Below are 115,343 nucleotides of genomic sequence, written 5' to 3' on the forward strand. Positions count from 1 at the left end.
CACGACTCGCGGGCTCAGACGACCAGGCCGAGGACCAGGACGAAGACCAGCCCCGACACGGAGAGCAGGGTCTCCATCAGCGACCACGACTTGATGGTCTGGCCGACCGAGAGGCCGAAGTACTCCTTGACCAGCCAGAAGCCGGCGTCGTTGACGTGGGAGAAGAACACCGAGCCGGCTCCGATCGCCAGGACCAGCAGCGACACCTCGGGGGTGCTCAGGCCGGCCGCGAGCGGGGCGAGGATGCCGGACGCGGTGACCGTGGCGACGGTGGCCGAGCCGGTGGCGAGGCGGATCAGGACCGCCACCACCCAGGCGAGCAGCAGCACGCTGACGCCGCTGCCCTGCACCCAGTCGGCGACCAGCGCACCGATGCCGGTGTCGACCAGGGTCTGCTTGAACCCGCCACCCGCGGCGACGATGAGGAGGATGCCGGCGATGGGCGGCAGCGAGCGCTCGAGCGAGGAGGCCAGCTCCTTGGTGCCCATGCCGGCGCCGCGGCCGAGGGTGAACATGCCCACGATGACGGCGATGAGCAGGGCGATGATCGGCGTGCCGAGGAAGTCGAGCACGGTGCGGACGGCGTTGCCCTTGTCGGCGAAGATGTCGGCGAGCGCCTTGCCCATCATGAGGACGACCGGGGTGAGGACCGCGAACAGCGTGACCGCGAAGGTCGGGCGCTCGAGCCTGGCCTCCTGGTCCTCGCCGGTGCCGAAGAACTCGGGGGCGGGGACGTCGACCCAGCGTCCGGCGAACCGGGCGAAGAGCGGGCCGGCGATGGCAATCGTCGGCAGGGCGACGAGCACCCCGAAGGCGAGGGTGATGCCGAGGTTGGCCTTGAGCGCGTCGATGGCCACCAGCGGTCCGGGGTGCGGCGGCACGAGGCCGTGCATGGCGGACAGACCGGCGAGGGCGGGGATGCCCACCTTGACGATGGACAGCTGCGACCGGCGCGCGACCAGGAAGATCACCGGCATCAGCAGGACGAGGCCGATCTCGAAGAACATCGGCAGGCCGATCAGGGCACCCACGCCGGCCATCGCCCACGGCAGCGTGCGCGGCGAGGAGCGTCCGACGATGGTGTCGACGATCTCGTCGGCCCCACCGGAGTCGGCGAGCAGCTTGCCGAACATGGCGCCGAGCGCGATCAGGGTGCCGACCCCGGCCGCGGTGGAGCCGAAGCCCTTGGTGAAGCTGTCGATGGTGTCGGACATCGCCACGCCGGCCACGGCCCCCACGGTCAGCGACCCGAGGGTGAGGCCGAGGAACGGGTGCAGCTTGAAGCGGGTGATGAGCACGACGATCACGGCGATGCCGAGCAGGGCCGCCGGGACCAGCCGGGAGGCCGGGATGTCGGGGACGTCAGCCGCGTCGGCCGCGGTGAGCAGGGGGTGGAGCAGGGAGAGGACGTCGGTGGTCATGCGGGGTCACGCCTTTCGAGGGGGTAGCGGGTGGGCGGGGAGGTGAGACCGGCGGGCGAGGTGAGCGCGGCGGGCGAGGTGAGGATCGCGGGCGAGGTGAGCCCGGCGGGCGAGGTGAGGATCGCGGGCGAGGTGAGACCGGCGGGCGAGGTGAGGATCGCGAGGGACTCGTCGACGAGGGTGTCGACCGGCTGGGCCACGTCGAGGGTGGCGCCGAGCTCGTCCGGCTCGAGCACCTCGAGCGTCGCGAACTGCGAGTCGATCAGGGCAGCCGGCATGAAGTGGCCCGGACGCCCGGCCACGCGGGCCGCGAGCACGTCGCGGTCGCCGTGCAGGTGGAGGTAGACCGCTTGGGGAGCCGCCGCGCTGAGCACGTCGCGGTACGCGCGCTTCAGGGCGGAGCAGCTGGCGACACCACCGGTCACGCTGTGCTCGGCGAGCCAGGCGGCGATGGCCTCGAGCCAGGGTCCGCGGTCGTCGTCGTCGAGCGGGATGCCGGCCGACATCTTGGCGATGTTGGCCTCGGGGTGGAAGTCGTCGGCGTCCGCGAAGGGGACGCGCAGACGCTGGGCGAGGGCCGCGCCGACGGTCGTCTTGCCTGACCCGGACACCCCCATCATCACGACAAGGGGTGGAGCGGGGTGGTGCGTGTCTTCAGGCATGGGCTGACTCCTGTGTCGGCTCGGGCTCGTCATCGAGGACCTGGTGACCAGCGTGACCGATCAGAGCGGCTTTATCAAGGGCTCAGAGCAAATAAATATTATTTAAACGTCTGCACCCGTGTTCGCGTCCTCTCTGGCAGGCTGGACCCATGAGCGAGTCACCCACCTCCCCCGCCGGTCACGAGGTGGGCCTGCACGCCGGCGTCCTCGACCGGCTGGGGCAGGAGATCGTGTCCGGCACGCTGCCCGTCGACACCGTGGTGCGGATCGACCAGCTCGACGAGCGGTTCGGGGTGTCGCGGTCGGTGGTGCGCGAGGCCGTGCGGGTGCTCTCCTCCATGGGTCTGGTCGAGACCCGTCGCCGCCTGGGCGTGCGCGTCCTCCCGTCAGCGCACTGGAACGTGTTCGACCCCCGCGTGATCCGCTGGCGCCTCGACGGGCCCGACCGCGAGGACCAGCTCGTCTCCCTGGGCGAGCTGCGTCGCGGGTTCGAGCCGGTCGCCGCAGAGCTCGCCGCGGACCGCGCCACCCCCGACCAGTGCGGGGCGATGGCCGCAGCGGTGATGCAGATGACCGTCCACGCGAAGTCAGGAGACCTCGTCGCCTACCTCGAGGCCGACAAGGACTTCCACCGCACCATGCTCGAGGCCTCCGGCAACGAGATGCTGGCCGCTCTCTCGACCGTCGTCGCCGAGGTCCTCGCCGGGCGCACCCACCACGACCTGATGCCCCGCACCCCCAACCCCGCAGCCATCCGGCTGCACGGCGACGTCGCGCAGGCGATCGGGTCGGGCGACGGTCGCGCGGCGAGCACCGCGATGGCCGCCATCATCGACGAGGCCAGCGCCGCCGTGCGCGAGACGAAGGGCTCGGGCCGCCGGAGCTGAGCGGCCTGTCCCCCGGCTCCGCCTCAGAGCTCGCAGGTGTTCACGAGGTCCCCGGTCGACGGCCGCGGTCGCAGGCCGTCGACGGGCGGCTGCACCCCGCGCTCGACCCAGGCCGTGAGGTCGTCGAACGCCGTCCTCGCGCACGGCAGGAGCGGGCGCAGCCGATCGGGGAATGCGGCATACAGGCCGTCGGTGTGCGTGCCGTCCGCGACGCTGTAGTAGCGGTGCAGAGCACCGGCCCCCGCCGCATCGACCAGCCGGTCGTAGACGTCGGCGTCGGTTGCCGGGGGCAGGAGCGTGTCGAGCGTCCCCTGCACGGTGAGCATGGGCTTGCCGATCGCGCCGGTGAGCTGCACGGCGGCCACCGCCTGCTTCACGGCGGAGGGCCGCGAGGCGTAGTCGTAGTCGGCGTCGCAGGCCGGAGTTCCGCTGGCGCAGAAGGGAACTCCTGCCTTGAGGTCGCCGTCGAAGGTCGAGTCGAACTCCTCGCGGTAGATCCGCTGGGTGAGGTCCCAGTAGACGGCCTCGTGGAACGGCCACAGGAACTCCGACCCCGGCACGAACCCGGCCCCGATGATCGCGTCGTGGGCCGCCTGGTCACCGGTCGCGGCATACGCGGGGTAGTACTTCATTGCGGTGGGCAGGTAGGTCAGCAGGTTCGGTCCCGCGGCCCTGAACAGGGTGCCCTCCCAGTCGATCCCGCCGTCATAGAGCTCCGGGCGGTTCTCCAGCTGCCACCGCGTGAGGTAGCCGCCGTTGGAGATCCCGAACAGGTAGGTGCGCTGCGGGGCCTTCGCGTAGACCTGCTTCACCACCCGCTTGGTGGCGATGGTCAGCTCGGTCACCCGCGTGTTCCACTCGGCGATCGAGCCGCCGGGCGCGGAACCGTCGTCGTAGAAGGACGCCCCGGTGTTCCCCTTGTCGGTGGACGCGAACGCGTACCCCTTGGCCAGCACCCAGTCGCCGATGATGAAGTCGTTGGCGTACTGCCCACGCACCCCGGGGGCGCCGCTGATGATGAGCCCGCCGTTCCAGCGGTCCGGGATCCTGATCACGAACTGGCTGTCGTGCTTCCAGCCGTGGTTGGCGTTCGTCGTCGAGGTGTCCGGGAAGTACCCGTCGACCTGGATGCCGGGCACGCTGGTCGGGTTCCTCGTGCCGGCCGCGTTCAGGCCGGCCCAGTCGTTCGGGTTCGTGTGGCCGCTGGCGACGGTGCCTGCCGTGGTGAGGTCGTCGAGGCAGGCGACCTCCTGCCGCTCGGCGCCTGGCACGGCGATCTTGGACTCGCGGGCACAGTGCCCACCCTCGGGCTTGTCGGCGGCGGCCGGGGTGGCCGCGGCGAGGGCGCCCCCGAGTGCGAGGGCGAGGGTGGCGGTGAGGGCGGCGGCGCGGCGTGACGTCGTGGTCAGTGGCATGCGGTCATGCAACCGCCGAGCCCAGCACCCCTCAATGTGGGTGCCCCACACAAACCCGGTATGCCGCGTGTGCACCGCTCGCCGGCGCCCCGGCGCTGGCTCTGGCTTGATCTCCACCTGGGGCTAGGTGGCGACACGACCGGGCCCGAACGGTGCGAGCCTCGCATGACCATGGCGACGCAGCTGGGGCCCGGAGCCTTGCTCGACGCGGCGCGTGAGCTCTATGGCCTCGAGGTCGGTGCACGGGCCGGACTCCCGAGTGGCACCGTGCAGCCCTGTCAGCCGGCCGAGCGCAGGACGTCTCGGGTGAGCTCGAGCTGGCCGCGGTGCTGGGCCAGCTCCTCGTAGACGTGCAGCAGCACCCCGCCGCAGGTCGCGGCATACCAGTCCTCGCGGGGCGACGTGGGCTGGGCCGGGGGCGCGGACGGGTCGGTGCGGGCGACCCAGTCGCGCAACGACGCCCGCACGGCGTCGGTGTCGGCGGCGAGCACGGCGACGGCCCCGGTCGCGGTGAACTCGGCGTCGCGGTCGCGGGGCACGACCTCGCCCAGGTTGACGGTGGAGGCCCAGCGCGCGGTGACCCCGAGGCAGTGGGTCAGGATCGCGAACGGGCTGTTGGCACCGGGCAGCTCCGGGCGCTGGTTGGCCAGGTCGTCGCCGAGGTCGACGACGATGTCGCGCATCGCCACCAGCGCCTCGTCGCAGAACCGCAGGTAGGTCTCCTTGTCGATCACGGCTGCCCGGTCTCCAGCAGTCGGCGGAAGCCCGCCTCGTCGAGGATCGGCCGACCCAGCTCGCGCGCCTTGTCCTCCTTGGTGCCGGCGTTCTCCCCCACGACGACGTAGTCGGTCTTCTTCGACACCGACCCGGAGGCCTTGCCGCCGCGCGCGAGGATGGCCTCCTTGGCGGAGTCGCGGGAGAATCCCTCGAGCGAGCCCGTCACGACCACGGTCAGCCCGGCCAGGGTCTGCTCGACCGACTCGTCGCGCTCGTCGGCCATCACCACGCCGTCGGCCTGCCACTGCCTGACGATCTGGTCGTGCCAGTCGACGGCGAACCAGGCGGCCACCGCCTCGGCGATCACGCCACCGACGCCCTCGACCCCGGCCAGCTCCTCGGGACGCTCCCGCGCTGCCTCGCGCAGGGCGTCCATCGTCGAGAAGTGCTGCGCCAGCGCCCGTGCTGCGGTGGGCCCGACGTGGCGGATCGACAGGGCCACGAGCACCCGCCAGAGCGGTTGCTGCTTGGCCTGCTCGAGGTTCTCGGACAGCCGGATGCCGTTGGCGGACAACACCTTCCCGTCGACCACCGAGTCCTCCGGGTCGGACTTCTTGGCTGCCCGGGTGAAGAGCGGGACGGTCGCGAGCCGGGCGCGCCCCGCCTCGCCGGCCAGCCCGAACAGCCCGCTCTCGTCTTCCAGGACCCCGGACTCGAGCAGTGCGCCCGCGCCCTCCCAGCCCAGCGCCTCGATGTCGAACGCCCCGCGACCGGCGAGGCCGGCGAGCCGCTCTCGCAGCTGCGACGGGCAGGTGCGGGCGTTGGGGCAGCGGATGTCCTTGTCGCCCTCCTTCTCGGGCGCCAGGGGCGTGCCGCACGACGGACACTCCGTGGGCATCACGAACGGTCGCTCGCTGCCGTCACGCAGGTCGACGACCGGACCGAGGATCTCGGGGATGACGTCGCCGGCCTTGCGCAGCACCACCGTGTCTCCGATCAGGACGCCCTTGCGGTGCACCTCGTCGGCGTTGTGGAGCGTGGCGCGCTCGACGGTCGACCCCGCCACGACGACGGGCTCCATCACCCCGAACGGTGTCACCCGGCCGGTGCGCCCCACGTTGACCTGGATGTCGAGGAGCTTGGTGTTGACCTCCTCGGGCGGGTACTTGAACGCGATCGCCCACCGTGGCGCCCTCGACGTGGAGCCCAACCGGCGCTGGATGGAGATCTCGTCGACCTTGATGACGATGCCGTCGAGCTCGTGCTCGACGCTGTGCCGCTCCTCGCCGTACTGGTCGATGAACTTCTGCACGTCCTCGATCGAGTCGAGGACCCGGTAGTGGGTCGAGATCGGCAACCCCCACTCGCGGAACAGGTCGTAGGCCTCGGACTGCCTGGTCAGCTCGAACCCCTCCCGCAGGCCGATGCCGTGGACCAGCATCCGCAGCCCACGGGTGGCGGTGACGCGGGGGTCCTTCTGCCGCAACGACCCCGCGGCCGTGTTGCGCGGGTTCGCGTAGGGAGCCTTGCCGGCCTCGACCAGGCTCGCGTTGAGGTCGCCGAACGCCTCGACCGGGAAGTAGACCTCGCCCCTGATCTCGACCCGCGCGGGGTGGTCGGACCCGGCGAGCTGGTGTGGGATGCCCTCGATGGTCTTGACGTTGTTGGTGACGTCCTCGCCGGTGCGGCCGTCGCCGCGTGTCAGGGCCCGCACGAGGCGACCCTTCTCGTAGAGGAGGTTGACCGCGAGCCCGTCGATCTTCAGCTCGCACAGGTAGTGGTAGCCCGTGGACCCGGCATCGCGGGCGACCCGCGCGGCCCACGCGGCCAGCTCCTCCGGCGAGAAGCAGTTGTCGAGGGACAGCATCCGCTCGAGGTGGTCGACCGCCGTGAAGTCGGTGGAGAACACCGCGCCACCGACCTGCTGGGTCGGGCTCTCGGGCGTGCGCAGCTCGGGGAACTCCTCCTCCAGCTCGTTGAGCCGGCGGATCAGCAGGTCGTAGTCGCCGTCACTGATCGTCGGGGCATCCTTGACGTGGTAGGCGAACTGCGCCGCCGTCGCCCGCTCGGCCAGGTCGGCCCACTCGTGGCGAGCGGCCTCGGTGGCGGGGTGGGGGGCCGGGTCGGCGGCGGAGCTGGTGACCCCGTCGGTGGCGGTCCCGGAGGCTGTCGTCGAGTCGATCTCAGTCACGGGCCCATCCTGCCGCACACCCCTGACGTCCTGCCCGTGCGCGCCCTGGCTGCCGTGCCCCGGCACCGAGGCACGCGGCATACCCGAACCCGTAGCCAAACCGGGCACCCACCGGAGAGGATGGCCGGAACCGGACCCCCACCGTCGAGGAGCCTGCGTCATGACCAATCTCGCCACCAACCTGGTTACCACCGCCCAGGAGCGGCCCGACCAGGCCGCCATCAAGTTCATGGGCAACGACATCACCTATGCCCAGATCCATGGCATGGCTGCGAAGGTGGCGGGGTCGCTCAAGGCGGCGGGCGTGGAGCCGGGTGACCGGGTGGCGATCATCCTCCCCAACGTGCCGGCGTTCCCGGTCGTGTTCTTCGGCTCGCTGCTCGCCGGCGCGATCGTCGTGCCGATGAACCCGCTCCTGAAGGCCGGTGAGATCGACTTCTTCTTCACCAACTCCGGTGCCAAGGTCGCGTTCGTGTGGCCGGACTTCGTGGCAGAGGCCACCGAGGGGGCCACGAACTCGGGCACCCGCATCGTCACCTGCGGGCCGATGGGCCCGGTCGACGGTGAGCTCGAGGAGGGCGACCCGATCGCGGTGCCGGTCGAGCGCGACGACGAGGACACCGCGATCGTGCTCTACACCTCAGGCACCACCGGCCGCCCGAAGGGCGCCGAGCTCACCCACCGGAACATCCACCTCAACGCCCACCGCAGCGCCGTCGAGATCCAGGCCATCACCCCCGACGACGTCGTGATGGGCTGCCTGCCGCTGTTCCACGTCTTCGGGCTGGTCGTGGGGCTCAACGCGGCCGTGATCGCGGGCGCGGCGCTGGCCCTGATCCCCCGGTTCGACCCGGCCGAGGCGATCAAGGTCATCGGCAACGAGAAGGTCACCATCTTCCTCGGGGTCCCGACGATGTATGCCGCGATCCTCCACCACCCCGACTCCGACGCCCTCGACGCGACCTCGCTGCGCACGTGCTGCTCGGGCGGGTCGGCGATGCCGCTGGAGGTCATGAAGGCGTTCGAGGCGAAGTTCGGCTGCATGATCCTCGAGGGCTACGGGCTGTCGGAGACGTCGCCGGTCGCGTCGTTCAACCTGCCGACCATGGAGCGCAAGCCCGGCACCATCGGGGTGGCCATCCCCGGCTGCGAGATGAAGCTCATCGACCTCGACGGCAACGACGTCCCGCCCGGCGAGGGCGTCGGGGAGATCGCGATCCGCGGCGACAACGTGATGAAGGGCTACTGGCAGAACCCCGAGGCGACCGCCGAGGCGATCCCCGACGGGTGGTTCCGCACCGGCGACCTCGCCACGGTGGACGAGGAGGGCTACTTCACCATCGTCGACCGGAAGAAGGACATGATCCTGCGCGGCGGCATGAACGTGTACCCGCGTGAGGTCGAGGAGGTGCTCTACACCCACCCCGACGTGCTCGAGGCTGCCGTGGTCGCGGTGCCGGACGACCTGCTCGGCGAGGACGTCGGCGCCGCGGTGGCGCTGCGCCCCGGGGCGACGACGACCCTCGACGACGTGCAGGCGTTCGTCAAGGAGAAGATCGCCGCCTACAAGTACCCGCGCCACCTCTGGCAGGTCGACGAGCTCCCCAAGGGCCCCACCGGCAAGATCCTGCGCCGCGAGGTCCACAAGCCGGCGGACGCCTGACCGGGCCGCCTGAGCCCGGGCTGCCCGGGCTCAGGCGGCTCTGGGGCGCCTGGCCGGCAGGCCGATGACGACGGCCGACACCAGCACGATCGCGGCACCGAGCAGCTGCGGCCAGGCCAGGTGCTCGTCGAGGACGACGACGCCGAGCAGCACCGAGACCACCGGGATGAGGTAGGTGACCGTGGTGCTGACGGTGGCGCCGGCCGCTCGGACGACGTCGAACTGGAGCATGTAGGCCAGGCCGGTGCCGACGACACCCAGGGCCAGGACGCACAGCAGCGGGAGCAGCGCTCCCCCGCCGTCGAGGGCCGGGTGGCCGGACCACGGTGCGGCGTAGGTGTCACGCGACACCAGCCACCAGACGAGGAGCACAGGCACCATCAGTGCCGAGCCCACGAGCAGCAGGGCGGTCGGCATGGAGAGACCACCCAGGTCGGCGCCGCCGAGGAACCGGCGGTTGTAGGTCCAGCCCAGCCCGTAGGAGGCACCCGCGACGAGGGTCATGCCGAAGCCGAGCAGGTCGGGACGGCCCGCCGACTCCCACGGCTGCATGATGACCACCACCCCGACGAAGCCGATGACCACGGCGGCCAGCTTGCGCGCGGAGAGCCGGTCGCTGGGCAGGAAGACCAAGGCGAAGAACACCGCCACGAGTGGCGTCGTCGCGTTGCCGATCCCCGCGAGAGCCGAGGAGACCCGCACCTCCCCCGCGGCGAAGAGGCTGAACGGCAGAGCGGTCAGGAACACCCCCGAGACGGCCAGGTGCGCCCAGGTCCGCCGTTCCCTGGGCAGTCGGCCACCCGTGAGGGCGAGCAGCGCCAGCAGGGTCGCGGTGCCGGCGAAGATCCGCAACCCGGAGATCTGCAGGGGCGCCATGGTCCGCAGCCCCACCTTCATCAGCAGGAAGCTCGACCCCCAGATCAGCGCGAGGAGGAGGTACTTGGCCTGCCACGGCACCCGCGTCGCGGCGGTCCCGCCGGCGGGCGCGACGGTGGAGTCGGATGGGTTGGCAGCAACTCTGGCGCTCATGGGTGGGTCAGCTCTCGGCTCGTTCGGACCATTCGGCGGCCACGTCGACCGCTGCGCGTTGAACGCGCCAAGCCCCCTCCGGTGTGAGTCCGGGAAGCCCACAGGCGGGGGTGGCGGTCAGGGCACCGAGGTCACGCGGTGACATGCCTGCGTCGGTCCAGCCGCGCACCACGAGGTCGGACGCACCGCGGACGGTGCCCGTGCCGTCGGTGGGCAGGCACCCGGCATACAGCGCGACGCCGTCCTCGACGGTGGCGGCGACGGACTCCCACCGGGCCGGCGTGAGGGCGGTGACGTCGAGCGCCACGGCGCCCACCCCGGTGGCTCGCAGGAGCGGAAGCGGTATGCCGGGGTCGCAACAGTGCACGACCGTCGCCGTGCCCTCGGGGGCTGCGGCGAGGACGTCGCGCAGGCCGGTGATGGCGGTCTGGGGGTCGACGGCTCGTAGGTGCCCGTAGCCGGACGCCGTCGGGAGCCGCCCGGCGAGGACCGCCGGCAACGACGGCTCGTCGACCTGGAGGACGAGGGTCGCGCCCGGCACGAGCCGCTGCACCTCGGCGAGGTGGACGCGCACGCCCTCGGCCAGCGACCCGACGAGGTCGCGCAGGGCGCCGGCGTCAGCCAGCGACTTCTCCCCGCGGTTGAGCTCGATGCCGGCCGCCAGCGTCCACGGTCCGGTGACCTGGAGCTTGAGGTCTCCGACGTAGCCGTCGAACACCTCGGCCAGCTCGTCGAGGTCTTGGCGCCAGAGCGAGGCGGCTCGCGACGAGTCACGTCCCGGGCGGTCGACGAACCGCCAGCCACCCGGCTGGAGGTCGACGTGCAGGTCGACGAGCAGGGCCGCGGCCCGGCCGACCATGTCGGCGCCGGGCCCCCGGGCCGGCAGCTCGGGGAGGTAGGGCAGGTGCCCGTCGCCGAGGACCTCACGCACCCCGCGCAGCGCCTCGCTGATGTCGGTGCCGGGAAGGGAGCCGATGCCGGTTGCGCGTGCCACGCCCCGAGACTAGTCAGCAGCCCCGACAGCCCTCACGCCGCGGCGGCGCAGAGGGATCCGACCTGCGGGCGGTGGGCAACCACCCGTCAGGTGGCGTCGTACTCCGCGAGCAGGCGCTTCGGGGCGACGGAGCGCCAGGCGTCCTCGACCAGCGCCTCGACGTGCGGCCAGTCGATGTCGTCGACGTCGCGGTAGACCCCGACCCAGCCGCGGTGCGACTCCCGCTGCTCGGTCCCCGGGAGGGCCAGGCACAGCGAGCGCACCCTCGCGAGCGGTGAGCCGGCACTGATCTCGCCGCGCGGCATACGGCCTAACGCTCCAGCCAGGTCGAGGCGATCGTGGCCGAACCCACCACCCGCGTCCCTTCGTAGAGGACGACCGACTGCCCGGGCGCGACCCCGCGGAGGCGGCCGGAGAGCCGCACCTCGACGTCGTCACCGGAGGCCCAGGCCTGGGCCGGCACCTCTTCGCCGTGGGCCCGCACCTGGGCGCCCACCTCGAGGACCCCGTCGGGCGGCGGACCGCACCAACGGGCGTGGTCACCACGAATCGCGTTGACCCCCAACAGGTCTGACGTGCCGATCAGCACTCGGTTGGCTGCGGCGTCGACCTGCACGACGTAACGCGGGTCGCCGTCGAGGGCGGACCGGTCGAGGCCCAGACCGCGGCGCTGCCCCACCGTGTAGGCGTACGCGCCCTGGTGCGACCCGACGACCTCACCGGACTCGGCGTCGACGATCTCGCCGGGCTGCTCCCCCAGCCTCGACGTGAGCCACCCGCGGGTGTCGCCGTCGGCGATGAAGCAGATGTCGTGGGAGTCAGGCTTGCTCGCCACGTAGAAGCCGCGCGCCTTGGCCTCGGCCCGGATCTCCGGCTTCGTGGTGTCGCCGAGAGGGAAGAACGCGCGCTCCAGCTGGTCGGCGTCGAGGACTCCCAACACGTAGGACTGGTCCTTCGCCATGTCGACCGCGCGGTGGAGCTCCCGGGCTCCGTCGGGTCGCTCGACGACCTGCGCGTAGTGGCCCGTGGCGACTGCGTCGAACCCGAGCGCCACGGCCTTGTCGAGCAGCGCCGAGAACTTGATCTTCTCGTTGCAGCGCAGGCACGGGTTGGGGGTGCGCCCCGCGGAGTACTCGGCGACGAAGTCCTCCATGACGTCGCGCTTGAACCGCGCGGCCATGTCCCACACGTAGAAGGGGATCCCGAGCATGTCGGCCACGCGTCGGGCGTCGCCGGCGTCCTCGATGGTGCAGCAGCCGCGCGCTGACTCGCGCAGGGTCGCAGCACTCTGCGACAGGGCGAGGTGCACCCCGACGACCTCGTGCCCGGCGTCGAGCATGCGCCCCGCGGCCACGGCGGAGTCGACGCCACCAGACATCGCGGCGACGACGCGCATCAGCCGGCCCACCCGCTGGCCCGGCGCGCCCGGTCGATGGCGGCGGGCAGGGCCGCGAGCACCGCGTCGACGTCGGCGTCCGTCGAGGTGTGGCCCAGCGTCAGTCGCAACGCACCCTTGGCCGACTCCTCGGGGATGCCCATGGCGAGCAACACGTGCGACGGCTGGGGCACCCCGGCCTGGCAGGCCGAACCCGTCGAGCACTCGACCCCGGCAGCGTCGAGGAGGTAGAGCAACGAGTCGCCTTCGCACCCGGGCACGAGCAGGTGGGCGTTCCCCGGCAGGCGGTGTATGCCGTCGCCGGCCTCCCACGCGCCGGTCACCGTGATGTCGTAGCCGAGGTCCATCGCCTGGCGGACCAGCCGGTCGCGCAGGGCGACCAAGCGGGCCGCCTCGGTGGGCACGGCCTGCACCGACTCTTCCATGGCGACGGCGAACGCCCGGATGGCCGGCACGTCGAGGGTGCCGCTGCGGATCTGTCGCTCCTGGCCACCGCCGAAGCTCTGGGGCACGACGACCGCGTCGCGGCGGACCAGGAGCGCGCCCACCCCGAGGGGCCCGCCGACCTTGTGGCCGGTGACCGTCATGAGGTCGGCGCCGGAGGCGGTGAAGTCGACCGGGAGGTGGCCGGCGGCCTGGACGGCGTCGGTGTGGAACGGGACGCCGTACTCGTGGGCCAGCGCGGCGAGGTCGGCCACCGGCTGCACGGTGCCCACCTCGTTGTTCGCCCACATCACCGTGACGAGCGCGACGGAGTCGGGGTCCTCCTCGATCGCCGCCCGCACGGCGCCGGTCGTGATGAACCCGGCGGGGTCGGGGTCGACCCACGTGACCTTGGCGCCCTCGTGCGTGACGAGGTGCTCGACGCAGTCGAGGACGGCGTGGTGCTCGATGGAGCTGCAGACGATGCGGATGCGGGCCGGGTCGGACTCGCGGCGCGCCTCGAACGTCCCGGCCACGGCCAGGTTGTCGGACTCGGTGCCGCCGGACGTGAAGACGACCTCCGACGGGCGGGCCCCGAGCGCCTTCGCCAGCCGCTCGCGGGACTCCTCCACCATGCGGCGCGCCATCCGGCCGGAGGTGTGCAGGGAGGACGCGTTGCCGGTGGTGACGAGCTGGTCGGCCATGGCCGCGATGGCCGAGGGGAGCATCGGCGTGGTGGCGGCATGGTCGAGGTAGGCGGTCACTGGCGAAAGTTTACGCGTCAATCGTCGGGAGGGCCGCTTCGCGTCCACGGCGCCTGCCCGCACCTCTGACCAACCCTTTACCCACCGGCACGTAACCGCACCGCCGGGCCTTCGTTGCTCACGGCATACCGACCATCGCCGTAGCTGGTCAGTCACGAAGGGAAACCCATTGCACACCGTGAAGAGAACCCGGGCCGTCGTCGCGACGGTCGCCACAGCGGCGCTGGCCGCCATGGCCCTCGCCACACCCGCGTCCGCAGGCCTGCAGTCCTCCGGCCAGCCCCTCGCACCGGTCCAACCCTGGCTGGCCTCCCAGCTGGGCGTGCTCGAGTCCGCCACCCCGACCACCGTCCTCGTCCACGGCACCGACCTCGCCGCGGCCACCAAGGCCGTCCAGGCCGTCGGCCTGCGCAAGGTGACGTCGTTCGACAAGGTCGGCGTGGTCGTCGCGACCGGCCTGCCCGCCCAGGTGCAGGCGGTGCGTTCCCAGCCCGGCGTGACCTACGTCGAGGGCAACCAGCCGATCGAGCTGCTGCTGTCGACCTCCAACAAGGCGACGCGCGGTGACGAGGCGCGCAACACCCTCACCGGCGCGAACGGCACGGCCCTCGACGGCAAGGGCGTCTCCGTCGCCGTGATCGACTCGGGTGTCGACCCGACCCACCCGTTCCTGCAGAACGCGGACGGCACCAGCGCCGTCGTCAAGAACCTCAAGATGGTCTGCGAGCCGCTGACCGAGAGCACCTGCGCCCCCGTCGACGCGGGGTCGCTCGACACCGACCTGCTCTCGGTGGGTGGGCACGGCATGCACGTCAACGGCATCGTGGCCGGTCGCGACGTGACGCTGTCCGACGGCACCAGGATGCACGGCGCCGCCCCGGGGGCGAGCCTCGTCAGCATCAGCACCGGTGCCGTGCTGTTCATCATCGGCGCCGACGCGGCCCTCAACTGGGTGCTCGAGAACCACGCCGCGCCGTGCGGTGCGGGCGTCCCGGCCAGCACCTGCCCGCCGATCAAGGTGACCTCGAACTCCTACGGACCCAGTGGCGGTGGCGCGTTCGACCCGAACTCCGCCACGGTCAAGATCCAGCGCGCGCTGGTCAAGGAGGGCGTCGTGAGCGTCTGGGCCAACGGCAACGACGGGGGCGACGGCTCGCAGGACCTGTCCAACCCGCCCGGCAAGGACCCGACGCCCGGCATCCTGTCGGTCGCGTCGTTCTTCGACCAGAACACCGGCACGCGTGACGGCACCGTCTCGGACTTCTCCAGCCGCGGCAAGGCCGGCGACCAGTCGACCTACCCGGACATCTCGGCACCGGGCGAGGACATCACCAGCTCGTGCCGCATCTACCTGCCGATCTGCTCCTCGGGGCTCGACCCCCAGGACGGCGGTGACTACAACACGATCAGCGGCACCTCGATGGCCACCCCGCACATCTCGGGCATCGTGGCGCAGCTGTTCCAGGCCAACCCCGCTGCCACCCCGGCCCAGATCGAGGCGGCTCTGGAGTCGACGGCCTACAAGTACACGGACGGTGCCCCGTACGAGGCCGGCACCAACGGCACGACGAGCTTCGACAAGGGCCACGGCCTCGTCGACGTCGTCGCCGCCGCCAACGCCGTGCGCTGACAGCCCAGCGCACAGCGCGACGTCCCCGGACCCGTGAGGGGGCCTCCGGGGACGTCGACACCGCCGCCGCCACGCGACCCAACCCCGCAGGCCGGCAGCGCGAACGCCCAGGACCGCGCGTGGTCCTGGGCGTTCGTCGGTGTGCCGGGTGGCCGACGGGCGGGCGTCAGCCCTTCGAGGCGTTGACTGCCTCGGTGGCCTGCGGGAGGACCGTGAAGAGGTCACCCACGACACCGAAGTCGACCAGCTCGAAGATCGGGGCTTCCTCGTCCTTGTTGATCGCGATGATCGTCTTGGACGTCTGCATGCCCGCGCGGTGCTGGATGGCACCGGAGATGCCGCACGCGACGTAGAGCTGCGGCGAGACCTGCTTGCCGGTCTGGCCGACCTGCGAGGTGTGCGGGTACCAGCCGGCGTCGACGGCGGCGCGCGAGGCACCCACCGCGGCGCCGAGGGAGTCCGCGAAGTTCTCCACCGGCGAGAAGTCGCCGCCGGTGCCACGACCACCGGAGACCACGATCGCGGCCTCGGTCAGCTCCGGGCGGCCGGTGGCCTCCTTGGGCTTGGACTCGGTCACCTTGGCGCCCTTGGCGCCCTCGGAGATGGTCGGCTCGAACACCTCGTCGGCGGCCGCACCGGCGGCCTCCTCGGGGGCAGCCGAGTTGGGCTTGACCGTGATGATCGGCGTGCCCTTGGTGACGGTGGCCTTGACGCTGTAGGACCCGGCGAAGACGGACTGGGTCGTGGTGACGCCACCGGCGTCGCCGGCCTGCACGTCGACGGCGTCGGTGATCAGGCCGGATTCGGTCTTGATCGCCAGGCGGGCCGCGATCTCCTTGCCGGCGCTGTTGCTCGGGATGAGCACCGCGGCGGCGCTGGTCTTCTCGACCAGCTGCGCGAGCAGCTCGGCCTGCGGCGCCACCAGGTAGTCGGTGACGTCGGCGCTCTCGACGCGGTAGACCTTCTGGGCGCCGAACTTGGCCAGCGTCTCCTTCGCCGCGTCGAACCCGTCGCCGACGAAGACGGCACTGGGCTCACCGAGGCGGCGGGCGATGGTGAGCAGTTCTGAGGTGGTCTTGCGAACGGTGCCGTTCGCGTGGTCGACCAGGACGAGTACTTCAGCCATGGGTGGTTCCTCTCTTCTGTTCTGGCCGGCTCAGACGAACTTCTGCGCGGTCAGGAACTCGGCGAGCTTGGTGCCGCCGTCACCGTCGTCGGTGACGATCTGGCCCTGCTCGCGCGGCGGGCGCTTGGTGAACGACTCGACCTTGGTCCAAGCGGCCGCCAGGCCCACCTGCGACGCGTCGACGCCGAGGTCGGCCAGCGACCACTCGTCGACCGGCTTCTTCTTGGCGGCCATGATCCCCTTGAACGAGGGGTAGCGCGGCTCGTTGATCTGGTCGGTGACCGACACCAGCGCGGGCAAGGTCGCCACGATGGTCTCGGACGCGGCATCGCCGTCACGGCGGATCGTCACGGTCGAGCCCTCGACGGACAGCTCGGAGGCGAACGTCACCTGCGGCAGCCCGAGCCGCTCGGCCAGCATGGCCGGGACCACGCTCATGGTGCCGTCGGTGGACGCCATGCCCGTGATCACGAGGTCGGGGCTGCCGATCTTCTTCACGGCCTCGGCCAGGACCAGCGAGGTGGCCACGGCGTCCGAGCCGTGGATCGCGTCGTCCTTGACGTGGACCGCCCTGTCGGCGCCCATCTGCAGCGCCTTCTTCAGCGCGTCGGCGGCCTGGTCGGGGCCGACGGTGACCACGGTCACCTCGCCCTCACCGGCTTCCACCAGCTTCAGGGCCTCCTCGACGGCGTACTCGTCGAGCTCGGACAGCAGGCCGTCGACGCCCACCCGGTCGGTGGTGTTGTCGGACTCGTTGAACGTGCGGTCGGACTGTGCGTCCGGCACGTACTTCACGCAGACGACGATGTTCATGTGCTGATCGTCCCCTTCTCGGAATGACTTCTGGATCAGTATCTGGTCAGGTGCCATCCTTACAGCCCGTGCCCTGAATCCACACGCCAGCACCGCGTGACGCTCACCACCAGCCCCGCACGGCAACACCCTGGCGACACTGAGGAGGTGACGGTGCCCACACCCCTGACCATCACCGGCGAGCGCACCGTGCCGGGCGTGTCGTCCGAGAACTACTGGTTCCGGCGCCACGAGGCCGGGTATGCCGCCGTCCCCGGCTGGGTGCCGTCCACCCCCCGCGTCGTCCTCGACGCCGGATGTGGCGAGGGGTATGCCGCGGGCCTGCTCGCCAGCGCGTGGCCGGGCGTGCGCACGGTCGGGGTGGACTACGACGCGGTCACCACCGCGCACGCCGCGCGGACCCACGGGGGTGAGCGGGCGGCATACATCAGGGCCGCGCTGACGGCGCTCCCGCTGGCCGAGGCGGTCGTCGACGTGACGGTCTCGCTCCAGGTGCTCGAACACATCTGGACGCCGGGCGACTACGTCCGAGAGCTCGCCCGGGTGACGAGTCCGGGAGGGACGCTGGTCGTCTCCACCCCGAACCGCCTCACCTTCTCGCCCGGCCTGGGCCGTCGGGAGAAGCCATCGAACCTCTACCACTGCCGCGAGTACGACGCGTCTGAGCTGGCCCGGGAGCTCGGCCGCTGGCTGCCGGACGCCGAGGTCGCGGTCGTCGGGCTCGGCCACGGCGAACGCCTGACGAAGTGGGAAGAGACGCGCGGCTCGATCGTCGCCGCCCAGCAGGAGGTGGACCCCGGGCGGTGGGACGCCGACCTGCGCACGACCGTCGCGTCGGTGACGGCGCGCGACTTCGTCCTCGGCGAGCCGGGTGACGCGAGCCTCGACCTCTTCGCGGTGGTGCGGCTCCCCGCCTGACCGGCCGGGCTGCTGCCGCTCAGCCCTGGCTCCGGGTCGCGGCGTCGACGCCCGGCCCGACCGGCTCGCCCGGCCCGACCGGCTCGCCCGGCCCGATCGGCTCTCCCGGGTCGATCGACTCGACCGGAAGGCGGATCCGGAACCGGGTCCCCGAGTCCAGCGGGACGGCCTGCACCTCGCCGCCATGGCGCTCGACGACGTCCCGCACGAGCGCCAACCCGATGCCGAACCCCCGCTGCGAACCGGCGCCCCGGGCGAAGCGGGTGAAGACGCGGTCCGCGTCCTCGGCGCTGAGCCCGGGTCCGTCGTCGTCCACCGCCACCACGGCCGCGCCCTCCTCGCCGCGCAACGACACGACGACGCGGTGGCGCGCGTGGTGCAGGGCGTTGTCGACGAGGGCGTCGACGGCCCGGCGCAGGGCGGTGGGAGCGCCCCTGACCGGTGGCACGTCAGCCACGTCACCGTCCAGCTGGACCGCCCGTTCGGCGGCGAGGACGGCGTTGTGTCGCAGCACGTGGTCCACGACGTCGACGAGGTCGACGAGCTCACCGGCGTCCGAGGTGCCCTCGAGGTCCGCGGACTGGAGGAGGTCGTCGACGATGTCGGCCAGCCCGGCCGACTCCTCGCGCAGGAGGATGAGGTCAGCGGACAGGACCTCGCGCGACGCCCCTGCGCTCACCGCACGCTGGAGGATGTCGGCGCGCACGGCCAGCCGGGCCAAGGGAGTCCTCAGCTCGTGGCTGGCGTCTGCGATGAACGTCCGCTGCCGCGCGATCGCGTCATCCCACACGGCGACGGCCCTGCTGCCCAGCCGAGCGCCCAGCAGGGCCGCGACGGCCGCTGCCCCCAAGCCCGCCAGGGCCAGTGCCACGATCAGGCGGTGTCGTTCCGACTCGTACGGCTCCAGGGCCACACCCGCCTGCACGACGGCGCCGTCGACCACCCGGGTCAGCGTCCGGTACTCGTCGTCGCCCACCTGCGTCTCCTCGATGCGGGCGCCGCGGGACTCCCGCGCAGAGCGCTCCTGGTCCTCGCGCGGCAGGTTCGCAGGCGCCGCGGGCGAAGCCGTCCGGTGTCCGTCGCCGGTGACGGTCACGACGAACGTCCCGGCCGGCACGGCAGTCGTCCGCGGTGCTGACGCGAGTGCCTCCAGCTGGCTGTTGATCTGTCGCGACTGCCCGACGAGGACGATCAGGACGGTCACGAGACCGGCCACCAGGACGCCGGCCACGACCCCGACGAGCGCCTGCGCCGCGATGACCCGTCGCGCCCGACGGAACGGATCCGTACCTCGCTCAGTCACCCCAGCTCACCGGCCCGGTAGCCGACTCCCCGGACCGTCCTGATCGAGCCCCGACCGAGCTTGCGCCGCACCGTGTAGACGTACGTGTCGATCAGCGAGTCGCTCACGGTGCCGGGCGACAGCGCCGCCCTCAGCTCGTCACGGGGGAAGACGCGGGTGGGTCGCCGGGCCAGCTGGGCGAGCAGGGCAGCCTCCGCTGCCGACAGCGCCACGCGGTGCCCGTCGCCGAAGACGGCCTCGGACGTGGCGGTGTCGAGGGACCCTTCGCCCAGGGGGAGGACCACAGCAGACTCCACGTGGCGCCGGAGCAGCGCGCGCACCCGCGCCAGCAGCTCGGTCGAGTCGAACGGTTTCACGAGGTAGTCGTCGGCACCGGCGTCGAGCCCGCTGACCCGGTCGCGCACCCCGCCGTGCGCGGTCAACATCAGCACGGGTGTCGACACCCCGCGCTGCCGCAACCGCGTCACGAGCTGCGCCCCGTCGCCGTCCGGCAGTCGGCGGTCCACGACCAGCACGGCGAACGTGTTCGTCAGGGCCCGGTGCAAGCCCCCCTGGACGTCGCGCACCGCGGCCACGAGGTAGCCCTGCTCGGTGAACAGCCGCACCAGCAGCGCGGCAAGCTCCCGGTCGTCCTCGACGAGGAGCAGCGACTCGCCGCCGGAGCCGGCAGCGTCGTCCTCCGCGCTCACCTGACGCCGTTCCACCATGCACCCAGCATGTCAGCGCCGGTCAGGGCCGGGAGTGGGCCGCCTCGTCGCCACCGCCGCTGACCTTCACGTTGTTCCAGGCGGCCTTGGCGCCACTGTGCCCGATCCGACCCACCTGCACCAGGGTGCCGGCCGACACCAGCAGTGCCACCACGGTGAGGGCGAGACCGATCGTGCGCTGCCGGGAGGGAGTGCGGGGCGCGTCGTCCTCGGGGACCTCTGCCGTCGCGAGCGCTCGGCGGTCCAGCCACCACTGGGCGACCGCGACAGCCGTGATCCCGATCATCAGCGGGAGCAGGGAGTCACCGAGCTCCGCGTGCTGCTGGACCAGTGCCGTGCGCGGGACGCTGCGCTCCAGCCCTTCGCCCGACTGGCTCGCCAGCGGCACCATGACCAGGCCGGCGAGCGAGACGAGCGGGGTCGCGTACCTCGACCAGTGCCGGAACCGGGTCGAGAGGGCCGACGCCCCGACCATGACGGCCGCGAGGGGCACGAGCACCACCACGGCGTGCACGATGAGGGGGTGGGCGGGGAGTCCGAGGATGGTGTCGAGCACGTGAGCTCCTGTCATGGGGGGACTGACCATCTCCACCGTGGCAGCGATTTCTCAAGGGTTTCTCAAGCCCGAGCCTGACCTCCGGTCAGCCGTCGTCGACGCTGCGGCGGCCGGACTTGAGCTGACCGCGGCGCTTCTTGGCCTCGACCCGGCGCCGTTGCGATCCCTGGGTCGGCCGGGTGGGGCGACGGGTCGGCGGTTCGGGAGCGGCGGCCTCGCGCAGGATCCTGACGAGTCGCTGCCGCGCCACCACCCGGTTCTGCCGTTGGGAGCGGTGCTCCGACGCGACGATGACCAGCCGTCCGCCCACGAGCCTGGGCGCGAGGCGCTCCAGCAGGCGATCGCGGGTGGACTCGGGCAGGGCGGCGACCGCTCGCGACGTCGACGGGTCGAAGTCGAGCTCGACCCGGCTGTCCGTCGTGTTCACACCTTGTCCGCCCGGGCCGGACGAACGGGAGAACCGCTCGACCAGCTCGCCGGCGTCGATGACCATGCCATGGCGGAGCCCGGGACCGGCGGGCAGCCGGAGCGGGGCACCCGGCTGTGGCCGCCCGCTGGATGCGGTGATCACGGGAGGAGGCGCAGCTCGTTGCCGTCGGGGTCGGCCAGGGTCGTGCCGCCTCCCTCGCGGCCGGCCACGTCCCAGTCGTCGAGTCGGGTGGCACCGAGCGAGAGGAGGCGAGCGACCTCGGCGTCGTGGTCGTCCGTGGTGGACAGCACGAGTCGCTGGCGGTTTCGTGCGGGCTTGGGTGCCAGCGGCGGCCCGCCCCAGGCCACCTTGGTTCCGCCGCTGGGGGACTGGACCGCCGTCTCCTCGTCCTGGTCCCACACGAGTGGCCAGCCGAGTGCCTCGCTCCAGAACACCCCCACGTCGCGGCTGCCGTCGCAGGCCAGCTCGCCCAGGACGCCGCAGCCCGCCAGGAACGAGCTGTCCGGTGGGATGACACAGAGCTCGTTGCCCTCCGGGTCCTCGAGGACGACGTGCCCCTCCTCGGGGAGCTGGCCGACGTCGAGGTGGCGGGCGCCGTGGGCGAGCGCGGTGTCCACGACCCGACGCAGGTCGTCCTCGTCGGTGCTGGTGAGGTGCAGGTGGATCCGGTTGCGACCCAACTTCTCCGTGGCGCTCGTGACGAAGCGCAGGCCCACCTGGGCGTCGTCGCCGGCGAGGAGCAGTCCGCCGCCCCGCTCCCCCACCGGACGGTCGAGGAGGCCTCCCCAGAACCGCGCCAGCGCTGCGGGGTCGTGTGCGTCGAAGTCGACGGCGACCAGCGTGGAAGACATCCCCGCACCGTGTCACGCGGACGAGGATCGGGCAACAGGGTTTCCCTGCACCGCGCGGCCCGGTGCTGTCGGTGGGCGCGGCTAGGGTCCCGACCGTGGGAGGCGTCGCCGACGATCTCGACCCGGCCCTCGTGGCACGGGTCGCGGCGATCTGCCTCGCGCTCCCCGAGGCCCACGAGCAGGATGCCTGGATCGGGGTGCGCTGGCGGATCCGTCAGCGCACCTTCGCCCACCTCGCCCACGTCGACCCCCGCGGCGGCTCGGTGTTCGGGCTGGCCGCGCGGCTGGGCAGCCCCGCCGACGTGATCACCTTCCGCTCCTCGGGTGAGGAGCTCGAGGCCCTGGTCCACTCGGGTCTGCCGTTCTACAAGCCGGACTGGAGCCCCCACGTCGTCGGGATGGTGATCKACGACGACACCGACTGGGACGAGGTGGTCGAGCTGCTGGCCGACAGCTACTGCCTCATGGCCCCCACGAAGCTCGCGCGCCTCGTCCAACCCCCGCCCYGAGCCGTGCGGCACACTGGTCGCTTGTGACTCCACCCGTGCCGGGGGCCTTCTGCCTGGTCCTGCACTCCCACCTGCCCTGGCTCCCCGGCCACGGGGTCTGGCCACTGGGCGAGGAGTGGCTCTTCCAGGCCTGGGTCGAGTCCTACGTGCCCCTCGTGGCGGAGCTGGACTCCCTGGCCGCAGAAGGACATCGGGACATCCTGACCCTGGGCGTGACCCCCGTGCTCGCCGCCCAGCTCGACGACCCCCGCATGCGTCGCGACGCCGCGACGTGGGCCGGTCTGTGGGGCCTGCGGGCGCGCGAGATGGGCTTCGACCCCGACCCGCACCGCCGCTCGACAGCCGAACGCGAGTATGCCGGGGCAGTCGGCGCCGCGCGCCTGCTCGACTCGCGTTGGCGGGCGGGTGGGGCGCCGGTGCTGCGCGGGCTGCGCAACGCGGGCGTGGTCGAGCTCCTCGGCGGACCGAGCGCCCACCCGTTCCTCCCACTGCTCCTGCCGGAGATCGCGGGGCTCGCGCTCGAGGCGGGACTGTCCGACAGCGTCTGGCGACTCGGCGAGCGCCCGCGCGGCATCTGGTCACCGGAGTGCGGTTGGCACCCCGCGCTGGCGCAGCGGTTCGTCGACGCCGGCATCAGCCACTTCGTGGTCGACGAGCAGACGGTGCGCGACTCAGGCGGCCACCCCCATGCCGCGTGGCGGGTGGCCGGCACCGCGCTGGTGGCGGTGCCACGCAACCTCGAGGTCACCAACCTCATCTGGTCCTCGCGCAGCGGCTACCCGGCCTCCCCCGCCTACCGCGACTTCCACGCCCGCGAGGAGCTCACCGGCATCCGGTTGTGGGCGATCACCGAACCCGACGTCGACGTGGGCCGCAAGCGGCCCTACGACCCGGACGACGCCCGTGAACAGGTCGACCACGACGTGGCGCACTTCGTGGACGCCGTCCGCGACCAGCTCCTCCACGCCCACGAGGTGCGTGGGGAGCCGGGACTCGTCGTCGCGGCATACGACACCGAGCTCTTCGGCCACTGGTGGCACGAGGGTCCGGCGTTCGTCGGCAAGGCGATCCGCGCCCTGAGGCGCGCCGGCATCACGGTGACCACGCTCGAGAAGGCCCTCGCGCAGGGCCACGTCGCCGGCGAGCTCGACCTGGCGCCGGGTTCGTGGGGGGCGGGCAAGGACTACTCGGTGTGGGACGGGCCGGCCGTGCGCCAGATCGCGCACGAGAACGAGTGGCTCCAGCGGCGGTGGCTCGACGTCATCGGCCGCGAACGCGCCGCCGGTCGGCTGCAGACCCGACGCCCCGACCTCGACCAGCTCCTGCAGACGCTGTGGCACGCGCTGTCGAGCGACTGGGCCTTCCTGGTCACGCGGGGGCAGTCGGTCGACTACGCCCGGCGCAGGGCCGATGAGCACCGCCGTGACTTCCACGTCCTGGCCCAGCTCATCGAGGACGGACGGCGCGATGCCGCTGTCGAGGAGTCACGACGGCAAGCGTTGCGGGACAACGCCTTTCCGGCCCTCGATGCCCGCCTGGGACAGTCCGCCGACTACGCCGAGATCTAGGCGACTCCCCGTCTGCACCGTGTGGTTCACCATCTGCCGCGGGCGCCGCCCCGCCTGTCCTTGCCTACTCCCGGGTGCGGACGACCTTGCCTGGTATGCCGGCCACGACCGACCGTGGCGGGTAGTCACCCCGGGCGACGGCTGAGGCCGCGACTACGCACTGGTCGCCGATGTCGACCCCCCGCGTGACCACCACCTTGGTGCCGAGCCAGACGTCGTCGCCGATGCGCACCGGCGACTTCACGATGCCCTGGTCCTTGATGGGGACGTCGAGCGAGGTCGTCACGTGGTCGAAGTCGCAGATGTAGACGTCGTCGCCGAAGAGGCACGCCTGACCGATCGAGATGTCGATCCAGCAGTTGATGGTGTTGCGGATGCCGACGACCGACTTCGACCCGATCCGCAGCGTTCCCTCGTGGGCGCGGACCCGGGCGTGCGCGCCGAAGTGCGTGTAGGCACCGACCACCAGACGGCCGTACCCCTCGCGGACCTCGAACCGGACGTCCGGCCCGATGAAGCACGGGCCCTCGAACCGCAGGGACGGGTAGCGGGCGCTCGCGCGCGCCATCCGGAAGTAGCTCGCCAGGTGGTGACGGGTGAAGGCACGGTTGGCCACCGCCCAGACCACCCAGCGCACCCAGGCCACCGGCCGGGGCAGGCCGGAGGGGCCGCGCTCGCCATGGTCGGCCGGGGACATGTCCGCATTGGCTGCAGAGGTCACGGGTGGCTCGTCTCGGTGCGTTCGTCTCGGTGCGGTAGTAACGCTGTGCTCGGCTGGCTGGTGCGACCCTCAGCGCGGCTTCACGCCGGTGATCCCGACGTTGTAGAAGAGCCGCGCCGGGACCACCTTGGCCAGCACCCGGTCGACCGCGGAGAGCCGCTTCCACGAGCCGTAGGCGAACATCGCCCAGCCCCAACCGAGGGCGCCCGGCTTGACGGCGGCCTCGAAGGTGCGGACCGGCCAGCCCAGGAACGCCGCGGTCAGCTCCTCGGTCTGGGTGCGCACTCCCACGGCACCCGCGCGCAGGGCCATCCGGGCCAGCTCGTCCGGGTCGAAGGTGTGCAGGTCGACGACGGCCTCCAGGGCCGCCGCCCGGGAGGACTCGTCCAGGGCCTCCTGGTCCTTGCCCCACCTGTCCCTCAGGGGGGTGAGGTGGGTGACGGCCGTGGTCGCCTTCCACGTCAGGCGCCCGAGCTGACGGGCGTACCAGTCCCCCACCCGGGTGGGCTCCCCCGCGATGACGAACCGACCACCGGGCTTGAGCACCCGCAGGACCTCTCGGAACGCCGCCTCGACGTCGGGGATGTGGTGGATGACGGCGTGACCGACGACGACGTCGAAGGTGTTGTCGTCGTAGGGAATTCGCTCGGCGTCGGCGACGCGGCCCTGGACGGTGAAGCCCAGCGCCTCGGCGTTCGCCCTGGCCGCCTCGACCATGCCGGGCGACAGGTCGGTGACGTGGACCTCGTCGAGGATCCCGGCCTGCTTGAGGTTGAGCGAGAAGAAGCCGGTGCCAGCGCCCAGCTCGAGTGCCGTGCCGTACGGCAGGGGGTCGGGCGTGCCCGTGATCGCGTGGAACCGGTCACGCGCGTAGTCGGTGCAGCGCTCGTCGAACGAGATCGACCACTTGTCGTCGTAGGTCTGCGCCTCCCAGTCGTGGTAGAGCACCTGGGCCAGCTTGTTGTCGGCGTAGGCCGCAGCGACCTGCTCGGCCGTCGCCGCCGGCATGGGGGCGTCGGCGCCTGGTACCGAGCGACTCAGGGGGGTGGACGACATGGGTCAGGCGCCCTCGAACTTCGCCTTGCCGGGTCCGTTCTCGACGAACGACCTCATCCCGATCTCACGGTCCTTCGTGGCGAACAGGCCGGTGAACAGCATGCGCTCGATCTCCAGCCCGGTCTCGAGGTCGGTCTCGAGGCCGCGGTCGATGGCCTCCTTGGCGGCGCGGATCGCGTAGGCGGGACCGCCGACGTACGGCGCCAGCCGCGCCTTCGCGGCGGCATACACGTCCTCGGCCTCGACGACCTCGTCGACCAGACCGATCGCGAGCGCCTCGTCGGCCGAGACGAACCGTCCGGAGAAGACGATGTCCTTGGCCTTGGCCGGGCCCACGAGACGGGCCAGGCGCTGGGTGCCGCCGGCGCCCGGGATGATGCCGAGCAGGATCTCGGGCTGGCCGAGCTTGGCGTTCTTGGCGGCCACGCGGAAGTCGCAGGCGAGGGCCACCTCGCAGCCACCACCGAGCGCGTAGCCCGTGATGGCGGCCACGGTCGGCTTGGGGATCCGCGAGAGGGTGCGGGTGAAGTCCTGGAGCGCGCCGGCGTGGTCGGCCATGTCCGTGTAGGACATCCGCTCCATCTCCTTGATGTCCGCACCGGCGGCGAAGACCTTCTCGCCGCCGTAGAGGACGACCCCGGCGACGTCGCGGCGCTGCCCGGCCTCGACCGCCGCCGCGGACAGGGCCGACTGGACCTCGGCGTTGAGGGCGTTCATCGGAGGACGGTTGAGTCGGATGGTGGCGATCCCGCCCTCGACCTCGAGGGAGACGACGCCGGCGGTGCTGCCGTCGCTCATGCCGGGTCTCCCCCGGGTGCAGGCTGGCCGGCGCCGGGGCCGGTGTCCTCGCCGCCACCCATGATCCGCTCGTGCCACATCTGCACGCCCGCGAGGACCAGCTGGATGGAGACGTTGACCAGGGCGGGGACATCGCTGCTCTGGTCGACGATGTGCTCGCTGGTGACCACGAGGGTGTCGTTGGCCAGCCCGGCCTTCACGACGTTCATCTGCAGGGTGATCTCGTTGCAGGTGGCGAGGCGGGTCAGCGGGTCGCTCGGCACCGCGTCGCTGATCGCCCACTGCCCGAAGACCCGCATGATCTGGAAGTCGCCCTCGGTGCAGCGCACGAACAGCTGCTGGTCCTGCACGGTGAACGCGACGTCGCCGTCGTTGTCCACGTTGGGCGCGAGGGACTGGTCGATCAGGGCGTCCAGGACCCGGCCGCGCAGGGGGTGTTCGTTCGCGGGGGGCGGGAAGTTGGGCAGCGAAGTCGGATCCGTCATGTGCCCAACCGTAACCACTGCCTAGGCTGAGGGCCATGTCGCCTGCCACGCGCCCGCGTGACCTTCCTCCCACCCTGGGCATGACCCTCGTCGACGGTGGAGCCGAGTTCGCCGTCTACGCAGGTCACGCCGACTCGGTGGAGGTCTGCCTCTTCGACGCGGGCGACACTGACGGCAGCTCGGAGCGTCGCCTGCCCCTCACCGAGCGCACCCACGGCATCTGGTTCGGCTTCCTCCCCGGGGTCGGCGCGGGTCAGCGGTACGGCCTCCGGGCCGACGGACCGTGGCGCCCTGCCGAGGGGTTGCGCTACAACCCCGCGAAGCTCCTGCTCGACCCCTACGCCCGCGCGATCGAGGGCGACGTCGCGTGGACGCCCGAGGTGTTCGCGCACCGCGTGGACGACCGGCTCAAGGGTGACGACCTCGTGCGGAGTGCCACCGACAGCGCGGCCTCGGTCCCGCGCTGCGTCGTGGTCGACGAGGCCTTCGACTGGGGCGCCGACGCGCCGCCACACACCCCGCTCGCCGACACGGTGGTCTACGAGGCGCATGTGCGGAGCCTGACGATGCTGCACCCCGACGTGCCCGAGCACCTGCGCGGCACGTATGCCGGCCTGTGCCACCCGTCCGTCATCGCGCACCTCAAGGCGCTGGGCGTCACCGCCGTCGAGCTGCTCCCCGTGCACGCCTTCACGTCCGAGCCCGAGGTGGTCCAGCGGGGCCTGACGAACCACTGGGGCTACAACACGCTGGGCTTCTTCGCGCCCCACTCGTTCTACGCCTCGACGACCGACCCCCAGGGGGCGCTCGACGAGTTCAAGGGCATGGTGCGGTTGCTCCACGCCGAAGGCATCGAGGTGCTCCTCGACGTCGTCTACAACCACACCGCCGAGCAGTCCGGGCGCACGGGGGCGTCGCTGTCGTGGCGGGGACTCGACAACCGGGCCTACTACCGGCTCGACGAGCGCGGCCAGGACATCGACGTCACCGGCTGCGGCAACACCCTCGACCTGCGCCACGCGATGGTCTGCAAGATGGTGCTCGACTCGCTGCGGTACTGGGTGAACGAGTGCCACGTGGACGGCTTCCGGTTCGACCTCGCCGTCGCGCTCGGTCGCGGGCAGAACGACGACTACGACCCGAACCACCCCTTCCTGGTGGCGCTGCGCACCGACCCGGTCCTCTCGCGGGTCAAGCTCATCGCCGAGCCCTGGGACGTCGGCATCCACGGCTGGCGCACCGGCCAGTTCCCCCCTCCGTTCGCCGAGTGGAACGACCGCTTCCGCGACTCCGTGCGCACCTTCTGGCTCGACGACCTCAAGGCGCAGACGGCAGGTCACCACCAGGGACACGGGGTGCGCGAGCTCGCCACCCGACTCGCCGGGTCGCAGGACCTGTTCGGCTCGCGGGACCGCGGCCCGGTCGCCTCGGTCAACTTCGTCGCGGCGCACGACGGCTTCACCACCGCGGACCTGACCCGCTACAACGCCAAGCACAACGGGCCCAACGGCGAGGGCAACCGTGACGGCACCGACAACAACCGGTCGTGGAACCACGGCATCGAGGGCCCCGAGACGGGCCTGGCCGAGCCCGAGGTGGAGGAGCTGCGACGGCGCTCGGTGCGCAATCTCCTCGCCACGACCCTGCTCGCCACCGGGGTGCCGATGCTCAACGCGGGAGACGAGTTCGGCCGGAGCCAGGGCGGCAACAACAACCCCTACTGCCAGGACAACCCCACCTCGTGGTTCTCGTGGGCCCTCGACCCGTGGCAGCAGGACCTGCTCGCCACGACGCGGTTCCTCACCGGGCTGCGCGCCGACCACCCCGTGCTGCGGCAGCGCACCTTCTTCACCGGTCGCGAGGTCCACGAGGACGGCTCGACCGACCTCGCGTGGTTCGACATCGAGGGCGAGCCGATGGCGAACGGCCGGTGGGAGGACCCAGCGACCCGCACCCTCCAGATGCTCCTCAACGGCGCGTGGATCGGGCACGCCTCCGTGCTGGTCGTGCTGCACGGCTCTCCCGAGGCCGGGAAGGTGACCCTTCCCGCTGTGCCGGGGCTCACGGCATACCAGCTGCTCTGGGACTCCACCGAGGAGCGGCCGAGCGCCCCAGGCGAACCCACGCTCCCGGGACCGGTCGAGGTCGGGCCGACCTGCCTCCGGGTCTACCGCGCGGCCGACTCGACCTGACCCGGGCCGTGGTCAGCCTGCAGGCAGCCCGCACCAGGCCGTGAGGGCGTCGTCGAGGCCTGCTGCCGTGCCGTCGCCGACCCACGCCACGTGACCATCGGGGCGGATCAGCACCGCCGACGGAGCGGCGACCGTCCCGATGACCGGCAGCACCCACGAGGCTGAGCAGGTGGCGTCGACCTGCCTGACCCGGTCCGCCCACCGGCTCGCCCCGAGGTGGTCGAGCGCGCCGAGGTTGAGCAGCACGGGCCGGGCCTCGTGGAGCAGCTCGAACACGCGTCGCGGCCCAGCTGGGGTGACGAGGTCGAGGTCGGGCACGCGGCGACCCACCAGGGGGTGGTCGCCGCCGAGGTCGTAGGCCACGTCGAGCCCGGACAGGAGCCCGGCCAGCTGCGTGCGCGGGACGTCCGAGCCGAGGACCGCGGTGAAGGTCTCCCGCACCGCCTCGGTGCGTGCGTCACCCCGCTGGAGGAGCGCCTGCGTCATCACGTTGCGCAGGACCCGGGACGTGGCGGGGTGGCGCTCGGCGACGTAGGTGTCGAGCAGCGACGCCGGCGAGACACCGTGGGCCACCTGCGCCAGCTTCCACCCGAGGTTCACCGCGTCCTGCACGCCCAGCCCGATTCCCTGGCCCCCGGTCGGCGGGTGGACGTGCGCGGCATCCCCCGCGATGAGCACCCGGCCCCGTCGGTAGTCGGTCGCCTGCAGGGTGGCGTCGGTGAAGCGCGAGATCCACGACAGGTCGTGGATGCCGAAGTCCGTGCCGTAGACGTCTGTCAGGGCAGCACTGAGGTCCGCGAGCGTGGGCTCGGCGCCGTGGACGAGACGGCGCTCGGTGACGACCATGCCGAACGTGCTGCCCTCCACGAGGTTGATGCCGTGGATCCCGACGTCGTCGTGGCGTATGCCGGTGGGCGGCTGATTGGACAGCTCGCCCTCGGCGATGAGGTGGCTTCGAGTGGCCGGCGCACCGACGAGCTCGATGCCCACCGCCTTGCGCACCACGCTGCGGCCGCCGTCGGCGCCGACGAGGTAGGAGGTTCGCAGCTCGCTGCCGTCCGCGAGGTGCACGTCGACGCCGGAGTCGTCCTGCCCCAGACCGATGACGTCGACACCGAAGCGGAGCGGCACCCCGAGCTCCTCGACCCAGCCACGCAGGATGCGTTCGACCTGCCCCTGCGACAGGCCCACGGTGTACGGGTGGCGGGACGGGAGGGCGGCCACGTCGAGGGGGTACCGGCGAAGCTCATCGCCTGGAAGGTCGTGCCCTCGGCGAGGAAGCGGTCGGCGATGCCACGCTGGTCGAAGAGCTCGACCGTCCGCGCGTGGAACCCGCGGGCTCGGGTGCCGACGAGGTCCGGGGTCGGACGGCGTTCGAGGACGGCGACGCCAACCCCCGCCAACGCGAGCTCACCCGCCAGCACCAGGCCCGTCGGGCCGGCACCGACGATGGTCACGTCGTTCGGTTCGACCCGGGTTGTCTCGCGCTGGCTCATCTCGCCGTCGATCATGCCAGTCACCACCGGTCGTGAGGGTCGCCAGCGGTCGAGAGGTCCGTGCCGGTCGTGGGGCTGATGTCGGTCACGGTGGGGTCACTCGACGATCACCGCCGGGTCACGCCGCGGGGCCTGCGGACACGAATGACCATCGGCACGGTCACGTCCCGGTAACCATCGCTGTGCGAGGCAACCGTCTGCTCCTACCTTCGGTCCAACGCACATCCGGGGACCTCGCTCCGGGACTGATGCAAGGGGGCACCACCATGGCAGCACCGAGAGTCAGCCGGCCCATCGCCACCGTCGCAGTGGCCACCGCGATCACCCTGGCCGTGACCGCCTGCAGCGGAGGTCAGGGGAATGACGGAGCGTCCGCCGGGCCGAACCACAACGGCCACAGCAGCGGCAGCAACACCGGGGGAAACACCGGTAGCAACACCGGTAGCAATGGCGGGAATGCCAACGGTGGCAACGGATCCGTGGCTCCCGGACCCAACGGTGGCGCCTCCCCAGACGAGCCAACGGCTTCCCTTGACGGACAGTCGGCCGGCGACCCGGGCATGACGGACCCGCGCAAGGATGCCCAGTCCACCTTCGCGCTCGACATCGACACCGGCGCCTACACGCGGTTTCGTGACGCCGTGAACCAGGGCACCTCGATCTCGCCGGACGAGGTGCGCACCGAGGAGTTCGTGAACTACTTCGAGCAGGGCTACGAGGCGCCTCGCGAGGGGCTCGACGTGAGCATCGACGCGGCGGCGCTCCCCTTCCGCGCGGGGCACCGTCTGGTCAGGGTCGGCATCAGCAGCGCGACCGCCGACTCCGAGTCGCGCACGGATGTCGACCTCGTCCTCGTCGTGGACTGCTCGGGGTCGATGAACGAGGCCAACAAGATGGAGACGACGAAGGGTGCCCTGAGGACGCTGGCCGCATCGCTTCGTGCGACGGATCGCGTTGCCATGGTGTGTTATTCGACCGAGGCGGAGGTGGCCCTCGAGCCGACCGAGGCCTCCCACCGTCGGGCGATCGAGCAGGCCATCGACTCGCTGCAGCCGCAGGCGTCGACCAACGCCGAGGCCGGCCTGTCCCTCGGCTACGACCTCGCCCAGTCCATGCAGCGCAAGGGCAGGATGTCGCGCGTCGTCCTCGTCAGCGACGGTGTCGCCAACGTCGGGGCAACGGGGGCGAGCGAGATCCTCGACCGGATCAGCGCCCAGGCGCGCGCGGGGACCAAGCTCATCTCGGTGGGGGTCGGCATCGAGGACTACAACGACCACCTCCTGGAGCAGCTGGCCGACCAGGGCGACGGCTGGCACGTCTACGTCGACACGGCAGCGGAGGCCGAGCGGGTGTTCGCGACGGGGCTCACCGGTTCGCTCGTGGTCGCCGCGACGGACGCCAAGGCGCAGGTCGAGTTCGACCCGCAGCAGGTCCGTGGCTACCGGCTGCTCGGCTACGAGAACCGCGACGTGGCAGACCAGGACTTCCGCAACGACTCCGTCGACGGTGGCGAGGTCTTCGCCGGGCACACGACGACCGCCCTGTATGACGTCGAGCTGCGCGATGACGTCAAGCTGCGAGAGGACGCGGGCGACGGGTCCTTCGTCAAGGCCACGGTCCGCTACCTCGACGCCGGGGGCCGTGCGATCGAACGGACCCGTGAGCTCCGCGACGCCGAGTGCGCCCGGACCCTCGACCACGCCTCGCCACGCCTGCGACAGGACCTGGTCGTCGCGATGCTGACCGACCACCTCACCAGCGGCCCGTGGTCGGAGTGGGTCAGCACGGGCGAGCTCCGTGAGGAGGCCGCTGCCCTGCCCCAGGCACTCGACGGCGACCGTGACGTCACCGAGCTGGTGCGCCTCGTGCAGCTGGCCACCTCATGAGGCGCCCGGGTGCGCGCCCGCTAACCAGTCGGCCCTGAGCTCCAGCCCCGGCGGCGCAGGACGGCGCCGTTGCTGACGTGGAGCTCGCGGCGATCGCGCCGAAGCCGTCGGCGCACGGTGACCTCTCTCGTCTCCCCGGACGAGTACGCATCGAGGAAGCCCAGGATGTCGTGCAAGGCGTCCACTCGGTCCTCGTCACGGTAGGCGAACTCCGCCCAGCCGTACCCCCCGGAAAACGACAGGGAGAAGACCTCGCCGTTGTAGGCCAAGCGAGCCAGCCCCTCCTTGCCCGGGACCTCGATCGACAGCGCGCGATAGCCATCCCTGGTCTGGGTGCTCGCCACGACGGTGTAGCCACGGCCGGCACAGTGGACGTTCGCTGCGGCGTCCAGCGCGTCCAGCTGCGTCACGTGAGCGGCCAGGTCGCCGGCTTCCATGGCCACAGCCTACGAACTCCCCTGGGGGGACGTCATGCACCCCGTGCCGCTGGTCGGCCACGGCCTCCAGGTACGGCGCCGAGAGGCGCCGCTTGTCCACAGACACAGGTATGCCGGCCCGCGGAGTCCGCGGGCCGGCATACCGTGCTTGGGGTGGGGCCTCAGGCGTTGGCGACCAGCCCCAGCTCGCTGGTGCTGGCGAGCCCGGAGTGCTTCGGCAGCACGCGGACGGTGTAGCCGAACGACCCGGTGCGGGACAGCGCCAGGTCACCGGCGAAGTGGTGGCGACCACCCTCGTAGGACTCGACGAAGTGGAGCGACTCGCTGACCACGTCGCGCAGCTCGTCGGAGTCACGAGCCGTGCCGTAGACGACCTGGACGTCGACGTCGTCGGGGCTGAGGGCACCGAGGGTGACGTAGGCGTTGACGTGCAGCGTCTCGCCGATCTCCGGGCTGTCGCCGACGCCGGTGGACTCGACGTGGTCGACGTGGACGTTCGGCCAGGCGGTCCTGACCTTGGCCTTGTAGGCGGCCAGGTCACGAGCGCCCTCGAACGTCTCGCCGTTGAGCGCCCAGCCGGCGCGGGCGGCGGGACCGTAGAGCTGGGTCGTGTAGTCGCGCACCATGCGGCTCGCGAGGACCTTCGGGCCCAGCGTCGCCAGCGTGTGCGTGATCATCGAGATCCAGTTCTGCGGCAGGCCCTCGGCGTCGACGTCGTAGAACCGCGGCGCGACCGAGTTCTCGATGAGGTCGTAGAGGGCCGCGGCCTCGATGTCGTCGCGACGCTCGGCGTCCTCGACGCCGTCGGCGGTCGGGATGGCCCAACCGTTCTCACCGTCGAACCACTCGTCCCACCAGCCATCGAGGATCGACAGGTTGAGGCCACCGTTGAGGGCGGCCTTCATGCCGGAGGTGCCACAGGCCTCGAACGGGCGGAGCGGGTTGTTGAGCCAGACGTCGCAGCCCGGGTAGAGGTACTGCGCCATGGCGATGTCGTAGTTCGGGAGGAACACGATGCGGTGGCGGATCTCCGGGTCGTCGGCGAAGCGCACCATCTGCTGGATGAGCTGCTTGCCGGTCTCGTCGGCGGGGTGCGACTTGCCGGCGATGACGAGCTGGATCGGGCGCTTCTCGTCGAGCAGGAGGCGCTTGAGCCGGTCGGGGTCGCGCAGCATGAGCGTGAGCCGCTTGTAGGTCGGCACGCGCCGGGCGAACCCGATGGTCAGCACGTCGGGGTCGAGGATGTCCTCGACCCAGCCGAGCTCGGCGGGGCTGGCGCCGCGCTTCTTCCACGAGGACTTGGTGCGGCGGCGGGCCTCCTTGACGAGCTGCTCGCGCATCTCGCGCTTGGTGGCCCAGATCGCGGTGCGGGGCACGTCACCGATCCGGTCCCAGGCGTTGTCGCGCTCGATGTCGGTGGTGCCGAGGTGCTTGGCGGCGACCTCGTAGACCTTGCGGTCCACCCAGGTGCCGGCGTGGACACCGTTGGTGACGCTGGAGATCGGCACCTCGTCGTCGTCGAAGCCCGGCCACAGGCCGTCGAACATCCCGCGGCTGACGACGCCGTGGAGCTTGGAGACGCCGTTGGCGCGCTGGCCGAGGCGCAGACCCATGACCGCCATGTTGAACATGCCGGCCTGGCCACCCGGGTAGTCCTCCGCCCCGAGGGCGAGGAGCCGCTCGACGGGCACGCCCTCGACCGCACGGTCGCCGCCGAAGTGGCGGGTGATCAGGTCGGCCTCGAACCGGTCGATGCCGGCGGGCACGGGAGTGTGCGTCGTGAACACGGTGGCGGCGCGCACGGCCTCGAGGGCCTCGTCGAAGCTGAGCCCGGCCGACTTCGTCAGCTCGTGGATCCGCTCGACGCCGAGGAACCCGGCGTGGCCCTCGTTGGTGTGGTAGACGTCCGGGGTCGGCGCACCGGTCAGTCGCGACCAGAGGCGCAGGGCCCGGACACCGCCGATGCCGAGGAGCATCTCCTGCTGCAGGCGCTGCTCGCCGCCGCCGCCGTAGAGGCGGTTGGTGATGTTGCGGGCGGCCTCGTCGTTGTCGGGCACGTCGGAGTCGAGCAGGAGCAGCGGCACGCGGCCGACCTGCGCCTTGAGGACGTGGGCGTGCAGCTCGCGCCCGCCGGGCAGGTCGAGGCTGATGACGCACGGGGTGCCGTCCTCCTCCCGGAGCAGGCTCAGCGGCAGGCCGTCCGGGTCGAGCACCGGGTAGGTCTCCTGCTGCCAACCGTCGCGGTTGAGGCTCTGCTTGAAGTAGCCGGTCTTGTAGAACAGGCCGACACCGACGATCGGCACGCCGAGGTCGGACGCCGTCTTCAGGTGGTCACCAGCGAGGATGCCGAGGCCACCGGAGTACTGCGGCAGCACCTCGGTGATACCGAACTCGGGGCTGAAGTACCCGATCGCCTTGGGGGCGCCGCCCTCCACCTCGTCGGCCCAGGCCTGGAACCAGCGCGGTTCGGTCAGGTAGGTGTCGAGGTCGGCCTTGGCAGCAGCGACGGCCGAGACGAACTCGGCGTCGCCGGCGAGGTCGCTCAGCTCCTGCGGCGACAGCGCCGACAGCAGGCGGACGGGGTCCTTGCGCACCTTGTCCCAGCGCTGCGGGTCGATGCGCTGGAACAGGTCTCGCGTGGGTGGGTGCCAGGACCACCGCAGGTTGCTCGCCAGGTCGCCGAGGGCGGCGATGGGCGCGGGCAGGACAGTACGGACGCTGAAGCGTCGGATCGCCTTCACGTGGGGCATCCTAAGGCCTCCGGGCCAATCTGAATGACGCGTTCTTGCAGAACTTTCAAGAATTTTCAGAGCCGTGTCCATCTCCGCACGTGGGGAGGTGCGGGACCGGCCGACCGAGTAGCGTCGGGCGCGTGACAGCGAAGCCACCGGCAGCCATGCCCAGCCCTCCTGACGCACCCAGCGCCGGCAGCACCGGCCAACGACCTCCGGTGACCAAGGCACCGACGACCTCGCACCCCCAGGTCCCCATCGGCCGGATCCCGGTCCAGGGGATCAGCCCCGTCGTGGACGACGGCGCCCGCCCCGCCAAGGCGGTCGTGGGCGAGCAGTTCACCATCGGTGCCACCGTCTTCCGCGAGGGTCACGACGCCGTCAACGCGTCGGTCGTCCTCGTGGCGCCCGACGGGACCGAGCGGGTGACCGCCATGACCTCCGTCAACCCCGGCCTGAACACCTGGGCCGCCGTCGTCGAGCCCGACGTCGAGGGGTGGTGGTCCTACCGCGTCGAGGGGTGGTCCGACCCCTACGGCACGTGGGACCACGACGCGAGCATCAAGGTCGCGGCCAACATCGACGCCGAGCTCATGCTCGAGGAGGGCGCGCGCACCCTCGAGCGGGCCCTGGCCGAGGTCAAGCGCACCAAGGACCAGAAGGCCGTCCTCGCCGACGCGGTCACCGCCCTGCGCGACACCCGCCGCCCCCCGCTCGCCCGCCTCCACGCCGGCACCGACCCGTCGGTGCGGGCCGAGCTGGCCGCCCGCCCGCTGCGCGAGCACGTGAGCCCGTCCGCGGCATACCCGTTGCTCGTGGAGCGGGAGCGTGCCCTGTATGGCGCGTGGTACGAGATCTTCCCCCGCAGCGAAGGTGCGGGGCAGGACCCCGAGACCGGCAGGTGGACCTCCGGCACCCTCCGCACCGCGGCGAAACGGCTGCCCGCGATCGCGCGGATGGGCTTCGACGTCGTCTACCTGACGCCGATCCACCCGATCGGGACCACCAACCGCAAGGGGCCCAACAACACCCTCGAGGCCGGTCCCGACGACCCGGGCAGCCCCTATGGCATCGGCAGCGCCGACGGCGGCCACGACGCCATCCACCCCGACCTCGGCACCTTCGACGACTTCGACTTCTTCGTGGCGCAGGCCGAGGAGCTCGGCCTCGAGGTCGCGATGGACATCGCCCTCCAGGCCTCCCCCGACCACCCCTACGTCACGACGCACCCCGAGTGGTTCAAGCACCGCGCTGACGGCACCATCGCCTACGCCGAGAACCCGCCGAAGAAGTACCAGGACATCTACCCGCTCTTCTTCGACAACGACCCCGCGGGGTCCTACGCCGAGATGCGCCGGGTGATCCAGGTGTGGATCGACCACGGCGTCAAGATCTTCCGCGTCGACAACCCCCACACCAAGCCGGTGGAGTTCTGGCAGTGGCTGATCGACGACGTGGCGCGCGACCACCCTGAGGTGATCTGGCTGGCCGAGGCGTTCACCAAGCCGGCCATGATGCACACGTTGGCCAAGACCGGCTTCCAGCAGTCCTACACCTACTACGCGTGGCGCAACCAGAAGTGGGAGCTCGAGGAGTACCTCACCGAGCTCTCGGGTGACGCGGCGGCATACATGCGCCCGTCGTTCTGGCCGACCACCCACGACATCCTCACGCCCTACATGCAGTTCGGCGGGCCGGCAGCGTGGAAGCTCCGCGCAGCCCTGGCCGCGACGCTGGTCCCCACCTACGGCATCTACGCCGGCTACGAGCTGATCGAGCACGTCGCCCGGCCCGGTGCCGAGGAGCAGATCGACAACGAGAAGTACCAGTACAAGAACCGCCGGTGGGAGGACTACGAGCCCGGCGGGGTCAAGGAGGGCCAGTCACTGGCCGGTTACCTCACCCGGCTCAACGAGATCCGCCGCGAGCACCCCGCCCTGCACTGGCTGCGCAACATCACGTTCCACCACGTCGACGACGAGAACATCATGGCGTTCTCGAAGCGGCGCGTGCTCCCCGACGGCACCGAGGACACCGTCGTGGTCGTCGCGAACCTCGACCCGCACAGCACCCGCGAGTCGACCGTGCACCTGGCGATGCCGGCGCTCGGGCTCGACTACCACGACGGCATCGCCGCGCAGGACCTCCTGACCGGCGCCTCGTGGCACTGGGGCGAGCACGTCTACGTCAGACTCGGGCCCGAGACCGAGCCCGTCCACATCGTCGCCATCCGGAGGTTCTGATGCAGGGTCTCAACCTCGCCCAGCCCGGGCTCAAGAACGACCCCGAGTGGTTCAAGACCGCCGTCTTCTACGAGGTCCTCGTCCGCGCGTTCGGCGACTCCAAGGGCTCGGGCTCCGGTGACTTCACCGGGCTGATGGGCCGGCTCGACTACCTCGCCTGGCTCGGCGTCGACTGCCTGTGGTTGCCGCCCTTCTACGCCTCACCGCTGCGCGACGGTGGCTACGACATCGCCGACTACACCGCGGTCCTGCCCGAGTTCGGCACGCTCCCCGACTTCCAGGAGCTGGTGTCGCAGGCGCACGCCCGCGGCATACGGGTCATCACCGACTTCGTGATGAACCACACCAGCGACGCGCACCCCTGGTTCCAGGCCTCGCGCTCCGACCCCGAGGGACCGTTCGGCGACTTCTACGTGTGGTCCGACACCGACGAGCCCTACTCGGACGCCCGCATCATCTTCATCGACACCGAGGTCTCGAACTGGACCTTCGACCCGGTGCGGCGGCAGTTCTTCTGGCACCGGTTCTTCTCCCACCAGCCCGACCTCAACTTCGAGAACCCGGCCGTCCACGAGGCGATGTTCGACGTCGTCCGGTTCTGGATGGACATGGGCATCGACGGGTTCCGGCTCGACGCGGTCCCCTACCTCTACGAGGAGGAAGGCCACAACTGCGAGAACCACCCGAAGACCCACCAGTTCCTGGCCAAGCTCCGCAAGATGGTCGACACCGAGTACCCGGGGCGGATCCTGCTGGCCGAGGCGAACCAGCCCCCGGCCGACGTCGTGGACTACTTCGGCACCGAGGAGGAGCCGGAGTGCCAGATGTGCTTCCACTTCCCCGTCATGCCGATGCTCTACTACTCCCTGCGCGAGGAGAAGGCCGCGCCGATCGTCGACGTCATGGCCGACACCCCCGACAAGCCGGCGGGCACGCAGTGGGGCACGTTCCTGCGCAACCACGACGAGCTCACCCTCGAGATGGTCACGCCGGAGCAGCGCACCGCGATGTACGGCTGGTACGCACCCGACCCGCGGATGCGGGCCAACGTCGGCATCCGGCGACGGCTGTCACCGCTGCTGGACAACAGCCGGGCCGAGATCGAGCTGATCCACGCGCTGCTGCTCTCGCTGCCGGGGTCACCGTGCCTCTACTACGGCGACGAGATCGGCATGGGCGACAACATCTGGCTCAACGACCGCGACGCCGTCCGCACCCCGATGCAGTGGACGCCTGACCGCAACGCGGGCTTCTCGGCGGCCGACCCCGGCAAGCTCTACCTGCCGGTCGTGTCGTCGCTCGTCTACCACTACAACAACGTCAACGTCGAAGCCCAGATGGCGAGCAGCTCCTCGTTGCTGCACTGGGTGCGGGCGATGCTCGAGATCCGCAAGCGCCACCCCGTCTTCGGGCTCGGTGACTTCGAGGTCTGCCCGTCGGACAACGAGGCGGTGCTGTCCTTCCTGCGCGTGACGTGGGACCACGACGGCAACAACGACTCCGAGGCCGTGCTGTGCGTCAACAACCTCGCGAGCCGTCCGCAGGCCACGACGGTGCGCGTCCCCGACGAGTTCCGGGGCGCCCACCTCGAGGACCTCTTCGGTGGTCAGGGGTTCCCGAAGATCGGCGACGACGGCACCATCACGCTCACCCTCGGCTCCCGTGACTTCTTCTGGCTCCGTCTGGTGCCGGGTGCGGCACATGGCTGAGATCCACGAGGACGCCACGATCTCGCCCACGAAGCTCGAGCTCGTGGCGCCCTGGATGGCGCGCCAGCGCTGGTATGCCGCCAAGGGACGGCTCCCGGTGCTGCGCAAGCTGTGGTCCTGGCGCCTCGACGACCCCGCAGGGAAGGTGGGCATCGAGACGCTGGTCGTCGTCGACGAGGGAGGCAGCGAGCCAGTCGTCTACCAGGTGCCGCTCACCTACCGCGGCGCGCCACTGGAGGGCGGCCAACAGGCCCTGGTCGGCACGATGGAGCACAGCGTCCTCGGACCGCGCTGGGTCTATGACGGGCCGCACGACCCGGTCTACGCCGCGCAGCTCCTCGCGCTGGTCCTGGAGCAGGCCGTTCCCCAGGCCGGCAGCGAGTCCGACACCGTCGAACCGGACGTCGTCCCCCGGCGGCATCCGTCATGGACGACCGAGACCAGCCTGCGGTCCTCCAAGGTGCTGTCCGGTGAGCAGTCCAACACCTCGATCGTGTTCGACTGCACCGACGCCGATGGCGGCCCGAAACCGTTGATTTGCAAGGTGTTTCGCATGCTCCAGTCGGGCGAGAACCCCGACGTGACCGTGCAGGGCGCACTGTCCGAGGCCGGCTCGACGCGGGTGCCGACCATGGTGGGCACCGTGAGCGCGGCCTGGCCATCGGTCGTGGCGGGCGACGAGCCCTCCCGGGGCCACCTGGCGTTCGCGCAGGAGTTCTTCCCCGGCACCGAAGATGCCTGGCGGGTGGCACTGCGTGCCGTCGGCGCCCACGAGGACTTCGCCGAGTCGGCCCGCCAGCTCGGCGCGGCCACCGCGGAGGTGCACGCCCGCCTGGCGGAGATCCTGCCCACCGAGCCGGTGTCGCCGGAGACCATCGCCAGCGTGGCGGCAGGCATGCGCGCCCGCTATGTCGCCGCCGCCTCCGAGGTGCCCGCCCTGGCCGCCTACGAGCACCGCATCGCTGATGTCGTCGACCGCGCCGTGAACGCGAGCTGGCCTGCGCTGCAACGGATCCACGGCGACTACCACCTCGGCCAGGTGCTCAAGGTGGACGGTCGCGGCTGGGTGCTGCTCGACTTCGAGGGCGAGCCGCTGCGCCCCCTCTCCGAACGCATGCGGCCCGACCTCGCGGTGCGTGACATCGCCGGCATGCTCCGCTCGTTCGACTACGCCGCGGGGTCGTGGGAGCAGTCCCACCCCGGGGGCAGCGCGCGCGACTGGGCCGAGAGCGCGCAGCGCGCCTTCCTCGACGGGTATGCCGCGGAGTGCGGACGCGACCCGCGCGAGGACGCCGCGCTGCTCATCGCCTTCCAGCTCGACAAGGCGCTCTACGAGGTCGTGTACGAAGCCCGCAACCGGCCCACCTGGCTGACCATCCCCACGGCTGCCGTGGTCCGACTGCTCGACGACGCGAGGAAGGACCTGACGTGAGTCCACGGTTCGGCAAGAAGAAGCAGAAGAACGCCTCCCAGCACGACGCCACCGACACCCCGGTGGTCCCCGAGACCCCGGCCACCCCGGCCACCCCGGCGGTCGACGAGACCCCGGCCACCCCGGAGTCTTTGAGTGATCCGACGGACCSCACCCCGTCGGATCCTGCAAAGACTCGGGAGTCACCGGTCGAGGAGGCGCCGGCTGAGCCCGAGGCGCCGGCTGAGCCCGAGGTGCCGGCTGAGCCCGAGGCGGCGGCTGAGCCCGAGGCGGCGGTTGAGCCCGAGGAGACCCCGCCCGGTGAGGAGCCGGCCCGTGGGTGGTTCGGCCTGCCCGACCCGGCCGACGCCACGCCTGCCGAGACGCCGACGAGTCGCTCGGCGGCGCGTCGTGCGGCGGAGCCGCCGGTCGAGCCGCCCGTGGAGCGCGTCCCCGAGCCGGTGCCGACACCGTCGACCCCCGAGGAGGCGATCCGCGCGCTCGCGGACGGCCGCCACCAGCAGCCGCACGACCTGCTCGGTCACCACCTCGAGGAGGACGGCCTGCTCGTCCGCACCTACAAGCCGTTCGCCTCTTCGGTCGGCGTGCGCTTCCAGGACGGCGAGCGGATCGAGCTCCTCCACGAGTCCGACGGCGTCTGGGGCGGGATGCGCGTCGGTGCCACCGAGACCCAGGACTACCGACTGCTCGTGGCCTACGCCGATGGCATCGAGCACGAGATGGACGACCCCTACCGGTTCGCCCCCACGCTCGGGCCGATCGACCTGCACCTCATCGGCGAGGGTCGCCACGAGGAGCTCTGGACCGTCCTGGGCGCCCACGTCCGCGAGTACCCGGGGCCGATGGGCACCGTGGTCGGCACCTCGTTCGCCGTGTGGGCACCCCGCGCCCAGGCCGTCCACGTGGCGGGTGACTTCAACAGCTGGGACACCCGCAGCCACGCCATGCGGCTGTTGGGCGAGTCCGGCGTCTGGGAGCTGTTCGTCCCCGGTGTCGGCGACGGCACGCTCTACAAGTTCCTCGTGCGCGGCGCCGACGGCAAGGTTCGCGAGAAGGCCGACCCGATGGCCCGGGCGACCGAGCTCCCGCCGGGTCGGGCGTCCTCGGTCGTCCAGTCCCGCTACAGCTGGAGCGACGACGCGTGGATGCAGCAGCGCGCCGGCAGCGACGCCCACAAGTCGCCGATGAGCGTCTACGAGGTGCACCTCGGCTCGTGGCGCAGCGGCCACGGCTACCGCGACCTGGCCGAGCACCTGGTCAACTACGTCGCCGACCTCGGGTTCACGCACGTCGAGTTCATGCCCGTGATGGAGCACCCCTACCCGCCGTCGTGGGGCTACCACGTCACGAGCTACTACGCACCGAGTGCACGGTTCGGGCGGCCCGACGACTTCCGCTACCTGGTGGACCGCTTGCACCAGGCCGGGATCGGGGTGATCCTCGACTGGGTGCCCGGGCACTTCGCCACCGACCCCTGGGCGCTGGCCAGGTTCGACGGCCTCCCGCTCTACGAGCACCCCGACCCGCGCAAGGGCTGGCACCCGGAGTGGGGCTCCTACATCTTCGACTTCGGCCGGATGCAGGTGCGCAACTTCCTCGTGGCCAACGCGGTGTACTGGATGGAGGAGTTCCACGTCGACGGCCTGCGGGTCGACGGCGTCGCCTCGATGCTCTACCTCGACTACGCCCGCAAGGACGGCGAGTGGGTCCCCAACATCCACGGCGGTCGCGAGAACCTCGAGGCGGTGGGCCTGCTCCAGGAGGCCAACGCCACGGCATACAAGCGGGTGCCCGGGATCGTCACGATCGCGGAGGAGTCCACGTCGTGGCCGGGCGTCACCAAGCCGACCGACACCGGCGGCCTGGGCTTCGGGCTGAAGTGGAACATGGGCTGGATGAACGACTCCTTGAAGTACCTCAAGGAGGACCCCATCCACCGGCAGTACCACCACCACCTGCTGACCTTCTCGCTCATGTACGCCTACAGCGAGAACTACCTGCTGCCCATCAGCCACGACGAAGTGGTCCACGGCAAGGGGTCGCTGCTGCGCAAGGCGCCCGGCAGCCGCTACGACCAGCTCGCCACGGTGCGGGCGTTCCTCGCCTACATCTGGAGCCACCCCGGCAAGCAGCTGATCTTCATGGGCACGGAGTTCGCCCAGGAGGCCGAGTGGGCCGACGGGCGACAGCTCGACTGGTGGCTGCTCGACCACGCCGCCCACTACCGGGTGCACAACCTGGTCAAGGAGCTCAACCGCGTCTACCGCGACAACCCCGCGCTGTGGGCGCTGGACTCCGACCCGGCCGGTTTCGAGTGGCTCAACGCCGATGACAACGCGTGGAACACTTACTCCTACTTGCGTTTCGGGACCCAGGACCGCCAGGGTCCGGTGGTCGCGGTCGCCGTGAACTTCGGCGGCCTGGCCCGCGACCCGCTGCGGATCGGCGTGCCGCGTCCCGGGGACTGGAAGGTCATCCTCGACACCAGCGGCTACGACGAGTTCGGGACACCGAGCCAGGCCGAGGTGGTCGTGACGGCGCAGGAGCACGGAGCGAACGGCCAGCCGTGGTCGGTCGAGGTGCGCGTCGCCGCCCTGTCGGCCATCTACCTCGCGCCCGTCGACGACAGGCTCGTGGAAGGTGCGGTCGTGGAAGGTGCCGTCGTGGAAGGCCGACTCGAGGAAGGCGGAGACCGATGAGCGACCCGCGCGCAGGACAGCTCGCCCAGCCCTCGGACCTGGTCGACGTCGCCCATCTGGTCACCGCCTACTACACGCTCTCCCCCGACCCCGAGGACGTCGACCAGCAGGTCGCGTTCGGCACCTCCGGGCACCGGGGGTCGAGCCTGAAGACCGCCTTCAACGAGGCGCACATCCTCGCCACGACGCAGGCGATCTGCGACTACCGCAGGTCGCAGGGCTACGACGGACCGCTGTTCATCGGGCGCGACACCCACGGCCTGTCGGAGCCGGCATGGGCCAGCGCCCTCGAGGTGCTGGCGGCCAACGACGTCATCGTGCTCGTCGACGACCGCGACGGCTACACCCCGACGCCCGCCGTGAGCCACGCGATCATCCGCGCCAACGAGGGCCGCACCACCGGTCCGGTCCTCGCCGACGGCATCGTCGTCACCCCCTCGCACAACCCACCCTCCGACGGCGGGTTCAAGTACAACCCGCCGCACGGTGGTCCCGCCGACAGTGATGCGACCAAGGTGATCGCGGCCCGTGCGAACGAGCTGATCGCCGGTGGTCTCGAGGGCGTCCGCCGTATGCCGTTCAGCCGGGCCCGCGCGCACGCGCAGCCGTACGACTTCCTGGGCACCTACGTCGACGACCTGCCCCACGTCGTCGACCTCCAGCGGATCAAGGACGCCGGGGTCCGGATCGGTGCCGACCCGTTGGGTGGTGCCTCGGTCCACTACTGGGGCGAGATCGCCGACCGGCACGGGCTCGACCTGACCGTCGTCAACCCGCTGGTCGACCCGACGTGGCGGTTCATGACGCTCGACTGGGACGGCAAGATCCGGATGGACTGCTCGTCCCCGTCGGCGATGGCCTCCCTCATCGCGCGCAAGGACGAGTACGACATCGCCACCGGTAACGACGCCGACTCGGACCGCCACGGGATCGTCACCCCCGACGGTGGCCTGATGAACCCCAACCACTTCCTGGCTGTCGCCATCCAGTACCTCTTCGGCGGCGCCCGGCCCGATTGGCCCGGGGACGCGGCGATCGGCAAGACGCTGGTGTCCTCCTCGATGATCGACCGCGTCGCCGCAGACGTGGGCGGTCGCCTGGTCGAGGTGCCAGTTGGCTTCAAGTGGTTCGTCCCCGGCCTCATCGACGGCAGCTTCGGCTTCGGCGGCGAGGAGTCGGCCGGCGCCTCGTTCCTGCGTCGTGACGGCAGGGCCTGGACGACCGACAAGGACGGCATCCTGCTGGCCCTGCTGGCCTCCGAGATCCTCGCGGCCACCGGGCAGAGCCCCAGCCAGCACTACCGCGAGCTGACGGCCAGGCACGGCGACCCGGCCTACGCCCGCATCGACGCGGCGGCCAACCGTGAGCAGAAGGCCAAGCTCGCGGCGCTGTCCCCCGACGACGTCGCGGCCAGCTCCCTCGCCGGTGAGCCGATCACCGCCAAGCTCACCGAGGCCCCCGGCAACGGCGCCGCCATCGGCGGGCTGAAGGTGACGACCGCGAGCGCCTGGTTCGCGGCCCGTCCGTCCGGCACCGAGGACGTCTACAAGATCTACGCGGAGTCCTTCCAGGGCCCTGAGCACCTCGCGCAGGTGCAGGCGGAGGCCAAGGAGGTCGTGGGGGCGGCGCTGGGCGGCTGAGGTCGCTTGGCGGTTGCCGGAAATTCGGAGGCATCCTCCGGAACAAACCGGAGGGATGCTCCGTTGCACCCGACATGACGCCCATGAACTCACCACGCCAGTCCGGGCCTCGCACCCTGCCCCGCACGGGCAGCTCGGGCCCCAACCTCGCGACCCTCGACCAGCTCCGTGGGCTGCGTCGCCCGCGCCTGATGCAGCCCGCGGCGCGCCGCCACCAGATCGAGCAGGAGTGTCGGGCCTGCTGAGGCTCGCTCCCCACAGCACCGAAGCCCCACCCGCATGACCCGAACGGGCCCCGCCAGCCGGCGGGGCCCGTTCGTGCGTGCGGAGCCTCGACGGGTCCCCTTGAGGTCTAGTCGGTGGTGACCGCCGGCGCGGGGCCGCTGACGACGGTCTCGTCGACGGCCGAGCTGCCCGCCCCGAGCCTCGACTGCTCGTCCTTGACCCACATGCGGGTCAAGCCGCCGAAGTGCCCCTCGAACTTGTCCCACTCGTGCCGCGGGTAGGTGGTCTGGATCGTGTCGCTGAGCAGGCTGCGGAAGTCGTCCGAGTCGACCCACTCCAGGACCATCTCGTCGATGTGCGGCAGCGCGGCGTCGCAGAACTCGCGGTAGCGGTCGGTGTCGAAGTGCGCGTCGGCGAGGCCCTGGTAGGCGGCGAGCTTGCCGCCGTAGTCGAGGTCGGCGTCGTCAGCGACGGTGAACCACGGGTCGGTGTCGACCTGGGTGCGCGCCTTGCGTCCCGTGGCCACGCAGAACACCGACCACTTGATCAGGGCCTTCATCGCCCACGGGAAGTAGTAGTGCAGTGACGTCACCGCCACGTCGGGGCAGGCGTTCGCGTAGTCGATCGGGTAGACCACGCCGTCCTTCACGAGCATCTCGCAGGAGTTGAACTCCCACCGGAAGAACGCGTTCACCGTCTGGGCGATGGTGACCGCCTCGGTGCCGACGCCCTCGGACAGGAAGCCGTGCTCGACGGCATACCGGTTGTGCATCGGCTCGTCGGGCTGGAACTTCATCACCATCGTCTCGGGGCCGATGGTCAGGGCCCGCGCGAACACCTCGAAGTCCTTCACCGAGGCCTGCAGGTGCATGAGCATCTCGCCGGACTCGTCGTAGGCCTTGTGCAGGTCGTCGACGTTCTTGACCTGCGACACCCCGCGCCAGCCGCCGCCGTCGAACGGCTTCATGAACAGCGGGTAGCCGATCTCCTCGGCGATCTTGTCGAGGTCGAAGGACTTGTTGTAGCGCTCGGCCGTGTAGGCCCAGCGGACGTTGTCGATGGGGTTCTTGTAGGGCACCAGGACGGTCTCGGGCACGTGCATGCCGAGGCGCAGCAGCGCGCAGTACGCGGAGTGCTTCTCCATCGACTGGAAGGTGAACGGGCTGTTGAGCAGGTAGACGTCGTCCATCAGCGCGACCTTCTTGAGCCACTCGCGCGGGTGGTAGTACCAGTAGGCCAGCCGGTCGATGACCAGGTCGTGCCGTGGTTTGTCGCGCAGGTTGAACGGCTCGATGGTCACGCGCTCGGTGTTGACCTGGTGGCTGGTGCCGTCGGGTCCGGTGAGGACGCCGAGTCTGCCCGCGAGGGTCTCGAACGCGCGCGGCCAGTCACCCTCCGCGCCCAGCAACAGTCCGATGAGGTGTTCCTGAGTCTTCGCCATGCGACCCATCCTGTCGGCTCAGGAGTCCGGCCGCGACCCCTCGCGGAGGGCGGCGCTCAGAACAACGCGCTCATCAGCGCGGTCCGCGCCTTGCGCACCCGCTCGTCGTGCGACCCGACCACGGCGAACAGCTGCAACAGGTGGTTCCGGGCCTGCTCGCGCTCGTCACCGGAGGTCGCGCGCACGAGGTCGATGAGCCTCAGGAAGGCGTCCTCGACGTGCCCACCGAGCACGTCGAGGTCGGCCACGAGACCTTGCGCGGCGACGTCGGTGGGGCGGTCCGCCGCGGCGGCGCGCGCCTGCTGGAGGTCGACGCCCTCGGTGCGCTGCATGAGGCCCACCTGGGCCAGTCCCAGCTCGGCGTCGGCGTCGGCGGGGTTCTGCTTGAGGGCCTGCTGGTATGCCGTCGCGGCACCGTCGAGGTCGCCGCGCTCGATCGCGTCGTAGGCCTCCTGGTGCAACGGCGGGAGCTGCTCCTCGACCTCCTCGCCATCGCCCGCGGGGTCCGGGGCGGTGACCTCCACCCGGCCCGTCACGCCGTGCTGCACGGCCAGCGCGAGGAACTCGTCGAGCACCGGGCGCAGGGCCGACTCGGGCTGGATCCCGGCGAACATCGGCACCGGCTGTCCCTGGACCAGCCCCATCGTCACCGGCACGCTCTGCACCTGGAAGGCCCGCAGCAGGGTGGGGTTCTTCTCGACGTCGACGCTGACCACCTGGAAACGACCCTCGAAGCTCCGGGCCACCGACACGACGGTGTCGAGGTAGTCGCGGGACTCGGGGATCTGTGCGGCCCACAGGACGAGGAGCATCGGGACGCCCACGGAGGCGTTGGCGATCTCCTGGAAGTTGGTGTCGGTGCCGTCGACGACGACGCCCGTGCGGCCGGCGACCCCACCTGCCGACTGCGCGGGAGGGGCTGCGGCTGGTCGCGCGGCAGGAGCTTCCGCGGTCGGCTGGTTGCGCAGGGCGGTGAGGTCGACGGCGCCACGCAGGCCACCGGTGGTCAACGGCTGGTCACTCATGGCGGTGATTCTCCCTCACGAGCCCTGGGCGGAGTACAGCACCTCGTCGACGGCGACCACGCTGGCCTTGCCCTCGGGGGGCACGGTGAGGACGACCGTCTCGTACGTCTTGAGGACGGCGCTCTTGGTCAGCACCTTCTTGCCCACCAGCCGCTGGAAGTCGGCGCTCGGCGTCAGCGACTTGCCGCGCTTGCCGAGGCTGATGGTGTCGGTGCGCTGGAGGAGGCCGAAGACGAGCGCTCCCCCGCCCCGCAGCGAGATGGCGACGGTGTTCCTGGGCTCCACCGCGTGCACCTGGGTGAAGGCGGCGAGGCCGCCGAACGCCTTGACCTGCTCGCCGGCATGCGCCCGGATCGCCGTGGAGAACGGGTCGGTGCTGTCGACGTCCTTGGCGGTGACGGGCTTGGGGTAGGCCAGGCTCGCGGCATACTGCGCGAGGAGGGGGCCGGGCTGCACCGGGAGCTCACTGCCGGTGGTGACCACCGGCGACCCGGCGTCGAGCGAGTCGAGGGCCGCGACGGTCGCGCCGGGCTGCATCGGCGCCGCGGCGCTCAGCCGGAAGGGCGTGCGGGCGTCCGGTGAGACGAGCAGGTTGAGGGCCGTGCCCCCCTCGGCGGTCGCGGTCTGCACGAGGATGAGCCGCGGCCAGGCGGTGCCGCGGGAGACCGCGAGGACCTTGGGCGGTTCGGTGCGGGTGAGCGGCGCGGGCGCGGTGGCCGCACCGCTCTCGAGACGGCTAGCGGCGTCGGCGACGGCAAGGGCGCCGCCGGTGAGCGCCTCCGTGCGCAGGCGCTGGGCATCGGCGGGCTTCGCGGCCGCCGCCTCGGCAGCCTTGGCCAGGACGCGGGTGGCAATGGCTTCCGCGCTGTCGGCGGAGATCGGCGCGGTGGTCGTCACCTGGGTGGGCGCGTCGTGGACGCCGACCAGACCGGGTGCGACGCCGCAACCGCTGAGGGCCAGGCTGAGGACGCCGACGACGGCGCCGGCGACGGCGGAGCGGATGCTCGTGCGGGGGGTCATGCGGTCACCTCCTGGTTCGGTGCGTCGGGCGGGGTCGGGGTGTCGTGGCTGGTCGGGGTCTCGTGGCTGGTCGGGGTCTCGTGGCTGGTCGAGGTCTCGTGGCTGGTCGGGGTGTCGTGGCCGGTCGGGGGCTGCGGTCCGCGGCGGGGCCGGGTCTGCCAGAGGGTGGCGGCTCCGGTCGCGGCGGCGAGCAGGCCGACCAGGGTCACGAGCAGGGCCTGGAAGAACCAGGTGTGCCGCTGGACCGTCACGGTCACGGAGGTGAGGTCGACAGGGGTGCCGTCCGGAGCCGCGATGACGACGGCCTCGGGGGCGCCGGTCTGCTCGACGGTCAGGTGCACCTTGCCCTCCCCCTTCGCGGTCTGGCGCCAGACGTCCGCCCCGGCGAGATCGGGTGCCGTCCCGGCCCCGGCCCGCGACTGCACGAGACTCCAGTCCCGCAGGTGCGCGCCGGTGACCGAGGTGCGGTCGGCGCCGCCGATGATGGCCCGGGCGTCGGCAGGGGTGGTGCGCCCCATCCAGATCGTCGTGCCGGGGGCGGCGACCGCGGTGACGGTGGCGGGCGCATCGACCCGGTTGAGCAACGACGGCTCGACCACGACGAGCGCCCCGTGGTCCGGGGTGCTGCGCAGCGTGGCACTGCCGGAGGAACCGAGGTGCACGGTGAACCAGGCCCCGACCAGGAGGAGCCCGAGTCCGATCACCGTCAGCGCGGCGGACAGCACGCGTTTGGCGACCATCGACACAGTAGAAATCCTTACGTGAGCGGGCCGGCCCACGGGGGGTCCCCGCAGCCGGCATTCACACCACCATGGCTCAGTCTCCCCCACGACCACAAATCCCCGGAGCCCTCTTCACCCCCGTCCAAGCCCTCCCTCCACGGCGTCGGTGGCATGATCGCCCCTGATGACCACACGCCCACGGCACGGCCGAAGTCGCCGCCCGGGACGCCCTCGCGAGGAGGCGACCGAGCAGGCGATCACCGCAGCAGCACGCGAGGTGCTCGCCGACAAGGGCGTGGCACGGATGTCCATGGAGCACGTGGCCGCCAAGGCCGGTGTGGCCAAGAGCACGCTGTACCGCCGCTGGCCGTCCAAGGTCGAGCTGGCGGTGCACGCGGTCGCCGTGACGTTCGACGAGATCGAGATCGAGGACCACGGTTCCCTCGCCGCCGACATGCGCGCCGGGATCGGCGAGGCAGCTCGCCTGCTGCGCGACCCGTCCACCGGCGGGGCGTATGCCGCGTTGCTGGCCGAGTCGGCCCGCGACCCCGACGGGGTCGGCGTGCAGGTGCGCGAGTCGCTGTCGACGCGGTTGCACGCCCTGGTCGCGACGTCCGTCGAACGGGCCATCGACCGGGGTGAGATCCGCCGCGACATGATCGACGTGGACCTGCTCGCCGACGTGGTGGTCGGGTCGGTCATGCACCGCGCGCTGGCCACCGGCGAGCCTGACGAGGCCTTCGTCGACGGGCTCATCGCCCTGCTGGCCGACGTCGCCTACGCCCGGTTGCGCCGCGCCCAGCGCGAGGTCGTCGAGACCTCCTAGAAGCGAGCCGGCTCGCGGTAGACGCCCCACTCGTCGCGAAGCGCATCGCAGATCTCGCCCAGCGTCGCCTCGGCGCGGACCGCGTCGAGCATCGCCGGCACCATGTTGTCGTCGGTGCGCGCGACCTCGACCATGTGCTGCACCGCGGCCCGCACGGCGTCCTCGTCACGGGCCGACTTGCGGGTCTTGAGGGTGGCGACCTGCTCGCGCTCGACCTCGTGGCTGACGCGCAGGATCTCCAGCTCGTGGGTGACGGAGGCGGTGTGGCAGTTGACGCCGACGACCTTCTTGTCGCCCTTCTCCAGGGACACCTGGTACTGGAAGGCCGCCTCGGCGATCTCGGACATGAACCAGCCGTCCTCGATGCCGCGCAGGATGCCCGAGGTCATCGGGCCCACGGCGTGGTCGACCCCACCGTCCGCGTTGAGCGGCTTCCCGAGCTCGCCCATGGCCTTGATCTTGTCGAAGATCGCCTCGGCCTCGGCCTCGATCTTGTCCGTGAGGGCCTCGACGTACCAGCTGCCGCCGAGCGGGTCGGCGACGTTGACGACGCCGGTCTCCTCCATGATCACCTGCTGGGTGCGCAGGGCGATCTCCGCGGCCTGCTCGCTGGGCAGCGCGAGGGTCTCGTCGAGGGCGTTGGTGTGCAACGAGTTGGTGCCACCGAGCACCGCCGCGAGCGCCTCGACGGCAGTGCGGACGACGTTGTTGTAGGGCTGCTGTGCCGTCAGCGAGACCCCGGCGGTCTGGGTGTGGAACCGCAGCCACTGCGCCTTGTCGGTCTTCGCGCCGTACACGTCACGCAGCCAGCGCGCCCAGATCCGGCGTGCGGCGCGGAACTTCGCGATCTCCTCGAAGAAGTCGAGGTGGCTGTCGAAGAAGAAGGACAGGCCCGGGGCGAACGTCTCGATGTCGAGGCCACGGGACAAGCCCAGCTCGACGTACCCGAAGCCGTCGGCGAGGGTGAACGCGAGCTCCTGCGCGGCCGTGGAGCCGGCCTCGCGGATGTGGTAGCCGGAGACCGAGAGCGGCTTGTAGTCCGGGATGTTCTCGTTGCAGTACTCCATCAGGTCGCCGATGAGGCGCAGGTGGGGTTCCGGCGCGAACAGCCACTCCTTCTGGGCGATGTACTCCTTGAAGATGTCGGTCTGCAGCGTGCCGTTGAGGACACCGAGGTCGACACCCTGGCGCTCGGCGGCGACGAGGTACATGCAGAAGACCGGCACCGCCGGACCGCTGATGGTCATCGACGTCGTGATGTCCTCGAGCGGAAGCCCGTCGAACAGCACCTCCATGTCCTTGGCGGAGTCGATGGCCACCCCGCAGTGGCCGACCTCGCCGAGGCTCATGGGGTCGTCGGAGTCGCGCCCCATGAGGGTGGGCATGTCGAACGCGACCGAGAGCCCGCCGCCCCCGCGCTCGAGGATCATCTTGTAGCGCTCGTTGGTCTGCACCGCGTTGCCGAACCCAGCGAACTGGCGGATCGTCCACGTGCGACCGCGGTAGCCGGTCGGGTAGAGACCACGGGTGAACGGGAACTCACCCGGCCAGCCGATCCGCTCGGGCACCTCGGAGCCGTCGGCCGGCCCGTAGACCGGCTCGACCTCCATCTGCGAGAGCGTGGTGAAGTCGGCGTCCCGCACCTGGCCCTTGGCCTGGGCGGCGTCGTAGCGGGCCTGCCAGYGGGCGGCGCCGTCACTCGTCGCGGGGGTGGTGGGTGCGGGATTCTCGGGCATGCGCCCAATTTACTAGGACGTCCTAGTAAATGTCACGCCAGCGGCTCAGGGGTATGCCGCGCTGCTGGGTCAGGCGTCGAAGTCGGCCGCGCCGACGCGCACCTTCCGCAGCAGCTCGAAGAGCTGCTCGTGCTCGGCCGCGGAGAGCATCCCCAGGCCGAACCGGTGCTGGACGAGGTCGGCGGTGGCTGCCTCCATCGCGTCGCGACCGGCCGGCGTGATGATCGCCAGGGTGCCGCGACCGTCATCAGGGTTGGGCACCCGCTCGACGAAGCCCTGGGCGTCGAGCCGCTGCACGATGTTGGTCGCGCTGGTGGGGTGCACCATCAGGCGCTGGCCGATCTTGCTCATCCCCAGCCGGCCGTCGCGGCTGAAGGCCAGCAGCACCAGCGCCTCGTAGCGGGCGAAGGTGAGGCCGTGCCGACCGACGATGGCGTCGTAGTCGGTGATCAGCAGCTGCTGGACGCGCATGATCGAGGTCGCGCTGGCCATCGCGAGCGGCTGCGACGTGCGCCCCCAGCGCCGGGTCCACAGCTGCGCCGCACGCGTGATGGGGTCGAACGGCAGGCGGATCGGCTTCGGCACGCGCAGCAGGCTAGCCGGGTTAGGGGCTGGGAGTGCGGATCGTCTCGAGCTGTCCATCATCGAGACGGATCTCGCCGTCGGCCTCCGCTGCGGCCTCCGGGTCGTGGGTCGCCATGAGGACGATGGCGCCACGGTGTGCCTCGGCCCGCAGGAGGGCCAGGACCCGCTCGCGGTTGTCGTGGTCCAGCTCGGACGTCGGCTCGTCGGCCAGCAGCACGTGTCCTCGCAGGGCGAGGCCCCGGGCGACCGCCACCCGCTGCTGCTGACCACCGCTCAGCTCCTCCGCCAGGTGGCTGCCGGACTCGTGCAGTCCCACCGACTCCAGCGCCGACTGCGCCCGGCGCAGCGCGTGCTCGGGTCGCACACCGCGGGCCAGCAGGGGCAGCGAGACGTTCTCCCGCGCGGAGAGCAGGACCGCGAGGGCGCTGCCCTGCGGGATCACCTCGATGCCGAGGCGAGCTGCCTGCGCGCGGTCCCGCACCTCCTCGTCGCCGAGGCGCACCACCCCGTCGAAGGCGACGGCGCCAGCAATGGCCCACAGGAGGGAAGACTTGCCCGCACCGCTATGGCCGGTGACGGCGATGAACTCCCCCGCGTAGGCCTCGAACGACGCCTCGGACACAGCGACGGTCGAGCCGTAGCGGACAGTCACCCCCTCCACGCGCAGCGGCGGCGACTCGACGTCCTCGAGCACCTCCGGGCGGTCAGCCCTCGTCGCCCGGTCACTCACCGGTCTCACCCGTCCCCTGCGGGATCAGCGTCCACACACCGTCGACCTCCGCGACCCGCACGAGCGCGCCCGGCGGGAACGCATCCACCGCCGCGGGCGGGAGGGGCAGCGACCCATCGGCCGACACCACGGCATACGCCTCGCCGGAACGGCCCTCGCCACCCACCCGGCCGTCACGGATGGTGACGGTGCGCGGGAGCCGCGCGGCCACCTCGGGGTCGTGGGTGACGACGACGACGGTGGTCCCCCACTCCCGGTTGACCCGGTGCAGGGTGTCGAGCACGAGGTCACGCGACGAGTGGTGCAGCTGCGAGGTGGGTTCGTCGCCGAGGAGGAGGCCCGGACGGCTGGCCAGCGCGACCCCGAGCGCCGCGAGCTGCAGCTGTCCCGGCGGCAGCGAGTCGAGCGGCGCGGTGGCGGCGTGGTCGAGCCCCACGAGCTCCAGCACCTCGCCGGGCGGTGGCACCTCCCGACCGGCCTTGCGGGCGGAGCGCTGGGCGAACTCGACGTTCTGGCGGGCGGTGAGGTAGGGCAGCAGGTTGCGGACCGCACCCTGGAGCACGAGCCCCACCTCGGCCGCCCGGAACCGGTCGAGGTCGGCCTCGGTCATCGTCGACAGCTCGTGCTCCCCCACGAGCACCCTCCCGGCACTGGGTCGCATCAGGCCGCCGAACAGCGTGAGCAGCGTCGACTTCCCGGCGCCGGACGGACCGAGCAGCCCGACGACCTCGCCCGGGTGGACGGTCAGGTCCACCCCGGACAGTGCGGCGACGTCGTGGCCCTCGGCGCGGTAGATGTGGACCAGGCCCCGGGTGCTGACCCGCAGCCCGCCGGTGCGCGGTGCTGTGCCCATGACGCTCTCGGCACTCACAGTGACTCCCTGATCCGGCGCAACGTGATCCGTCGGCCGGCGCCGACCGCGGCCAGCCAGCCGACGGCGAGCAGCACCAGGGCGGCGCCGACCGCCGATCCGACAATGGCCAGGGTGTCGGGCGCGAGCTCGAGGGCGGGCACCGGGTCGGCGGCGCTGTCGAAGAGCGGGACCAGTGGCATGGCCACCCACGAGCTCACGGCTCCGCAGACCACACCCACGAGGGTGCCGACCAGGACGAGGACCACCTGCTCCCGCACGAGCGACCGGCGCAGCTCCTTGAGCGGCACGCCCGACATGTGGAGCGCGGCGAGGTCGCGGGCCACCACGCGCCAGCCGGTCACCGTCATGACGAGGACGACGAGGGCCGCGAGGAGCACGCCCATGGCACCGGTGAAGACGGCCAGCCGCAGGCCCCACGCGGAGGCCGACGCGCCGAGGCGGTCCTGTGCGGCGGCGGTGCTGTGTCGGGCGAGGACGCCCACGCCCTGCGCCTCCAGACGCGTGGCCACGGCGTCGGCCTGCGCCGGGTCGGCGACCCACACCGAGAGGGTCCCGGCGTCGGGCAGCCGGCCACCGAGGCGTGCGAGGGTCTCGTAGTCCACGAGGACGCCCTTGCTGCCGAGCACCGGCAGGGTGTCGACGGTCTGTTGCGCGGCGACGACCAAGGGGGTGCCGTTGATGCCGATCGCGTCGAAGCCCTGCGCCGTGCCGCCGGGAGGGATCGGTCCGGCGAGCAGCCCCGGCACGACGGCCGGCACGTCGGCGTGTGAGAGCTCGAGGGCGAAGCCGGTGCTGTTCAGCTCGAGCGCCAGCGTGTCGGCACCCGCGGGCAGCTGCACGAGCTTGTCGCTCGTGCTGGTCGCCGGGGCGACGAAGGGGTTCCACTGGTTGGCGGCGGCGATCCCGAGGGACTTCCCGTCGATGCCGAAGCCGGTGATGCTGAGCTTCCCGCTGACCTGGCTGACCTGCTCGTCGGTCTTGCGGAACTCCAGGCCGTCGAGGCGGCAGCCGTCGGGGCAGAGCAGCAGTCCGTTGAGCTCGGCAGATCCCTTGCCGCGCAACGGGACCTGCGCGATGAGCCGGGTCAGGCGCTGGCCCGTCGGAGTGGTCACGGAGAGGCGCAGCTCGTTCGGCTCCTCCGAACCCGGGCCGATCGTCGGTGCGACCGGGCTGCCCGACTGCCCGGTGGGCCGCGGTGTCGCCTCGTCGCCGGGGATGGTGAGGTCCCAGGCGAGCCTGCCGGTCACACGGGTGCCGGTGAGCTGGACCGGGGCGATGTCGGGAGGGGCCAGGGCACCGAGCCGGTAGGGCTGGCCCGGGGGCGCGAAGGACGTCTCCTCGAAGTCCTTGGTGACGACGGCCATCGTCGCCGTCGACCGCCGGTCGGTCTGCCGCACGATGGCCACCGGGCTCGCGAGGGTGCCGGTCGGGTCGATGGCACGGACGGCGGAGAGCAGGCTCGTGGGGTTCTGGCTGTCGGTGTCGATCACGGCGGGGGCGCCCGTCTCGACCTCGGCTCGGGCCGTCCAGTTGCGGTCACCGACGACGAGGGCGTTCGCGGCGAAGACGGTCAGGGCGACCGCGACGCTGACGACCGTGACGACCTTGCGCAGGGTCGGGTGACGCTCCAGCCCGAAGGCGGTCAGGGCCGGCCCGATCCGCCCCCGACGCAGGTTCGCCCGACCGCTGGCTCCGGCGACCGGCACCGCCAGCCGTGAGGCGACCAGGCCCGCCGCCAGCGCGACGAGCGTGGGGGTGACCAGCGCCAGCGGACCGTCGAGCGAGCCGGTCGCGAGCCCGATGAGACCGAAGGCCGCGAGCGCCACTGCGAGGATGTCGACGACCCCGAAGGCCCGGGCGCGGTCCTTCGAGACGCGGCGCAGCAGGGCAGAGACGGTCAGCCGCTGCACCGGTCGGGCCGCCAGCCAGATCGCCACCGCACACACGACGGCAGACGCCGCCAGCGCGACGAGGGACGACCACGGCACCTCGAAGGGAACCCCGTCAGGCAGCAGGAACCAGCGCACCAGGGTGGTCAGGAGCAGCGCCAGTCCGAACCCGATCGGCAGCCCGATCGCGACCGTGGCTGCCAGCTCGCCCATGACGATGCGCCCGGCCCCCTCGCGGCTGCGACCGCGGAGCCTGGCCAGCGCCACCTCCGGCCGACGTTGCTCCACGGCGGCCTGCGCGACCAGCAGGAGGATGGCCGCCGCGAGCAGCCCGAGCTGGGCCATGAGCAACGGCACGATGACCCGCAGCTGGTGCTGTCCCACCCGGATGCCGTCGATGATCGTCGGGAGCTGGGTCTCCACGAGCGCCCCGTCGATGCCCCCGGCCGCGGCAGACCGGTTGCCCCCCTGGTCGGCGAGGACGTCGGAGATCTGCTGCAGGTTGCCGAGCGTGAACAGGTCTCTGCGCAGCGGGAAGGTGAGGGTTGCCTGGGCCACGCTCCACTCGCGGGTGAAGGTGGCCTCGGTCGTGACGAAGTCGTCGATGGCCGGCACCAGCTCGAGCCCGACGTCGACGACCGTGCCCGACTTGCCGTCGAGCTGGGTGCGCTGCCAGTACGCCTCGTCCGGCACGACCTCGTAGGCCCCGACCACGGTCAGGGTCGTGGTGGGCCGCTCCGTCTGGCTGATGCTCGGCACCGGGGTCGTGAAGGTCGTCCCGAGCGGCCACTTCCACACCGCGAGGTCCTTGGCCGAGACGAGGACCTCACCGACGGCCGCGGGGCACCGGCCGCTGGTGATGGTGAGGTGCTCACAGACCCGGTCGCGGGCGACCAGGTCCCCGGGCGACGGCTTCAGCCCGGTGCGCGGCACGATGGTGATCGAGTCGGACAGCTGCCCGACCGGGTCGCCGTAGAGGACGCGCACCGACCCGGGCACGTTGCCGCTCAGCGCGGAGGGAACGAACGACGGGTTGGCCGTGCCTCGACCGCTGCGCACCACGAGCGCGGTGTCGGCGATGCTGGCCGAGCTGATGCTGGCGCGCAGCAGGGACTGCTCGAGGGCGCGCTGGTAGAGGGGCGCGAAGACAGCACAGGTGGCGACGAGCGCGGCGAGCAGGACGAGCACGACTGCCTGGGCGCGGCGATACCTGATTGCAGCCCACATGCCGTCTGTGCCTCCGTGTGTCCCGGCGGATCAACCCCCACGGGTCCTCCCGTACCCGCTCGACCCTAGGGGGGATTCGTCCGGGAGCGGGCCACATTCCGGCAACGATTCACGGTCGCGGGCCCGCCGCGGCGCAGGTGTTGCGGGGTGTCAGCCCTGGGCGTCGATGGCCGCCTCGAGGCGGTCGAGCTTCGCGGTGAGCTCACCGGCATACCCCTCGCGGATGTCGGCCTTGAGCACGAGGCTGACCCGCGGGCCGAACCGGGCCACGGCAGCCACGGCGCCCTTCACCACGGCCATCACCTCGTCCCACTCCCCCTCCACCTCGGTGAACATCGACGAGGTGCGGTGCGGCAGCCCGGACTCGCGCACGACGGTTACGGCGGCAGCGACCGCCTCACTCACCGAGCCGGTGGAGTCGGAGGGCACGGACGGGGCGACGGAGAAGGCAACCAGCATGAGCCCACCGTATGCCGCGCGGCCGGCGACGTGCCCGGCGGTGCCAGCCGGTGGCGCTGGGTGCGTCAGCCGGGCGGTCAGTCGACGTGGCGCTGGTAGGCCAGCAGGGCCTCGACGCGCCGGAAGCCGAGCTCGACGTTGACGCCGACCATGTGGGCGTTCTGCTCGGCGTTGCAGGTCTGCACGCGCTTCGACTCAGGGGCCACCTCGGCCAGGCCCTGGAGGCCGCGCACCTTGACGGCCATGCCGAGGCGATGACCCCGGTGGTCCTTGCGGACGAGCGTGCCCCACTGCATGACCTCGTCGGGGTCGTCGGCCGAAACCACGAGGTCGTTGTAGGCGACGACCTCGCCGGACGGCGCGACGGCCACCGTGTGGAGCATCGTGCGGCCCTGCGCCTGCAGCCGACCCAGCTCCTCGCGGTAGGTCTCCGGGCTGAGGGCTTCCTCCTCGAACTCCACCTCACCGGTCGGGGCGTCGACGGCGAGCTGGTTCCAGCAGTCGCAGTAGGACGTCTGCAGCTCCTCCGGCAGCGAGCCACGGTGAAACTCGATCCGGTAGCCCTCGTGGTGGCCTGCGGCGCCGGCAGCGAGCTCGGCCAGCCGTTCCGGGTCGATGGGCACATCGAGGACGCGGCGAATCTCGGTGTTCGCGTACGTGAAGCCGTGCCGCTCGGCGAAGCGGGCGTAGGGGTGTCCCTCCCGGGCGTCGTCGGGCACGTTCGCCTCGACGAGAACCGTGCGACGGCCCTCCTCCCGGGTCCGGTGGAGCACCCGCTCGATGAGGGCGCTCCCGGCGCCCCGGCCCCGCAGCTCGGGGTCGACGTCGAGCTCGGCCCAGGTGAACTTCGTGTTGTCGAGCAGCGGGAACCAGAGCAGGGCGAGACCGGCCACCCGCCCGTCCACCAGGGCGACGATCGGCTCGAGCCGTTCGACGGTGCTCTCGGTGCGGAGCTGGACGGTCATCTCGCGCAGCGACCAGGTCTTGCCCCAGGGGCGCTGGAACTTCTTCGAGGCGTTCGTCGCCTCGTGGGCCGCCGCGACCTCCGCGTCGTCGTCGATGGCGAGCGGGCGCACGACGACGCCCTGCAACGCGTTGTCGCGCAAGGTCACCGAGGGCTCCGTCGTCGAGTTCATCCCTTGAGTGTCGGACCTGGGCTGGCGCGAGGACAACGGGTTTTAGGCCGGGGTCACGGGGCGAGGTAGGCGTGGACCAGGGCGACCGTCGCGGCGCCCTCGCCACTCGCGGACGCCACCCGCTTCATCGAGCCGGCCCGCAGGTCCCCGGCCGCGAAGATCCCGGGCACGGTGGTCTCGAGGGCAGCCGGCGGACGGCCGTGGGACCAGTGCTCCATCGGCACCTCGCGGCCGGTGTAGACGAAGCCGCGCTCGTCGCGCACGACCTCCTCCGGCAGCCAGTCACCGCAGGGGTCGGCCCCGAGCAGGAGGAAGAGTCCGCCGGCGTCGACCCGTTCGGAGCCGTCAGGTCCCTGGAGCTGGAGCCACTGCAGGGAGGAGTCGCCACCACCGTCGACGACCCGCGTGGACGGGCGGACCGTGATCCGTGGCGTCGAGGCGATCTCGCGGATCAGGTAGTCCGACATGGTGGCGGCGAGGTCGGGGCGACGTACGAGGAGGCTGACGCTCGCGGCATACCGGGCGAGGTAGACCGCCGCCTGCCCTGCCGAGTTGCCGCCGCCGACGACGAAGACGTCACGCCCCTCCATCTCGCGCGCGGCGCTGGTCGCGGCCCCGTAGTAGACGCCGAGCCCGACCAGCTCCTCCAACGACTCGATGCCGAGGCGGCGGTAGGTCACGCCCGTGGCGACCAGCACGGCCCGCGCCCGCAGCTCCCCCGCCTCGGTGCGCACGAGGTGGGGCTCCCCCGGTCGCGGCGCCGGGACGATGCCCTCGGCGGCCACGCCGGTGTAGATGCGTGCCCCGAAGCGCGACGCCTGGAACCTCGCGCGCTGGGCCAGCCGCATGCCGGAGATGCCGCGGGGGAAGCCGAGGTAGTTGCGGATCATCGAGCTGGTGCCCGCCTGTCCCCCGACTGCGTCGGACTCGAGCACGACGGTGTCGAGGCCCTCGGAGGCGCCGTAGACGGCAGCGGCGAGACCGGCCGGGCCGGAGCCGATGACGACGAGGTCGATGAGGTCGTCGTGGTCCATCGTCTGGGGCGAGCCGTAGACCGCGCGGGCCACCATCCGGGCCGTCGCACCCTCGATGACCTGGTTGATGATGCCGGACGCGACCACCGGGAAGGCCGGCGAGGCCCCACTCTGCACCGAGGGCAGCTCAGACAGCACCCGTCGCCCGACCTCGCTGTCCGGCGAGTACACGGCGTGCGGGAGCCCCATCCGGTCGAGGAAGTCACGGATGCGCGAGACCTCGGCTCGTGACCCGCCTTCGATGATCTGCACGCCTTCGACCTCGGGGGTCGAGGCGGTCCAGCCCCAGTCGGAGAGGTACTCGGTGACGGCGGTGTGGAACTCCTCGTCGCGCGGGCCCTGTGGGATGAGGAGGTAGGTGTCGATCCGCCCGCGCCCCAACGCCTCTCGCAGCTTCGGCAGGGACAGGCCGTAGTCGCCTCGCGAGGTGAGGCAGATCCGGCGGGCGGCCGGCAACAGGGTGTGCAGCTCGTCGAGCAGGTCGAGCCCGACCTCCACCCCCGGCACCACCCACCCGACGCCCAGCAGCGCCACGGGCTGCCCGTCGGCCACTGCCCGGCGCACCAGGTCACGGCCACCGTCGGCGTCGTCGGCGCACAGGATGTCGTAATCCCTTGCGTAGCGGGCGAACTCGCTGTCCACGACCGGGATGTGCTCGGTCGCGACGACGAGGACGATCGCCGGACGGACGCGAGCAGGCGTGGTCATGACAAGGGGGTCAGTGCTTGTCGCCGTCGATGAGCCACGAGTCGCCGTCACGGACGAAGGTCAGCGTGTGGGTCTCATCGCTCTTCTGGCCGTCCTTGGGCTTGAAGGTCAGCTCGACCTTCGCCGTGTTGTTCGCGGCGTCGGCCGCGACCGAACGGACGTCCACCGACTCGATGGTGCTCCAGAAGGTCTCGTAGCCGTCGCGCCCGCCGGACGCCTGCTGGAACGCGGGCGTCAGCAGGGCGAAGGTGTCGTCGCGCTTGTTCGCCTTCGTGACGTCGCGGTAGTACGACTCCACGAACCGGGTCAGCTTCGCGTCGTCCTGGGCCGTGTTGGCGGCAGTGGTCGTCGTCGTGGTGGTCGACGAGGAGCTCGAGGAGCTGCTGGACGACGAGCTCGACGGCGTCTGGGTCTGGGTCTGCGTGGAGGTGACCGTGGTGGTGGTGCCCGGGGTCGGCTTGGTGGTGCCGAAACCGTCGGTCAACGCGTAGGCGATCCCGAGGGCGACCAGCGCGAGCACCACGAGCGCCACGATCCACGCCGTGGACCGCGACCGCCGCTGGTCGCGGGGGTCCCCGCGGCGGCCGTCGGAGGGGTCCGGCACCAGCGGAGGGAGGGGCGGCGGCGTCTCGAGCCGTTGGGTGCTCTCGACGGGGGTGCCGAGGACCTCGGTGGCGGCGGCAGCCCCTGCCCCTCCGAGGGCCGCCCCCGCGGGCAGCGCCATCGTGACGTCGCCGTGGGCGATGCGGTCGAGCCGCTCGGACGCCGTGGCCATGTCCCACCGCCGCCCGGGGTCCTGGTCCATCATCGCCGCGATCGCGCCACCCATGGCTCCGGCCCGCTCCACCGGTCGGGCGTCGCCGCGGGCGATCGCCTGGAGCGTGGCGAGCGGGTTCGCCTGCGCCTCGTAGGGCGGTTGGCCCTCGACGGCGTAGTAGAGGGTGGCCCCGAGAGCCCAGACGTCGGAGGCCGGGGTCGGGTCGCCGCCGCGAGCCAGCTCGGGCGAGAGGTAGCCGGGGGTGCCGGTCATGAACCCGGTCTGCGTCAGCTGGTCGTCGGCGTGCGCGCGGGCGATGCCGAAGTCGCTGATCTTGGGGGTGCCCCCGAGGTCCATGAGGATGTTCCCCGGCTTGATGTCGCGGTGGACGATGCCGCTCGCGTGGGCGCGGGCGAGCGCGCTCGCGACGGCCGACCCGATCTCCGCGACCCGGGTGGGGGGCAGGGCCCCGACCTCACGGATCAGCTCGGCGAGGCTCTGGCCCTCGACGTACTCCATCACCAGCCAGTGCGAGTCGTTCTCGTCGACCACGTCGAACACCCCGACGGCGTGCGGGTCGTTGAGCGACGCGGCGATCCGCGCCTCCCGCATCGCCCGTGCAGCAGCTGCCGGCTCGCCCGGCAGGGCGCCGATCTGCTTCACCGCGACCTCTCGACCGAGCACCCTGTCGAGGCACAGCCACACCGTGCCCATCCCACCGCTGCCGATGGGACGGACCACCTCGTAGCGTCCGGCGATGACCTGGGGCTGCACTGGGGTCCTTTCGATCGGGTCCGGGTTCACCCTATTGGCCGCGGCACGTCCTTGACACTCCACGGCAGACCCGTGACAGGCTGCCATGGTGCGGCCGAGCCTGTACGAGTTCGCCGGGGGCGACGAGGCGCTCCTCGCCCTCGCGCGCGCCCACCACGAGCGGTGCGTCGCCGATCCGATGCTGAACCACCCGTTCACCAAGGAAGACCTCAACCCGAAGCACGTCGAGCGCCTGGCCGCCTACTGGGCCGAGGTGCTGGGTGGGCCGCCGCGTTACTCCGAGCAGCTGAGCGACCACTCGTCGATGCTGCGGATGCATGCCGGCAACGGTCCCGGCATGCTCGAGCTCGGCCCCCGGTTCGTCGACTGCTTCGTGGCGGCCGCGGACGACGTGGGCCTGCCTCCCGATCCCGAGTTCCGGGCGGCCCTGCGGGCCTACATGGAGTGGGCGGTCGCCGACGTCAACGAGTTCCACGACGAGGACTCCACCGTGCCGACCGGCCTGGGTATGCCGCGCTGGGACTGGGAGGGTCTGGTCACCTCCGGTCGCGACTGACCTCGGCGCGGACGCGAGGTGCGGGGCGCTCAGGCGAGGGCGTCGACGACCTGGTCGGCCGCGGCATACGGGTCGGTCGTGCCGTCCACGACGGCGGCGGCAAGCTCGTCGACACCGTTGCCGTGGCGCAGGTCGCCCATCTTGGCGCGCAGCGCCTGGAGGGCGATCGACTCGATCTCGTCGCCGGCCCGGCGGACTCGTCGATCGCGCAGGGTGCCGGACTCCTCCATCCACGACGTGTGCTTCTCGATCGCCTCGATGACCTCGTCGATGCCCTGCCCCTGCTGGGCGACGGTCTTGATGACCGGGGGACGCCAGAGGCCGGGCTCGGTGCGGTCGCCGAGCGAGATCATGTGGCGGATGTCGCGCACCGTGGCGTCGGCGCCGTCGCGGTCGGCCTTGTTGACGACGAAGATGTCGCCGATCTCGAGGATGCCCGCCTTGGCGGCCTGGATGCCGTCACCCATGCCCGGTGCCAGCAGGACGATGGTCGTGTCGGCCAGCCCGGCGATCTCGACCTCCGACTGCCCGACGCCCACGGTCTCGACGAGGATCACCTCGCACCCGGCGGCGTCGAGCACGCGCAGCGCCTGGGGGGTCGTCCACGACAGGCCGCCGAGGTGTCCACGGCTGGCCATCGAACGGATGTAGACGTCGGGGTCGAGCGCGTGGTCCTGCATCCGCACCCGGTCACCGAGCAGCGCACCACCCGAGAACGGCGATGACGGGTCGACGGCGAGGATGCCGATTCGCTTGCCCTGCTTGCGAAATGCGCCGACGAGGGCGTTGGTGGACGTCGACTTGCCGACGCCGGGACTGCCGGTGATCCCGATGATGTGCGCCTGCCCGGTGTGCGGCGCGAGTGCCGCCATCACCTCGCGGAGGGCAGGGTGGCGGTCCTCGACGAGGGAGATCAACCGCGCGACGGCGCGGGGCGACCCTGCCCTGGCCGACTCGACCAGGGCAGGGACGTCGACGGTGCGGGGAGCCAAACGTCAGACGCTGTCGGAGGTGCTCGGGACGCGCACGATCAGCGCGTCACCCTGGCCGCCACCGCCACAGAGGGCAGCGGCGCCGACCCCGCCGCCACGACGCCCGAGCTCGAGGGCGAGGTGGAGGGCGATCCGCGCGCCGGACATGCCGATCGGGTGGCCGAGGGCAATGGCCCCACCGTTGACGTTCACCTTGTCGACGTCGATGCCGAGCTCCTTCGCGGAGGCCAGGCCCACGGCCGCGAACGCCTCGTTGATCTCGACGAGGTCGAGGTCGGCGGGGGTGATGCCCTCGCGCTCACAGGCCTTGGCGATGGCGCGGGCGGGCTGCTGCTGGAGGGTGGAGTCGGGGCCGGCGACGACGCCATGTGCGCCGATCTCCGCGATCCAGGTGAGCCCCAGCTCCTCGGCCTTCGTCTTGCTCATGACCACGACGGCAGCCGCGCCGTCGCTGATCTGGCTGGCCGAGCCGGCCGTGATGGTGCCGTCCTTGGAGAACGCCGGACGCAGCTTGCCCAGCGTCTCGGTGGTCGTGTCGGCGCGGATGCCCTCGTCGGTCTTGAACTCGAGCGGGTCGCCCTTGCGTTGCGGGATGGAGACCGCGACGACCTCGTCGTCGAAGAGGCCGTCCTTCCAGGCGCGCGCGGCGAGCTGGTGGCTGCGGGCGCTGAACTCGTCCTGCTGCTCGCGGGTGAACTCCTGGTCGCCGGTGTTGGCCTGCTCGGTGAGCAACCCCATCGCCTGGTCGGTGAAGGCGTCCCACAGGCCGTCGAAGGCCATGTGGTCGCGCATCGTCACGTCGCCGTACTTGAAGCCCTCGCGGGACTTCTCGAGGAGGTGTGGAGCGTTGGTCATCGACTCCTGACCCCCGGCGACCACGATGTCGAACTCACCCGCGCGGATCAGCTGGTCGGCCATCGCGATGGCGTTGATCCCGGAGAGGCAGACCTTGTTGATGGTCAGCGCGGGGACCGTCATCGGGATGCCGGCCTTGGCGGCGGCCTGGCGGGCGGGGATCTGGCCCGCACCGGCCTGGAGCACCTGGCCCATGATGACGTAGTCGACCTGGTCGGGGCTCACCCCGGCCTTCTCGAGGGCACCCTTGATGGCGAAGCCCCCGAGGTCAGCGCCCGAGAAGTCCTTGAGCGAGCCGAGGAGGCGGCCCATGGGGGTGCGGGCACCCGCGACGATGACGGAAACGGGACGGTCAGACATGGTTGGAGGCCTCCAGCGCCATTGGGGATTACCTGGGTTCACTCTAATGCGCGAGGCGGTATGCGGGTCCGCCCGGGCGGGTGGTGCTGACCACACTCGGGTATGCCGCGTGGTCACGGACGTCAGCCGGTCGCCTCACGAATCCCGTTGCCGGACTTCAGGATTCGTGGATCCATCGGGTTGACAGGCCGCGTTTGCCCTGAATAGACTTCGAACACACGTTCGAAGTAGTGGATCGTAGCGATGGATCGTGATGACCGGGGGGTTGATGGCTGTGCGCGGTTGGACAAGTACGAGAGCGGTGTCGTCGGCGACGCCCTCGTTCGGCTCCGGCTCGCTCACCGCCGCCATCGTGCGCGACGCCGACCCGACGGTCCTCGCGGCGGCCGTGTTCGCGCTCTCGAAGTCCGACGTCGCGGCGCTTGACCGGAGCGAGGCAGAGGCCTACATCGTGGCCTGCGAGCGGGTGGCGGCCGCCGTCGAGTCTCGCCAGTCGCTCGCCATGGACACCCTCGCGGCTCGCGTCGAGGACGACCACTTCCGACGACTCGAGGAGTCGGGTCTGTCGGTGGGAGCCGCCGGGATCGACACCCACGGGCTGGTGGCCTCGGCCCTGTCCCCCGCCCTGCACTGCGCGACGCGCACGGTGCAGCGCCGTCTGGTCGCGGCGCGATGGCTGGCCTGCGAGTTCGGTGCGACGTTCGACGCCGCCTGGGACGGCGACCTCGAGCGTCGCCGCACTGAGGTGGTGGTCGAGGCGGGCCTGTCGGTGCCGGCGGAGCTGCGCGGCGCCTTCGAGGCACTGGTCCTCGAGTCCTCGGTCGACGAGGTCACCGGCGAGTACGTCGTGGTGTCCGACCGGGTGCGTGAGCTGTCGCGCGCCGAGCTCGCGAGCCGGGCGACCAAGATCGCCCGCGAGCTCGACCCGTCCAGCGAGGAGACGGCCGCCGCCCGTGCCAGGGACGGCCGCCGGGTCGTCATCCAGCCCGACCGCGGCAACCCCGGCATGGCTCGCTGGGTCGTGACCGTCCCCACCGACGCCAGCCGGCGGATGGCCGCGGCGGTCGACGCGCTGGCCGGTGACTACGCGCGGGCCAACCCCGGCGCCCCGATCGACGCCGCGCGGGCGGATGCGCTGACCGACCTCGTGCTCTCCAGCGCTGAGGTGTCGACGGTGGTCGAGCTGCTGGTGCCGGCCCTCCCGGCCACGGCAGTGCTCGTCGCGTCGCAGTCCGGCCACGCGTCGGCACCCGCTGACCCGACGCCCGACCCGGACACGTCGGCAGGCGCGCACCCGTCGGCAGGCGCGCACCCGTCAGCAGGCTCGGACGAGGTTCGTCAGCGCACGCAGGGGCAGACCGTCCGCTGGGTCATTCCCGGGGTCGTCGACGACCCACGACACGGCGCACTCGCCCCTGAGGTCGTGGCGAGGCTGCTCAGCGACCCCGACGTCGCACTTCGGCTGGCGCGCCTCGACCCGGACGGTTCGATCGTGCAGGACCCCACCACCTACAGACCGAGCGCCTCGGTCCGGCGGCGGGTCCGGTCGAGGGATGGCGGCTGCAGGTTCCCCGGGTGCAACGTGCCCGCCCGCAACACCGATCTGGATCACGTCGTCGCCTTCCCGCACGGCCCCACCGACCCCGCCAACCTCGTCTGCCTGTGCCGCACCCACCACGGGTTCAAGCACCACGGCGGGTGGACGCTGAGCCTTTCCACCAACGGCACGGTGACCTGGCGGGCCCCGGACGGGCGCAGCTGGGTCACGGAGCCTCGACCCCACGGGATCCGCGCCGACCTGCAGCTCACTGACGGGCTGGATCCCCAGCGGCGGCACGACCTCCGCCGTGGGTGGCTGCCGGGGTTGCCCGTCGGCATGACCCCGGCCGACCTCCTCGGTGCCGAACACTGCCTCCCCGACGACCCACCCGAGAGCCCGCACACCCCGCCTGCCCCGCCCGACTGGGCCGACCTCGACCCAGCCCGGAAACCGGCAGTGGCAGTGAACTCCTGGTCAGCCCTCGAACAGCACCTCGAACGCCTGCTGGCCCTCGCAGCCTGACCTCAGCGCGGCCTGGCGTCCGACCGCTCCGCTGAGCCACCACCTCCCGACTCCTGGCCAGGGGTGCGGCACCGATCCCCAGATCCGGCGCCAGCATGCGGCACCGGTGGCCGCACGTGGGTCGATCAGCCGGTGTGGACGTCGGTGACCCGCTGGCCGTCGGGGGCGATGATCGACACGGTGATGCGCAAGGGGCCGGACAGCGGGATGAAGGCTTCGTACGGCGGCGGGGGGTTGAGCCCGCGGCGAGGCCGGTTGCGCACGACGACGATCTCGGTGGTTCGGGGGAACCCGCCCGACGCCAGCGGGATCTCGTCGAGGGGGAACGACCCGGAGAGGGTCCGTGGTCGCAGCCCCGGACCGACCGGCGGCCGGAAGGGCTCGCGCGGCAGGAAGGGACCGCCGGGGCGGACCCCTTCGCCGGGCAGTGGACCGGGGAGCCGTCCGGGGAAGGGCTCGGGCACGATCGGTCCCGGCGGCAGCGGCCCGGGCTCGATCCCACCGGGACCGATCGGCCCCGGACCGACCGGTATCGGACCGACCGGCCCCGGGCCGACCGGTATCGGGAGCGGACCGAGCAACCGCTGCTGGGCGACGATCTCCATCACGTAGGGCGGCCTGCGGCGGTAGCTCGCAGTGGTGATGATGCCCAGGTGCACGCCCCGCCCGGCGATCGCGAACACGTCGACGATCGAGACGGTCACGTCCGGTGGTGGCGGCACCCACCCGGGCACGGTCAGCTCGCGGACCACCTCGCGCCCGAACGGGTCGACCAAGCGCACCCGCACGTCCACCGGATCGGCGGCCACCGGGCGGGTGAACCACAGGGCAAGTGGTGAGCGACCCGCCGCCCGAGCCCCCTGCTCGAGCACCGGGGTGGTCGCTGCCGCAGCGGGGGCACTGGCGAGCGGGGTGGTCGGCACCGCCTGCAGCTCGATCGACGCCACGGCCTGGGCGCCCGCCTCGCCATCGAGCCGGTGGACCCCGGCGGGCAGCACCCTCGGTGGCGCCGTCGTGGCCGACCGCACCACGACACCCCGGTGGTCCGGCCCCCACACGTCGGCGGCCAGCGGTTCGAGCTCGGGCGGCCCGGGCGGCACGAGCAGGGCGACCACGTCGGAGGCCGGTGACGGCAGTCCGCGTTCGCCCTTCTGCGGCACGACATCGACGGGCACGGCAACGGCACGCAGCAGCCACTGGTCCCACCTGCCCGGGAGGGTGCCCGTCCACGTCGCCGAGTAGATGGGCTGCCCCAGCACGGGGTCGACGTCCGTCGGTGACGGGACCGTCGTCACCGTGACGTCGGCGAAGGCCGGACCCATCGTCGAGACCTCGCGGGCCGCCTCGTCCGAGGTGGTCCGGTAGATCAGGAAGCGTTGCACCGCAATGGCACTCGCGGCATACAGGCTGATGGTGACGGTGCCGTCGACGGCGATCGACGGTCGCGCGACAGGAGGCGCGGGGCGGCGCAGCCGCGGGGCCATCACGGCTTGGAAGTGCTCGTGCGGGGTGCCGCTGGACGGCCAGGGGCTCTCGATGCCGGTCTTGGTCATCGTCGTGACGACGAAGAGGTGGATGTCGTTGCTGCCCTTGGGCAGGGTCACGTCGTGCGCGCGGACGGCCCCGTCGACCTCCACGAGTCGGCGGAAGGAGGCGCGACGCTGCGTGGGGGTCATGGCGTCGTAGGCGTTGCGCAGGTCGAGCAGCCGCTGACCCGGCACGGTGGCGTCCGGCGCTCGCGCGGGCAGACCTGCGCGCTGGCGCAGTGACGTCTCGTTGACCTCCCAGATGATGCAGGTGCGCACATCGGCACCGCCGGGCAGCGACCACGCCACCCGCACGTGGCTGCAGCCCTGCGCATCGACGGTGCTGCCGAGGGGCACGCCGGGCAGCGGCGGTGGCGGCAGCGGGACGACGGGCACAGGACTGGCGGCACTGGTGCGAGCGGGGTTCGGGTCCACCGGCGACCAAGGGGTCGGGCTGGACCCGACCAGGAGGTGTCGCCGCGCCCAGACCTGGACCCCCCACCGGCTGGTGCTGCCGAAGTCGAGGGACGGGACGTCGGCCACGACGGCATACCGACGTCCGCCGTCGCCCTGGCCGGGACCGGGGGTGACGACCTCCGTGCCATCGGCGCTGAGGGGCTGCACCGTGCACCCGCTCGGCACGGGCGTGTCACCCGAGAAGGTGAAGCCGAGGTCGCGACGGAAGCAACCCGTGGGCGTCGTGGGGGTGGGGTTGTCGGGCCACATGCCCACCGGAGGCTTGTCGTTCGGCGTCGCCATGGGGAAGTACATGGCGACGATGTCGACCTGCGTGGGCGTGCGCTCGAGCCACTCGACGGCGACCTCCGCCTTGAGCGTGCCCGGGCAGGTGGCGCTGCCGGCGTAGTGGGTGTCGAGGGCGACCGAGATGAGGCGGGTGGGTTGGGGAGCCGGCTCGGTGCCGTCCCACGTGACGTCCTGCCAGGGCGACCAGATGCCGTGCACGTCGCTGACCGCCACGGCATACCCGACGTGCCGCCCACCGCTGCCGATCGGGATCTCCTGGCCACCGTCGACCAGCGCCACCCGGTTGAACCCGGTGTTGCCCTCGGTGCCGTCGGGGCTGATGAGGAGTGGCCGGTCTCCCCCCGCACCACGCTTGGGCAGCAGCGACTGGGCCGCCCCGGCACTGCCGAGGTCGTACCGCGCGAGCGCCGACTCGGTGACCGGCGAGGTCGCGGCGTTCTTGGGCACGCGGTCCCAGGTGAGCCGGATCGACTCCCGCCAGGGGGCGTCGGGAGTGATCGGCCCGACCAGGCCCGCGCGCTCCGACAGCAGCGCCGTCGGCGTCGGCACGACCAGGTGCGGTTCGGGAGCTGGCGCGTAGGCGGCGAACTCGGCCCCTCCACGGTCCGGTGGGGCGAGCCGCGAGTACCTGCCGGTGACGAGGAAGTCGCAGTGGCCCACGGCCACTTGGAGGTCGTCGAGCCGTTCCATCGAGTACGACGCCCCGAAGCCGGTGGCGAGGTTGAGGAACGGGTCGCTCAGCGCGGGGAGCATGAGCATCGGCCAGGGCCCCGTGTCAGCCTGGGTCGTGAGCGACGAGGTGCGCCCGTCCTGCTGTGGTGGGTCGACCACGCGCGGGCTGGTGACGGCGAACTGCTGGTACTCCCGCACGGACAGGTCGTACAGCGGCGGCAGCTCGGGGAACAGGTCGCGGCGCACCTCCTCGACGAGCAGCTTGGGGTCGGGGGCCGTCCACGGCGGCGCCACCCGGCCGACCTCGGTGAGCGGACCCCAGCCGATGGGCGGGCCACCCCGCAGGAGGCGGTGGACGGCGGCGTCGACCGGGGACATCGGGGTGGCGATCGGGCCCTGGTCGCTGGTGTCGTACTCGAACCCGGCGCTCGGCTGGTCCACGGGCAACCCGACGACCTCCAACGGCCGCCACGACGGGTCGTCGACGATGTCGGCGAGGGGCTGGATCGCCACGCTGATGTCGGTGCCGTTCCAGACCTTGGCGTAGGTCGCGCCCGAGGTGCGGACGGTGATGCTGAGGGGGTCGGCGTTGAGCGGCTGGACCGACCCGGCCGCGACCGCGTGGTCGGCATCATCGCCGCTGCGGAAGAGGTAGACCGCCACGGGCACAGCGGGATCCAGCGGACGACAGGTGACCCGCACGCACCCGGCCTCGACCGGACCCCACGTGACGAACGGGATGCGGTCGCCGGAGACGGTGGTCCGCGCGCGCTTGGGCGCGTCCTTGGGGCTGCGGGTCCACACGGTGAACGGTCCTCGGGGCACCCCCAGCCCGGGTCCGCACGCCCAGGTGAGGTGGATGTCGAGCGAGCGCAGCTTGAGCTGGCGGTCGTCGAAGGCGGCGATGCCTGGCGTCACGTGGGTGGCGGCGTGCGACGCGAGCACCCCGGTGTCGAAACCGCCAGCGTCCATCGCCCCCGGTCCGAACTGGCGGAGCTGCTCCCGTTGGCGGGCAGCGAGGGTGGCCCAGGGCAGCCGGACGGCCTTGGCGCGGAAGCGTGACGCGTCGGACCTGCGTGCCATCAGAGCTCCTCCTCCCAGGGTGCGCGCTGCATCGGGACGTCCACGGCCACCGCCCGCGACTCGGCGCTGCCCGCGAGGGCGTCCGCAGCGACGACCAGGTCGAGGGTGGCTCGAGTGCCCCGTGCCCCCGGGGCGAGGAGGACGATCGCTCGGCCCAGGCCCGGCCCGCGGATGATGCGGGTGATCCCCGCCGTCGGGAGCGCACCGGGGGGCGCTGCAGCGGTGCTGGGCTTGAGCGACAGCCAGTCGGTCATCCGCGCCGCCCACCAGTGGTGGGTCGGGTCGACGGAGTCGATCGGGCCCTGCACCTGGGTCGGCATGAGCCGGGAGCGCCACAGCGTCTCGCTGCACTCGACGACCAGCGCGAGCGGGGTGGGTGTGGTGTCGGTCGACCAGAGCACCTGCACGCTCGGCGCACCCGGCGTCTGGGGCGTGGTGAGCCCGGCTGCCTGGAACGCCGCATCGAGCTGGTCACCGGTCGGGGCGTCCGGCAGGGCCGCGAGCGGCCCGATCGCCGGGACGACGGTATGCCGCCAGCGCGCCTCGCGCAGCAGGTCCGCCAGCTGCGCGACGGTGCCGAAAGCACTGGTGGTGAAGCCGATCCGGTGGACCAGCCCTCGAGCGCTCGCTGGCGACCCCTTCGGCACCGCGTGCACGTCGATGAGGTAGTCGGTGAGCGGCTCGAGGTCGTACGGCAGCTCGAGCACGTCGTGGCGGACCCGCTCGCCACTGAGGTCGATGCATCGTTGCCCCTCCCCGAGCACCTCGAGCACGGCCTCCTCCCACGGGGTCGACACCACCATGCCCTTGAGCTTCTTCAGGTGCACCCCGTCGGCGACCAGGGGCACGGTGAAGCCGGTGCCGGGAGCCCCGCCACCGGGGGGAGCCGGGTGCTTGCCGGAGGCCGACAGCACGATGACCCGCAGCTCCTTGTCGTAGGCGTCGAACAGGGCGGCCACGTTCTGGGTGGCGAGGGCGATCCGGATCGGCTCGGCACACAGGACGCCGACGTCGTCCATGCCGGGAGCGGAGGCGAGCAGCCAGGGCGACAGGTCCTTCGGCGACTTGTCCGCGCCGTCGGCGGTGAACCGGTAGCTGTCGGTGTGCCCCCCGTCCCACGAGGGTGCGGAGGTCGGTTCGCTGTCCTGCTTCACCGAGGCAGCGCGCCAGTCGACAGCCACCGTGTAGGCGCGACCGGGCACGAGGAGGGCGTGGTCGTCGGGGTCCTGCGTGAGGGCGGTCGAGATGGCCTCCTGCTCGCTGGTCACCACCGAGGTGTCCCACGACCAGCGGCTGGCCTCACTGGTGAGCACGCCAGTCATGGCCACCAGGTGGAACGCGGGCGGTTGCTGGTCCTTGGGGAAACGCTCTGTGTCCCAACCGATCTCGACCGTTGCGACCCCTTGGAGGTCCCGCGAGTGCACGAGCAGCAGCGTCTGCGGCCAGGTGGAGCGGGACGCGACGCGCGCCGCGACCTGGCCGGCGCGGCATACCGGGTCGAACCACGGGCCGTTCCCGTCGACCCACGCCGCAGGCAACGGGTTGTCGCTGTCGAGGCGGTCGCCGGAGTCGAGGCCACGCTGGTCGAGGACGTTGCCCTTGTCGTCGAGCCACCGGACCACGAGCCGCTGCACGAAGACCTCCTCGGGCACGAGCAGCAGCATGGTGAGGTCGCCGGCGCCGCCGTCGGGACGGATCCGCAGCAGGTCGCGCAAGTCGCTGGGCGTGAACTTGAGGCGCGCCCAGGCGCGCTTGACGCGCTCCATGTCCGCTTCGGTGCCGAGCGGGGCCGGTTGGTCGGAGTCGCGCACCGGGGAGCGCAGGATCCGTCCTTCGCAGCCGAGCCCCGTGGTGGCCGCACGGTCGAGCTGCGGGTCCCACCCCTGGGCCAACCGGACGGCCTGGACGTCCCCGAGGCTGGCACCGCCCGCCAGCGCCTGCGCCACCTCGCCGAGCGCGCTGTCGTCGGTGGCCGTGGCGCGGCTCGACCACACCGTGCCCGCGGTCGCGACCCACGCCTTGAGCGGGTCGGGCACGTCGCGTCCGCGGCGGGGCTTGCAGCAGCGCACCGAGTCACCGAGCACGACCGCCGGCGTGGTGCCCTGGAGGATGTCGATCGCCGGGTCGCCGGTGCGCCAGGCCTCGGTGACGTCGCACTCACCGTGCACGGGCCGGGTGCGCAACGTGTCAGGCGGGTCGGGCCAGGGAATGCCGTCGAGGCTCCAGCCGACACTGCTCGGCCCGGGCGGCTTGCGGTCGAACGTCCAGAGCACCGGCGCGGGCGGGGCGGCCGGGTTGCAGACGGTCCCCCACCGGTCGGTGACGCTCGTGGTGAGCGTCTCGCCGTACGGCAGCGCGCGGCTGAACGGCGTGGGGAGCCAGTTGAGCAGGGCAAGTGCCGGCCCCGAGGACGGGTCGGCGGGCGAGGTCTGCTTCCACCACGAGCTCGGCGTCTTGCCGGCGGGGGGCGCCGGTTGCAGGTCGCCGGTGAGCGTCACTCCCGTGATCTCGTAGGTCCACCACCGGTCGCCGAGTCGCACCCACGGCTGCGCGCCGCTGGCGCCGAGCGGGGTGCCACCCATGACGGGGCCACCGACGGCGGGGGCGGTGTTGAAGAGCACGACGGGGATGGCGTCCAGCGGCACCGAGGGGGGTGTGCCGCTGGCGCCGGTCTCCAGGGCGTCGGCGAGCTTGCCGTCGATGGCGCGCTCGGCCCCGGTGCCCTCGACGAGGGCGGGCGACCGCGACACCAGGCTGACGCCGGCGACGAGAGGTGGCGGGGTCAGGGTCTCCGACGGTGGGTTGCCGATCGTGAGGGAGACGCAGCCCTTGACGGAGAAGAAGAAGAAGTCGACCTCGCCGCACACCTCACCGTGGACGTAGGTGATGTCGGGGCTGCTCGGGGTGGTGCGGCCGACGAGCACGTCGAGCTCGGCGCTGGCCCCGATGCTGATGATGAACAGCCGCAGCTCGCCGCGGACGTAGATCTTGCCGGCGAGGAAGAACGGGTCGAAGCCGAGGATCGCGTCGAAGCCACCGGCGACCTCGAGGTAGAGCCCGATGCTCTTGCTGCCCATGAGCACGCAGCTGATGTGGAACCCGGTCGCGATCGCCATGCCACCGGTGACGGGCGGGAGCACCGGGATGTTGATGCCGTTGCCGTGCACCATGAGGTAGCCGCTGCCCGTGATGACGTCCAGCACCTCGACCGTCACCCGGTCGTCGTAGGACCCGAGGTCCACGAGCCAGTTCTGCGGGTTGCGGGTGTCGAAGAACGCCTTGACCGGCACCCTGATCTTCAGCAGCTTCTGGATCTCGTATGCCGCCACGATGCCGAGCGTGATCGTGCCCCGGCCGAAGTCGATGTCGAGGACCGCGAGGAACGTCGCGCTCTGGCTGGCGTCCTTGAGCACCGGGGGCAGCTTGAGGACGTCGGCCTTCATCACCAGCAGCAACCGCGGTCCGGGCACCTCGATGAGGATGATGCCCTTGAGGTGGACGACGAACCCGCCGTCGACGGTGCCGAGGAGCATGCCCGCCGCGAACGCGTAGGAGCCAGCCGTGTGGGTCCAGCCGTCAGGGTGCATGACGTGCCCGCGCTGCAGCTGGGCCTGGAGCCAGTCGAGGGATGGCACAGGCCTTGTGGCGTAAGGCGATTCGTCGCGCGCGTAGTTGATGCCGACGCCGCCGAGGAAGCCGTAGATGCCCAGTCCCGAGTTACCGAGGAGCAAGGGCACGGGCAGCTCGACCTCGGCGCCGATGAGCACCCCGGTGACACCGTTCTTGGTCTCGACCGCGAGGACCGCGCTGGCCCTCAGGCTGATCGGGGTCACGGTGAGGTCGAAGTAGCCCTTGAACCCGAGCGGCGTGAACTCCAGCGAGCCCTTGCCGTGCAGGACGCCGGGCACGTCGAGCGAGGCGGCGAGCTTGGTGAGGGTGAGCTCGAACGGTCCGTCGAGCCGTGCCCTGATCCGCACCGTGTCGACGGTGACGATGCCGAGGTCCAGCCCGAGGCCGACCTCGACCTCCATGTAGGTCGGGTTGTCGCGGCTGACCCGGAAGCCCAGCACCCGCAGCAGCTCGTCGAGCGGCGGGCTGGCGCTGAGCGCGCCGGCCGGGATGTCCAGGCTGTACCCCTTGCTGGGGTCGAACACCGGGATGGGCAGGTAGTCGACGTGACCCGGGTGGGCCGGGTCGGGCGCGGTGTTCCACGACGACCGCACCCCGATCGCCTTGTAGCGCGTGGTGACCGGGTGGTCGGGGTTCACCTTGACGATGGTGAGGTCGAAGGTGAACGTGACCTCGATGTCGAGCAGCACGCTGACGGTCGTGCCGCGCGGGTCGACGGTGGCCGAGCCGTCCGGGGCGATGATGCCCTGGCTGACGACGAGCTCGCCCCCGCGGAGGATGAGCTTCTGGGTCTTGATCAGGCTGCTCGCACCGAGCGCGATGCTGCCGAGGGAGACGAGCGCCCCGGCCGCGGGCGAGAGCTCGGCGGCGGCAGAGCTGAGTGGCGCGAGGACGCTGAGCGCGCCGAGCACGTTGAGGGCGGTCTCGTTGGAGTGCGCGAGGTCCATCTGGGCCAGCCCGTCGAGGTCGGCCTCGGCCGCGCGGAACTCGGCGCTGACCAGCCAGGACTCGCGGTCCTCAGCGATCCGCAGCCGCACGAGGAAGGTGCAGATGCCGTCGGAGGGGTTGCGCGGCCCGGTGCGCAGCGCGGGTTGGGAGTGCTGGCGCAGCGCGGTCTCGGCGGCCGTCTCGATGTCGAACTCGCCGTAGACCTCCGCTCTGATGAAGGTGCTGCGCAAGAGCTCGACCCGCACGCCGAGCTTGCGGAAGCAGTCAGGGCGGCCACCGGTCGGCGGCGTGCGGTCCACCTCGCGGGCCGGTGGCCGCACGACTCTCTCCACCCGTGCGGTGATGGTCTCCCGGCCGTTGCCGGCCGTGGTCGCGCGGGCCCGCCACCAGGCGCCGCTGCCGGCAGCTGGGGGCGGGGTGGTTCCCTCCGCGGACGTGGTCTGGGCCTTGGCCTGGGTGAACCCGTCGGCGGTGCCGGCGGTGACGTTCGTGAATCCCTGGTGCAGCAACAGCTCGACGAGCACGTCACGGCGGCGCTCGCTGAGCAGGCGGTTGTAGGTCGCGTCGCTCGACGAGTCGTGCGACGGCCCCTCCCACGACGCGTAGCCCTTGACGGTGAGCGCGGTGGCCGCGCCGATCTCGGTGACGACCTGCGGGGTGATCGCGTCGAGGAGGGCGCCACCAGTGGGAGCGGTCCCCTGGGTCGGTGCGCTGGCGGTCCCGACGTTGGAGGAGTTGGTGGCGTAGAGGTGCACGGGAGTGGCGGGTCGGCCACACACTGCGCAGTTGTTGGGGGCACCCGTGCTGGTGTTGAAGGGGTCGGGCTTGGCGAACCGGAAGTAGGCGTCGACCGCCTGCGGCTGGGTGGGTGGCAGGGTGGCCGTGACGTCGACCCGCGCGCCGGTCGCGACGGGGACGTCTGCCTCGACCGACGGACCAGCCGTCCCGCCGGCCCAGCTCCAGTTCGCAGCCACGGGCGGGTCGGTCGTCAGCTTCACGTGGGTGGCGGTCTCCGACACCCTTCGTATGCCGTGGGGCCGGATGTTCGTCGGGGTCACGGTGACGGTCGACGAACCGGCGCCTGCGGCGCTCGTCGCACTGCGGCGAACGACGGTGAAGGTGCGGGTGGTCGGGTTGCCGGCGCCGTCGGTGGCGGTCACCGTGATGCTGAGGTTGCCGCTGGACGGGACGGTGAGCTCGACCCGGTCGTCGGCGGTGACGGTGCCATCGACGCTGATGCTGATCGTGATCGGCGCCAACCCACCCGCGGTGTCGACGAAGAGCGTGGCGTGCTCGGGCAGCTCGGCCGCGCCGGTGCCCGGGTCACCGATCCACTCCCCCGACGCCGTCCGGAAGCTCACCGAGAGGGCCGGTGTGCCTCCGCGGTTGACGACCTCGGCCTCGAAGATGCCGGTGACGCCCGCGTGCACGCCGAGGCCGATCCACAGGTTGCGCACCCCGGCGCTGACGGCGATGCCCTGCAGGCCCGTCGGGGCCACGAAGAGCCGCGCCTCGGGGAGGTAGAACCCCTGCCAGTCGGCGGGCATCGAGCGGGCCTCGGCGGGGACGGCCGGGACGGTGGGGCCGGCGGTGCCCGACAGGTCGAGGACGGCGGTGCGGAACGCGAAGCCGACGACGTCGGAGGGGCCGACGAGCGCGTAGGGCGGGTTCATCGAGATGAACTCGTAGATGTGGTCGACCGGCGTGCCGCCGGTCTCGGCCGACAGCAGCTCGACGCCGACCGACTGGCCGGCGAGCTGCTTGGCGCGGATCCGAAGGGCGGGGAGCGTGAACGTGACCGGCATACCGTTGGCGCGCAGCTGGCCCTGGCCGTCGAGGTCCGCCCCGCGCAGGAACGGGAGTCGCACCAGCACGATCGGCACCGACAAGGTGACCCGCCACCCGCCGTCACCGACGCCGCCGGTCTGGTGCAGGCCCAGCTCGACGCTGACGCTCGGATCGGGGAACTCGATGGGCGTCGTCGAGGTGGTGCCGCCGTTGCCGAAGCCGCCAGAACCCGGGTCGAGGGTGATCGGCGTCGGCCACGTACCCGTCGCGGTGTAGACGTGCCAGGTGCCGTCCGCATCGGTCTGCAGCCCGTCGTCGGTGCCGTTCAGCCCCTGGAGCAGGGGACGCACCTGGTCGAGGGCGCCAGAGCTGCGCGCGCCGGCGGGAACGTCGTCCCACAGCGTCACAGCACACCTCCCCATGGGCGGCGCGAACCTCGGGAGGACGGCGGCAGGCCGACCGTCCGGTGCGAGCTGGCTGCGGGTCCCCTCGTAGCCACTCCAAGCGAATGCAAGCCAGTGGTGCGCTACGCAGGTAACCAGTGGCGGGAGTCGGTGGTCAACGCCCTGTCACAGAGCCGCCACCAGGCCCGACCCAAACCTCGACATTCACGGCACCACCGGTCGCCCCCGTCGGACCGTGTCGCAAATCGTCACCCGGAGCCAGTTGACCCTTCGCGCCCGACATTTCCCGATTGTCCCAGTTTCAGCCGTCGGCCATTCGGCCCCGACTTCTCCCCTCTTTGGTGGAACTTGGGCGTCCACCAGCGGGGCGAGGCATCTCGGCGAGCGACGCAGCTAACCTTCCCGCATGCGCAATCCCAGCCACCAGGACGACGACACCAGGACGCTCACCGAGGTCGAGCGCGCGGAGCTCATCCAGCTCCTCCGCGGTKGCTCCTGGCGAGTCCTCGGCGGCGTCTCGAACGGCTGAGCCCAGCCGCGGCGGAGAGTGCTACCGCTCTGCGGCCAGGTCCGCTGGGTCGGGCTGGGCGATCCAGTTCGCCCCCACCAGGGCCTGGTGCGTGCAGGCGTACCCCAGGCCGCGGTAGGCCTCGAACTCGAGGTCACCGAACTTCTGCCGGGCCRTGGACGAGCGCGGGAAGTCCTTGGTGATCAGCTGGAACGACTGCACGTTCGGTGGCAGCTGGGCGTTCCAGTCCGTGCCTGAGGCGGTGGCGGCGTCCGCGGCGTTGGCGGCGTTGGCGGCGTCGGCGGTACGCGGTTCGACCCGCACGGACTTGACCACGAGCACGTCGAGGTCCGGGGCGTCGTGACGTCTGGCCGTGTACCGACGCACCCACGGCGCGCAGTCCTGCGGGTCCCGACGCACGAGGTCGAGGCCGAGGTCGGCACGGATCACCGCGATGGCGTCACCGACCGCGGACCACGTGTCGGGCGGGTCGTTGCTGGCATCCAGGATGAGCACCCGGCTGCTGGATCCCGTGCGCACGCAGTGACGGACACACTCCACGAGGGCGGTGTTGTCGAGGTGCCCTCCGTCGCTCAGGTAGATCCACCGGTCGTCCGCGGACAGCCGACCAACGGCCTCGAGGGCGATCTGCGCCAGACCCGGCTTGCTCGTGAGCCACAGGCCGTTGCGCTTGCGCGGCTTGTTTCCCTCGGCGGCGTGCAGCGGGTTCCGGACCCACATGCCGACGCGGAGGTTGAACAGGGTCAGCAGGAAGCGGTACGGGGCCATCTGCACGTTGAACCGGCCCATCAGCGGAGAGATGGCCGCGCCGCTGATGGCGACCGCAGCCATGACCGAGGTCCGCCCCGCGCCTGCGAAGGCCTCGAAGCGTTTCACGCCCACCTGCAGGGTGCGGCCCTGTTCGCGAAACACGGTGACGTCCTGTGGACCGAAGACGACCGGGAAGCCGCCCCGCATGGTCGGCGTCTCGTTCGACGCCTTCGAGTTCAACGTCGCCACGACGTTCAGGTTCACGTTGACGTCGTCGAGGTCGGAGAAGCTGTACACCCTCGAGGTGATCAGCTGCTCGGCGAAGCCACCCGAGCTGTCGCGGCCGACGCAGAAGGCATCAGCCAGGCGTGACCGGTAGAAGCTGTGCATGCTGGTGGCGTTCGCGTTGACCAGGTAGGCGAGCGCGCACGCGAGGGCCGCCAGCGTCGCGGTCCACGCGACAAAGGTGTCCACCCACCCCGGACCCTTGAGCTCGATCAGGTAGTGGAAGGTCCACAACAGCACGAGGTAGAGCGCCACCGCGGCCACGATCGTCAGTGGCAACCAGGTCAGCACCCATCGTCGGGCGCGGGTCACCAGCTTCGTCTCGGCCTTGCTCTCCGGCGACGGGCCACGGCTCAGCATGCCGATGACGGCCAACAACAGGCCCGAGATGCTGCCCACCTGCAGCGACGCCTTCGAGCCCGACCCGAGCGAGGCAGCCGCGTCGCGGTCGAGGGCTGCAGGCGCGACGTCGTTGGAGGGGTCGTTGTCGCCTTGCGTCGCGAAGGTGCGGGAGACGGTGGTCTGCCGCCCGCACGCCCCGGCGTCGACGGTCCGCTCGGTGTCCGGGCTGACCCGCGCCTCGTCGCCGACTCGCGCGACAGCCTCCTGCAGGTTGTTCACCATCGCCTGCGTGCACGTGCCCTTGACCCCGAACCCGAGACCGTTGAGCACGCCCGCGGCCATCGCGGTCGGCTGGTTGCTCGTCGTCAGCCAGGTGACCCCCTTGGTCGCGGCGGGAAGGCCAGCCGTCACCACCAGCCAGGCAACCCCCAGGGCCAACAACCCCTGACGCCACACCGTCACCCGGTTGCGCGTCTTCATCTGCTGGGGGCCCAGCTCGGCGACGTCGTCGAAGGCGCTCGTCACGGCCCAGTCCTGCCACGTGAGGTAGAGGATCCCGACGAGACAGGCGAGGGTCGGCGACAGGAGCACCAGCCAGTCGCGCGCCGACCAGCCCGACGCCCACAAGAGGTCGAGCGGTGGCCCGTCCACCCGGCTGCGTTGCACCTTGCTCATGCCCACCAGCACCGCGAGGGTCGCGCTGACCCAGGTGAGGACCAGCAGGACCAGCCCGATCAGCACCACGTTCAGGGTGGCTCCCAGGACCAGGGCCACGAGTCCGTCACGCCATCTCGTCACTGGTTCGAACAGGTACCGCGTGTGGCGACGGAGCCGCTCCAGCTCCACCGAGCCCGGACGGTAGCTGTCGGCCCACCCGATCGCCGGGTCGGGCAGCTCCTTGCCGCCGCCGTAGGTGAACCGCCGGACCAGCGCCAGGGCGGCGCCGATGTAGCTGCCGCCGCTGACGGCGAACAGCGGCGGCTCTGGAGTGCCCTCCCTGATGCCCAGGGCGGAGGCGTTGTCCTGCATGGCGTGGATCCCCCCGAGGGCGAACGCGGCGGCCCGGATGCCGCCGCCGGAGGCTCCGATCACGAACGGCTGCTCCGGCGAGGCGGCCCCCGTGACAGCGGCGGCAGTAGCGGCGCTGGTGCTGGCACCGCCCGCGTCGTCGGTCACTGCACGCTCGTCCTGCGCTGCGCCCTCGACGGTCACCCCTCGCCACGTGTCCCGGAAGGTCCGCGTCACGTGGTCGGTGAGGCGCACGACGCGCCACGTCAACAGCTGGGCGATGACCCCGAGGACGACCACGTCCCACCAGGAACGACGCCACAGGTCCGTGGCGATCGCTCCTGCGACCAGGCCGACCACGAGCACCCGCAGCACCCACAACGCGAAGGACAACGCCACCGACGCCTTGATGCGTGACAGCTGCGGCTGCCACCGCAGGAGCCATCGGGGAAGGTCCTCCCAGTGCTGGCGGGCACCGTCCTCGTTGATGCGGTGCTCGGTCACCAGCAGCACCATGACCAGCTGGGTCGCGACCACCAGGAGCAGCAGGGCCTGGACGCTGCGCGGCCAGGGGCTGCTCGCCTGGGCGGCCCACGAATCCGACCTCACGTCACTGAGGGGGAGCGGGAAGACACCTGACGCTCGCAGGGCAGTCAGCGCGATGAGCAACCAGACCGCCACCCCGCACACCCCGGCCAGGTGGATGGCCGAGTCCATCTCCCGGGTGATCGCCCCCAGCTCCATGGCCTTGGACGGCCGCACCTGCGTGGCTCTTCGCTGCTTCTCGCCCTGCAGCGCCATCGCGGGCAACGTCGGTGCACGCGGTGTGGTGGGGACCGACTCGGGCGGCGTGGGTGTGTCCTGTTCAGGCATGGCGTACCTCGCGATTCCTGCATGACTGGGCCTGCCTGGTTCCACTGTGACAGTCGCCAGACTCACGGTTATCCGTCATTTGAGTGAGTTGGAGGTGACTTGACCCAGCACCCGTCCGCTGTGCGCCCCCTGCACGGGAAGGGCGCGACTAGCCCAGATCAGCGCGCGCTCGCGACTCCACCGTGATGGTGACCGAGCCGCCCACCGACTCGAGGAGACCACCCACCAACGGCACCCGCGCCTCGCCGGAGATCCGCACCACGGCGGTCTGACCGTCCGGGCTGCCCGTCCCGCGGCTGACCTGCCAGGCGACCAGGCTCTCGGGGCGCGGCCGCTGCGCCAGGTAGTCGACGGCGGTGCGCCGGACCGTCGAGTCACTGAGCGCGACGGCCCCACCCAGGCCGTGGTGGTACGCCCCGACGTCGAGCGAGTCGGCGGCATCGAGTGCGGCCCCGTCGGCTGCGTCGAGGAGCCGCATCCGCGACAGCTGGACAGAGGTCACTGCCACCGTTCCGACGACCAGCAGGATCGCGACCACGCTGAAACCCAGGATCAGCAGCGACACCTGTCCCGACTCGGGGTCCGTCGCACCGTGCCGGGTGGGCGACCGGCGACTCCAGCACCGGCTGCTGGGCGACCCCTTCACGGCTTGCCCCGGAAGCGATCGACCACGGCGACGTGGCTCGTGGTGATCGGTATCTCGAGCGGCACGAACCGTCGCGCGAACGACGGCACCAAGGGCAACGGGACCGCGACCGTCGCGGTCATCTCCACCTGACCCTCCGGTCGCAGGCACGGAGTCCCGTCGCAGACCATGCTGAGTCGTGCCTGGTTCGATCGGAATCCCTGGTCCTCGAACGCCACTCGCGCGGCCGCCTCGGCCCGCGCCCGCGCCGCAGGTTCGTCCTCGGCCGTGACGTAGGCGCGGCCCGCCTCCCGTGCCGCCGCCGACGCGGCATACGAGCCGGACTGGACGCGCGAGACGGTCATCACGAGGTAGAACAACGGCACCATCAGCAGCACGGTGAGGAACACGAACTCCACCACCGCGCTTCCGCACTCGCCCCGGGCACGCCTCCTCGAGAGCCGGAGCGTCGTCGTCATCACTGTTCCTCCAGGAAGGCACGACCGACGAGGTCGAAGCCGTCGTCCGGCCCGAGCAGTCCGAGGACGGGCAGCGGGGCCCGCACGTGCACGGACACCACCCGCACCTCTTCCTCCACGCCCACGTCAGCGGTCACGTCCTGGGCGAACCTCGAAGACAGCGACGCCGCGATGAGCTCGCGGGTCCGTTCGGCACCCTGCCCCGGGCTCGAGCCCGCGCGCGCACCGAGCCGGGCACCCTCGGAGGCGCACGAGATCAGCGTGTTGCGCACGTGGAGGGTCAGCCCCACCTGGACCACGGCCACGAACAGGACCGACACCAGGGCCGACACGAGCACGAAGTCAGCCACAGCCGACCCGGACTCGACGCCCGTGCGGGAGGCAGGCATCAGCACACTCAGCGTCGGGCGCTGTCGAGGGCGTCCGTGAAGAGCGCCTTGAGCTGGTCCTCGGCGACCGCCCACAGGGCGGCCACCAGACCGGCGGTCATCAGGGTGATCAGCACCCACCCGGGCACATCACCGCGTTCGCCGCGCACCACAGCCTGACGGGCGGCCCGGGCCAGCGCCAGCTGGGACCGCAGCAGAGTTCGGTGGAGACGTGTCATGGCATTCCTCTCGTGTCCTGCACAGGCGTCATCGGGGTCAGATCTGGAACCGGAGAAAGGCGAACCCCGGGAAGACGGCGAAGAGCACGGTGATCGGGAGCACGAGGAAGACGACCGGCACATCAATCGTCATAGATACACTGTTCATATGACGACGACCGCGACCCTGTACCTCCGACAGTCCCTTGACCGCTCCGGCGAAGGGGCTGCTGTCGACCGCCAGCTCGCGGAGTGCCGCGAGTTCTGCGCCGAGAAGGGCTGGACGGTGGGCGAGGTCTTCAGCGACAACGACACCAGCGCCACCAGCGGCAAGCGACGCCCCGGCTTCGAGGATCTGCTCGCCAGCAACCCCAGGCGGATCGTCGTCTGGCACGTCGACCGGCTCGTCCGGCTCTCCAAGGACCTCGAGCGGGTGATCGACCTGGGGGTGAATGTCTACGCGGTGAACTCGGGGCACATCGACCTGAGCAACCCTGCCGGTCGGGCGGTGGCAAAGACCGTGGTCGCGTGGGCGCAGTACGAGGGTGAGCAGAAGGCGACGAGGCAGCGCGCAGCGACGCGCCAGAGGGCGCAGAGGGGCGACGTGGGGTGGACGCGCAGACCGTTCGGGTTCGACCGTCAGCGTCGCGTGGTGGCCGTCGTGGAGGCCGAGGCGAAGGTGATCCGCGACGCGGCTGCCCGGATCCTTGCCGGGGAAACGATGGGCGCTGTCGTGCGCGACCTCAACGACGCCGGGGTGACGACCTCTACCGGCGCCCGGTGGTCGGTGACGTCGCTGCGGCGGGTGCTGCTGTCTGACCGGACGGCTGGCCGCGTGGTGTCCAACGGCGTCGACTACGGCGACGCGGCGCACGGGGCGATCCTTGACGCCAGCACGGTCGACCGGCTGGCCGCGAAGCTGCGTGACCCTCGACGCCGCACGGCCCCGGAGTCGACACGGCTGAGGCACTTCCTGTCGGGCACGGCCCGGTGCGGCCGCGAGGGGTGCGACGACGCGCTGATGTACGCGCAGCCGAACGCCAAGGGCGTCATGGTCTACCGGTGCCGTAAGTGCTTCGGCACCCGCCACATGGAGCTCGTGGACAAGACGGTTCTGGCCGCGTTGATCCTGCGGCTGTCGGATCCTCGGGTCGTGTCGCGTTTGCTGTCGTCGGACGTCGACCTTGACACGCTGCGGGCTGAGGTCGTGGAGTTGCGTGACCGGCGCGACGGTCTGGCGATGATGCTCGCGGAGGGGCTGTTGACCGCCGAGGCGGTGCGGGCGCAGGCGACGAAGTTGACTGAGCGGATCGCGGAGCTGGAGCGCAGCGTGGATGCTGCGGTGGGTGCGAGCCCTCTGGGGCGGGTGCTGGGGGCCGGGGACGCGATCGGGGCCCTGTCGGGGCTGTCGCTGCCTGAGGCGGGGCGGATCGTGCGGACGCTGGCGACGGTGCGGATCCTGCCGGCTGGGAAGGGCAAGCGGTTCGACCCAGAGGACGTGGAGATCGCTTGGCAGTGAGTTCCGTTGCAGCACAATGGATTTCGCGCAAACTTGTGCACGACAAAATCTGTAAGGTTGGTGTTGTTATCGCGACCAAACAACACCATTCGTTAGGAGGGCATCATGCCCACGAACACACCGAGCCCCACTCGCGTCGCAGCGGTCGCCGTCGCTCGCGCCAGTCGCGTGAAGGGTCGCAACTCACCTGAGGCGATCGAGGCACGCCGCGACCTGCTGGCGACGAAGCTCTTGGAGTACGCCCACCGCGAGGTCGCCAAGGCCCCGCCGCTCACGGACGAGCAGATCGACCGAATCGCGTTGGCACTCAGGGGCGGTCGCTAGCCCATGAACGTCAACCACTGGCGGGAGTCCGTCTGGGACAGCGACCTCCACATGACCGAGAAGATCGTGGCGCTCTGCTACGCCGACCACACCAGCGACGGCATGAGCGTCTGGGTCTACGAACCTCGCGGTGCCGAGCGATGCGGCATGGGGGCGTCGACCTTCCGCAAGAAGCGACAGGCGCTCGTCTGCAAGGGCTGGCTCGTCCTCGTGGCCGAAGGGCGTCGAGGCCCGAACCCGATTGCCGCGACATACGACCTGGCCCTCCCGAATAACGCTCCCTCAGAGCGCATCTGGGGTGCCGCAACGGCGAATAACGCTCCCTCAGAGCAGAGAAACGCTCTGAGCGACTCCCCATCCCCTACTTCATCCCCTACATCCCCCAAAGCGCGCGCGTGCGCGAAGTGCCAGCAGCGACGCGCGAGGGTCGACAGCCTCTGCGTCGTCTGCACCGCTCGGAGGGACCAGGCATGAGCGCTTTCCACCGACAGATCACCGTCCGGTTCAGCGACGCCAAGACGACCATGAGTCCTCACGAGATCGCCTTCGGCTGCGGACTCAAGCCCGCCGAGGTCGTCGAGGCGATCGACAACCTCGTGGCCAAAGGCTTCCTGACGCCCCTGGCGGACGGCACCTACGCAGCCAGCACCCCGTCAGGAGCACGCAGTGGCACCGCGACGTGATCGGTGGGGTGAGCCGATCGAGGACGACGAGCTCGAAGGCGACGCCCACGACGACCAGCCAGTCCCCATGCCCCAGTGGCTTCGGGTCCAGATCGAAGCCCAGCGCAACCGACAGGAGAACCGATGAGCCTTTCAGACGCAATGCCCCTCGACCGCCCGCAAGATCTCGCACGCCGGTTCGCTGACCTGCAACGCCAGATCCGACAGCTCACAGCAGCCACCCACATCACCAGCAGCGCCCTCGGCAACAACCTACTCAAAGAGCCCGTCGTCCCGAACGTGGCTCGCACCTCCAGCAGCGGGTTCGGCCTCACCACAGGCGTGGTCGAGAAAGCCGGCCTAGACCTGACCGTCCCGTCCGGCTGCACACGCCTGCTCGCCGTCGTGTCAGGACGCGTCTACACCGTGAACGCCAACACCACCGGCGGCGGCGACGGTGCCGGCCTCGACGCCGTCTACGTTCTGGTCGCCCTCGGCTCGCAGTCGTCAGTGGCATCGCCTGTCGGCGTAAGCGGCAACAACGGCTTCGCCACCGCCACCAGCTCCGAGGCGTTCGTCCTCACCGGCCTCACGCCCGGGGCCACCATCCGCCTCGGTGTCCACGCCGCCAGCGCCTACAAGACCGTCCCGGCAAACCCTGACTCGTACGCCTCCGTCAACGCCGCCCTGACCTGGCTGCGCTGACCCCGAAGGAGAACCTCATGCCCCAGAACCCGCCCCCACTCGTCACCCTCGAAGGCACCACCGAGCCTGAGTCCGGCCAGTTCGGTCCCGACTCAGGCATCACCACAGCAGCGCCCGCCGCCGACACTGAGCCGCAGGAGCCTGCACAGTGATCGCCACCTGCACCGTCTGTGGAGACCCTGTCGAGGCCGACCTCGCAGACGACGACCCGAACGCAGCGACCACATGGCGCGCGTCACTGGACGAGACACCACGGCCCGCGCACCAGATCTGCGCCGACGTCCTTGGCCAGCCAGTCGCACCAGCCCTCGACCTGCACACAGCAGCCCCACAGCAGCCCGCAGACACGCGAGACGACGAATGACACGCAACGACCCGTCACACACGCCCAGCGACCGCGAGAACGACACCAGCGACACGACCAGCGGGGAGGGGGAATCAGAACTTCCAACCACCACCCACCGGACACGATCCCCGGTTGTGTTTCGTCCCTCCCCCGGATGGACCCCCCCATCGCGCGCGCGTGCGCGCGAGGCGCACAACACTGAGAGGAACCCCATGACCATCATGGCCCGCAAGATCTCCCATGCCGAGTTCACCCGCACGCTCCCCTTGCTGGCGCGGATCCGGGTCCGCAACGACATCCTCGAGGCGTGCGCTGAGATCGCCGAGGCCCACGGCGCCGCCGCCATACCGAAGGGTGTCGAGCTCTACTACGACGACGGCGAGCTCCTTGCCCTCGCACAGTCGGATGACCTCGAGGCCGGGATTGACCACGGCGACGGGACGCTGCTGGTCGAGTTCGAGGTGGGACAGGTGTTTCACCGCTGCATCACCTGTGGTCAGGCGAATCCGCAAATGTCGTCATGGTGCTCTCAGCGCTGCCGGAACTTGCTTCGGGCCCTCGGTCGAACTCTGACCCCTGGCCTCGACGACTCCGAAACCCTCACTGCGGCTGAGCGATGGGCGGTACACGAGCGGAACGCCCACGTGGGGTGGCACGGGCCCCTGACGCGCGCCATTGCGGAGGCCCTGTACTGGCGCGGTTGAGCCCTTACGCAATGACCGGATCTGCCGATGAGCGGGCACTGACCTGCCCGCGTTGTCGAACTAGTCAGGCGCTCTCTCGCTATCGCCGCCGTACAGATCGATGTCGAGCAAGATGCCTCGCATGCCGAGCGCCGTCATCGTTTCCGGCTTGATGGACACTCCTTCGTTCCCGAACTCCATGAACCAGCCACAGAACAGATGGACGTCGTACTTGGCGCGGAGCTCCGCCCACACCGACTCATCGGTTGTCAGGCGGCTCAGGATCGTGGTGACCTGGGCGTCCATGTCACCGGGGCTTGTCTCGTCGGCCTGGAGAGACCACTTGCCGAACGAGGCTATCCGCGTCGCGCCGCCGAACGTCCGTGTGTCGCCCTTGGTCCACCCGGTGGTCGGCTCACACCCCAGCAACTCCGTCACTTCGGCGGGGATGAGGTCATCCCCGATGATCCTGAGTGTCGCTAACGCCCTAGCCAGTTCAGCCATGTCCCGAGGCTAGCCAGCAACGTCCGCTCATGCCGCAGTCCGCGCGCGCGCCGATGAGCGGGTGAGGGAAGGAATCGCTTGAAACGGCGATTCGCGTTGGCCAGGCCTCCGAACTGGCATGCTCGTGGCGTGACTCGATCGCGCCATCCCTTCGAACTGCATACCTCGGTGTTCGGGCGGGTCGCCATCTGGTCGGCCCTGCTGTTTGGAACGACGTTGTTCCTTGGCTTCTTCATCGCCCTACCCCTGCCTCTCATGCTTGTACTGGCCTTCCTCATCGCACTCTGCGCCTTGGGGCTGACGATCGAAGAGATCGTTTTGACGAGGGGCCAGTCCCGGTCCGTCTCTGGTTGGCGCGCCGTTCGGCGGTTTTTCAAGCACCTCTTTTTGCTCTTGCCCTAGATCGCAAGGAATCGGCGCGATGCACGGATCTGCCGCTGTCGGTGCGCATCGGATAGAATTTTCGTGATCCTTCGGGACCATTGCTGCTAGGCCGTACGGTACGCAGCAAACCCCGGAGCTTCGGAACGCTGAGGCCGCAGGCAAGGCGCTCCAAGGGCAGATCGATCCCCTTGTTGAGCAACGCCTTGGAGGCACCCATGAACATCCGTTCCATCATCCGTCAGGCCCGCGAGGACGCGGCCGATCGCAACGGCCGCTCAGTCTCGTCCGTCGAGCTGCGCCAGATCCGCCAGCGGGTCATCGACGCCATGCGCGACGTGACCGCTGCTGCCGAAAGGCAGAGCCGTAACCTCAACGACAGCGAGCGGGTCGATTTCGACGACTGCGAGCAGGCTTTCCGCGACCTGACCGCGCAGATCGAGGCCAAGGAGGCAGCCGAGCGCCGCGAGCTCGACGAGGCACGCAGCCTCGGCGGTGGCCGCTCCACTCGGTCCGCTGGCGCCGCGGTCCTGACCCGGGAGCAGTCCATGGCCGAGCACGTCCGGTCGCAGCGCCGTTCCTACGGCGACACCATCGACGGCCTCCCCGCCGACGAGAACCTGTCCTTCGGTCGGATCGTCCGGGGCATGGTTACCGGCGAGTGGGACGGCGCGGACCGTGAGCGCCGCGCCCTCTGGGAGTCCAACCCCACCAGCGCTGGCGTCCTCGTCCCCGCACCCATGGCGTCCGGGATCCTCGACCTCGCCCGCAACCAGGCCCGCGTCATGCAGGCCGGCGCGGTCACGGTCCCGATGGAGTCCTCGTCCCTCAAGATCGCCCGTCAGACCGGTGACCCGTCGCTTGCGTGGCACACCGAGGGCGACACCATCAACGAGTCGAACCTGACGTTCGACAGCGTCACCCTCAAGGCGCACACCCTCCCCTGCCTGGTGAAGTTCTCGATGGAGATGTTCGAGGACGTCGACAACATCGACAACATCGTGGAGGCCGCGGTCGCCAAGGCCTTCGGCCTCGAGCTGGACCGGGTGGCTCTCAAGGGCTCGGGAGTGGACCCGGAGCCGAAGGGCATTCTGAACCAGACCGGTGTCACGCTGATCTCCGCGACGGACACCGGAGAGGCGACGTGGGACGCCCTCGTCAACGGTGTCGCCGCGGTGAAGGGCAACAACTTCGACCCGAACGGGCAGATCTACTCGGTGAACACCGAGAAGGTCGTCGGCACCCAGCGTGAGGGCGGCACCACGGGGGCGTACCTCGCCGCCCCGCCGTACCTCGACGGCGTTTCCCGGTACGCGACCAAGCAGGTCACGGACGCTGAGCTTTACACCGGCCAGTGGGACCAGCTGCTCATCGGCATGCGGACCAACTTCGCGGTGAAGCCGCTGAACGAGCTCTACGCCGACACGGGCGAGCTCGGAATCCTCTGCTACCTCCGGGCCGACGTCGCTGTGGCCCACGGTGGCGCGTTCGCCGTCCACACCGCGATCGGCACCGTCTGATGGGCGGCCGGGTGAGGGTGGTCCGTGACGACCGGGACGAGGACGGCCTGCGGGTCGAGCACGTCGCCCCGGACGGCCCGAGCGTCCCTCAGCCGGAGACGGCTGACGCGGATCTGCTGATCGACCGCCCCGACCTCGGCGACGGCATGCAGACGCAGGTCCGTGCTGGCGACGTGATCCCCCTGGGGCTCGCACACTTCCCCCGGCGACCGGTTGGTGAGGCCGTTCGTCGGGAGAGCAAATCTTCGCGGTCCTCGACAGCCGCGAAGAGTCGGGCGCAGCAGCCGCGCAAGCGGTGACCCGACGCTGAACCCTGTGGGTTCTCCTTTCCTGAGCCGCCCCCGGTGCCATGCGCACCGGGGGCGGCTTGGTGTCAGGACCGGAGTCCAGCCCACCCCATGCGCGTCCCGACCACCCCGAGGGTGGACTCCACGCCACCTGAGTCATGTGGGTCTCCTTCGGCCCCGTCGCTGTTCCCTCAACGCTGCAGCGGCGGGGCCTCCCGCATACCCGGGCATGGACGCTGAGCGACGCAGACCGCTGGGCCGCAGATCGACCCCCGAACGGGCTGTCAGTCGCTTAGCGTCCGATTTCAGCGGATCCGTCAGCGACCCACCACCGGGGCGTGCAAAGATCCGCGGGTGGACGTGGTGGCGCTGGTATCCGTTGTGGGGTCAAGCAGCTTGGCCCTCGGCTCTCTGACCTTCGGGTATCTGAACTCCAGGGAGCAACGGAAGCACGAGGCATCACTGGCTTTCGAGGGCCGTGCGTGGGAGCGCAAGTCTGACGCTCTGTTTCGCGCTATCCGAGCCGCGCGCGCAACATGCGACACGTTCACCCCTCACGGCGACGGGGTCACGGTGGAGACGCTGCGGCAGGTCGAGAATCTGCGCGCGGAGCTGCAGGAGATCGGACCGGTTATAGAGGCCTACGGCTCCACCCGGGCGCGTGACGACCTGAGGGCAACCCACGAAGTGCTGAGGGACACCTACTTTGAGCCCGGGTGGCTTCCCGACCTGACTGAGATCCGCCAGCAGAAGGCGGACTCGATCGAGGACCAGGACTTTGATCGCGCTGCGCTTCTGCGGAAGCAGGAAGAGCTGTACACCGAGAAGCTCTTCGAGAGCGTCAGGCTTGACCGGGTGCGGTTGGAGTCGGCATTGCTTTCCCTCATCGAGTCCAGCCGGCACTCAGTCCGCAGCGATGTGGTGGGCGAATAGAGAATCGGGGCATGACGAAGCCCCCGGCACACGCCGGGGGCCGTCGACTCTGCTCAGCCGGTCAGGGTGGCGAGCCAGCGCGTGAGGGGGTCTTCRCACCCCTGCGGGTCCGTGATCCGCTCGATGCCCGGTGGGAGTGACTCGGGGATCTCGGGTCCKGGGTGCCACTCGTCGCTCGGCAGGGTGGCGTTGTCGAGTTCGGACGTCACCGCTGCCCGGACGTAGGCGATCAGGTCGCGCCCGATCTGCTCGGGGGTCACTTCGCAGCCGCCTTGGCCTTGAGCCCGTCGATCCACGTCACGAGGGCACGAGCCGAACGGCGGGTGCCACGGTCGGTGTCCTCGGCCTCGTCGACGACCCGGGCGTGCGCCTGGAGCGCGTCGAGGTCAGCCGGGGAGTAGGTGATGCGCTTGGAGCCGTCCTGCGCGGCCTCAGCTGCCGCGAGACGCTTGCCGAGGGCGGACTTCTTCTCAGCCTTGGTGATCGGGTCGAGCAGGTGCCGTGCGACGCGGATCGTGGGCGCGCTGGCGGCTTTCTCAGCGGCTCGGGGGGCGCCCGCCTTGGCGGACGTCGCCGGGGTCGCCTTTCGGGCCTCTACGGCCTTGCTCGCGTTCCCCGCGTTCTTCGGGGTGGTCTTCGTGGTGGTCGCCATGGTGTGCCAGTCCTCTCAGGATTCCGTTGTGTCGCAATGTGATCCGTGCGACATGGCGGCTATCTTGCAGCAGGCCAGAGTGGTGTCAACCTACGGCCCGTCCGTGCCTCCTTCCTCAACTAGCACTGGGAGCCGCAGGAACACTGCCAAACTGACCCCGACCAATATCTGCGGGAAGGGTGGTCGAATCGTGGGATCCGTGATGGTTGACGACGTCGTCAGCGCATTGGAGGAGCAGTACGGACCGGATGAGGCGCGCAGCATCTTCGACGACTTTCTCAGCGCTCTCAACGCGGCTGTCGACGCGCTCCCGCAGGGCGCCAGCGTCTCAGTCACGATCCCGACCTCGAGGGTCGACTTCGTGCTCGTAGGATCGCGCGGCGAGCAACTGGTGATCGAGGTGAAGGCGACGCGTTCTCGCCCAGGTGCCGCCACCGGCAAGAAGGCGGCGAAGCGCGCTCGGACAGTCAAGAAGACAGCGGCTGCGAAGCGCGTCCGCACCATCGAGGACAAGAAGTCCAAGAAGCAGAAGAAGGGGAAAGACGCAGACACTGCGGCCCCCGCGAAGCCGGGACGCACCGACAGCCCGGGGCCCAGCGCCAGCCATGAAGGAAAGCGGCCGCGGTGAGCAAGGACGCGTATAGCGAGCAGTATTCGCGAGCCTCGGAGAAGGCGAGCCAGGTGGCCCGACAGGTTGCCTTTGCGGGGATCGGCGTTGTCTGGATCTTCAGCGGAGGGCCGGAGAATCCCTCCCACCCCAACATCTCGGGAGCTCTGCTTTGGGGAGGGCTCGCTCTCGTTGTGGCGCTCGGCTTCGACCTGCTGCACGCCACATACCTATCGCTCCTATTTGGGATCACCCGGGCGTCTCGCAAGCGCAGGCGTTTGCAGACGGAAACGCTTGATAACCCCTCGTGGGTCAACTATCCGACACTGTTCTTCTTCTACGGCAAGCTGCTTCTGGTGGTTGTTGCGTATGTGTTCCTCGGCTTCCACGTCGCGGATCTGCTGGCCGACCCTCCTGCCGTGTGACCAAGACAGTGAATACGTCGCTATTGCGACCATCATGGCGATCTCCTTCTTGCCCCCTGCCTCCATGACGGCTCGGCGCCCGTCCTCCCGCACGTCCTGCGCCTGGGCTCGGAGGACCTCCGCCAGCGGGGTGCCGCGCTCGACCGCGATGACCAGGCCATCGACGAACCTCGAGAGGCTCACCAGCCCGGTCCGGTCGCCAAGGCCCTGCAGTGCCGTCGGCAGAGGAGCTCCGGCGCGCGCGTCGGCCAGACACCGTCTGAGCTCTGCGGACAGCTCACCCTGGGACAGTCGACAGACGCGCTCCAGCGCCCCGACGGCGCCTTCGCCTGCGCCGACCGCGAGGGCCAGGAGCTCGGCGACAGTGGGGAACTCACTCAGCATCCGCTGCTCCCGCACCGTGGCCTCGTGGCTCAGCCACTGGTCTCGGGATACGACCCCGGCCCCGGTGCCACAGAAGACGATGAGCAGGGGAGCCACCACCGAGCCGCCGTGTCCCAGCCAGACCAGGCTGCCCAGCGCGATCCCGACCCCCATCCCGGCGGCACCCCACACGACCTGCTCGGCCCGGAAGCGATCCACGTCAGGCGTCTTCCCCGCCCGCTGCAACCGCCTCGCGACGGACGCCGACCCTCCGAGCAGCGCACCGATCCGGCGGGCGAGGTCGGTCACGACAGGTCTCGCGATGGCCGGCAGCGCCCCGACACCGACACCGACACCGGGCCGCGCCGCCAGCAGCCGGGACGGCTGCGGGGTGTCACGCAGGTACGGCAGCAGGCGGTCATCGAGGGTCGCGCGCCGGCGGTGAGGCAGACCAGCCCACAGCAGGAGCAGACCCATCCCGAGGGACAGGCCGAGCAGGGCCCCGGCCAGCGGCGGGGTCACCGCAGCACCCGCTCGTCCTCGGGGAGCCGACCGACGAAGAGCATGATCCGGTATGCCGCGACCGACGCGACCGCGCCCACCACCAGGACCAGCGTGCCCGTCGTGCTCGCATAGGCCCGGATGGACTCGGGTCGCGTGCAGAGCATCCCGAGCACGACCCAGGGCGCGGCCACCGCGAGCCTCGCCGCGTTCACCGTCCATCCCTGACGCGCCTCCAGCTCGGAACGGGTGCGACTGTCCTCGCGGAGGAAGGTCGACAGCGTCCGCAGGAGGGTGCCGAGGTCGCTGCCCCCGACCTCCCTGGCGATGCGCAGCGACTCGATCAGCCGGTCACCGACCGGGTCGCTCAGGCTCGCCTTGAGGCGGTCGAGGCACTCGTGGAAGCGACCGCTGGACCGGTAGTCCTCGGCGAAGGCACGGAAGGCCGGCCGCAGCTCCTCGGGTCCGCGGATCGCCAGCTGGCTCAACGCCTCCGGGAGGGCGAGCCCGGCCCGCACCCCTGAGGTGATGTTGTCGACCGCATCAGGCCACAGCTCACGGAGACTGGCCCGACGCCGACGCGCACGCATGCGCACCAAGGCGACCGGCGCGCACCCGGCCATGACGGCGAAGCTGAGGGCCACCGGCGCAACCCGGGTCGCGGCATACAGGAGGAGACCGACGAGGCCGAACGCGACCATGCAGGCGGAGGCGAGCCCGCGCGGACCGAGCGCCTCGTAGCCAGCCTGGGCGAGCTGGTCGCTCACCGTGCTGGCGAGTCTCGCCCGGCGACGAGGCCCGGGTGCGGCGTCGGGCACCCAGCAGGCCCACCAGAGGCAGAAGAGGCCACACCCCAGCACGAGGCCCACGAGGATGCCACTCATCCGGTCACTCCGGGGCCAGAAGCTCGGCGACGTCGTAGCCGGCACGGCGGAAGCGGTCGGCGTGCGGAGGGAAGCCGTCGGCGCGCCGGAGCACGCCGTCCCGCTGGACGAAGATGTCGGCCGTCTCGACCACGTCGCCCTCGACCCGCCCGGGGACCGCCACGACCTCCCGCACGCGACGGACTCCGTCGTGCTCGAGGGCGGCATGGACGACGAGGTCGATCGACCCGGCGACGGTCGGGACGACGAACCGGCTTCCCACCTGGTCACACCCGAAGGCCGACCTGCCGATGGGAAGAGTTATGACTACATCAACGCTTGATTCAGACAGGTCGGACTTGCACCGCCCGGGCCGCTCGCGTGGAACCGTCGGTGGGCCGTTGGGCCAAGGCAAGGTTGTTGGCCGGATCGCCTACGTTCGCGTGTCGACGGCACGGGACGAGATGGTTGCCCCAGAAATCCAGATGGATGCCATGAGGGCTTGGGCCGCCCAGAATCACGTGCCGATTGTCGATGTCGTGCAGGACCTCGACCAGTCGGGTAGGGGGTTTGCGAAGCGCTCGGTCACTTCGATCATCGAACGGATCCGACGAGGGGAGGCCTCGGGCGCACTGGTCTACAACTTCTCGCGCTTTGGGCGGAACGCCACCCTGGCATTGGCCCACATAGCCGAACTGGAGATGGCAGGTGGGTCCATCCTGTCAGCCACTGAGCCCGTGGACCCGGAGACGGCTATCGGACGGTTCACGAGGACAACCGCGCTCGCCGTTGCCGAACTTCAGTCGGACCAGATCTCTGATGGGTGGAAGGCAGCGATTGCCCGAAGGGTCAAGCACGGCCTTCCAGGCGACGGGCAAGCCCGGTTCGGTTATCTGTACCACCGCACGACCAGTGCGGTGCGTGCTTGTCCTCAGGGCTGCGGCCCGAGTACGTGCATGACTGGATACGTCCTTGACAGCCGTACCGCTGACATCCTGCGCGACCTGTACATGTCCCACCTCCATGGCACCTCTTTGTCCGCTTTGGCGGAACGGCTTCACGTCGCGGGGGTGCCGACAGTTCGTGGTGGTCGTTGGGTGACGACGACAGTTCGAGACATGCTGGACAACGGCTTTGGCGCGGGTTTCGTCGCCTCTCAGGGGAAGTTGCTGGAGGGAGCTCATCCTCCGGTCATCTCCCGCAGCGAATGGACCGCGTACGTTCGTCGTCGCGATGAGGCGCGAACGACCCCCATCGGGCATCGCCAGGCGGTGCATTCAACCGCGGGCATCTCGGTCTGCGGGCTATGCGGCAGCAACCTCGTGGCAGCCTCGACCCGGCGCGGCCCGGCATACATGTTGCGCTGCGGACGAATGCAGTCGTCTGGTCGAGGCGCGTGCCCGGGAGTCTGGATCGTTCGTGAGGCCGTAGAGGCGGCCGTCCTCGAATGGCTCCAACCAATCAGCGATTCTCTGTCCAACGCCGCGAGAAGGGCTGCACAGCGGCGCCCAGCCCCAACGCCACCGTTGCTCTACTCAAGCGAGCCACAGCGGCGCCGAGACGACTTGGTGCGCCGCATCCGGCGACTCACTGACGCTTACGAGGCCGGGGCGATCCCCCTTGACGACTTCACGAGTCGGCGTGCCGAAGCACAGGAATCCTTGGACGGGGCAGAGCGAGGCATGCAGCAGATCGACGCGTCGCCGCCGTTGGTTTGTCCGGCTTTCGAGATCACCGACGTCGTGGCGCAGTGGAACCTTTTCTCACCGGGGGCGAAGCGCGACGTTCTTCGGGTGCTCATCAACAGGATCGTGGTTCACCCGCGGTCCTTTGCACATCGGATTCAGATCGAAGCGCGGTGGGCGGTCCGGTCAGACCCGATCCCGCCGATAGAGGAGCAGTGAATGAATACAGCCTCGACTCTGTCACGACGGATCCGTCCACTCTCCGCTCCCTGCCTGAGGTTCTCCAGTGGGCGGGCGACCGGTTGGCCCGTGACGCCCAGGGGGGTGGCGCAACCGACTGCACCCCAACAGAGAACACGCGACTCTCACCTTGATTGTCGGTCTGGCCACGTCGGACCTCGGCCCCACCCATGGCACCCCGTTCCGAAGCAACCGGGCAGGTCCTCCGGTCCCAGCGCATCACCCAGAAGCGGACATGCATCAAACCGCAGCGCAACCCCAAGGACATGACCATGAGCAACTCTGACAATCACCCGGCGACCACGTGGACATGCTCGGCTTGGCAGCAGACTTATATGGAAGTTCTGCGAGCCCTCCAGCGGGGCGAACAATCGAATGYCGCGGATGCGCAGTTAACCTTCGAACCCGTCACAGCCGCAGCACCACCGTCATCAGCCGAAAGGATCGTGGCCGAGTCGTCCAATGACTCGGCGTTGAGGATTGCGCCGCCTAACTCCGCCGCATGAGCCGAGATGGCCGCGCAGCACTCAACGGCGGTGTGATGTACGTCACGGGACTGGTTTCGCCGATCTCGGTCCGATCGAAGCCAATCCCTGCCGATGTCTCCAGCGCGTTACCGAAACCGCCCCCCCGAAGTGCAAGGACTCCCCCCATGACCAACGAACCCCACATGAGCTCCACGCAAGGGCCAGAAGGGACACTCACTGTCCTCGTCGTGCCCGAGGACTCAACTGAGCCCATTCGAGTCGAGACCATCGAACCGTCGACGGAGGCCATCACGCGGATTCTCAACGCTTGGCTCATCCAAGCCGTGGAAGCACCTGGCTGGTGCGCATGGGTCGACGAGTCAGGCATGGTTCATGGACGCGCGGTTAACGTTCGCGCCACCCATCTGGCCCGCCATCTCGGGGCCGCCCAGGACCTGTCCTTCGGAGCCGCCGTTCTGCACGGTCCAGCCGTGTTCTGCGGCGAGGAAGTCGGCGACGGCGTCCAGACGGACGTGACTGATGACGTGGTCATCGCCGCAAACGTCGTTGACGCCTTGGTCAAACAAGCAGCGGGCACGTCCTAGGCAAGGCTGTCGTGCGGCGACTGGGCTCGGGAGTTGACCCACCCTTTCGAGCCTCGTCCAGGCGGCCACCCTCGACCACGACGGAGACGCTCGATCAGACCCGTGGTGGGCGTGCCAGAGAAGGCACCTCTCACCCTCTGGGTCGCGATGCAGGGAGCAGTCTTCACGGCTAGGGACCTACGGACCCTGCCTCCCACGCGCCAGCGCGAAATGCTCTGCAGCGCAATGTATACACCTCGTCAAAGGCTATGGAGCCTGGGCACTGTTCACCGACTCCGAGTCCCTGCGCCCTGCGAACCGTGACCAGAGGGATCCCAGGAACGCAGTGGGTGCGGTCGCGGATGGACTGCCGCTGGTGCCTATATCCAGCATGATGAACTGGCCGTGCTCCTCGGACGGCCTCAGATCTGCCCATACGTAAGGTTGTACTGCGTCCATCCGCAGTTGCTGCTGCACTTTCGTCTGCTCGCGCGCAGCGTTCGCTGCCCTAGCCGCGTAGAACAGTGCTGCTCCCGCGACGATAACGGCGAGGGCGGTAAGCCATGATCCTGTATCCATGGGGCAAGTGTGGTGCCTACGCGCGACAGCCTCCTGTTCCTGACCTGGGTCGGGTGCCACAAGGGCTGTCCGCGGAACGGATCAGCAGGCTGGAGGTGCGGCTATGAGTCACTCTGTCCTGCGGTTTTACGCCATGGAAACTCGGGTCGTTCCGTCCCTCTTGGTGTACTTCGAGATTCCAGCAGCGCGCAATCGCTTGGTCAAAGTTCCGGTCGACACACCGAGTTCGAACGCGAGGTCTTCGAGTCTGCGATTGCGGTCGACGTACTCCACGCGCAGGCGAGCATCGCTCCATTCGTGACTGATCGTGCCTAGGGCCTTCACGCTTAGGCCCAAGGCCTCACATGCGGCCTTTACCTCGTGACGCGGCCGCCCAAGGCTCGACGCCAACGTCGTTAGGGGGTTGCTCGGATAGGCGGCGTGTGCCCGACTCAAGTCCGCCCACCATGGCGGCTGGGACGACTCGACGTAGCGTCGGGCTTGCGGTCGAGCGGCCAAGTTTCGGTAGCACTCGGGGAACTCGGGCGAGCCAGGGACAGGCATTCTGAGGCAGGCGCTGCATAGGAGCCCGGCCGGGCATTCAGCCACCCGAGCCACAATGTCGATCATGCCTCCACAATGTGGGCATGTTCGGCAATTGACCCTGACCTTCTGGCCACTGTCCTTCGAGGCGGCCGTGTAATACCGCTCAATGACGGTGACGCCCAGCCAGGTACCGCCGCTCTCGCGGATGTGCTGGTCGAAGACCCGCTCTGTCTCCTCACCGCCGAGACGCTGCCACAGTTCGTGGCGCAGTGTCGGGCCTTCGTTGGCCAAGATGTCGAGTACTGCTTGGCGTCGTTCACCGGCTGCGTTCCAAGGACCTCGCGTGCCGGGGTACCGGACGTAAGAACGCACAAGGAGATCCAGGAAGTCCGGGTCAAACTTGCGCTCGTGAGGCTCGTCAAGGAGGCCAGCAATGACTACTGCACGCACGTCGAGGGGAGCCGAGAGCAGGGCTTGAGCGGCTCCTCGTCCCGTGATCCCGCGCAGGCGCAGAGCAGTAGCGGCAGGCGCGTGACGGTCAGGGCCCACCTCCTCATCGTCCATGTAGCGTCGAAGCGATTGTTCCTCCAGTTGCGCTAGCGACTCTTGGCCGCGGCGGGCAGAGACGATCGGAACCCGTCCAGTAATCGGTCGGGTGAGTCGCTCGCCGGTCCCGTCGTGAGTCAGCAGCCGCAACCGCAGCGACCATTCCACCTCACCTCGCTTGGCGTCATACGTCACTGTGAAGTCCGATAGGAGTGAGTGCAGGGCCTTGATGACCGCCTGAGGAAGGGCGCCTGTCACCTCATGCAAGTGGGCGAGGGCGACGAGGAAATCACCCGGTCTCGCCGACCAAGGCTCCTTGGGCACGGAAGGCGCCGGACGGGTACGAACCTCAGCGAGGGACGATGCGATTCGCTTCTCGGAGGCGACCGCGGCTGCATAATCGGCCTTGAAGACGTCGTACATGGGATCGTCGCGGTCGGTGCTGTACATGGCCTCGCGAGCTCGCCGTCGCACGACCTGAGCCCGGTTGAGCTCCTGCTCTACCGCCTTGCGTTCCTCGCGAACCGTGTCTGAGGGACTTGTACTCCGAGAAGCAAAATCGCTGAGGATTTCGGCTGACTCCTCAAACTCGAAAGAACTGAGCGACCCTAGCGCCGACGCCACAGACCGGTGCAGTTGGCTCGCGTCGATGTAGCAGCGAAACTGCGGCGACGTCGACGTCGGGGATCCCCATCCCCGCTCCAATGACTTCGACCACGCCCTTCCGCCAGGTTGGGCTGCGACGGCGTTCGCTGCCGCTGCCCGCACTGCCAGAACATAGCGCGAAACGGTTTTGTTGTTCTCGGATCCTCGGCGGGTAGAGAGGCCGTACTCAGTGTCGGCGCGTCGCCAGCGGAATCCGGTCAGAGGCATCTGATGGCTCTGCTTTTCCGGCGAGGTCTGCCGGATTCTGTTCCGTTTCGCCTCCGCTTTGCGACCGCGTTCGCGAACGGCTGCGAACACCTCGGGAGTCGCCCAACCGCCTGGGGGAAGCGGCAGTTCAAACTCGTACGTGGCGATGATCGGACCATCGACGTCTTCGAGCATGACGACATCGTGTGCAATGCTCGACGACTTCTGGTGCATCACGTGGACGCCGCGTTCCCATGTTCCGATCCGGTCCACCAGTCGCCGGACCCAGAGGGAAGCGTTGCGCTTGGTCAATGGATGTAGCGGACTGGTGTCTGATCCCGCCTTGCGTGTCATGAATGCATTCGAGGCGACCAACACGGACGCAACGGCACCCATGGATTTGGTGGGATCGGCCAGTAGTTCGAACGCTCGACGCAAGGCCGCCTGCTGCGGCGCACCCATGAGGACGATTGATTTGTCGCGCGCCCGCCGGTATCCGATGGGCAGAGTGAATTCCTGGAACGGGTACAGCCCCCGGTTCGCCGTCGCGAACCTGCCCGTCTCGAGCCGTGCGACGGTGATCGAACGGTCCCTGATGGCGTGGGTAGCGATTTCAGTGAATTCTGCACCAGCCGAAGGATTACGCCTGAAGTCGATATGGCGTTCATTGCACTCAAGAATGGGCTTCACGCTGGACAGCGCCCTGGCAAGCGAAGAAATGTGGTGCTCGTGGCGGACAAGGCGGCTGATCGACCCAGTCACGATGACATGGGGCCGGATCCGACGAATTTCCCCAACCAGAGCCTCCGTGAAGGGGTTGTCACCACTCTCTGTGTCCTTGGCAGCGGAGGTCAGCGCGTAAAAGATCCACGAGTTTCCTGTCTGAATCAGACTGGCGCTACCTTGGGCCACGGGGACAGGCTTTCCTGAATACGCGGCAGGCTCCCTGAGCGGAGCGACCCCAGCCGAAACCAGCGCGCCCACACCTGAGCGATAATCGTGCCGACCAAGAACCATGGACGCCAGGCTGGCAAGTTCGTGAACGGCTCCTGTCGAGCTCTCGCGAAGCACGAACAGGACTCGCTGGTCATCGTCGTAACGAAGTCGCCCGAAGGCACCGAAGGCCACGGACGCGGGTCGGTCACTCGCCACGATCGTCGTCCCCGTTAGGTTCGTCGAGGCAAACTGAACGGACGCCATCAGAACTCGCCTCCGACCAGTCCAAAAGCGTGCGCCATGCCCGCACTAGCCACGGATTGGTCGGTGCGGCACCGGCTGGGAGATCGTCGTCGGGAGACATTTCCGCAGGTCAGAGGCGTACGGTGAGCCAACTCTTGAACGTTGGCTCGATGACGTACCAACGATAGCGAAGTTTCGTTGCATGCTCTGAGTGATGACGGTGCGGGTGGCTTGATAGGGCTGTAGGTTCGAGTCATGAGCATCTTGTCGGCTGCTGCCGTACTACCCTTGAATGCCGGGGGTGTGGCGTGGCTCACAGGGGCGACGAGCCCCGAAAGCGGTAGCGGCACCTCTTGACCCCGGGACCCGGACCGGACGGGAGAGGGTCCCGGAGCAGGCCGCCCACGCGTGCCAGATGTACGACGCGGCGAGGGGTGCAGCGATCGTCTGGGCCTTCACGTGGCTGTCGGCCCAGGAAGCGATTGAACGCGCAGAGGATTGCCAAGCCCGCTGCCGTTTCTCTCCCTGCCCAACTGCACCACGCCGGAGATGGAGGCAAACGGACCTCATGTCGGGTACAGACGCCGCAAGCCTGCCGGCCCCCGGACGAGCGGGCCTCTTCTCCCCCCGGTGTGCGCAGTCCACGTCGGCATGCAGAACATGCCGGGCTCGAGTCTCTGTGTCTCCACAATGGCCTGGGGTGTCGTGCCAGGCGCGACTCACTAGTGCTGGCGACCGTGAGGCGCCGGTGCCGTCCGCCCCTCTGGCCAGCGGCCAGAGCCCCTGATCCCACTGGCGCGCATAAAGATGTCGACCCTCCGCGTGGCGGGGAAGCCAACCTCCTGCGCGAAGAGCTGCGCATCGACTGCGTTTCGACGTGCGCGGGCGGGCACACCACACAACCCATCTGGAGAAGAATCGGTTCCCGGGGACCCCCTAGTGCTGTGTGACCTCACACCAGTAAATACGACTCTGCCCCGCCAACTCTTGGAGTGCCGCTCCGTCCCGATGCATTCCGGCCGTGGCGGCTCGACGTTGTCCAGATCGCAGAGAACGACGGTCGGCGCGGCGGGCCGCTCTACGAGTTCGCCGGCAGCCCCACCGCATGACTGCCAGTCCTGACCGCAAGCACCACAGTCACGTCGATGTGAAGCGCAGTCGCCCTCGCCCTCGCACCTCCCCCGCTTGGCTACCTTGAAGGTAGAACCAAGCACCGACAGGGTCACGGTGCCGGGACTTCCTCCCGTCCGCGTCGCCACGATGACGGTGTTGCCAACAGCGGAAAGCCCCCTCCGCCTCGAAAGGCGCGACTCACCTGCTGCTTACCGCCCACTATGGGCGCCTCACTCCCCCGACTAGGACGCCTCACCCCGCCCAGATAGGGCGCCCCACTCGTCCGCTGTGCGGCCTCAGTCCTGTCGCCTCAGCAGCATTCGCCGAGTGATACCTCAGGCATGAGCCCAGTGGCACCAACGCCGAGCGGTCGCGGCCCCTCGCGTCGCAAGCCATCAATCGCCATAGCTCCCGTTGGGTGCAACCCGGGGTACGAACGCCGAGCTTGCAAGCTGATCCGGACGTCTCTAGAGACCGAGCGGGTCGCACGAGATTACTCGCGACACAGGGGTCGCAATCGTCAGTCGAACTCGCCAGAGCGGGCGCCGAGGAGGGTGTCTATCGCAGCCGCAAATCCGGTTTTGCGTGGAGCGGAGAGAAGCCTCAGTTGCATCAGACTTGCCCTGTCGGCCTTGCTTATGCGCTGGTTCTTTCGGACCACGTAAGCGTCGAATGCGGAACGAAGTTCCACCATTCGACCATGCGCGGCGCCGCCGCTAGCAATAGCAACTCGCGCCGCGAGCGGGCCGTCGCCCATAATTCCACCGGCAAGCAAGCTCAGTGCAAGCGACGTTGCAGAACGATGAGGAGGTTGCTCTTGAAGCCGAGCCGCCACCAGGCGATTCACAAGCTTCTCGCGTTCACTTAACTGTGTAGCTGACGAGACCTTGGCTGCCATCTGGTCGACAGCGGCGCTCCCGATCCCGGCACCGCCAACGGCGCGAAGTGTTGCAATGTCGAGCCCGGATCCCTCGCAGTGAATCCATAAAGTTGTGCGCTCCTCGGGAGAGAGTTGAGCTGCATAATCTCCGAGCGCCTTGCGAGATACCGGTCTAGCGCCCACGACCTGGAGCGCGTCGGAGGCACTTGGCGTTAGAGCGAACCACGCGTCTGCTGTGGCGGCGTCGGTCTCGTCGGTGGTCGCGGCGAGGACTGCCCCAGCGTCTACTGACGCTCCAGTTGAGGCAGCAAGTGCCAAACGCACGCGGAGAACTGGCAAAGCAGGACCCGATCTCTCCAATAGCCGCTGCTCCATATCCGCAGCACTATTTGGTCTGAGCGACGGAATTCGACGAATCACCTCAGAGGTGACTTGGGGCGTTGCTTCTAAAGCCTCTACACCACGGAGAAGATCCTCCAACAGAACGCTGTCCGCGACCCCGTCGTCCGTCGCATGCCTGATCGACTCGACCGCTTCGTACAAGAGGTCGCGCAGGTCTGCCCCATCGCTGTCACCCCACGTGCTTTCTGACAGAACCTGCTGAACGGCGTCGATCACCGGCTGCGTAGCACCCGGGCTCAGTCGTGCGCCTAGCGCGGTGAGCGCCTGAGTCATCTTCTCGCGAACGCCAGCGTCAGCAGCAGGCGCCTCTTTGACAAGGCGCTGAAAGGCCCCAGCCACCATCTCAGGATTTGCCGCGGCGTCGGACAGGAATCCCGCCCACCAAGCCGAATCGCCTACCGGGGCATTCGTCATACCGAGTAGGGCATGGAGGTTCAGCCGCTCCGGGTCGGCCACGACCTCCAAAATGTCGTCTTCACGCTTGCGCACTATCGCTCGTACGGACTGCAATGTAGAACGTTGCCCGAACTCGAGAACGAGTGAGGAGAGGACCTCTGGATCGGAATTGCGTGACTCAACGGCTGTAAGCAACGCTGCATATCTGTCGGCCGCCGAGTCCGGACTTGGCGCCTCTTCATCAGAAGACGCCGCTGCCGTTTGGGCATCTGGTCGCGTGGCCCGCGCTGGAGCGGTGCTTCGCGATGTCGGAGGCAGCACCGGGGGCTGGTCAAGAGCGATCAAAGCGTCGTCAACAGCCGACGCAGCAGCGGCCCAAAGCGAGGCGGCGGGTTCGATGGGCAGGTCTCGAAGCGCGTCGTGCAGGGGGTCGGGGTACCGGAGATAGGCCGAAGAGAGAAGGTTGTGAACAATCGCTGCTCGGGCAGCGTTCGCAAGCAATAGAACTGGGGTCACCCGCGACAACATTCCGTCAGCTGCAAGTTCTGCGGCCGACTGTCGTTCAAGTAGTCGCTCGACCAAGTCCGAGCGCGTTCCCACAACACCGAGCAACAATGCTCCTGGCGTAGCCTCCCGCCGCCAGTCACCTTGCTCCAGTCCACTTAGGACACCCCCGGAAACCACCGGAGCGATGGATTCCAAGTCTTCGCGGTCAAGTCGCTCAGCAAGTCTGCATGCGGACTCAATAATGGTGCTACGGCCAGGGCCACGCTCCGCTTCGCTCTGTTGAACCAAAAGCCGGACACCGATGGCCATCGTGGAGGACGTCTGCTCCTCGAACGCTGCGACGACATCCGCCGGCGCCAGCTCAGCTGCGAAGTCGATGTAGTAGCCGAGGTCAGGGTCCGTCAGCCCTTCATCGTGGCCGGCGGACTGGAGGTAGAAGAGGTCCGGCCTGGGGTCTGGGATCCCCTGCGCAGCAACTTTGCGAAGGTATGTCAGCAGGTGTGCGTTCAAGGCAAGGTTCGCCTTATCGCGTTGCGCTCGTCCGTCCGCGCCATCGACGAGCAGCTCTCCAGACGGCTCGGCTACGTCGTCCTCGGCAGAAACGTCGTCTTTCGCATCGCTGTCTACTGTTGTTCGATATCCGGCGACCATTTTCTGAATTTGCCTAGACGCCGAAGAGCAGTCCTCCCCCCGGATGTACTCTAAGAGACGCGGAATGCGAACCAGATCAGAGGCGACGACCGGGAACTCCGTCTCCAGTACGGTAAGGCAAGCGATCTCGGAAGCCCTATTAATCCAATCAATGTTTCGCGCCTCGGCGATGCGAACGCTTGTCGCGTAGTTGTTTAGGAGCACCTTCACACGTCGTGGACTTCGCACGTGCACGGGCACTAACGCATATACAACACGAAGGAACAAGCGGTCGTCCTCTTCGGCGTCGCGCAGATCCGCCCACAGACCGCCCTGAGAATCGACAAGTCCCTGGGCGAATCGTGTTAGTGCCTGTGGCCGGAGGGGCGGCAAAGGAATCTGATGCTGAAAGATCTTGTCTAGGAAGGCGCCGGCCGTCGAGTAGTAGGGATCCTCACTTCGCACAGGGTTCGCTTGCGGAACGGCCTTGAGAGCGCGTTCCAGTACCTCACGGTCAGCGGCGACAATGAAGATGCACCCATCGACGTCCAGAAACGTCTTAAGATCAATAAGTGTTGCGACGACATCTTCTGGGCTGCACCTGTCGAGTTCATCGATGAAGACGACGAGGCGCTCGCCCTTGCCAACATCAATGGCTTGGCGGACGAGCTTTTGAAACGACGTGGTGAATTCATCATCTGTCTCGGGTGCACGATCATTAATCTTAACAACTGCCGATTCAAGGATCTTGGGTCCTATCAATAGGGCAGCGAAGGTTAGGCTCAGAACGGTGCCGATCGTGGTAATCGCTCCCCGCGCAGCACTTTGGTAACCGTGGCGGTTAACAAACCATGTGGCCGCCCACACGATCCCGAACCAGAGAGCGGTTATCAGGATCGCAAGAACTAGACCAACGAACAGCGACCGCCAGTTGGTTTTGAACCACGCCCAGAGATCCAGGCGCAAAGTTTCACGATCTCTAGCAAGTCTCGCGTCGAAGTCTTCACCTCCAAGCCCCACTTGGTCAGCAATGCTCCCCACAAAGTGTTTCTTGAGGGCTCGGCCGCCGTACTTCCATGCGTCGTATCTGGCGATCTTGACTGGCGCCCCAGAGGCCGTCATTCGCTCAGTGAGCAGGCCAAAGAAGCTGGACTTTCCAGACCCCCACGGGCCGAAAAGGGCAACGTTCACGGGGGGCGCCGCGTTCACGGCAAGTTCTGCGACTACCTTTGCTATTGCTCGGTGCTCAAAACGGTCCTGAGCAGAGTCCGTGAGCGCGGCATCGATGATGAGATCGACCCCGGCCGAAATGGTTGACGCATTCTTGGCTGGCACCTTCATAGCAACGCCATCCGCCACAGCGCGCCGCCGACTCCGTGGGTAACTCTCACTGACCCCCCTGATGACCAGACCCTCAGCTGCGTAACTTCCTTCGGGACACCCTAGACAGCAGGAGCGACACCCGTGAGCAAATCCGTATGCCTTCCGCCGCCGAGCCTGAGCTCGGGCTCGCCGTGGTCGCTAGAGAACGCGGGTTCGAACGCCTGCACGGCCACGGTGTCCTCGCTCCGGCGCGCGCTGACGGAGTCGGATGACGACTCAAGCGCCGCCAGATCTGCGGGGCGCCGGCGCTGGTGATGGAAGCAGGTCTCCCAATCGCGCCCGGTGGCCCCAGCGATTCACTCGCTGAGTCATACCGCCTTGTCCAATTACCAGCAACGGCACGTCGCCGCGGCTCGCGTGGTGGAGCTGTTCTTGTCGCGTCGGAGAAGTGAACGACCGAAACGCTTGTGCCACCTCCCGTTCCCTCCCCCCACCCCGAGATCGACAGACTGTCGGAAGCGCCATCTAGCATTGGCTCATGTCTAGTTGCACCGCGCCCGTCTACGGCCATAGGACGTCGACCGCGGTCGCGAGGTGCTCCGTCTGCCGATACCGCTCGCCTCGCCAACGTTCTCGCTTCTCCGAGGGCGGCAAGTCAGCCGCGCTCCTCCAAGAAATCCTGGACGGCGACAAGTCCGCCGAGCTCCTCCAGCACGCAATCGACGGTAATCCACCTCCGGTGGGGTGACAGGGAGGGCTGTCAGACGCGTCGTTGCGGATCTACGCGCTGCTCGACATCGTCGAGCTGGGATCCTGCGGGCGCGGGCCGTGTGAGCCTCGGCCGCGGCGGTCAGCCGCTCTTGGTCGCCTTCTTCGCGACCGCCTTCGCAGGCGTCGGAGTCAGTGGCGGAGGGGCTCCCAACAATACGGCCACAGCGTTCAGAATGGCTTGGCCGATAAAGAAGGAGCTGTGGCACAGCGATTCCGTGGCAGCCAGCGGTCGGCCCCGGCGACGACGATCTCCTTTCGCACGCACGTGCAGAAGGTCCAGTTCGTGGGCGATTTCATTCCTTGCAACGAAAAGCGGCTTGAGACCGACGATTTGGCTGGTAAGGCCCTTGCTGTCAATTCCAAGCGCAGCGGCCGTTCGGTGCACCTCTTCAGTCGATTGCAGACTGCTTCCGGTCAAGTCGTAGAGGTAGGAGGCCAGAAGCGAGTCACGAGGGGAAGGCGAGACCAACAATTGAGCAAGCGCGCCGGGTCGAACCTCGTCCGAACCCGATGACAGTTGCTTAGCCACGAACCTTTCGAAATTGTCGTGAGCTGACGGAGAGACTTCCAAAATGTGCGGTAGGGCTTCACGAATAAGTTGCTTCAGAGTCGCGTCCAGCCCGGCCGCAGCGAAGACAATCGCGGCTCGACAGAGATCCTGTTCTGCACCACTTGGTGCTCCGCCAGCGCTCTTCCCGCTGGCGGCTCGGAGGGTGTCCCGAACGACCTGCCTGGCATGCAGAACATCCTTGACGCTGTCGAAGGCCGACAACAAGAACCGCTGAGCCGCCTCAGTCGCCTCAACTGTTGTCGCCGGAGGCATCTCACTCAGTGTCATTTCGTCCCCCAAGAGTCAGCAACGGGTGACCGCACACTACATTCGCCTCGGCATGCGGACCTCCGGATTCGAGACGAAGGCGCCGTGACCGGCGCGGACCGCGTCTTACCGCCGCGATCTACCTTGTCGATCCCCTGGCAGGATTCGTCCGGTCATCGATGAAGAGGTCGGCAAGGCTTTTGGCGCCGGTCTGGGCGTGAAGGCACTCGTCGAGCAACTGCCGTTCGTTGCCCACGAGATCGACCAGCAGCGATATCGCAGGCTCGCTCGCGGCCGGACCCGGAACGATGAGAGTGCGACGATGGCGGTCCCACCCGACAGATCGGAACAGCCCATGCCCCTGCGGGCGAACGACTGTCTCCTCGGGTCGTGGCGGCCGAATTCGTCGCCCTCCCGCGGACAGGACGAGCGCTGCCACGTGCTTATGCTCGCCGAGGACGCCTGCCGCCAGGTCGGCCAACTCCCGCACCTGCGCAGCAAGTGGCAGCGAGTCGAACGGTGTGAGCGGCCCCAAGAGGCCCTGGTCTTCAACCCACAGCACAGCGGGTCCACCCCGAGCGGTCTGATCAGCCTTCTGGCGCAGGCGCCCCACAAGGCGGCGGCCCTGGTCGACCTCCAAGGCTGGGAAAATCAGGGTGGTCCCTACGCGGGCTAGCCCGGGACTGACATGAAGGGCGGTGCCGGTCGGGTGGGCCGTGGGCATCGTCTGCGGGCGTCCCGTCCGGGCCACTCGGCGCGAAAGTCGTTCGAGGCTGCGCCACCAGGCGTCTTCAGGTTCGACAGCCTCTGGTGGAACCTCTCCGCGGAAGTGGACCCGGTGTGTATGGCTGAGGTAATTCAGCCGTGCTGACGCGGCATCCCCGGCAGCCTTGCCGTCGGTCCAATCCTTGCCAGCGGTGACCGCGACGATTTCGATCGCTGCCTTGACAGCGCCCGCCCGCAAGACCACGTCGGCGAACGTGTCCTCCCGTTGAACTTCGAGCTCGACCTCGACACGGGCGCTCAGGCCCATGGCCGCCACGCGTGCCATACCCAGGGTGTGCATGAGCCGGTTCTCGCTGATGTTCCGTCGAGTGTCCTTGCGCATCCGGTTCGCGCCAGGTGGATCGGACGCCGCAACCGTGCGAAGCGTCGTGGCCCACGTGAGTAGGTCGCTGACGACCCCTTCTGGCCAGTACGGGTTCACTGGGCAGAACTTGCGCAGGGAGGGGGCGCCCGCTTCGCCGCCTCCGTCGTAGCCCAGGGCACGAGGAAGCCATCCGGGGGTGAAGTAGTCCTCCATAAAGGTGGCTGCCTCGGCGGCAACCTCCACTCCTTTGCCGGTGAGCGCTCCGCACTGTGCGACATCGCCGAACATGTCGGCCCAGGTGGGATTGCGCGCCCCTTCCCAGATGGACGTCCATACGGTTCGGTCTGCGTCGAGCATGTCCATCACCTTGCCGAATCGCCCCTAGAAAGTGAGCCAGTTGGTCTGCACCGGCCCGCGAAGCCGCGTCTTCCGGCACTTCGGACCAGGGTCATCAGTCGGCAGAGCTTCAGTCCAGTGCTCGCTTGGAACGATCAGCCAAGTTGAGCACCCAGTTCAGCACTCGCTCACCGGGTGTCATGTGCCAACTTGGGGAAACAATCGGACGACCGTCGTGCACTACATTCAGACACTGCTCAGCCATCTGGTCGCACACCATTGCCAAGCGATGCGCGGCGTTGAGTAGGTCACCGCAGGGCTCAGGTAGCTCGCGGTGATGGCGGCGTACTTCACTAGTAACCGCGATCACCCGTTGCAACCGGCGCCGCAACTCGCTGTCGCGGACGTGCAGCAAGGCCAGGTCCACATTGCGGTCTGCCCGGTCTGCTAGCTCAACAAGGCGGGCAGGTGACACACCGGCACCGCACCCGGGGCAAGCGCCATCGTCCGTGAGCGAGTCACGGACGTCGCGACTTGTGGCCAGCAGATCGTCAGCAAGGTCGATGATTCGCCTGTTGCTCTCGGCCGACCGCGCCGAGCGGGTGGACTCGCGAGCCGTCGCCCGGGCCGTAACCCATGACGAGAAGACGGCCACGACAAGAGAGGCGCCCACAGTCAGGGAGGCGTCAGCGAGGTTCATGCCTGAAAGGTAGAGGTCAGTACTGACACCGGCGGATCCGGCTTGCGCGCCACGCGCCAAGCCGCCTCGTTGGCACATCTCGGCACCAAGTGACGATGAAAACACATCGCTCTCCCTACGCTGGCTCATTGAGGCAACGGGGGAAGGGCGCAGGCGTATGACTCAGACGCAGCCGGGGGTCCTCGATGGAACCCATACTCCCTTCCCATCAGCGCAGTTGCGAGTCTGCGAGGGATGACCCAGCGCCTGGGCCAGGCGCGTTCGGACCTGCGGGATGCCCTTGTATACGCGCAACGCGCGAGATGCGTCATACCGCCGCGAGCCGGACGCTGGCATGTTCGATCGGACTGGTGGCCCATGTCCACCGAGAGCGAAGGTGGTCGGCCGGGGCATGGGTTCCTAGAGTGATGACATGACCGACGACTGGGTCACTAGCACCGCCCGACGGCTAATCGATGACATCGACGCGCGCGCCCTCGCCGAGGAAGCTGAACAGCCGCATTCCGTCATCGCGTACGACCCGATGACGCAGTCATATACCGTGACCGGCCCGTACGCCGATGCCCGTTTGGCCACACTTGAGGCTGAACGGATCAAGGTTCAGCTCAACGGGGCAGCTGGACACCCCGACTACCCACCGATCCAAACTTGGATTGCGATGCATTTCCCACCACGGACGCTGTAACAAGAGCTGAGGCTCGCCCGGTTGGGGATCCGGACGGGGTCAGTGCGCGGGTGACCCGACGCAGCCTTGGTCCCGGCAAGCCGCGACCTGACGCCAAGCCCAACATGCATCAGCTTCTGTGTCGTTCCATAGACCGCGCAGCGACGGAGCGGTTCACTGACCGAGGGAAGAGCGTTTATCCGCCGCCTGTCGGCCGGTTGCGACCGTCCGCGAATGCGGATGAGCGGCCATCGGTGGAAGGACGGCCCTGTACGGACCGCAGCTCAGCTGACGTACTCAGAGCGGTGTCAGAGCCTGCCTGGCCCAGATCAAGGCCCTGATCGAAGGAGCGCCGAGCCCCGTCCTGGTCCTCCCCCAGCGACCTGTCGCGTCGCGATGTTGCTCTCGGGGCCCTCCAGGTCTCGACAGGCCGTTCCCTCGGTGCCCTGGTTGGGGAATGTGGCGCGACGCTCCCGTCGACCACGGCTGGCCGCATCAATGGCGTCGGCGCCAACGGCCTGCCGGGCGTTCACGAGGCCCATGTGCTCGCTGGGGGTCTGCCACCGCTCCTCAAGGTCGCGTAGGCGCGCTCGGCGGTCAACCGCCGCGGACTTAACGCCCCAGCAGGCGAGGTCTGCTACTGGGAACCGCACACCGTCGATTGGACACCGATCGGGGCCGGGCACAGGTCGTTCGTCGCTTGGGCCCTCGGACTCCGTAGCTGACTTCTACTCGTTCACTGCGATGGCCGGGGCGGGAGGGAGAGGTCGATGCACTTGCACCGTCGGCCGCAAATCTACTGAAGTGACGCACGGTCGCGAGCGTTGTGAGCTGGGGCCGGGTCAGCCTTCCCATTCGAGGTAGGCGGGCCTCAACCCCAGTTCAGCCAGTGCCGCATAGACCCTGTGCACGTCGGAGACAATGTCAGCCAAGGCTTCGTGCACCGTCCCGTCCTCGGAGTCATCGTCTTCCCGGATGAGCCGAACGTCCTGTGCAGTGCGCCTCAAGGTGTTCATGGCGCGGTACTCCAGGAAGCCCATGGCCTCCTCGAGCGCGGGCACTTGCTCGACGGACAGCTTGCGACTGGCGCTCAAGGGCTCTCCTTGCGATTCGGGCCGGGGTCTTGGAACAGCGACGCGAGGAGCCTACTCACAGGATGTCGGCGTTGCTTCCAAGGGCTCAGCGGTCCTGCCGTGGCACCTAGGGACGACGAGGAGCACGCTCACCCGAAGGGGGCGGGGACAGTTCTCACACCGGAAGTCGCCAATGCCACACGAAACGCGTCGGTGTCCAACACCGACGCGCGGCTAACGCGTCCCCCATTCCTTGCCGACCGCCGCCTTATAGGGACGAAGGCACAGCGGGGCGCGCACCTCGTCGGGAAGGACCGGGGATACCCAGTGCAAGACTCCACGGGTGACCAACACTCCCGTGACTACCCGTGCGGTGTTCCTGGATGTCGACGGTGTCGTCTCACTCATAGGCGGCACTGACGGCCCATGGGGGGACGAGGTCGTTGCGGGCGATGTCTCGGGTCCGGTGCTGGTTTCGCCAACGCTGTGCGCTCGGCTCGACGCGTTGAGCCAGGTGGAAGGCGTGTCGTGCGTTTGGTTGACGAGCTGGAGCGCAGAAATGCGTGCTCGTGTGCATCCATTTCCTGGCAAGTACTGGGCCGAGGTGCCGGGGCCAGTCGGCGAGTTTCTGGGCGAGGATGAGTGGTGGAAACTCGCTGCGCTAGAGGCGTGGCTGGATGGTCAACGTGAGGTGCGCGATCTCGCGTGGTGCGACGACCATCTTCTCGGTGATCGACCCGCTGCAGCACGACGCAACCTCGACTCCCGTGGAGTGAGACCCCTGCTCCTGGCCCCACGGACTGAGGTCGGACTAACCCCCGAGCACATGGACCAGCTGGATGAGTGGGCCAGCGGGTAACCCTTTCTAGTGAGGGAAGACTCTAAGTTGCGTAGTACCTGCATCAAGCCGCGCTCACAGCCCCCAGCCCCCACGGCCCCGAGCCGCACCGAGGGCTCTGTCTGATTGCTGGTGCCATGGTTCCTTCGTTGGCGGATAGGGGGTCACGCGGGAGCGATGAGGCGCCGGCTTTCGCACAACCCCGTCAGCCACCTACGGACACAGATTTACCGTGGCATCGAGGGCCTCTAGGGCGTCGATGGCGCGTTGGACCGCTTCTTGATGGTTGACGTCCGGCGCCTCGTCTGGCCTGTGCTGTGCCGCCGTTCGACTGTCGCAGTTGACGCAGTAGACGTCGCCCACGCGGGCGTGGGTGCTGTAGCCCTCGATTTCTAAGGCCACGTCGTCGGGGTTGATGGCGATGAGTGCTGAGATGTCGACTTCGATGCGGAAGTCGGGGTAGCCGCACGGGCAGGTTGGGGTCTGGTCGTTCATTGGGTGCTCCTTGGCTCCTTGAGAAGTACTGGGTGGTTCGTGCTCGGGCAGGTCAGGCGACTGCTGCCACTTGCCCCACATCGGCAGGGGTCTGGGTTTGGTTGACCGCGTCTATGCCGCCGGGTACGGATTCAGCCACGCTGGAAACCAACGTCGTCAGGAGCGCGATGAGCGCGCTCTCGTTGGCTGCGCTGGATTCGAGGACGATGCGGCCGTCTGGCTGGCGGGTGATCCGGAGGCCAGGGTCTCCGCTCGTTGAGGCAGGCAAGGACGGTGAGATCGAGGTGCTCACGGCATCTGACGGGGTGGAGCCCAGGGGGGTCCCATTGAGCGTTTCCGGAGGGGGTCCCACTTTGGCGACCGGTGGTCCCACAGGCCGGGTCCCCCGGCTCTTATTGGGGGCGACCTCGTAGACGTTGGCACGTCGCCGCTTAGAGCGGGGGCCGCTGGGGGCGCCTCGCTCCGCGAGGTTAAGAAGACCGCGATCGATGAGTCGCTTCAGGGCGTTCTTGGTAGTGCGCTCCGGAAGCCCTGTGGCGGCCTCGACCTCGCGCCAAGGAAGGGTGACCCTAGTCATGCCTCGGCTGACCATTTGCTCGGCGGCGTAGCGCAGGACGGCGCGATCAGAGCCTGAAAGGCCGTTGTCGTGATCCTCGACGGCGGCGAGGGCCCGCGCTGACCGCTGCTCGACCTCCTCGGTGAGGGCGTCGCGGTCCCACGGGGGTGTGCTGGTGCGGTTGGCCCAGGCTTGGTCCCATGCGTAGTTGAGGGCTTGCCGCACTCCCGCGCGGGTTTCCGGGGCACCGGAGCTCCTGCGCAGTTGGGTGCCGAGGAGTCGCTTTCGGTCGAGGATGAGCGCTTCCCATTCCATGATTGACCAGTTGCGGTGTTGGGCGCTCATGGCTGTGCTGATGAGGGCGCCGACGACGGCGGGGTTTCCGGACTGCCAGAGTTTGCGGGGGGCGACACCGTCGGTGATGAGGTCGATGGCCCAGCCGGGCAGTGCGCGGGTCGTCTGTGCGCCTCTGCGTTCTGAGGAGAGGGTGGTGGTCCGGACGGTTGGGTTGGGGTCTGTCGTCTTCTTGGTTCTGTGGGACCTGTCGTTGGGCAGGGGCTTCGTGGGGGACTGGGGGGTCGAATCAGTGCTCGTTTCAGCGTTCATGGTCTTCTTATCGGCGCGATCGCGGGCGACCTGTACCTCGGACCCTGTGAGGCGGCCGATGCGTCAGGAACGAGCGACGTGGGCGTGTCTGACAGGCGCGTGCGGCCCAGGGATCGGCCTGCCGATAGGGCATGGGACCAGTCGACTCAGCGATGCCTCTAGGAGTGCCTCATGACCGCCCACGACAACTGCCACGACATCAGCCCCGACTTCGAGGCGCTGCCGGACCCTGAGTAGTTCTGGTTCTTCTGTGGGGACCGGCGTGCCAGCACTACGTGCAGTTCGAGTCCTCCGGGTGGTGGGACGAGGAGGATCTGGCATTTGGGCCCGACCCGGACTCGGCGTGGTTGGAGGCGGCGATCCCGCACTGCGGGCATTCCGCGGAAGAGCAGGGGCCCATCCGGCTCACGTTCGCCCTTGCTGGTCGAT

Annotated in this window: 94 protein-coding genes and 1 pseudogene; 33 read left to right on the forward strand and 62 right to left on the reverse strand. The window is 69.8% G+C overall.

Annotated features, from left to right (window positions below; translation table 11 throughout):
• Nucleotides 1–14 precede the first annotated feature (14 nt).
• Nucleotides 15–1,421: a GntP family permease gene (locus AC1DX8_RS10425; RefSeq protein WP_477629855.1), complete on the reverse strand. Its 1,407-nt coding sequence runs from the start codon at nt 1,419–1,421 to the stop codon at nt 15–17.
• Nucleotides 1,418–2,083, reverse strand: a complete 666-nt coding sequence (locus AC1DX8_RS10430) for a gluconokinase (protein ID WP_477629856.1) — start codon at nt 2,081–2,083, stop codon at nt 1,418–1,420. The genes AC1DX8_RS10425 and AC1DX8_RS10430 overlap by 4 nt, the downstream gene beginning before the upstream one ends.
• Nucleotides 2,084–2,232: 149 nt before the next feature.
• On the opposite strand from AC1DX8_RS10430, the gene AC1DX8_RS10435 reads away from it, so the two are divergent.
• Nucleotides 2,233–2,970, forward strand: coding sequence for a FadR/GntR family transcriptional regulator (locus AC1DX8_RS10435; RefSeq protein WP_477629857.1), 738 nt, complete (start codon nt 2,233–2,235; stop codon nt 2,968–2,970).
• Nucleotides 2,971–2,993: 23 nt separating this feature from the next.
• On the opposite strand, the gene AC1DX8_RS10440 is transcribed toward AC1DX8_RS10435, so the two are convergent.
• From AC1DX8_RS10440 to ligA, 3 genes are all read right to left on the reverse strand, one after another.
• A complete protein-coding gene (locus tag AC1DX8_RS10440) occupies nt 2,994–4,385 on the reverse strand; it encodes a tannase/feruloyl esterase family alpha/beta hydrolase (protein ID WP_477629858.1) in 1,392 nt (463 codons plus the stop codon).
• Between the two features lie 278 nt (nt 4,386–4,663).
• A complete protein-coding gene (locus tag AC1DX8_RS10445; protein WP_477629859.1) occupies nt 4,664–5,119 on the reverse strand; it encodes a mycothiol transferase in 456 nt (151 codons plus the stop codon).
• On the reverse strand, nt 5,116–7,374 hold the full coding sequence (gene ligA / locus AC1DX8_RS10450) for an NAD-dependent DNA ligase LigA (RefSeq protein ID WP_477629860.1): 2,259 nt from the start codon (nt 7,372–7,374) through the stop codon (nt 5,116–5,118). The genes AC1DX8_RS10445 and ligA overlap by 4 nt, the downstream gene beginning before the upstream one ends.
• A gap of 79 nt (nt 7,375–7,453) precedes the next feature.
• On the opposite strand from ligA, the gene AC1DX8_RS10455 reads away from it, so the two are divergent.
• Nucleotides 7,454–8,956 carry a long-chain-fatty-acid--CoA ligase gene (locus AC1DX8_RS10455; protein ID WP_477629861.1) on the forward strand — a complete coding sequence of 501 codons (1,503 nt, stop codon included), beginning with the start codon at nt 7,454–7,456 and terminating at the stop codon, nt 8,954–8,956.
• A 30-nt stretch (nt 8,957–8,986) separates the two neighbouring features.
• Here the strand turns inward: AC1DX8_RS10455 and AC1DX8_RS10460 are convergent, their stop codons facing one another.
• From AC1DX8_RS10460 to AC1DX8_RS10480, 5 genes are all read right to left on the reverse strand, one after another.
• Nucleotides 8,987–9,985 carry a DMT family transporter gene (locus AC1DX8_RS10460; protein WP_477629862.1) on the reverse strand — a complete coding sequence of 333 codons (999 nt, stop codon included), beginning with the start codon at nt 9,983–9,985 and terminating at the stop codon, nt 8,987–8,989.
• Nucleotides 9,986–9,992: 7 nt separating this feature from the next.
• The gene (locus AC1DX8_RS10465) at nt 9,993–10,979 is read right to left on the reverse strand and encodes a uroporphyrinogen decarboxylase/cobalamine-independent methonine synthase family protein (protein WP_477629863.1); all 987 of its coding nucleotides are present in this window, start codon (nt 10,977–10,979) and stop codon (nt 9,993–9,995) included.
• A gap of 86 nt (nt 10,980–11,065) precedes the next feature.
• Nucleotides 11,066–11,284: a hypothetical protein gene (locus tag AC1DX8_RS10470; protein WP_477629864.1), complete on the reverse strand. Its 219-nt coding sequence runs from the start codon at nt 11,282–11,284 to the stop codon at nt 11,066–11,068.
• A gap of 5 nt (nt 11,285–11,289) precedes the next feature.
• Nucleotides 11,290–12,375, reverse strand: coding sequence for a tRNA 2-thiouridine(34) synthase MnmA (mnmA, locus tag AC1DX8_RS10475; RefSeq protein ID WP_477629865.1), 1,086 nt, complete (start codon nt 12,373–12,375; stop codon nt 11,290–11,292).
• Nucleotides 12,375–13,562, reverse strand: a complete 1,188-nt coding sequence (locus tag AC1DX8_RS10480) for a cysteine desulfurase family protein (RefSeq protein WP_477629866.1) — start codon at nt 13,560–13,562, stop codon at nt 12,375–12,377. The genes mnmA and AC1DX8_RS10480 overlap by 1 nt, the downstream gene beginning before the upstream one ends.
• 178 nt (nt 13,563–13,740) lie before the next feature.
• On the opposite strand from AC1DX8_RS10480, the gene AC1DX8_RS10485 reads away from it, so the two are divergent.
• Entirely contained in the window at nt 13,741–15,192 is a 1,452-nt protein-coding gene (locus AC1DX8_RS10485) for a S8 family peptidase (protein WP_477629867.1), read from the forward strand.
• A gap of 166 nt (nt 15,193–15,358) precedes the next feature.
• Here the strand turns inward: AC1DX8_RS10485 and AC1DX8_RS10490 are convergent, their stop codons facing one another.
• Both AC1DX8_RS10490 and AC1DX8_RS10495 read right to left on the reverse strand, forming a co-directional pair.
• Complete coding sequence (locus AC1DX8_RS10490; protein WP_477629868.1) at nt 15,359–16,318, reverse strand: electron transfer flavoprotein subunit alpha/FixB family protein; 960 nt, start codon at nt 16,316–16,318, stop codon at nt 15,359–15,361.
• A gap of 30 nt (nt 16,319–16,348) precedes the next feature.
• Nucleotides 16,349–17,131, reverse strand: coding sequence for an electron transfer flavoprotein subunit beta/FixA family protein (locus tag AC1DX8_RS10495; protein ID WP_477629869.1), 783 nt, complete (start codon nt 17,129–17,131; stop codon nt 16,349–16,351).
• 153 nt (nt 17,132–17,284) lie between these two features.
• Between AC1DX8_RS10495 and AC1DX8_RS10500 the strand changes: the two genes are divergently transcribed.
• Nucleotides 17,285–18,049, forward strand: coding sequence for a class I SAM-dependent methyltransferase (locus AC1DX8_RS10500; RefSeq protein WP_477629870.1), 765 nt, complete (start codon nt 17,285–17,287; stop codon nt 18,047–18,049).
• 19 nt (nt 18,050–18,068) lie between these two features.
• Here AC1DX8_RS10500 and AC1DX8_RS10505 read toward each other — a convergent pair whose 3' ends face one another.
• From AC1DX8_RS10505 to AC1DX8_RS10525, 5 genes are all read right to left on the reverse strand, one after another.
• Nucleotides 18,069–19,352: a sensor histidine kinase gene (locus tag AC1DX8_RS10505; RefSeq protein WP_477629871.1), complete on the reverse strand. Its 1,284-nt coding sequence runs from the start codon at nt 19,350–19,352 to the stop codon at nt 18,069–18,071.
• Nucleotides 19,349–20,059, reverse strand: a complete 711-nt coding sequence (locus AC1DX8_RS10510) for a response regulator transcription factor (RefSeq protein WP_477629872.1) — start codon at nt 20,057–20,059, stop codon at nt 19,349–19,351. The genes AC1DX8_RS10505 and AC1DX8_RS10510 overlap by 4 nt, the downstream gene beginning before the upstream one ends.
• A 22-nt stretch (nt 20,060–20,081) precedes the next feature.
• A complete protein-coding gene (locus AC1DX8_RS10515; RefSeq protein ID WP_477629873.1) occupies nt 20,082–20,615 on the reverse strand; it encodes a DUF2231 domain-containing protein in 534 nt (177 codons plus the stop codon).
• Between the two features lie 85 nt (nt 20,616–20,700).
• Nucleotides 20,701–21,108, reverse strand: a complete 408-nt coding sequence (arfB, locus tag AC1DX8_RS10520) for an alternative ribosome rescue aminoacyl-tRNA hydrolase ArfB (RefSeq protein ID WP_477629960.1) — start codon at nt 21,106–21,108, stop codon at nt 20,701–20,703.
• Nucleotides 21,109–21,182: 74 nt separating this feature from the next.
• On the reverse strand, nt 21,183–21,896 hold the full coding sequence (locus AC1DX8_RS10525; RefSeq protein ID WP_477629874.1) for a VOC family protein: 714 nt from the start codon (nt 21,894–21,896) through the stop codon (nt 21,183–21,185).
• 95 nt (nt 21,897–21,991) lie between these two features.
• Between AC1DX8_RS10525 and AC1DX8_RS10530 the strand changes: the two genes are divergently transcribed.
• Nucleotides 21,992–22,432, forward strand: coding sequence for an MmcQ/YjbR family DNA-binding protein (locus AC1DX8_RS10530; RefSeq protein WP_477629875.1), 441 nt, complete (start codon nt 21,992–21,994; stop codon nt 22,430–22,432).
• Nucleotides 22,429–23,973 (forward strand): 1,4-alpha-glucan branching protein domain-containing protein, encoded by a 1,545-nt coding sequence (locus tag AC1DX8_RS10535; RefSeq protein ID WP_477629876.1) that lies wholly within the window; start codon nt 22,429–22,431, stop codon nt 23,971–23,973. Before AC1DX8_RS10530 ends, AC1DX8_RS10535 begins: the two co-directional genes overlap by 4 nt.
• A 64-nt stretch (nt 23,974–24,037) precedes the next feature.
• Here the strand turns inward: AC1DX8_RS10535 and AC1DX8_RS10540 are convergent, their stop codons facing one another.
• From AC1DX8_RS10540 to AC1DX8_RS10555, 4 genes are all read right to left on the reverse strand, one after another.
• Nucleotides 24,038–24,694: an acyltransferase gene (locus tag AC1DX8_RS10540; protein WP_477629877.1), complete on the reverse strand. Its 657-nt coding sequence runs from the start codon at nt 24,692–24,694 to the stop codon at nt 24,038–24,040.
• Nucleotides 24,695–24,763: 69 nt separating this feature from the next.
• Complete coding sequence (locus tag AC1DX8_RS10545; protein WP_477629878.1) at nt 24,764–25,702, reverse strand: class I SAM-dependent methyltransferase; 939 nt, start codon at nt 25,700–25,702, stop codon at nt 24,764–24,766.
• A 51-nt stretch (nt 25,703–25,753) separates the two neighbouring features.
• On the reverse strand, nt 25,754–26,548 hold the full coding sequence (locus AC1DX8_RS10550; RefSeq protein ID WP_477629879.1) for an enoyl-CoA hydratase/isomerase family protein: 795 nt from the start codon (nt 26,546–26,548) through the stop codon (nt 25,754–25,756).
• Complete coding sequence (locus AC1DX8_RS10555; protein ID WP_477629880.1) at nt 26,545–27,033, reverse strand: hypothetical protein; 489 nt, start codon at nt 27,031–27,033, stop codon at nt 26,545–26,547. Before AC1DX8_RS10555 ends, AC1DX8_RS10550 begins: the two co-directional genes overlap by 4 nt.
• Nucleotides 27,034–27,068: 35 nt before the next feature.
• Here AC1DX8_RS10555 and glgX point away from each other — a divergent pair, with 35 nt between their 5' ends.
• On the forward strand, nt 27,069–29,225 hold the full coding sequence (glgX, locus tag AC1DX8_RS10560; RefSeq protein WP_477629881.1) for a glycogen debranching protein GlgX: 2,157 nt from the start codon (nt 27,069–27,071) through the stop codon (nt 29,223–29,225).
• A gap of 12 nt (nt 29,226–29,237) precedes the next feature.
• On the opposite strand, the gene AC1DX8_RS10565 is transcribed toward glgX, so the two are convergent.
• Nucleotides 29,238–30,449, reverse strand: coding sequence for an FAD-dependent monooxygenase (locus AC1DX8_RS10565; protein WP_477629882.1), 1,212 nt, complete (start codon nt 30,447–30,449; stop codon nt 29,238–29,240).
• Nucleotides 30,450–30,523: 74 nt separating this feature from the next.
• A pseudogene (locus AC1DX8_RS10570) lies at nt 30,524–30,736 on the reverse strand (FAD-dependent monooxygenase); the annotation flags it as partial.
• 251 nt (nt 30,737–30,987) lie between these two features.
• On the opposite strand from AC1DX8_RS10570, the gene AC1DX8_RS10575 reads away from it, so the two are divergent.
• Nucleotides 30,988–32,607, forward strand: coding sequence for a vWA domain-containing protein (locus AC1DX8_RS10575; RefSeq protein WP_477629883.1), 1,620 nt, complete (start codon nt 30,988–30,990; stop codon nt 32,605–32,607).
• A 20-nt stretch (nt 32,608–32,627) separates the two neighbouring features.
• Here AC1DX8_RS10575 and AC1DX8_RS10580 read toward each other — a convergent pair whose 3' ends face one another.
• Complete coding sequence (locus AC1DX8_RS10580) at nt 32,628–33,044, reverse strand: hypothetical protein (protein WP_477629884.1); 417 nt, start codon at nt 33,042–33,044, stop codon at nt 32,628–32,630.
• Nucleotides 33,045–33,205: 161 nt separating this feature from the next.
• Nucleotides 33,206–35,785: an alpha-glucan family phosphorylase gene (glgP, locus tag AC1DX8_RS10585; protein ID WP_477629885.1), complete on the reverse strand. Its 2,580-nt coding sequence runs from the start codon at nt 35,783–35,785 to the stop codon at nt 33,206–33,208.
• Nucleotides 35,786–35,940: 155 nt separating this feature from the next.
• On the opposite strand from glgP, the gene AC1DX8_RS10590 reads away from it, so the two are divergent.
• From AC1DX8_RS10590 to AC1DX8_RS10615, 6 genes are all read left to right on the forward strand, one after another.
• Nucleotides 35,941–38,019: an alpha-1,4-glucan--maltose-1-phosphate maltosyltransferase gene (locus tag AC1DX8_RS10590; RefSeq protein WP_477629961.1), complete on the forward strand. Its 2,079-nt coding sequence runs from the start codon at nt 35,941–35,943 to the stop codon at nt 38,017–38,019.
• Nucleotides 38,019–39,728 carry a maltose alpha-D-glucosyltransferase gene (gene treS / locus AC1DX8_RS10595; RefSeq protein ID WP_477629886.1) on the forward strand — a complete coding sequence of 570 codons (1,710 nt, stop codon included), beginning with the start codon at nt 38,019–38,021 and terminating at the stop codon, nt 39,726–39,728. Before AC1DX8_RS10590 ends, treS begins: the two co-directional genes overlap by 1 nt.
• A complete protein-coding gene (locus AC1DX8_RS10600) occupies nt 39,721–41,160 on the forward strand; it encodes a maltokinase N-terminal cap-like domain-containing protein (RefSeq protein ID WP_477629887.1) in 1,440 nt (479 codons plus the stop codon). Before treS ends, AC1DX8_RS10600 begins: the two co-directional genes overlap by 8 nt.
• Entirely contained in the window at nt 41,157–43,859 is a 2,703-nt protein-coding gene (gene glgB / locus AC1DX8_RS10605; protein ID WP_477629888.1) for a 1,4-alpha-glucan branching protein GlgB, read from the forward strand. The genes AC1DX8_RS10600 and glgB overlap by 4 nt, the downstream gene beginning before the upstream one ends.
• Nucleotides 43,856–45,499 carry a phosphoglucomutase (alpha-D-glucose-1,6-bisphosphate-dependent) gene (gene pgm, locus AC1DX8_RS10610; RefSeq protein ID WP_477629889.1) on the forward strand — a complete coding sequence of 548 codons (1,644 nt, stop codon included), beginning with the start codon at nt 43,856–43,858 and terminating at the stop codon, nt 45,497–45,499. Before glgB ends, pgm begins: the two co-directional genes overlap by 4 nt.
• 83 nt (nt 45,500–45,582) lie before the next feature.
• The gene (locus tag AC1DX8_RS10615; protein ID WP_477629890.1) at nt 45,583–45,744 is read left to right on the forward strand and encodes a hypothetical protein; all 162 of its coding nucleotides are present in this window, start codon (nt 45,583–45,585) and stop codon (nt 45,742–45,744) included.
• Nucleotides 45,745–45,851: 107 nt separating this feature from the next.
• On the opposite strand, the gene AC1DX8_RS10620 is transcribed toward AC1DX8_RS10615, so the two are convergent.
• Genes AC1DX8_RS10620 through AC1DX8_RS10635 form a run of 4 tightly spaced genes read right to left on the reverse strand, consistent with a single transcriptional unit; the run spans nt 45,852 to nt 49,950 of the window.
• A complete protein-coding gene (locus AC1DX8_RS10620) occupies nt 45,852–47,165 on the reverse strand; it encodes an ATP-grasp domain-containing protein (protein ID WP_477629891.1) in 1,314 nt (437 codons plus the stop codon).
• A gap of 56 nt (nt 47,166–47,221) precedes the next feature.
• A complete protein-coding gene (locus AC1DX8_RS10625) occupies nt 47,222–48,190 on the reverse strand; it encodes a tetratricopeptide repeat protein (protein WP_477629892.1) in 969 nt (322 codons plus the stop codon).
• A gap of 15 nt (nt 48,191–48,205) precedes the next feature.
• Nucleotides 48,206–49,210 (reverse strand): hypothetical protein, encoded by a 1,005-nt coding sequence (locus AC1DX8_RS10630; protein ID WP_477629893.1) that lies wholly within the window; start codon nt 49,208–49,210, stop codon nt 48,206–48,208.
• Nucleotides 49,207–49,950 (reverse strand): hypothetical protein, encoded by a 744-nt coding sequence (locus tag AC1DX8_RS10635; RefSeq protein ID WP_477629894.1) that lies wholly within the window; start codon nt 49,948–49,950, stop codon nt 49,207–49,209. Before AC1DX8_RS10635 ends, AC1DX8_RS10630 begins: the two co-directional genes overlap by 4 nt.
• 166 nt (nt 49,951–50,116) lie before the next feature.
• On the opposite strand from AC1DX8_RS10635, the gene AC1DX8_RS10640 reads away from it, so the two are divergent.
• The gene (locus AC1DX8_RS10640; RefSeq protein ID WP_477629895.1) at nt 50,117–50,758 is read left to right on the forward strand and encodes a TetR/AcrR family transcriptional regulator; all 642 of its coding nucleotides are present in this window, start codon (nt 50,117–50,119) and stop codon (nt 50,756–50,758) included.
• Here AC1DX8_RS10640 and AC1DX8_RS10645 read toward each other — a convergent pair.
• The 9 genes from AC1DX8_RS10645 to AC1DX8_RS10685 all read right to left on the reverse strand — a co-directional run bounded on the left by AC1DX8_RS10645 (nt 50,755) and on the right by AC1DX8_RS10685 (nt 62,667).
• On the reverse strand, nt 50,755–52,494 hold the full coding sequence (locus AC1DX8_RS10645; protein WP_477629896.1) for an acyl-CoA mutase large subunit family protein: 1,740 nt from the start codon (nt 52,492–52,494) through the stop codon (nt 50,755–50,757). The two genes, AC1DX8_RS10640 and AC1DX8_RS10645, sit on opposite strands and share 4 nt — an antisense overlap.
• A 69-nt stretch (nt 52,495–52,563) precedes the next feature.
• Nucleotides 52,564–53,079: a MarR family winged helix-turn-helix transcriptional regulator gene (locus tag AC1DX8_RS10650; RefSeq protein WP_477629897.1), complete on the reverse strand. Its 516-nt coding sequence runs from the start codon at nt 53,077–53,079 to the stop codon at nt 52,564–52,566.
• Between the two features lie 19 nt (nt 53,080–53,098).
• Complete coding sequence (locus AC1DX8_RS10655) at nt 53,099–53,809, reverse strand: ABC transporter ATP-binding protein (protein ID WP_477629898.1); 711 nt, start codon at nt 53,807–53,809, stop codon at nt 53,099–53,101.
• Nucleotides 53,802–54,680 carry an ABC transporter ATP-binding protein gene (locus AC1DX8_RS10660; RefSeq protein WP_477629899.1) on the reverse strand — a complete coding sequence of 293 codons (879 nt, stop codon included), beginning with the start codon at nt 54,678–54,680 and terminating at the stop codon, nt 53,802–53,804. Before AC1DX8_RS10660 ends, AC1DX8_RS10655 begins: the two co-directional genes overlap by 8 nt.
• Entirely contained in the window at nt 54,677–57,799 is a 3,123-nt protein-coding gene (locus tag AC1DX8_RS10665; protein WP_477629900.1) for an FtsX-like permease family protein, read from the reverse strand. The genes AC1DX8_RS10660 and AC1DX8_RS10665 overlap by 4 nt, the downstream gene beginning before the upstream one ends.
• 150 nt (nt 57,800–57,949) lie before the next feature.
• Nucleotides 57,950–58,258: a thiamine-binding protein gene (locus tag AC1DX8_RS10670; RefSeq protein WP_477629901.1), complete on the reverse strand. Its 309-nt coding sequence runs from the start codon at nt 58,256–58,258 to the stop codon at nt 57,950–57,952.
• A 77-nt stretch (nt 58,259–58,335) separates the two neighbouring features.
• The gene (locus AC1DX8_RS10675) at nt 58,336–59,394 is read right to left on the reverse strand and encodes a GNAT family N-acetyltransferase (RefSeq protein WP_477629902.1); all 1,059 of its coding nucleotides are present in this window, start codon (nt 59,392–59,394) and stop codon (nt 58,336–58,338) included.
• Nucleotides 59,395–59,447: 53 nt separating this feature from the next.
• Nucleotides 59,448–61,136: an NAD(P)/FAD-dependent oxidoreductase gene (locus AC1DX8_RS10680; RefSeq protein WP_477629903.1), complete on the reverse strand. Its 1,689-nt coding sequence runs from the start codon at nt 61,134–61,136 to the stop codon at nt 59,448–59,450.
• Between the two features lie 10 nt (nt 61,137–61,146).
• Nucleotides 61,147–62,667, reverse strand: coding sequence for a serine/threonine-protein kinase (locus tag AC1DX8_RS10685; RefSeq protein ID WP_477629904.1), 1,521 nt, complete (start codon nt 62,665–62,667; stop codon nt 61,147–61,149).
• 85 nt (nt 62,668–62,752) lie between these two features.
• On the opposite strand from AC1DX8_RS10685, the gene AC1DX8_RS10690 reads away from it, so the two are divergent.
• Complete coding sequence (locus tag AC1DX8_RS10690) at nt 62,753–63,223, forward strand: group II truncated hemoglobin (protein WP_477629905.1); 471 nt, start codon at nt 62,753–62,755, stop codon at nt 63,221–63,223.
• A 29-nt stretch (nt 63,224–63,252) separates the two neighbouring features.
• Here the strand turns inward: AC1DX8_RS10690 and meaB are convergent, their stop codons facing one another.
• Entirely contained in the window at nt 63,253–64,215 is a 963-nt protein-coding gene (gene meaB / locus AC1DX8_RS10695; protein WP_477629906.1) for a methylmalonyl Co-A mutase-associated GTPase MeaB, read from the reverse strand.
• Between the two features lie 3 nt (nt 64,216–64,218).
• The gene (locus AC1DX8_RS10700; RefSeq protein ID WP_477629907.1) at nt 64,219–65,430 is read right to left on the reverse strand and encodes an acetyl-CoA C-acetyltransferase; all 1,212 of its coding nucleotides are present in this window, start codon (nt 65,428–65,430) and stop codon (nt 64,219–64,221) included.
• 301 nt (nt 65,431–65,731) lie between these two features.
• Here AC1DX8_RS10700 and AC1DX8_RS10705 point away from each other — a divergent pair, with 301 nt between their 5' ends.
• The gene (locus tag AC1DX8_RS10705; RefSeq protein ID WP_477629908.1) at nt 65,732–67,492 is read left to right on the forward strand and encodes an HNH endonuclease signature motif containing protein; all 1,761 of its coding nucleotides are present in this window, start codon (nt 65,732–65,734) and stop codon (nt 67,490–67,492) included.
• Nucleotides 67,493–67,617: 125 nt separating this feature from the next.
• Here AC1DX8_RS10705 and AC1DX8_RS10710 read toward each other — a convergent pair whose 3' ends face one another.
• Complete coding sequence (locus AC1DX8_RS10710; protein WP_477629909.1) at nt 67,618–71,538, reverse strand: hypothetical protein; 3,921 nt, start codon at nt 71,536–71,538, stop codon at nt 67,618–67,620.
• The gene (locus AC1DX8_RS10715; RefSeq protein ID WP_477629910.1) at nt 71,538–78,311 is read right to left on the reverse strand and encodes a hypothetical protein; all 6,774 of its coding nucleotides are present in this window, start codon (nt 78,309–78,311) and stop codon (nt 71,538–71,540) included. Before AC1DX8_RS10715 ends, AC1DX8_RS10710 begins: the two co-directional genes overlap by 1 nt.
• Before the next feature lie 403 nt (nt 78,312–78,714).
• Here AC1DX8_RS10715 and AC1DX8_RS10720 point away from each other — a divergent pair, with 403 nt between their 5' ends.
• Nucleotides 78,715–78,837: a hypothetical protein gene (locus AC1DX8_RS10720; protein WP_477629911.1), complete on the forward strand. Its 123-nt coding sequence runs from the start codon at nt 78,715–78,717 to the stop codon at nt 78,835–78,837.
• A 21-nt stretch (nt 78,838–78,858) separates the two neighbouring features.
• On the opposite strand, the gene AC1DX8_RS10725 is transcribed toward AC1DX8_RS10720, so the two are convergent.
• From AC1DX8_RS10725 to AC1DX8_RS10745, 5 genes are all read right to left on the reverse strand, one after another.
• Nucleotides 78,859–82,095, reverse strand: a complete 3,237-nt coding sequence (locus AC1DX8_RS10725) for a hypothetical protein (RefSeq protein WP_477629912.1) — start codon at nt 82,093–82,095, stop codon at nt 78,859–78,861.
• A gap of 148 nt (nt 82,096–82,243) precedes the next feature.
• Nucleotides 82,244–82,660 (reverse strand): pilus assembly protein TadG-related protein, encoded by a 417-nt coding sequence (locus AC1DX8_RS10730; RefSeq protein ID WP_477629913.1) that lies wholly within the window; start codon nt 82,658–82,660, stop codon nt 82,244–82,246.
• 77 nt (nt 82,661–82,737) lie between these two features.
• Entirely contained in the window at nt 82,738–83,199 is a 462-nt protein-coding gene (locus AC1DX8_RS10735; RefSeq protein ID WP_477629914.1) for a TadE/TadG family type IV pilus assembly protein, read from the reverse strand.
• Nucleotides 83,199–83,588, reverse strand: a complete 390-nt coding sequence (locus tag AC1DX8_RS10740; RefSeq protein WP_477629915.1) for a TadE family protein — start codon at nt 83,586–83,588, stop codon at nt 83,199–83,201. Before AC1DX8_RS10740 ends, AC1DX8_RS10735 begins: the two co-directional genes overlap by 1 nt.
• Nucleotides 83,589–83,596: 8 nt before the next feature.
• A complete protein-coding gene (locus AC1DX8_RS10745; protein WP_477629916.1) occupies nt 83,597–83,806 on the reverse strand; it encodes a hypothetical protein in 210 nt (69 codons plus the stop codon).
• 148 nt (nt 83,807–83,954) lie between these two features.
• Between AC1DX8_RS10745 and AC1DX8_RS10750 the strand changes: the two genes are divergently transcribed.
• From AC1DX8_RS10750 to AC1DX8_RS10770, 5 genes are all read left to right on the forward strand, one after another.
• Nucleotides 83,955–85,304: a recombinase family protein gene (locus tag AC1DX8_RS10750; RefSeq protein WP_477629917.1), complete on the forward strand. Its 1,350-nt coding sequence runs from the start codon at nt 83,955–83,957 to the stop codon at nt 85,302–85,304.
• 105 nt (nt 85,305–85,409) lie between these two features.
• Nucleotides 85,410–85,628, forward strand: coding sequence for a hypothetical protein (locus tag AC1DX8_RS10755; protein ID WP_477629918.1), 219 nt, complete (start codon nt 85,410–85,412; stop codon nt 85,626–85,628).
• A 470-nt stretch (nt 85,629–86,098) separates the two neighbouring features.
• Entirely contained in the window at nt 86,099–86,311 is a 213-nt protein-coding gene (locus AC1DX8_RS10760; RefSeq protein WP_477629919.1) for a hypothetical protein, read from the forward strand.
• A 123-nt stretch (nt 86,312–86,434) separates the two neighbouring features.
• Nucleotides 86,435–86,995 (forward strand): hypothetical protein, encoded by a 561-nt coding sequence (locus AC1DX8_RS10765; RefSeq protein ID WP_477629920.1) that lies wholly within the window; start codon nt 86,435–86,437, stop codon nt 86,993–86,995.
• Nucleotides 86,996–87,012: 17 nt separating this feature from the next.
• The gene (locus AC1DX8_RS10770) at nt 87,013–87,147 is read left to right on the forward strand and encodes a hypothetical protein (RefSeq protein ID WP_477629921.1); all 135 of its coding nucleotides are present in this window, start codon (nt 87,013–87,015) and stop codon (nt 87,145–87,147) included.
• Between the two features lie 83 nt (nt 87,148–87,230).
• On the opposite strand, the gene AC1DX8_RS10775 is transcribed toward AC1DX8_RS10770, so the two are convergent.
• On the reverse strand, nt 87,231–87,362 hold the full coding sequence (locus AC1DX8_RS10775; protein ID WP_477629922.1) for a hypothetical protein: 132 nt from the start codon (nt 87,360–87,362) through the stop codon (nt 87,231–87,233).
• 191 nt (nt 87,363–87,553) lie between these two features.
• On the opposite strand from AC1DX8_RS10775, the gene AC1DX8_RS10780 reads away from it, so the two are divergent.
• Nucleotides 87,554–88,045 carry a hypothetical protein gene (locus tag AC1DX8_RS10780; protein WP_477629923.1) on the forward strand — a complete coding sequence of 164 codons (492 nt, stop codon included), beginning with the start codon at nt 87,554–87,556 and terminating at the stop codon, nt 88,043–88,045.
• Nucleotides 88,046–88,105: 60 nt separating this feature from the next.
• Here AC1DX8_RS10780 and AC1DX8_RS10785 read toward each other — a convergent pair whose 3' ends face one another.
• Complete coding sequence (locus tag AC1DX8_RS10785) at nt 88,106–88,528, reverse strand: DUF4279 domain-containing protein (RefSeq protein WP_477629924.1); 423 nt, start codon at nt 88,526–88,528, stop codon at nt 88,106–88,108.
• Nucleotides 88,529–88,657: 129 nt separating this feature from the next.
• On the opposite strand from AC1DX8_RS10785, the gene AC1DX8_RS10790 reads away from it, so the two are divergent.
• The 4 genes from AC1DX8_RS10790 to AC1DX8_RS10805 all read left to right on the forward strand — a co-directional run bounded on the left by AC1DX8_RS10790 (nt 88,658) and on the right by AC1DX8_RS10805 (nt 91,649).
• A complete protein-coding gene (locus AC1DX8_RS10790) occupies nt 88,658–88,930 on the forward strand; it encodes a hypothetical protein (protein WP_477629925.1) in 273 nt (90 codons plus the stop codon).
• Nucleotides 88,931–89,127: 197 nt separating this feature from the next.
• Entirely contained in the window at nt 89,128–90,429 is a 1,302-nt protein-coding gene (locus AC1DX8_RS10795) for a phage major capsid protein (protein WP_477629926.1), read from the forward strand.
• Between the two features lie 11 nt (nt 90,430–90,440).
• Nucleotides 90,441–90,728, forward strand: coding sequence for a hypothetical protein (locus tag AC1DX8_RS10800; RefSeq protein WP_477629927.1), 288 nt, complete (start codon nt 90,441–90,443; stop codon nt 90,726–90,728).
• A 342-nt stretch (nt 90,729–91,070) separates the two neighbouring features.
• Entirely contained in the window at nt 91,071–91,649 is a 579-nt protein-coding gene (locus AC1DX8_RS10805; RefSeq protein WP_477629928.1) for a hypothetical protein, read from the forward strand.
• A 53-nt stretch (nt 91,650–91,702) separates the two neighbouring features.
• Here the strand turns inward: AC1DX8_RS10805 and AC1DX8_RS10810 are convergent, their stop codons facing one another.
• Together AC1DX8_RS10810 and AC1DX8_RS10815 are read right to left on the reverse strand one after the other, a co-directional pair.
• Nucleotides 91,703–91,909 (reverse strand): hypothetical protein, encoded by a 207-nt coding sequence (locus AC1DX8_RS10810; RefSeq protein WP_477629929.1) that lies wholly within the window; start codon nt 91,907–91,909, stop codon nt 91,703–91,705.
• On the reverse strand, nt 91,906–92,301 hold the full coding sequence (locus AC1DX8_RS10815) for a hypothetical protein (protein WP_477629930.1): 396 nt from the start codon (nt 92,299–92,301) through the stop codon (nt 91,906–91,908). Before AC1DX8_RS10815 ends, AC1DX8_RS10810 begins: the two co-directional genes overlap by 4 nt.
• 202 nt (nt 92,302–92,503) lie before the next feature.
• Between AC1DX8_RS10815 and AC1DX8_RS10820 the strand changes: the two genes are divergently transcribed.
• Nucleotides 92,504–92,929, forward strand: a complete 426-nt coding sequence (locus AC1DX8_RS10820) for a hypothetical protein (protein WP_477629931.1) — start codon at nt 92,504–92,506, stop codon at nt 92,927–92,929.
• Between the two features lie 218 nt (nt 92,930–93,147).
• Here AC1DX8_RS10820 and AC1DX8_RS10825 read toward each other — a convergent pair whose 3' ends face one another.
• The 3 genes from AC1DX8_RS10825 to AC1DX8_RS10835 are packed head-to-tail and all read right to left on the reverse strand — an operon-like array spanning nt 93,148 to nt 95,343.
• The gene (locus AC1DX8_RS10825) at nt 93,148–94,218 is read right to left on the reverse strand and encodes a type II secretion system F family protein (RefSeq protein WP_477629932.1); all 1,071 of its coding nucleotides are present in this window, start codon (nt 94,216–94,218) and stop codon (nt 93,148–93,150) included.
• Complete coding sequence (locus tag AC1DX8_RS10830; RefSeq protein ID WP_477629933.1) at nt 94,215–95,081, reverse strand: type II secretion system F family protein; 867 nt, start codon at nt 95,079–95,081, stop codon at nt 94,215–94,217. The genes AC1DX8_RS10825 and AC1DX8_RS10830 overlap by 4 nt, the downstream gene beginning before the upstream one ends.
• Nucleotides 95,082–95,085: 4 nt before the next feature.
• Nucleotides 95,086–95,343, reverse strand: a complete 258-nt coding sequence (locus tag AC1DX8_RS10835) for a hypothetical protein (RefSeq protein ID WP_477629934.1) — start codon at nt 95,341–95,343, stop codon at nt 95,086–95,088.
• 40 nt (nt 95,344–95,383) lie between these two features.
• Here AC1DX8_RS10835 and AC1DX8_RS10840 point away from each other — a divergent pair, with 40 nt between their 5' ends.
• Complete coding sequence (locus AC1DX8_RS10840; protein WP_477629935.1) at nt 95,384–96,964, forward strand: recombinase family protein; 1,581 nt, start codon at nt 95,384–95,386, stop codon at nt 96,962–96,964.
• A gap of 673 nt (nt 96,965–97,637) precedes the next feature.
• Nucleotides 97,638–98,057, forward strand: a complete 420-nt coding sequence (locus AC1DX8_RS10845; protein WP_477629936.1) for a DUF3846 domain-containing protein — start codon at nt 97,638–97,640, stop codon at nt 98,055–98,057.
• Nucleotides 98,058–98,741: 684 nt separating this feature from the next.
• On the opposite strand, the gene AC1DX8_RS10850 is transcribed toward AC1DX8_RS10845, so the two are convergent.
• The 5 genes from AC1DX8_RS10850 to AC1DX8_RS10870 all read right to left on the reverse strand — a co-directional run bounded on the left by AC1DX8_RS10850 (nt 98,742) and on the right by AC1DX8_RS10870 (nt 110,682).
• Nucleotides 98,742–101,450, reverse strand: coding sequence for a hypothetical protein (locus tag AC1DX8_RS10850; RefSeq protein ID WP_477629937.1), 2,709 nt, complete (start codon nt 101,448–101,450; stop codon nt 98,742–98,744).
• 1,900 nt (nt 101,451–103,350) lie between these two features.
• Nucleotides 103,351–106,986, reverse strand: a complete 3,636-nt coding sequence (locus tag AC1DX8_RS10855) for a P-loop NTPase fold protein (RefSeq protein WP_477629938.1) — start codon at nt 106,984–106,986, stop codon at nt 103,351–103,353.
• 832 nt (nt 106,987–107,818) lie between these two features.
• On the reverse strand, nt 107,819–108,577 hold the full coding sequence (locus tag AC1DX8_RS10860) for a hypothetical protein (RefSeq protein ID WP_477629939.1): 759 nt from the start codon (nt 108,575–108,577) through the stop codon (nt 107,819–107,821).
• A 118-nt stretch (nt 108,578–108,695) separates the two neighbouring features.
• Nucleotides 108,696–110,003, reverse strand: coding sequence for a hypothetical protein (locus AC1DX8_RS10865; protein WP_477629940.1), 1,308 nt, complete (start codon nt 110,001–110,003; stop codon nt 108,696–108,698).
• Nucleotides 110,004–110,112: 109 nt separating this feature from the next.
• On the reverse strand, nt 110,113–110,682 hold the full coding sequence (locus AC1DX8_RS10870; protein ID WP_477629941.1) for a hypothetical protein: 570 nt from the start codon (nt 110,680–110,682) through the stop codon (nt 110,113–110,115).
• Nucleotides 110,683–111,094: 412 nt separating this feature from the next.
• Between AC1DX8_RS10870 and AC1DX8_RS10875 the strand changes: the two genes are divergently transcribed.
• Nucleotides 111,095–111,367, forward strand: coding sequence for a hypothetical protein (locus AC1DX8_RS10875; RefSeq protein ID WP_477629942.1), 273 nt, complete (start codon nt 111,095–111,097; stop codon nt 111,365–111,367).
• An 821-nt stretch (nt 111,368–112,188) separates the two neighbouring features.
• On the opposite strand, the gene AC1DX8_RS10880 is transcribed toward AC1DX8_RS10875, so the two are convergent.
• Nucleotides 112,189–112,440 carry a hypothetical protein gene (locus tag AC1DX8_RS10880; RefSeq protein WP_477629943.1) on the reverse strand — a complete coding sequence of 84 codons (252 nt, stop codon included), beginning with the start codon at nt 112,438–112,440 and terminating at the stop codon, nt 112,189–112,191.
• A 322-nt stretch (nt 112,441–112,762) separates the two neighbouring features.
• Between AC1DX8_RS10880 and AC1DX8_RS10885 the strand changes: the two genes are divergently transcribed.
• Nucleotides 112,763–113,278 carry an HAD domain-containing protein gene (locus AC1DX8_RS10885; RefSeq protein ID WP_477629944.1) on the forward strand — a complete coding sequence of 172 codons (516 nt, stop codon included), beginning with the start codon at nt 112,763–112,765 and terminating at the stop codon, nt 113,276–113,278.
• 192 nt (nt 113,279–113,470) lie between these two features.
• Here AC1DX8_RS10885 and AC1DX8_RS10890 read toward each other — a convergent pair whose 3' ends face one another.
• On the reverse strand, nt 113,471–113,752 hold the full coding sequence (locus AC1DX8_RS10890) for a hypothetical protein (protein ID WP_477629945.1): 282 nt from the start codon (nt 113,750–113,752) through the stop codon (nt 113,471–113,473).
• Nucleotides 113,753–113,804: 52 nt separating this feature from the next.
• Nucleotides 113,805–114,914 (reverse strand): hypothetical protein, encoded by a 1,110-nt coding sequence (locus tag AC1DX8_RS10895; protein ID WP_477629946.1) that lies wholly within the window; start codon nt 114,912–114,914, stop codon nt 113,805–113,807.
• Nucleotides 114,915–115,343 lie beyond the last annotated feature (429 nt).

Source organism: Pedococcus sp. P2_A3 (assembly GCF_056405035.1).

Coding starts and splice junctions, on each gene's coding strand:
- AC1DX8_RS10425 (WP_477629855.1), bottom strand. CDS start 1,421: ATGACCACCGACGTCCTCTCCCTGCTCCACCCCCTGCTCACCGCGGCC.
- AC1DX8_RS10430 (WP_477629856.1), bottom strand. CDS start 2,083: ATGCCTGAAGACACGCACCACCCCGCTCCACCCCTTGTCGTGATGATG.
- AC1DX8_RS10435 (WP_477629857.1), top strand. CDS start 2,233: ATGAGCGAGTCACCCACCTCCCCCGCCGGTCACGAGGTGGGCCTGCAC.
- AC1DX8_RS10440 (WP_477629858.1), bottom strand. CDS start 4,385: ATGCCACTGACCACGACGTCACGCCGCGCCGCCGCCCTCACCGCCACC.
- ligA (WP_477629860.1), bottom strand. CDS start 7,374: ATGCCGCGTGCCTCGGTGCCGGGGCACGGCAGCCAGGGCGCGCACGGG.
- AC1DX8_RS10455 (WP_477629861.1), top strand. CDS start 7,454: ATGACCAATCTCGCCACCAACCTGGTTACCACCGCCCAGGAGCGGCCC.
- AC1DX8_RS10460 (WP_477629862.1), bottom strand. CDS start 9,985: ATGAGCGCCAGAGTTGCTGCCAACCCATCCGACTCCACCGTCGCGCCC.
- AC1DX8_RS10470 (WP_477629864.1), bottom strand. CDS start 11,284: ATGCCGCGCGGCGAGATCAGTGCCGGCTCACCGCTCGCGAGGGTGCGC.
- mnmA (WP_477629865.1), bottom strand. CDS start 12,375: ATGCGCGTCGTCGCCGCGATGTCTGGTGGCGTCGACTCCGCCGTGGCC.
- AC1DX8_RS10490 (WP_477629868.1), bottom strand. CDS start 16,318: ATGGCTGAAGTACTCGTCCTGGTCGACCACGCGAACGGCACCGTTCGC.
- AC1DX8_RS10495 (WP_477629869.1), bottom strand. CDS start 17,131: ATGAACATCGTCGTCTGCGTGAAGTACGTGCCGGACGCACAGTCCGAC.
- AC1DX8_RS10510 (WP_477629872.1), bottom strand. CDS start 20,059: ATGGTGGAACGGCGTCAGGTGAGCGCGGAGGACGACGCTGCCGGCTCC.
- arfB (WP_477629960.1), bottom strand. CDS start 21,108: ATGGTCATCGACGCCGGCGAGCTGGTCGAGCGGTTCTCCCGTTCGTCC.
- AC1DX8_RS10525 (WP_477629874.1), bottom strand. CDS start 21,896: ATGTCTTCCACGCTGGTCGCCGTCGACTTCGACGCACACGACCCCGCA.
- AC1DX8_RS10545 (WP_477629878.1), bottom strand. CDS start 25,702: ATGCCGGCGGCGACGGCCGAGCAGGTCGCTGCGGCCTACGCCGACAAC.
- AC1DX8_RS10550 (WP_477629879.1), bottom strand. CDS start 26,548: ATGAGCGACGGCAGCACCGCCGGCGTCGTCTCCCTCGAGGTCGAGGGC.
- AC1DX8_RS10555 (WP_477629880.1), bottom strand. CDS start 27,033: ATGACGGATCCGACTTCGCTGCCCAACTTCCCGCCCCCCGCGAACGAA.
- glgX (WP_477629881.1), top strand. CDS start 27,069: ATGTCGCCTGCCACGCGCCCGCGTGACCTTCCTCCCACCCTGGGCATG.
- AC1DX8_RS10575 (WP_477629883.1), top strand. CDS start 30,988: ATGGCAGCACCGAGAGTCAGCCGGCCCATCGCCACCGTCGCAGTGGCC.
- AC1DX8_RS10580 (WP_477629884.1), bottom strand. CDS start 33,044: ATGGAAGCCGGCGACCTGGCCGCTCACGTGACGCAGCTGGACGCGCTG.
- AC1DX8_RS10590 (WP_477629961.1), top strand. CDS start 35,941: ATGCCCAGCCCTCCTGACGCACCCAGCGCCGGCAGCACCGGCCAACGA.
- treS (WP_477629886.1), top strand. CDS start 38,019: ATGCAGGGTCTCAACCTCGCCCAGCCCGGGCTCAAGAACGACCCCGAG.
- AC1DX8_RS10600 (WP_477629887.1), top strand. CDS start 39,721: ATGGCTGAGATCCACGAGGACGCCACGATCTCGCCCACGAAGCTCGAG.
- pgm (WP_477629889.1), top strand. CDS start 43,856: ATGAGCGACCCGCGCGCAGGACAGCTCGCCCAGCCCTCGGACCTGGTC.
- AC1DX8_RS10615 (WP_477629890.1), top strand. CDS start 45,583: ATGAACTCACCACGCCAGTCCGGGCCTCGCACCCTGCCCCGCACGGGC.
- AC1DX8_RS10620 (WP_477629891.1), bottom strand. CDS start 47,165: ATGGCGAAGACTCAGGAACACCTCATCGGACTGTTGCTGGGCGCGGAG.
- AC1DX8_RS10625 (WP_477629892.1), bottom strand. CDS start 48,190: ATGAGTGACCAGCCGTTGACCACCGGTGGCCTGCGTGGCGCCGTCGAC.
- AC1DX8_RS10630 (WP_477629893.1), bottom strand. CDS start 49,210: ATGACCCCCCGCACGAGCATCCGCTCCGCCGTCGCCGGCGCCGTCGTC.
- AC1DX8_RS10635 (WP_477629894.1), bottom strand. CDS start 49,950: ATGGTCGCCAAACGCGTGCTGTCCGCCGCGCTGACGGTGATCGGACTC.
- AC1DX8_RS10640 (WP_477629895.1), top strand. CDS start 50,117: ATGACCACACGCCCACGGCACGGCCGAAGTCGCCGCCCGGGACGCCCT.
- AC1DX8_RS10665 (WP_477629900.1), bottom strand. CDS start 57,799: ATGTGGGCTGCAATCAGGTATCGCCGCGCCCAGGCAGTCGTGCTCGTC.
- AC1DX8_RS10670 (WP_477629901.1), bottom strand. CDS start 58,258: ATGCTGGTTGCCTTCTCCGTCGCCCCGTCCGTGCCCTCCGACTCCACC.
- AC1DX8_RS10675 (WP_477629902.1), bottom strand. CDS start 59,394: ATGAACTCGACGACGGAGCCCTCGGTGACCTTGCGCGACAACGCGTTG.
- AC1DX8_RS10680 (WP_477629903.1), bottom strand. CDS start 61,136: ATGACCACGCCTGCTCGCGTCCGTCCGGCGATCGTCCTCGTCGTCGCG.
- AC1DX8_RS10690 (WP_477629905.1), top strand. CDS start 62,753: ATGGTGCGGCCGAGCCTGTACGAGTTCGCCGGGGGCGACGAGGCGCTC.
- AC1DX8_RS10700 (WP_477629907.1), bottom strand. CDS start 65,430: ATGTCTGACCGTCCCGTTTCCGTCATCGTCGCGGGTGCCCGCACCCCC.
- AC1DX8_RS10710 (WP_477629909.1), bottom strand. CDS start 71,538: ATGGCACGCAGGTCCGACGCGTCACGCTTCCGCGCCAAGGCCGTCCGG.
- AC1DX8_RS10735 (WP_477629914.1), bottom strand. CDS start 83,199: ATGACGACGACGCTCCGGCTCTCGAGGAGGCGTGCCCGGGGCGAGTGC.
- AC1DX8_RS10740 (WP_477629915.1), bottom strand. CDS start 83,588: ATGCCTGCCTCCCGCACGGGCGTCGAGTCCGGGTCGGCTGTGGCTGAC.
- AC1DX8_RS10745 (WP_477629916.1), bottom strand. CDS start 83,806: ATGACACGTCTCCACCGAACTCTGCTGCGGTCCCAGCTGGCGCTGGCC.
- AC1DX8_RS10750 (WP_477629917.1), top strand. CDS start 83,955: ATGACGACGACCGCGACCCTGTACCTCCGACAGTCCCTTGACCGCTCC.
- AC1DX8_RS10755 (WP_477629918.1), top strand. CDS start 85,410: ATGCCCACGAACACACCGAGCCCCACTCGCGTCGCAGCGGTCGCCGTC.
- AC1DX8_RS10760 (WP_477629919.1), top strand. CDS start 86,099: ATGAGCGCTTTCCACCGACAGATCACCGTCCGGTTCAGCGACGCCAAG.
- AC1DX8_RS10765 (WP_477629920.1), top strand. CDS start 86,435: ATGAGCCTTTCAGACGCAATGCCCCTCGACCGCCCGCAAGATCTCGCA.
- AC1DX8_RS10770 (WP_477629921.1), top strand. CDS start 87,013: ATGCCCCAGAACCCGCCCCCACTCGTCACCCTCGAAGGCACCACCGAG.
- AC1DX8_RS10780 (WP_477629923.1), top strand. CDS start 87,554: ATGACCATCATGGCCCGCAAGATCTCCCATGCCGAGTTCACCCGCACG.
- AC1DX8_RS10785 (WP_477629924.1), bottom strand. CDS start 88,528: ATGGCTGAACTGGCTAGGGCGTTAGCGACACTCAGGATCATCGGGGAT.
- AC1DX8_RS10795 (WP_477629926.1), top strand. CDS start 89,128: ATGAACATCCGTTCCATCATCCGTCAGGCCCGCGAGGACGCGGCCGAT.
- AC1DX8_RS10815 (WP_477629930.1), bottom strand. CDS start 92,301: ATGGCGACCACCACGAAGACCACCCCGAAGAACGCGGGGAACGCGAGC.
- AC1DX8_RS10820 (WP_477629931.1), top strand. CDS start 92,504: ATGGTTGACGACGTCGTCAGCGCATTGGAGGAGCAGTACGGACCGGAT.
- AC1DX8_RS10830 (WP_477629933.1), bottom strand. CDS start 95,081: ATGAGTGGCATCCTCGTGGGCCTCGTGCTGGGGTGTGGCCTCTTCTGC.
- AC1DX8_RS10840 (WP_477629935.1), top strand. CDS start 95,384: ATGACTACATCAACGCTTGATTCAGACAGGTCGGACTTGCACCGCCCG.
- AC1DX8_RS10845 (WP_477629936.1), top strand. CDS start 97,638: ATGACCAACGAACCCCACATGAGCTCCACGCAAGGGCCAGAAGGGACA.
- AC1DX8_RS10855 (WP_477629938.1), bottom strand. CDS start 106,986: ATGAAGGTGCCAGCCAAGAATGCGTCAACCATTTCGGCCGGGGTCGAT.
- AC1DX8_RS10860 (WP_477629939.1), bottom strand. CDS start 108,577: ATGACACTGAGTGAGATGCCTCCGGCGACAACAGTTGAGGCGACTGAG.
- AC1DX8_RS10865 (WP_477629940.1), bottom strand. CDS start 110,003: ATGCTCGACGCAGACCGAACCGTATGGACGTCCATCTGGGAAGGGGCG.
- AC1DX8_RS10870 (WP_477629941.1), bottom strand. CDS start 110,682: ATGAACCTCGCTGACGCCTCCCTGACTGTGGGCGCCTCTCTTGTCGTG.
- AC1DX8_RS10875 (WP_477629942.1), top strand. CDS start 111,095: ATGACCGACGACTGGGTCACTAGCACCGCCCGACGGCTAATCGATGAC.
- AC1DX8_RS10890 (WP_477629945.1), bottom strand. CDS start 113,752: ATGAACGACCAGACCCCAACCTGCCCGTGCGGCTACCCCGACTTCCGC.
- AC1DX8_RS10895 (WP_477629946.1), bottom strand. CDS start 114,914: ATGAACGCTGAAACGAGCACTGATTCGACCCCCCAGTCCCCCACGAAG.